Source organism: Geothrix sp., from assembly GCF_030219325.1.
Taxonomy (GTDB): domain Bacteria; phylum Acidobacteriota; class Holophagae; order Holophagales; family Holophagaceae; genus Geothrix.
Map to the genome: position 1 here is coordinate 2,081,490 of NZ_CP126625.1, position 112,311 is coordinate 2,193,800.

The 112,311-nt window shown below is 66.5% G+C and carries 111 protein-coding genes, 1 tRNA gene and 1 pseudogene (2 of these 113 running past the window's edge); 73 read left to right on the plus strand and 40 right to left on the minus strand.

Features of this window, described 5'->3' with window-relative positions; genetic code table 11:
* On the minus strand, positions 1–465 hold the start of the coding sequence (locus QOZ81_RS09360; RefSeq protein ID WP_291198554.1) for a CCA tRNA nucleotidyltransferase. Its footprint begins 894 nt before the window's first position; the window shows 465 of its 1,359 coding nt (coding positions 1–465); it begins with the start codon at positions 463–465; its stop codon lies beyond the left edge, outside the window.
* The gene (locus QOZ81_RS09365) at positions 462–944 is read right to left on the minus strand and encodes a GNAT family N-acetyltransferase (protein WP_291198551.1); all 483 of its coding nucleotides are present in this window, start codon (positions 942–944) and stop codon (positions 462–464) included. The genes QOZ81_RS09360 and QOZ81_RS09365 overlap by 4 nt, the downstream gene beginning before the upstream one ends.
* A gap of 17 nt (positions 945–961) precedes the next feature.
* On the opposite strand from QOZ81_RS09365, the gene QOZ81_RS09370 reads away from it, so the two are divergent.
* The 9 genes from QOZ81_RS09370 to QOZ81_RS09410 all read left to right on the plus strand — a co-directional run bounded on the left by QOZ81_RS09370 (position 962) and on the right by QOZ81_RS09410 (position 10,672).
* Positions 962–1,900 carry a thiamine pyrophosphate-dependent dehydrogenase E1 component subunit alpha gene (locus QOZ81_RS09370; protein WP_291198548.1) on the plus strand — a complete coding sequence of 313 codons (939 nt, stop codon included), beginning with the start codon at positions 962–964 and terminating at the stop codon, positions 1,898–1,900.
* Between the two features lie 59 nt (positions 1,901–1,959).
* Entirely contained in the window at positions 1,960–3,558 is a 1,599-nt protein-coding gene (locus QOZ81_RS09375; protein ID WP_291198545.1) for a methyl-accepting chemotaxis protein, read from the plus strand.
* Positions 3,559–3,631: 73 nt separating this feature from the next.
* Entirely contained in the window at positions 3,632–4,801 is a 1,170-nt protein-coding gene (locus tag QOZ81_RS09380) for an acetate/propionate family kinase (protein WP_291198541.1), read from the plus strand.
* Positions 4,802–5,014: 213 nt separating this feature from the next.
* On the plus strand, positions 5,015–6,235 hold the full coding sequence (locus tag QOZ81_RS09385) for an efflux RND transporter periplasmic adaptor subunit (RefSeq protein WP_291198538.1): 1,221 nt from the start codon (positions 5,015–5,017) through the stop codon (positions 6,233–6,235).
* A gap of 111 nt (positions 6,236–6,346) precedes the next feature.
* Positions 6,347–7,114 (plus strand): ABC transporter ATP-binding protein, encoded by a 768-nt coding sequence (locus QOZ81_RS09390; protein WP_291198535.1) that lies wholly within the window; start codon positions 6,347–6,349, stop codon positions 7,112–7,114.
* Positions 7,111–8,358: an ABC transporter permease gene (locus QOZ81_RS09395; RefSeq protein WP_291198532.1), complete on the plus strand. Its 1,248-nt coding sequence runs from the start codon at positions 7,111–7,113 to the stop codon at positions 8,356–8,358. The genes QOZ81_RS09390 and QOZ81_RS09395 overlap by 4 nt, the downstream gene beginning before the upstream one ends.
* A 107-nt stretch (positions 8,359–8,465) precedes the next feature.
* Positions 8,466–9,779 (plus strand): ABC transporter permease, encoded by a 1,314-nt coding sequence (locus QOZ81_RS09400; protein WP_291198529.1) that lies wholly within the window; start codon positions 8,466–8,468, stop codon positions 9,777–9,779.
* 9 nt (positions 9,780–9,788) lie between these two features.
* Positions 9,789–10,214, plus strand: coding sequence for an alternative ribosome rescue aminoacyl-tRNA hydrolase ArfB (arfB, locus tag QOZ81_RS09405; RefSeq protein ID WP_291198526.1), 426 nt, complete (start codon positions 9,789–9,791; stop codon positions 10,212–10,214).
* A 26-nt stretch (positions 10,215–10,240) separates the two neighbouring features.
* Positions 10,241–10,672, plus strand: a complete 432-nt coding sequence (locus QOZ81_RS09410) for a DUF6526 family protein (protein ID WP_291198523.1) — start codon at positions 10,241–10,243, stop codon at positions 10,670–10,672.
* A gap of 103 nt (positions 10,673–10,775) precedes the next feature.
* Here the strand turns inward: QOZ81_RS09410 and QOZ81_RS09415 are convergent, their stop codons facing one another.
* The 3 genes from QOZ81_RS09415 to QOZ81_RS09425 form a co-directional block, all read right to left on the minus strand.
* On the minus strand, positions 10,776–11,834 hold the full coding sequence (locus QOZ81_RS09415; RefSeq protein ID WP_291198521.1) for a bifunctional methionine sulfoxide reductase B/A protein: 1,059 nt from the start codon (positions 11,832–11,834) through the stop codon (positions 10,776–10,778).
* Positions 11,835–11,954: 120 nt separating this feature from the next.
* A complete protein-coding gene (locus QOZ81_RS09420) occupies positions 11,955–14,090 on the minus strand; it encodes a hypothetical protein (protein WP_291198518.1) in 2,136 nt (711 codons plus the stop codon).
* Positions 14,091–14,333: 243 nt separating this feature from the next.
* Positions 14,334–14,726: a bacteriohemerythrin gene (locus QOZ81_RS09425; RefSeq protein ID WP_291198515.1), complete on the minus strand. Its 393-nt coding sequence runs from the start codon at positions 14,724–14,726 to the stop codon at positions 14,334–14,336.
* A gap of 209 nt (positions 14,727–14,935) precedes the next feature.
* Between QOZ81_RS09425 and QOZ81_RS09430 the strand changes: the two genes are divergently transcribed.
* Together QOZ81_RS09430 and QOZ81_RS09435 are read left to right on the plus strand one after the other, a co-directional pair.
* Positions 14,936–15,367: a bacteriohemerythrin gene (locus QOZ81_RS09430; RefSeq protein WP_291198512.1), complete on the plus strand. Its 432-nt coding sequence runs from the start codon at positions 14,936–14,938 to the stop codon at positions 15,365–15,367.
* Between the two features lie 149 nt (positions 15,368–15,516).
* Positions 15,517–15,927 (plus strand): bacteriohemerythrin, encoded by a 411-nt coding sequence (locus QOZ81_RS09435; protein ID WP_291198508.1) that lies wholly within the window; start codon positions 15,517–15,519, stop codon positions 15,925–15,927.
* Between the two features lie 204 nt (positions 15,928–16,131).
* On the opposite strand, the gene QOZ81_RS09440 is transcribed toward QOZ81_RS09435, so the two are convergent.
* The 3 genes from QOZ81_RS09440 to QOZ81_RS09450 all read right to left on the minus strand — a co-directional run bounded on the left by QOZ81_RS09440 (position 16,132) and on the right by QOZ81_RS09450 (position 20,563).
* Positions 16,132–16,207, minus strand: a tRNA-Thr gene (locus QOZ81_RS09440).
* 40 nt (positions 16,208–16,247) lie between these two features.
* Positions 16,248–18,383, minus strand: a complete 2,136-nt coding sequence (locus QOZ81_RS09445; RefSeq protein WP_291198505.1) for a prolyl oligopeptidase family serine peptidase — start codon at positions 18,381–18,383, stop codon at positions 16,248–16,250.
* 68 nt (positions 18,384–18,451) lie between these two features.
* Positions 18,452–20,563, minus strand: coding sequence for a prolyl oligopeptidase family serine peptidase (locus QOZ81_RS09450; RefSeq protein ID WP_291198502.1), 2,112 nt, complete (start codon positions 20,561–20,563; stop codon positions 18,452–18,454).
* A gap of 110 nt (positions 20,564–20,673) precedes the next feature.
* Here QOZ81_RS09450 and QOZ81_RS09455 point away from each other — a divergent pair, with 110 nt between their 5' ends.
* The 16 genes from QOZ81_RS09455 to hisG all read left to right on the plus strand — a co-directional run bounded on the left by QOZ81_RS09455 (position 20,674) and on the right by hisG (position 36,338).
* On the plus strand, positions 20,674–22,005 hold the full coding sequence (locus QOZ81_RS09455; RefSeq protein WP_291198499.1) for a PhoH family protein: 1,332 nt from the start codon (positions 20,674–20,676) through the stop codon (positions 22,003–22,005).
* A gap of 9 nt (positions 22,006–22,014) precedes the next feature.
* Positions 22,015–22,566 carry a hypothetical protein gene (locus tag QOZ81_RS09460; RefSeq protein ID WP_291198496.1) on the plus strand — a complete coding sequence of 184 codons (552 nt, stop codon included), beginning with the start codon at positions 22,015–22,017 and terminating at the stop codon, positions 22,564–22,566.
* Between the two features lie 52 nt (positions 22,567–22,618).
* On the plus strand, positions 22,619–23,818 hold the full coding sequence (gene tyrS / locus QOZ81_RS09465) for a tyrosine--tRNA ligase (protein WP_291198492.1): 1,200 nt from the start codon (positions 22,619–22,621) through the stop codon (positions 23,816–23,818).
* Positions 23,815–25,464, plus strand: a complete 1,650-nt coding sequence (locus tag QOZ81_RS09470; protein ID WP_291198489.1) for a DUF4388 domain-containing protein — start codon at positions 23,815–23,817, stop codon at positions 25,462–25,464. The genes tyrS and QOZ81_RS09470 overlap by 4 nt, the downstream gene beginning before the upstream one ends.
* A gap of 139 nt (positions 25,465–25,603) precedes the next feature.
* The gene (locus QOZ81_RS09475; RefSeq protein WP_300714458.1) at positions 25,604–26,449 is read left to right on the plus strand and encodes an SPOR domain-containing protein; all 846 of its coding nucleotides are present in this window, start codon (positions 25,604–25,606) and stop codon (positions 26,447–26,449) included.
* Positions 26,418–27,122 (plus strand): 2-C-methyl-D-erythritol 4-phosphate cytidylyltransferase, encoded by a 705-nt coding sequence (ispD, locus tag QOZ81_RS09480; protein ID WP_291198483.1) that lies wholly within the window; start codon positions 26,418–26,420, stop codon positions 27,120–27,122. Before QOZ81_RS09475 ends, ispD begins: the two co-directional genes overlap by 32 nt.
* 121 nt (positions 27,123–27,243) lie before the next feature.
* Complete coding sequence (gene lpxC, locus QOZ81_RS09485; RefSeq protein ID WP_291198481.1) at positions 27,244–28,152, plus strand: UDP-3-O-acyl-N-acetylglucosamine deacetylase; 909 nt, start codon at positions 27,244–27,246, stop codon at positions 28,150–28,152.
* Positions 28,153–28,288: 136 nt separating this feature from the next.
* Complete coding sequence (hisD, locus tag QOZ81_RS09490) at positions 28,289–29,560, plus strand: histidinol dehydrogenase (protein WP_300715375.1); 1,272 nt, start codon at positions 28,289–28,291, stop codon at positions 29,558–29,560.
* 81 nt (positions 29,561–29,641) lie between these two features.
* Positions 29,642–31,405, plus strand: a complete 1,764-nt coding sequence (locus QOZ81_RS09495) for an aminotransferase class I/II-fold pyridoxal phosphate-dependent enzyme (protein WP_291198475.1) — start codon at positions 29,642–29,644, stop codon at positions 31,403–31,405.
* Entirely contained in the window at positions 31,402–31,986 is a 585-nt protein-coding gene (gene hisB / locus QOZ81_RS09500) for an imidazoleglycerol-phosphate dehydratase HisB (RefSeq protein ID WP_291198472.1), read from the plus strand. Before QOZ81_RS09495 ends, hisB begins: the two co-directional genes overlap by 4 nt.
* Complete coding sequence (gene hisH, locus QOZ81_RS09505; RefSeq protein ID WP_291198469.1) at positions 31,983–32,627, plus strand: imidazole glycerol phosphate synthase subunit HisH; 645 nt, start codon at positions 31,983–31,985, stop codon at positions 32,625–32,627. The genes hisB and hisH overlap by 4 nt, the downstream gene beginning before the upstream one ends.
* Positions 32,618–33,331 carry a 1-(5-phosphoribosyl)-5-[(5-phosphoribosylamino)methylideneamino] imidazole-4-carboxamide isomerase gene (locus QOZ81_RS09510; RefSeq protein WP_291198466.1) on the plus strand — a complete coding sequence of 238 codons (714 nt, stop codon included), beginning with the start codon at positions 32,618–32,620 and terminating at the stop codon, positions 33,329–33,331. Before hisH ends, QOZ81_RS09510 begins: the two co-directional genes overlap by 10 nt.
* Positions 33,331–34,083 carry an imidazole glycerol phosphate synthase subunit HisF gene (gene hisF / locus QOZ81_RS09515; protein ID WP_291198463.1) on the plus strand — a complete coding sequence of 251 codons (753 nt, stop codon included), beginning with the start codon at positions 33,331–33,333 and terminating at the stop codon, positions 34,081–34,083. Before QOZ81_RS09510 ends, hisF begins: the two co-directional genes overlap by 1 nt.
* A gap of 1 nt (position 34,084) precedes the next feature.
* Complete coding sequence (gene hisIE / locus QOZ81_RS09520; RefSeq protein ID WP_291198460.1) at positions 34,085–34,723, plus strand: bifunctional phosphoribosyl-AMP cyclohydrolase/phosphoribosyl-ATP diphosphatase HisIE; 639 nt, start codon at positions 34,085–34,087, stop codon at positions 34,721–34,723.
* Positions 34,723–35,691, plus strand: a complete 969-nt coding sequence (locus QOZ81_RS09525) for an ATP phosphoribosyltransferase regulatory subunit (protein ID WP_291198457.1) — start codon at positions 34,723–34,725, stop codon at positions 35,689–35,691. The genes hisIE and QOZ81_RS09525 overlap by 1 nt, the downstream gene beginning before the upstream one ends.
* Positions 35,688–36,338, plus strand: coding sequence for an ATP phosphoribosyltransferase (gene hisG, locus QOZ81_RS09530; protein WP_291198454.1), 651 nt, complete (start codon positions 35,688–35,690; stop codon positions 36,336–36,338). The genes QOZ81_RS09525 and hisG overlap by 4 nt, the downstream gene beginning before the upstream one ends.
* Here the strand turns inward: hisG and QOZ81_RS16780 are convergent.
* The 10 genes and pseudogenes from QOZ81_RS16780 to QOZ81_RS09575 form a co-directional block, all read right to left on the minus strand.
* Complete coding sequence (locus QOZ81_RS16780) at positions 36,335–37,333, minus strand: methyl-accepting chemotaxis protein (RefSeq protein WP_441316730.1); 999 nt, start codon at positions 37,331–37,333, stop codon at positions 36,335–36,337. The genes hisG and QOZ81_RS16780 overlap by 4 nt on opposite strands.
* Before the next feature lie 24 nt (positions 37,334–37,357).
* Positions 37,358–37,894: pseudogene (locus tag QOZ81_RS16785) on the minus strand (MCP four helix bundle domain-containing protein); the annotation flags it as partial.
* 125 nt (positions 37,895–38,019) lie between these two features.
* Positions 38,020–39,120, minus strand: a complete 1,101-nt coding sequence (locus tag QOZ81_RS09540; RefSeq protein ID WP_291198448.1) for a CofH family radical SAM protein — start codon at positions 39,118–39,120, stop codon at positions 38,020–38,022.
* Positions 39,121–39,122: 2 nt separating this feature from the next.
* The gene (locus QOZ81_RS09545) at positions 39,123–39,287 is read right to left on the minus strand and encodes a hypothetical protein (RefSeq protein WP_291198445.1); all 165 of its coding nucleotides are present in this window, start codon (positions 39,285–39,287) and stop codon (positions 39,123–39,125) included.
* Between the two features lie 73 nt (positions 39,288–39,360).
* Positions 39,361–39,684, minus strand: a complete 324-nt coding sequence (gene hpf, locus QOZ81_RS09550; RefSeq protein WP_291198442.1) for a ribosome hibernation-promoting factor, HPF/YfiA family — start codon at positions 39,682–39,684, stop codon at positions 39,361–39,363.
* Positions 39,685–39,736: 52 nt separating this feature from the next.
* Entirely contained in the window at positions 39,737–41,305 is a 1,569-nt protein-coding gene (rpoN, locus tag QOZ81_RS09555) for an RNA polymerase factor sigma-54 (RefSeq protein ID WP_291198439.1), read from the minus strand.
* Complete coding sequence (lptB, locus tag QOZ81_RS09560) at positions 41,305–42,042, minus strand: LPS export ABC transporter ATP-binding protein (RefSeq protein WP_291198436.1); 738 nt, start codon at positions 42,040–42,042, stop codon at positions 41,305–41,307. Before lptB ends, rpoN begins: the two co-directional genes overlap by 1 nt.
* Positions 42,043–42,122: 80 nt before the next feature.
* Positions 42,123–43,871: an LptA/OstA family protein gene (locus tag QOZ81_RS09565; protein WP_291198433.1), complete on the minus strand. Its 1,749-nt coding sequence runs from the start codon at positions 43,869–43,871 to the stop codon at positions 42,123–42,125.
* Positions 43,868–45,535, minus strand: a complete 1,668-nt coding sequence (locus QOZ81_RS09570) for a single-stranded-DNA-specific exonuclease RecJ (RefSeq protein ID WP_291198429.1) — start codon at positions 45,533–45,535, stop codon at positions 43,868–43,870. Before QOZ81_RS09570 ends, QOZ81_RS09565 begins: the two co-directional genes overlap by 4 nt.
* 1 nt (position 45,536) lies before the next feature.
* A complete protein-coding gene (locus tag QOZ81_RS09575) occupies positions 45,537–46,496 on the minus strand; it encodes an acetyl-CoA carboxylase carboxyltransferase subunit alpha (RefSeq protein ID WP_291198426.1) in 960 nt (319 codons plus the stop codon).
* Positions 46,497–46,625: 129 nt separating this feature from the next.
* On the opposite strand from QOZ81_RS09575, the gene coaE reads away from it, so the two are divergent.
* From coaE to QOZ81_RS09590, 3 genes are read left to right on the plus strand one after another with little or no spacing between them, the layout of a single operon-like run.
* Positions 46,626–48,731, plus strand: a complete 2,106-nt coding sequence (coaE, locus tag QOZ81_RS09580; protein ID WP_291198423.1) for a dephospho-CoA kinase — start codon at positions 46,626–46,628, stop codon at positions 48,729–48,731.
* Positions 48,732–50,117: a TldD/PmbA family protein gene (locus tag QOZ81_RS09585; RefSeq protein ID WP_291198420.1), complete on the plus strand. Its 1,386-nt coding sequence runs from the start codon at positions 48,732–48,734 to the stop codon at positions 50,115–50,117. It begins immediately after the preceding gene.
* Positions 50,118–50,164: 47 nt separating this feature from the next.
* A complete protein-coding gene (locus tag QOZ81_RS09590) occupies positions 50,165–51,865 on the plus strand; it encodes a phospho-sugar mutase (RefSeq protein WP_291198417.1) in 1,701 nt (566 codons plus the stop codon).
* 74 nt (positions 51,866–51,939) lie between these two features.
* Here QOZ81_RS09590 and QOZ81_RS09595 read toward each other — a convergent pair whose 3' ends face one another.
* From QOZ81_RS09595 to QOZ81_RS09620, 6 genes are all read right to left on the minus strand, one after another.
* Complete coding sequence (locus tag QOZ81_RS09595) at positions 51,940–52,176, minus strand: cytochrome c3 family protein (protein WP_291198414.1); 237 nt, start codon at positions 52,174–52,176, stop codon at positions 51,940–51,942.
* 190 nt (positions 52,177–52,366) lie between these two features.
* The gene (locus QOZ81_RS09600) at positions 52,367–54,547 is read right to left on the minus strand and encodes a cytochrome b/b6 domain-containing protein (RefSeq protein ID WP_291198411.1); all 2,181 of its coding nucleotides are present in this window, start codon (positions 54,545–54,547) and stop codon (positions 52,367–52,369) included.
* Between the two features lie 119 nt (positions 54,548–54,666).
* The gene (locus QOZ81_RS09605) at positions 54,667–56,547 is read right to left on the minus strand and encodes a cytochrome b/b6 domain-containing protein (RefSeq protein WP_291198409.1); all 1,881 of its coding nucleotides are present in this window, start codon (positions 56,545–56,547) and stop codon (positions 54,667–54,669) included.
* A gap of 166 nt (positions 56,548–56,713) precedes the next feature.
* Positions 56,714–56,971, minus strand: coding sequence for a hypothetical protein (locus tag QOZ81_RS09610; protein WP_291198407.1), 258 nt, complete (start codon positions 56,969–56,971; stop codon positions 56,714–56,716).
* Between the two features lie 142 nt (positions 56,972–57,113).
* The gene (locus tag QOZ81_RS09615; RefSeq protein WP_291198404.1) at positions 57,114–57,365 is read right to left on the minus strand and encodes a hypothetical protein; all 252 of its coding nucleotides are present in this window, start codon (positions 57,363–57,365) and stop codon (positions 57,114–57,116) included.
* Between the two features lie 112 nt (positions 57,366–57,477).
* Positions 57,478–59,133: an acyl-CoA mutase large subunit family protein gene (locus tag QOZ81_RS09620; RefSeq protein ID WP_291198401.1), complete on the minus strand. Its 1,656-nt coding sequence runs from the start codon at positions 59,131–59,133 to the stop codon at positions 57,478–57,480.
* 77 nt (positions 59,134–59,210) lie between these two features.
* On the opposite strand from QOZ81_RS09620, the gene QOZ81_RS09625 reads away from it, so the two are divergent.
* The gene (locus tag QOZ81_RS09625) at positions 59,211–60,815 is read left to right on the plus strand and encodes an amidohydrolase (RefSeq protein WP_291198398.1); all 1,605 of its coding nucleotides are present in this window, start codon (positions 59,211–59,213) and stop codon (positions 60,813–60,815) included.
* Positions 60,816–60,822: 7 nt separating this feature from the next.
* Here QOZ81_RS09625 and QOZ81_RS09630 read toward each other — a convergent pair whose 3' ends face one another.
* The 3 genes from QOZ81_RS09630 to QOZ81_RS09640 all read right to left on the minus strand — a co-directional run bounded on the left by QOZ81_RS09630 (position 60,823) and on the right by QOZ81_RS09640 (position 62,358).
* Entirely contained in the window at positions 60,823–61,488 is a 666-nt protein-coding gene (locus QOZ81_RS09630) for a hypothetical protein (RefSeq protein WP_291198395.1), read from the minus strand.
* Positions 61,489–61,594: 106 nt separating this feature from the next.
* Entirely contained in the window at positions 61,595–61,810 is a 216-nt protein-coding gene (locus tag QOZ81_RS09635) for a helix-turn-helix domain-containing protein (protein WP_291198392.1), read from the minus strand.
* A complete protein-coding gene (locus QOZ81_RS09640) occupies positions 61,810–62,358 on the minus strand; it encodes a DUF2975 domain-containing protein (RefSeq protein ID WP_291198390.1) in 549 nt (182 codons plus the stop codon). Before QOZ81_RS09640 ends, QOZ81_RS09635 begins: the two co-directional genes overlap by 1 nt.
* 136 nt (positions 62,359–62,494) lie before the next feature.
* Here QOZ81_RS09640 and rpe point away from each other — a divergent pair, with 136 nt between their 5' ends.
* A complete protein-coding gene (gene rpe / locus QOZ81_RS09645; RefSeq protein WP_291198387.1) occupies positions 62,495–63,202 on the plus strand; it encodes a ribulose-phosphate 3-epimerase in 708 nt (235 codons plus the stop codon).
* A 12-nt stretch (positions 63,203–63,214) separates the two neighbouring features.
* On the opposite strand, the gene QOZ81_RS09650 is transcribed toward rpe, so the two are convergent.
* From QOZ81_RS09650 to QOZ81_RS09690, 9 genes are read right to left on the minus strand one after another with little or no spacing between them, the layout of a single operon-like run.
* Positions 63,215–63,802 carry a YiiX/YebB-like N1pC/P60 family cysteine hydrolase gene (locus tag QOZ81_RS09650; RefSeq protein ID WP_291198384.1) on the minus strand — a complete coding sequence of 196 codons (588 nt, stop codon included), beginning with the start codon at positions 63,800–63,802 and terminating at the stop codon, positions 63,215–63,217.
* Positions 63,803–63,862: 60 nt separating this feature from the next.
* Positions 63,863–65,305 (minus strand): hypothetical protein, encoded by a 1,443-nt coding sequence (locus tag QOZ81_RS09655; RefSeq protein WP_291198381.1) that lies wholly within the window; start codon positions 65,303–65,305, stop codon positions 63,863–63,865.
* A 10-nt stretch (positions 65,306–65,315) separates the two neighbouring features.
* On the minus strand, positions 65,316–65,582 hold the full coding sequence (locus tag QOZ81_RS09660) for a GIY-YIG nuclease family protein (RefSeq protein WP_291198378.1): 267 nt from the start codon (positions 65,580–65,582) through the stop codon (positions 65,316–65,318).
* A complete protein-coding gene (locus tag QOZ81_RS09665; protein WP_291198375.1) occupies positions 65,579–67,045 on the minus strand; it encodes a hypothetical protein in 1,467 nt (488 codons plus the stop codon). The genes QOZ81_RS09660 and QOZ81_RS09665 overlap by 4 nt, the downstream gene beginning before the upstream one ends.
* Positions 67,042–67,851 carry a hypothetical protein gene (locus tag QOZ81_RS09670; RefSeq protein WP_291198372.1) on the minus strand — a complete coding sequence of 270 codons (810 nt, stop codon included), beginning with the start codon at positions 67,849–67,851 and terminating at the stop codon, positions 67,042–67,044. Before QOZ81_RS09670 ends, QOZ81_RS09665 begins: the two co-directional genes overlap by 4 nt.
* A complete protein-coding gene (locus QOZ81_RS09675) occupies positions 67,838–68,701 on the minus strand; it encodes a hypothetical protein (RefSeq protein ID WP_291198369.1) in 864 nt (287 codons plus the stop codon). Before QOZ81_RS09675 ends, QOZ81_RS09670 begins: the two co-directional genes overlap by 14 nt.
* Positions 68,698–73,440, minus strand: coding sequence for an alpha-2-macroglobulin family protein (locus QOZ81_RS09680; RefSeq protein ID WP_291198366.1), 4,743 nt, complete (start codon positions 73,438–73,440; stop codon positions 68,698–68,700). The genes QOZ81_RS09675 and QOZ81_RS09680 overlap by 4 nt, the downstream gene beginning before the upstream one ends.
* A gap of 1 nt (position 73,441) precedes the next feature.
* A complete protein-coding gene (locus QOZ81_RS09685) occupies positions 73,442–74,389 on the minus strand; it encodes a DUF1175 family protein (RefSeq protein ID WP_291198363.1) in 948 nt (315 codons plus the stop codon).
* Positions 74,386–76,554, minus strand: a complete 2,169-nt coding sequence (locus QOZ81_RS09690; RefSeq protein ID WP_291198359.1) for a hypothetical protein — start codon at positions 76,552–76,554, stop codon at positions 74,386–74,388. Before QOZ81_RS09690 ends, QOZ81_RS09685 begins: the two co-directional genes overlap by 4 nt.
* A gap of 120 nt (positions 76,555–76,674) precedes the next feature.
* Here QOZ81_RS09690 and hutI point away from each other — a divergent pair, with 120 nt between their 5' ends.
* Complete coding sequence (hutI, locus tag QOZ81_RS09695) at positions 76,675–77,883, plus strand: imidazolonepropionase (protein ID WP_291198356.1); 1,209 nt, start codon at positions 76,675–76,677, stop codon at positions 77,881–77,883.
* Between the two features lie 107 nt (positions 77,884–77,990).
* Positions 77,991–78,683, plus strand: coding sequence for a hypothetical protein (locus QOZ81_RS09700; protein WP_291198353.1), 693 nt, complete (start codon positions 77,991–77,993; stop codon positions 78,681–78,683).
* Between the two features lie 70 nt (positions 78,684–78,753).
* On the opposite strand, the gene QOZ81_RS09705 is transcribed toward QOZ81_RS09700, so the two are convergent.
* Complete coding sequence (locus QOZ81_RS09705; protein WP_291198350.1) at positions 78,754–78,987, minus strand: DUF465 domain-containing protein; 234 nt, start codon at positions 78,985–78,987, stop codon at positions 78,754–78,756.
* A 149-nt stretch (positions 78,988–79,136) separates the two neighbouring features.
* Here QOZ81_RS09705 and QOZ81_RS09710 point away from each other — a divergent pair, with 149 nt between their 5' ends.
* The 36 genes from QOZ81_RS09710 to QOZ81_RS09875 all read left to right on the plus strand — a co-directional run bounded on the left by QOZ81_RS09710 (position 79,137) and on the right by QOZ81_RS09875 (position 105,992).
* On the plus strand, positions 79,137–80,081 hold the full coding sequence (locus QOZ81_RS09710; RefSeq protein WP_291198347.1) for an ABC transporter ATP-binding protein: 945 nt from the start codon (positions 79,137–79,139) through the stop codon (positions 80,079–80,081).
* 52 nt (positions 80,082–80,133) lie between these two features.
* Entirely contained in the window at positions 80,134–81,594 is a 1,461-nt protein-coding gene (gene guaB, locus QOZ81_RS09715) for an IMP dehydrogenase (protein ID WP_291198344.1), read from the plus strand.
* A 47-nt stretch (positions 81,595–81,641) separates the two neighbouring features.
* Positions 81,642–82,034, plus strand: a complete 393-nt coding sequence (locus QOZ81_RS09720) for a GxxExxY protein (RefSeq protein ID WP_291198341.1) — start codon at positions 81,642–81,644, stop codon at positions 82,032–82,034.
* Positions 82,035–82,153: 119 nt separating this feature from the next.
* A complete protein-coding gene (locus QOZ81_RS09725; protein ID WP_291198338.1) occupies positions 82,154–83,446 on the plus strand; it encodes a dihydroorotase in 1,293 nt (430 codons plus the stop codon).
* A 697-nt stretch (positions 83,447–84,143) separates the two neighbouring features.
* Complete coding sequence (locus QOZ81_RS09730; RefSeq protein WP_291198335.1) at positions 84,144–84,953, plus strand: hypothetical protein; 810 nt, start codon at positions 84,144–84,146, stop codon at positions 84,951–84,953.
* A 160-nt stretch (positions 84,954–85,113) separates the two neighbouring features.
* Complete coding sequence (locus QOZ81_RS09735; RefSeq protein ID WP_300714480.1) at positions 85,114–85,578, plus strand: DUF4760 domain-containing protein; 465 nt, start codon at positions 85,114–85,116, stop codon at positions 85,576–85,578.
* 167 nt (positions 85,579–85,745) lie between these two features.
* Positions 85,746–86,267, plus strand: a complete 522-nt coding sequence (locus QOZ81_RS09740; RefSeq protein WP_300714482.1) for a hypothetical protein — start codon at positions 85,746–85,748, stop codon at positions 86,265–86,267.
* Positions 86,268–86,420: 153 nt separating this feature from the next.
* Positions 86,421–87,107: a hypothetical protein gene (locus QOZ81_RS09745; RefSeq protein ID WP_291207697.1), complete on the plus strand. Its 687-nt coding sequence runs from the start codon at positions 86,421–86,423 to the stop codon at positions 87,105–87,107.
* Between the two features lie 147 nt (positions 87,108–87,254).
* Entirely contained in the window at positions 87,255–87,542 is a 288-nt protein-coding gene (locus QOZ81_RS09750) for a hypothetical protein (protein ID WP_291207694.1), read from the plus strand.
* 139 nt (positions 87,543–87,681) lie between these two features.
* Positions 87,682–88,026 carry a low molecular weight protein tyrosine phosphatase family protein gene (locus QOZ81_RS09755; RefSeq protein ID WP_366083092.1) on the plus strand — a complete coding sequence of 115 codons (345 nt, stop codon included), beginning with the start codon at positions 87,682–87,684 and terminating at the stop codon, positions 88,024–88,026.
* Between the two features lie 203 nt (positions 88,027–88,229).
* Complete coding sequence (locus QOZ81_RS09760) at positions 88,230–88,622, plus strand: hypothetical protein (protein ID WP_300714487.1); 393 nt, start codon at positions 88,230–88,232, stop codon at positions 88,620–88,622.
* Positions 88,623–89,781: 1,159 nt separating this feature from the next.
* Entirely contained in the window at positions 89,782–90,366 is a 585-nt protein-coding gene (locus tag QOZ81_RS09765) for a hypothetical protein (RefSeq protein WP_300714489.1), read from the plus strand.
* A 155-nt stretch (positions 90,367–90,521) separates the two neighbouring features.
* A complete protein-coding gene (locus tag QOZ81_RS09770; protein ID WP_300714491.1) occupies positions 90,522–90,971 on the plus strand; it encodes an energy transducer TonB in 450 nt (149 codons plus the stop codon).
* Between the two features lie 146 nt (positions 90,972–91,117).
* Entirely contained in the window at positions 91,118–91,396 is a 279-nt protein-coding gene (locus QOZ81_RS09775; protein WP_300714492.1) for a hypothetical protein, read from the plus strand.
* A gap of 135 nt (positions 91,397–91,531) precedes the next feature.
* Positions 91,532–92,143 (plus strand): CPBP family intramembrane glutamic endopeptidase, encoded by a 612-nt coding sequence (locus tag QOZ81_RS09780; protein ID WP_300714494.1) that lies wholly within the window; start codon positions 91,532–91,534, stop codon positions 92,141–92,143.
* A 709-nt stretch (positions 92,144–92,852) separates the two neighbouring features.
* Complete coding sequence (locus QOZ81_RS09785; RefSeq protein ID WP_291207535.1) at positions 92,853–93,278, plus strand: hypothetical protein; 426 nt, start codon at positions 92,853–92,855, stop codon at positions 93,276–93,278.
* A 100-nt stretch (positions 93,279–93,378) separates the two neighbouring features.
* Positions 93,379–93,750 carry a ribonuclease E inhibitor RraB gene (locus QOZ81_RS09790; RefSeq protein ID WP_291207532.1) on the plus strand — a complete coding sequence of 124 codons (372 nt, stop codon included), beginning with the start codon at positions 93,379–93,381 and terminating at the stop codon, positions 93,748–93,750.
* Positions 93,751–93,874: 124 nt separating this feature from the next.
* Entirely contained in the window at positions 93,875–94,387 is a 513-nt protein-coding gene (locus tag QOZ81_RS09795; protein ID WP_291207529.1) for a YegJ family protein, read from the plus strand.
* A gap of 683 nt (positions 94,388–95,070) precedes the next feature.
* A complete protein-coding gene (locus QOZ81_RS09800; RefSeq protein ID WP_300714497.1) occupies positions 95,071–95,526 on the plus strand; it encodes a hypothetical protein in 456 nt (151 codons plus the stop codon).
* A gap of 205 nt (positions 95,527–95,731) precedes the next feature.
* A complete protein-coding gene (locus QOZ81_RS16790; RefSeq protein WP_366082958.1) occupies positions 95,732–96,121 on the plus strand; it encodes a VOC family protein in 390 nt (129 codons plus the stop codon).
* Between the two features lie 124 nt (positions 96,122–96,245).
* Entirely contained in the window at positions 96,246–96,785 is a 540-nt protein-coding gene (locus QOZ81_RS09805) for a DinB family protein (RefSeq protein ID WP_291207523.1), read from the plus strand.
* Positions 96,786–96,956: 171 nt separating this feature from the next.
* On the plus strand, positions 96,957–97,295 hold the full coding sequence (locus QOZ81_RS16795; RefSeq protein WP_366082956.1) for a DUF1648 domain-containing protein: 339 nt from the start codon (positions 96,957–96,959) through the stop codon (positions 97,293–97,295).
* Between the two features lie 169 nt (positions 97,296–97,464).
* Positions 97,465–98,028: a dihydrofolate reductase family protein gene (locus QOZ81_RS09810; RefSeq protein WP_291207520.1), complete on the plus strand. Its 564-nt coding sequence runs from the start codon at positions 97,465–97,467 to the stop codon at positions 98,026–98,028.
* A gap of 90 nt (positions 98,029–98,118) precedes the next feature.
* Positions 98,119–98,547: an SRPBCC family protein gene (locus QOZ81_RS09815; protein WP_291207517.1), complete on the plus strand. Its 429-nt coding sequence runs from the start codon at positions 98,119–98,121 to the stop codon at positions 98,545–98,547.
* 166 nt (positions 98,548–98,713) lie between these two features.
* Positions 98,714–99,127, plus strand: coding sequence for a DUF1398 domain-containing protein (locus tag QOZ81_RS09820; RefSeq protein ID WP_291207514.1), 414 nt, complete (start codon positions 98,714–98,716; stop codon positions 99,125–99,127).
* 266 nt (positions 99,128–99,393) lie between these two features.
* Positions 99,394–99,900 (plus strand): tetratricopeptide repeat protein, encoded by a 507-nt coding sequence (locus QOZ81_RS09825; RefSeq protein ID WP_291207511.1) that lies wholly within the window; start codon positions 99,394–99,396, stop codon positions 99,898–99,900.
* 284 nt (positions 99,901–100,184) lie between these two features.
* Positions 100,185–100,688 carry a hypothetical protein gene (locus tag QOZ81_RS09830; RefSeq protein WP_291207508.1) on the plus strand — a complete coding sequence of 168 codons (504 nt, stop codon included), beginning with the start codon at positions 100,185–100,187 and terminating at the stop codon, positions 100,686–100,688.
* A gap of 231 nt (positions 100,689–100,919) precedes the next feature.
* Positions 100,920–101,630, plus strand: a complete 711-nt coding sequence (locus QOZ81_RS09835; protein ID WP_291207505.1) for a hypothetical protein — start codon at positions 100,920–100,922, stop codon at positions 101,628–101,630.
* Between the two features lie 108 nt (positions 101,631–101,738).
* Positions 101,739–102,407, plus strand: coding sequence for a methyltransferase (locus QOZ81_RS09840; RefSeq protein WP_291207502.1), 669 nt, complete (start codon positions 101,739–101,741; stop codon positions 102,405–102,407).
* Between the two features lie 121 nt (positions 102,408–102,528).
* On the plus strand, positions 102,529–102,771 hold the full coding sequence (locus tag QOZ81_RS09845) for a PLDc N-terminal domain-containing protein (RefSeq protein WP_291207499.1): 243 nt from the start codon (positions 102,529–102,531) through the stop codon (positions 102,769–102,771).
* Between the two features lie 71 nt (positions 102,772–102,842).
* Entirely contained in the window at positions 102,843–103,805 is a 963-nt protein-coding gene (locus tag QOZ81_RS09850) for a DUF5700 domain-containing putative Zn-dependent protease (RefSeq protein WP_291207496.1), read from the plus strand.
* Between the two features lie 64 nt (positions 103,806–103,869).
* Positions 103,870–104,148 (plus strand): hypothetical protein, encoded by a 279-nt coding sequence (locus QOZ81_RS09855; RefSeq protein WP_291207493.1) that lies wholly within the window; start codon positions 103,870–103,872, stop codon positions 104,146–104,148.
* A 67-nt stretch (positions 104,149–104,215) separates the two neighbouring features.
* On the plus strand, positions 104,216–104,719 hold the full coding sequence (locus QOZ81_RS09860) for a hypothetical protein (RefSeq protein WP_291207490.1): 504 nt from the start codon (positions 104,216–104,218) through the stop codon (positions 104,717–104,719).
* A gap of 51 nt (positions 104,720–104,770) precedes the next feature.
* Positions 104,771–104,941, plus strand: coding sequence for a hypothetical protein (locus tag QOZ81_RS09865; RefSeq protein WP_291207487.1), 171 nt, complete (start codon positions 104,771–104,773; stop codon positions 104,939–104,941).
* Positions 104,942–105,004: 63 nt separating this feature from the next.
* Complete coding sequence (locus QOZ81_RS09870; protein WP_291207484.1) at positions 105,005–105,382, plus strand: VOC family protein; 378 nt, start codon at positions 105,005–105,007, stop codon at positions 105,380–105,382.
* Positions 105,383–105,473: 91 nt separating this feature from the next.
* Positions 105,474–105,992 carry a dihydrofolate reductase family protein gene (locus QOZ81_RS09875; RefSeq protein WP_291207481.1) on the plus strand — a complete coding sequence of 173 codons (519 nt, stop codon included), beginning with the start codon at positions 105,474–105,476 and terminating at the stop codon, positions 105,990–105,992.
* Between the two features lie 36 nt (positions 105,993–106,028).
* Here the strand turns inward: QOZ81_RS09875 and QOZ81_RS09880 are convergent, their stop codons facing one another.
* Together QOZ81_RS09880 and QOZ81_RS09885 are read right to left on the minus strand one after the other, a co-directional pair.
* Positions 106,029–106,808, minus strand: coding sequence for a tetratricopeptide repeat protein (locus QOZ81_RS09880; RefSeq protein WP_291207478.1), 780 nt, complete (start codon positions 106,806–106,808; stop codon positions 106,029–106,031).
* Between the two features lie 74 nt (positions 106,809–106,882).
* Entirely contained in the window at positions 106,883–107,926 is a 1,044-nt protein-coding gene (locus QOZ81_RS09885) for an NAD(P)-dependent alcohol dehydrogenase (RefSeq protein ID WP_291207471.1), read from the minus strand.
* 106 nt (positions 107,927–108,032) lie between these two features.
* Between QOZ81_RS09885 and QOZ81_RS09890 the strand changes: the two genes are divergently transcribed.
* Complete coding sequence (locus tag QOZ81_RS09890; protein ID WP_291207468.1) at positions 108,033–108,557, plus strand: GNAT family N-acetyltransferase; 525 nt, start codon at positions 108,033–108,035, stop codon at positions 108,555–108,557.
* Positions 108,558–108,590: 33 nt separating this feature from the next.
* Positions 108,591–109,160 (plus strand): thioredoxin family protein, encoded by a 570-nt coding sequence (locus tag QOZ81_RS09895; RefSeq protein WP_291207464.1) that lies wholly within the window; start codon positions 108,591–108,593, stop codon positions 109,158–109,160.
* Here QOZ81_RS09895 and QOZ81_RS09900 read toward each other — a convergent pair.
* On the minus strand, positions 109,157–109,939 hold the full coding sequence (locus QOZ81_RS09900; protein ID WP_291207461.1) for a TrmH family RNA methyltransferase: 783 nt from the start codon (positions 109,937–109,939) through the stop codon (positions 109,157–109,159). The genes QOZ81_RS09895 and QOZ81_RS09900 overlap by 4 nt on opposite strands.
* A gap of 489 nt (positions 109,940–110,428) precedes the next feature.
* On the opposite strand from QOZ81_RS09900, the gene QOZ81_RS09905 reads away from it, so the two are divergent.
* On the plus strand, positions 110,429–112,311 hold the 5' portion of the coding sequence (locus tag QOZ81_RS09905) for a polysaccharide biosynthesis protein (RefSeq protein ID WP_291207458.1). The gene runs 193 nt beyond the window's last position; the window shows 1,883 of its 2,076 coding nt (coding positions 1–1,883); the start codon lies at positions 110,429–110,431; its stop codon lies beyond the right edge, outside the window.

Below are 112,311 nucleotides of genomic sequence, written 5' to 3' on the forward strand. Positions count from 1 at the left end.
CTCGGCGAAACGCTTCAGGGGATCCCCCACCGCCCGGATCACCCCCGCCTTCAGGTCCCCCCGGCCGCCGAAGGGATCCACGAGGTCACCACCGCCCACCGGCAGGGCCATGGCATTGATGGTGAAGTCCCGCCTCGACAGATCCTCCGTCAGGTCGACTCCGAGCCGCACCGATTCCGGCCGCCGACCGTCCAGGTAGTCTCCGTCGCTGCGGAAGGTGGTCACCTCCACGGGGCGGTCCTCCAGGATCACCGTCACCGTGCCGTGCTGCAGCCCCGTGGGGATCACCTTCATGCCGGCGGCCTGGGCCCGCGCCATCACGGTCCGGGGCAGCAGCCGCGTGGCCAGATCCCAGTCGGCGTGGGGCCGGCCGAGCAGCTCATCCCGGACCGCGCCACCCACGACCACCAGCTCCGCCCCGGGGCCCAGGGCCTCCTGGAGGCGCAGCAGCGGCGGCCAGGTCAATCCGCACCCTCGGCGAGGCGGGCCAGGGCCCTGCCCTCCACCCGGCAGGTGAGCCAGGACCGCATGATCTTCGCGCCATGGGCCTCGTAGAACTCGATGGCTGGCGTGTTCCAGTCCAGCACCTGCCAGACGAAGCGGGTCCAGCCCCCCTTCACCGCGAGGGCCGCCAGGTGCTTCAGCAGGGCCTTGCCGATGCCGTGGCCCCGGAAGGCCGGGCGCACGAAGAGGTCCTCCAGGTAGATCCCGGGCTTGCCCTCCCAGGTGCTGAAGTTCAGGAACCAGAGGCAGAAGCCGGCGGGCTGACCCGCCCACTCGGCCATGGTCACCTTGACCAGGGGGTGCTCGGAGAAGGCGTGCCGGAGGATGTCGGCCTCGGTGGCAATGGCCGCCTCCGGATCCCGTTCGTACTCCGCCAGTTCGCGGATGTACTGCAGGATCAGGGGGGCATCGGCGGGCACGGCGGGACGGAGGATCAGCATGGGTCTATGCTAACCCGATGGACCAAGACACCGCCCTGCGCCTGTACGAGGCCATGCTGCTCACCCGCCTGACCGAGGAACGCCTGGTGAAGCTCTTCCGCCAGGGGCACACCCTCGGCAGCGTGTACCGCAGCCTGGGCCAGGAGGCCACCGCCTGCGCCACCGCCATGGCCCTGGGACCCGAGGACGTCATCGCCCCCCTCATCCGCAACCTGGGCTCGATGTTCGTCCGCGGGGTCACCCCCCGAGAGATCTTCCTTCAGTATCTGGGCCGCGCCCCCGGCCCCACCGGCGGACGCGAGCACAACAACCATTTCGGGTCCGTGGAGCGGGGCATCATCGCCCCCACCTCCATGCTCGGGGCCCTCATTCCGGTGATGGCTGGCGTGGCCCTCTCCTTCCGGCAGAAGGGCGAGCGGCGGGTGGCCATGACCTGGATCGGGGATGGCGGGAGCTCCACCGGCGCCTTCTACGAGGGCCTGAACTTCGCCGTGGTGCAGAAGCTGCCTCTCATCGTGGTGGGCGAATCCAACGGCTACGCCTTCTCCACGCCTCCGGACCGGCAGATGGCCGGCCGCATGTCCCAGCGCTCCCAGGGGGCCTTCACCCTGACCGTGGACGGCAATGACGCCGCGGCGGTCTACGAAGCCACCGCCCAGGCCCGGCAGCGCTGCCTCGAGGGCAAGGGCCCCGCCTTCCTGGTCTGCGAGACCTTCCGCCGGGCGGGTCATGCCGAACACGACGACCAGCGCTACGTGGATCCGGCGGTCCTGGCCGAATGGACCGCCAAGGATCCCCTGCCCCGCTTCGAAGCCTGGATGGGCCTGCGGGGCTGGACCCTGGATCCCAGCCTCGCCAGCCGACTGGAGGCCAAGCTCCTGGCGACCGCCGAAACCGCGCTGGAGGCCCCCTGGCCCGACCCGGGCACCCTGGCGCAGGGAGTGCACTCGAGCTGATGATCAAGATTAAGCCGCCCTTCGCCCCCCCCCGATAAGGGCTCATTACGGGGTGGTTCATGAGCATCGGAAAAGTTCTCGACGATCTGCGCATGCGGGGAAAGTTCAATCTGCTCCTCGCCATCCAGACCCTGGCCCTGATCCTGGTGGGCGGGCTGGGCTGGGCCTCGGTCAACAACCTGCAGCAGGGACAGAAGGACCTCGCCTCGAACCTCTCCAAAACCGTCATCCTGTCCCGGGTGCTCAACGGCATGAACGTGTTCCGCACGGTCCACGTCAGCATGATCGGCGGCTCGGCGGACCCCGCCTACGTCACCATGCGGCAGGGCGTGATGAAGAAGTACGGGGAGGGGCTCGAGAAGGATCTGGCTGACGCCAAGGCCCTGACCTGGTCCCCGGATGACCGGGCGGTCCTCGATGAGGCCATCGAGGCCTTCCGCAAGTACGACGCCGGGTTCCCCGCCCTGCTGGCCCAGGCCCAGGCGGACCGTTCGGCCCAGGCCACCTCCCGCCTGATGGAAGGCAACGTGGAGACCATGCGCGTCGCCCGCGACCGCGTGCTGAAGCTCCAGAAGGCCGCCGAAACCGCCGCGGAGAAGGCCATCAAGGAAGACCAGGCCCAGTCGGCCACCGCGAAGGCCTGGATCGCCGGCCTCGGCCTGGCCGCCGTCCTGGCGGGCGCCCTCCTGAGCCGGACCATCGGCTCGAGGGTGGGCCGGAAGGCCCACGACATCGAGGTGATCATGGGCGCGGTGGCCAAGGGCGATCTGACCCAGACACCCAAGGTCCACGGCAAGGACGAGCTGGCCCAGGTGGCCTCCGGGCTCTCGCAGGTCATCCAGGGCCTGCGCTCGGACATCCAGGCCATCGCCCAGTCCGCGGAGGGCACCGCCTCCAGCGCCACCGAGCTCTCCGCCACGACGGAGCAGGTCAACCGTACCACCGAAGAGCTCCGCCGCAGCACGGAGCAGGAACGCCTGGCCATGGAGCGGTCCTCCGCCGCCCTGGAGGAGATGAACGCCAACATCCAGCAGGTGAAGCAGAGCACCCTGCGCGCCGAGGAACTGGCCGCCCGGTCCCAGGAGGCAGGCCAGCAGGGACTGACGGCCGTCAAGGACACGGGCCGCGCCATGGAGGCCATCGAGGAGAGCTCCTCCAAGGTGAACCGGATCATCACGGTGATCACGGACATCGCCCGCCAGACCAACCTCCTGTCCCTGAACGCCGCCATCGAGGCGGCCAAGGCCGGGGCCATGGGCAAGGGTTTCGCCGTGGTGGCCGAGGAGGTCCGGAAGCTGGCCGAGCGCAGCGGCACCGCGGCCAAGGAGATCACGGCGCTCATCCAGGAGAGCACCGACCGCGTGGGCCTCGGTACCGAATCCGTCAAGGAGGCCTCCCGGAGCCTGGAGCGCATCGAGGGCCACGTGCGGGAGAACGCCGGCCAGCTGAAGGAGATCGCCAACGCCATGGACGAGCAGGGCCGCGCCAGTGAAGAGGTGGTCCAGGCCATGGAATCCGCCACCCAGATGGTGGAGCGCAACGCCTCGGCGGCCACCCAGCTCTCCGCCACGGTGCAGGAGACGGCCCGGACGACGGAGGAGCTGGCTGGTTTAGCCAATCAGTTGCAGGCACTTACGCGTCGCTTCAAGCTTTCATGACGACCACAATATCGACAATGCGGCATTGGTCACGTGGTCAGACCGGTAGACTACTCCTGTCATGGGGGAAATCGTGTTCGTTCTCGTTCTGAATGCCGGCTCGTCGAGCCTCAAGTTCAATCTCTTCGACATGGGGAAGGAGACGTCCATCGCCGAGGGCATGGCGGAGCGCATCGGCCTGGCCGACGGCAACCTGACCTTCACCTTCGAGAACGACAAGCACAGGGAGGCCCTGCCCCTTCCCACCCACCGCGAGGCCCTGAACGCGATCATCGAGCGCCTGAAGGCCGTGGTCCTCCACGACACCCCGATCCACGCCGTGGGTCACCGGGTGGTCCACGGGGGGCCGAAGTACGGTGACTCCCTGATCGTGACCGACGAGGTGCTCGCCGACATCGACACCTTCGCGATGTACGCGCCCCTCCACAACCCCGCCAACGCCCTGGGCATCCGCGTGGCCCGGGAGGCCTTCCCCGACGTGCCGCACGTCGCGGTCTTCGATACGGCCTTCCACCACAACATCCCCGACCACGCCCGCACCTACGGCATCCCCTACGAGCTGAGCCAGAAGTACGGCATCCGCCGCTATGGCTTCCACGGGTCCAGCCACTCCTACGTGGCCGCCCGCACCGCCATCCTGCTCTGCCGCCCCCTCCGCGCCCTCAAGATCGTCACCTGCCACATCGGCAACGGAACCAGCATCTGCGCCGTCCACAACGGCCGGAGCGTGGACACCAGCATGGGCATGACCCCCCTCCAGGGCGTCATCATGGGCACCCGCTGCGGCACCATCGACCCCAGCGTCGTGGAGATGCTCATGGAATACGAGCACCTCGACTACAACGGCATCACCGACCTGCTGAACAAGAAGTCGGGTCTGCTGGGCATCTCCGGCGTCTCCTCAGACTTCCGGGAGATCGAACTGGCCGCCGATGCCGGCAACGACCGGGCCCGCCTCGCCCGCGACCTCCTGACCTACAACGTGCGCCAGTACATCGGCGCCTACGCGACGGTCCTCGATGGCGTGGACGCCATCACCTTCACGGCGGGCATCGGCACCCACAGCACCTTCGTCCGGGCCAAGGTCTGCAGCAAGCTCAGCTTCCTGGGCGTGAAGCTCGACCCCGAAGCCAACGAGCACGGCACCGGTGAGCGCATCATCAGCACGCCGGATTCCCGCGTGGTGGTGACGGTCGTCCCCACCAACGAGGAGCTGATGATCGCCCGGGAGACCGTGCGGTAGGATTTTCCCACTCACGAAAAGCGGCCCCCAGTCGGGGGCCGCTTCCATCTGACCCCAATGCTGGCCGTTCCCCGGTTCCAGGCCGGGACTGGCCGATGCGAGGGGGCCGGTGGCCGAATCCCGGGCGGGGCCGCCTCTAAACGGCATCAGACTCTGTCCCGTAGTCTTCACATCATCCCGGCAAGTCCGGCGTCTTTCCCATCTGGGGGTTCCATGCAGAAGCGATGGGTCATCCTGTCCGTGGCCGGCGCGGCCGTGGCGGCTGGTATGTTCTTCACTTTGAAGGGCAGCGACGGCAAGTCCAAAAAGGCCGAGGCCAACACCCCCTTCCGCCTGGGCAAGGTCCAGGCCGAGGATCTGCAGGTGAGCGTCCGCGAAGTGGGCGTGGTGGACCCCCTCACCAAGGTGGACGTCAAATCCACGGTATCCGGGCGCATCGTCGGGCTGAAGGTCCGCGAAGGAGCCCTGGTGAGGGCCGGGGAGATGCTCGCCGAGGTCGAGCCGGACGTGAACCAGGCCCAGACCCTCTCGGACGTCCAGGGCAGCGTGTCCCAGGCGCGGGTGAGCTTCAAGAACGCCGAGCGGGATTTCAACCAGCAGGCGGAGCTGTTCAAGGCCGGACTCATCTCCGACCAGACCTTCCGCGGGGCGAGGACCGCCCGCGACCTGGCCGAGGAGGCCTACAAGAGCGCCCAGACCCGCTACCAGATCGTCGAGGACCGGGGCATTCCCATCAGCGGCAACGCCTCCACCCAGCTGGCCCGCGTGACGGCCCCCATGAATGGCGTGGTCATCAAGAAGGGCGTGGAACTGGGTGACACCATCACCTCCGGCGTCAGCTCCTTCAACGCCGGCACCGTGGTCTTCACCGTGGCGGACCTGAAGTCGCTCATCGTGAAGGTGAACCTCAACGAGGTGGACATCGCCAAGGTCAGAGTCGGACAGCCCGTCCGCATCACCCTGGACGCCTACCCCCAGCGGGCCTTCACCGGCAAAGTGCGCTTCGTGGCACCGGCCGCCGACCTGGTGGAAAAGATCAAGGTCTTCAAGGTGGAGGTCGCCCTGGACGAGCTCACCGACGACTTCAAAACCGGCATGAGCGCCAATGTGGAGATCCTGGGCGAGAAGCGGGACAAGGCCGTGAGCGTGCCCCTGGAGGCCCTGCAGCGCCGGGATGGCCAGACCGTGGTGTACCGGCTGAAGGAGAACCTCCCGCCCCAGGACATCGCCAAGGCCAAGGACGGGCTCACGGGACGCGGCAAGTTCATCTGGCTGGCCGACCACTGGAAGGAATACTTCGACGTCGTCTCCGTCAAGGCCGGCATCGCCACCCTGGAGCGCGTGGAGATCCTCTCGGGCCTCAAGGCCAACGACCAGGTCAGCCTGGAAGATCCCAGCAAGAAGAAGGTCGAGAAGGACGATGAGAACAATTGATGCCCCATGGGGGGACCGCCTGCTCGCTCTGCTCGCGATGTCCCCCCACACCCCCGCCCTTCGGTCGGCATCCGCCTCCCTCAGTGCCATTGCTCCCTCAAGGGATGTCCCATGAACCCCATCATCCAGACCGAGGCGCTCACCAAGGTCTACGGCGCCAACGGCGCGGCGGTACATGCCCTGCGCGGCATCGACCTCACCGTCGAGAAGGGCGAGTTCGTGGCCCTCATCGGCCCCTCGGGCTCCGGCAAGTCCACCCTCATGGCCATCCTGGGCTGCCTGGACCTGCCCACCGAGGGCACCTACACGCTGGATGGCCGCCAGGTCCAGGGACTGTCCGGAGGCGAGCTGGCGCGCATCCGCAACGAGAAGGTCGGTTTCGTCTTCCAAAGCTACAACCTGCTTCCCAAGGCCAGCATCGTCCGCAACGTGGAACTGCCCATGCTCTATGCGGGCGTCGGCCGCAGGGAACGCCGTGAGCGGGCCTTGGCCCTGCTCGAGAAGGTGGGCATCGCCGACAAGGCGGACAAGCTGCCGGCGACGCTCTCCGGGGGCCAGAAGCAGCGCGTGGCCGTGGCCCGGGCACTGGCCAACGAGCCGGCCCTGCTGCTGGCGGACGAGCCCACGGGCGCCCTCGACTCGAAAACCGGCGCCGAAGTGCTCGACCTCTTCCGCGAGCTGCACAGCCAGGGCAACACCCTGCTCCTGGTCACCCACGACCCTTCCATCGCCGCCCTCGCGGAGCGTCGCGTCGAGATTCGCGACGGACTGATCGCGGTGGCCGGCGAAGCCGTGATGGGTGGCGAGAGGGAGGACTCGATGTCCTCCCACGAGCCGGGCACCCATCCGGCTGAGCATCACCTCGGAGTGGGTCGATGACCTCCGGCGCCTTCCGCGAGCGGCTGTTCGGGGCCTGGGTGGAGATCCGCGAGAACCTGGGCCGCTCGGTGCTGCAGGCCCTCGGCGTGCTGCTGGGCGTGGCCTCGGTGCTGGGCGGGTTCTCCATCTCGGACAGCCAGCGCAAGCGGGCCGATGAGATGTTCGTGAAGATGGGCGGCCTCGACAAGCTGAACGTGCAGCCCCGTGCCGCCATCAAGGACGGCCGCCCCACGGCCCTCCAGCAGGCCAATCTCGGCCTCCGCGACGCGGATGCGGTGGGCGGAGAGGCCCTCAAGTCCGACGCCATCCAGGGCGTGAGCCGACAGAAGAACACCCGATCGCGGATCGTGTCCGCCTATGCGGACCAGGACCGGCAAGTGAGCGGCATCGGCGGCGACTTCATCCCCGCCAACGGCTATGGCATCGCCCAGGGCCGGGGCTTCTCGAACACGGAGATGGAAACCGGGGCTGCGGTGGTCGTCCTGGGGACCGAGGCCGCGAACACCTTCTTCCCGAAGGGTGATGCCCTGGGACAATCCATGCGCATCGGCGACGTCCCGGTCACCGTCATCGGCACCTTCCAGGAGCGGGTCTTCCGCTTCCGCGAGAACCAGGGCAACCAGTTCTGGTGGCGCAACCGCATCATCGCAGTGCCCGCGAATCTGGTGCAGCGCCGCATGAACGGGGATGCCTACCGCCGGGTGGACCGCGTCACCTTCCGGATCCCCGACATGAACGCCATGAGCGGCTTCGCCCAGCAGCTCAAGAACCTCGTGAAATCCAATCACCGCCTCCAGGAGGACTTCCGCCTGGACGACGTGGCCGCACGGGTCCGCCGGCGGCAGAGCCAGGGCAGCGTCTACGACATCATCTTCATGCTCTCGGGCGTGCTGGCCCTGGTGGGCGGCGGCATCGTGAACGTGAACATCCAGATGGCCAGCCTCAAGGAGCGGGTGCGCGAGGTCGGCGTGAAGATGGCCATCGGTGCTTCGGGCCGGGAGATCTTCAAGGGCTTCATGACCGAGGCCCTTCTCCTCACGGCCCTCGGCGGGGCCGCCGGGCTGGTGCTGGGCATCGGTTTCTCCTGGATCATCACCGCCAGCATCGGAATTCCGCTCTTCATGACGCCCGCCAGCTTCGTCTGGGCCTACGGCCTGGCCGCCGCCTTCGGTTTCCTCTTCGCGCTCTACCCGGCGTGGAAGGCCAGTCGATTGTCTCCTATGGAGGCCCTGCGCTATGAGTAGCCTCCGTTCTCCCCGGTTGATGATTCGCTCCCTGTGGGGCCCCGCGCCGCAGGCGACATTCAGTCGCCTGCTCTGCGACCCACATGGTCGCGAGGAAGCCCTCCGCTATGAGTGATCAGGCCCTCATCCTGCGATCCCCCGGCCCTTCGCTGCTCAACGGCGAAGCCCCCGCCCCGGCCGCGCGGGCCCGCGGCTTCTCCTTCGGCATGTTCTGGGAGGTCGTCCGCACGGGTCTGGTGGAGCTCTGGGCCCACAAGGTGCGCAGCCTGCTCACGCTCACCCTGCTCATGCTGGGGGTCTTCGCGCTGGTAGTGATGACCTCGGTGCTAGACGGCGTCATGGACAAGATCAGCACCGGCTTTGCCGGCATGAGCTGGGACGGCACCGTCCGCATCGCGCCCAAGACCCCAGAGACCGGCGAGGAGCGCAAGCGCTTCAACATGAGCCCCGGGCTCCGCTACGAGGACCTCAGCCGCCTGAACGCACCCAACCCCAAGGTCCTGGCCTTCCTCCCCCGCGCGCAGAAGACCGTCACGGTGCGGGTCCTGGGCGACACGGAGCGCATCTTCGTGAACGGCGTGTCACCGGACTACGCGCAGTGGATGAACCGGCCCATCGGCATCGGCCGCGGGCTCACGGAGGACGACCAGCGCCGCCGCTCCACGGTCGCCGTGGTGGGGGCGACGCTGGCCACCAAGCTCTTCGGCGGGGCCGATCCCGTGGGGCGCGACCTGGTGGTGGACGGCGTTCCCTTCCGCATCGTCGGCGTCCAGGCACCCGGGCAGATCTTCAACGACGAAAACTATTTCGACGCCAACGGGATCCTGATTCCGCTGGAGACGTTCATGGACCGCATGGACCCGACCCACAAGCTGGCCCAGATCACCGTGAAGCTGCGACGTCCCGAGGACATGGGCGAGGTCTCCGCCATGCTGCTGGGCCGCGTGCGGCAGGCCCACCACGGCATCGAGGATGCCGAGGTGGTGGACCTGGACGCCGAGGCCGCCAAGGGCTACCAGAACTTCCTGGAGCAGATGCGGGGCTGGCAGATCGTGCTGCTGAGCCTGGCGGGCACGGTGCTCCTGGTGGGCGGCGTGGGCGTGCTCTCGGTCATGCTCATCAGCTTCAGCGACCGTCGCTTCGAGATCGGCCTGAGGAAGGCCCTCGGGGCCTCCGACCAGGAGATCTTCATCCAGTTCCTGCTGGAGGCCGTGGTGCTGGCCGCCATCGGCGCCCTGCTCGGCACGGTGTCGGGCGCCCTGCTCTGCCAGGCCCTCTCCGCCAGCTTCCCCTATGGCCTCGTGGTGAATCCCCTCGGCCTGCTCACCGCCTGGATCGTCGCGCTCACCCTGGCCCTGGTCTTCGGCCTCTACCCGGCCTTCCGCGCCATGCGACTGAGCCCCATGGAGGCCATGCGGTAATCTGCTTGGATGGCCGATCCCATCCAAGTCACCGCCTCCGTCCGCGTTCCGGGCGACGCCATCCGCTTCAAGGCGGTGCGGGCCGGCGGCGCGGGCGGCCAGAACGTGAACAAGGTCTCCTCCAAGGTGGAGCTGCGCATCGACCTGGCGGCCATCGAGGGCCTGCCCGAAGATGCGCTGGTCCGCCTGCGCGACGCCCAGCGCAACCGGCTGGATGCTGAAGGCCTCTGGATCGTCGTCAGCGACAAGACCCGGGACCAGCTCAAGAACCTGGATGACGCCCGGGAGAAGGCCGCCGAGGCCATCCGGGCGGCTCTGGTGCGGCCCATTCCCAGGCGTGCCACCAAGCCCACCCGGGGCTCGAAGGAGCGGCGGCTGGAATCCAAGAAGCGGGCCTCGGCCGTCAAGCGCCAGCGGAGCGGCCCCATCGAGTAACCTGGGATTCCCTTCCCGGAGTCGCCATGGCCGCGCCCCAGACCTACGCCAACCACCGCCGCATCGAGCCGCTGCAGCACCTCATCCTCACGCCGATCCTCCTGATCACCTGGATCGCCACCATCTGGCAGGCCATCAAGCACCCGAACCTCCACACCATCTGGATGGCCGTGCTCGGCTTCGCCCTCCTCCTGCTCGCCATGCAGGTGCGGAGCTACGCCCTGAAGGTCCAGGACCGGGTGATCCGCCTGGAGGAGACCCTGCGCATGCAGCGCCTCCTCCCCGCCGACCTGGCGGGGCGCATCGGCGAGCTCGGCCCCAGGCAGTTCGTCGGACTGCGCTTCGCCGCGGATGCCGAGCTGGCGGACCGGGTCCGCGAGGCCCTGGATGAGCCCCTGGATGGCGAGGCCATCAAGAAGCGCATCCAGGTCTGGCGGCCGGATACCTTCCGGGTCTGAGCCGCCTATACGACCAAGGCCTCTCCGTCAAAGGTAGGAGGCGGCATAAGGGGCCGTAACGGAATGGCTGTCCCTATCGTGGTCATTCCGTAACGGCCCCTAATCAGTCGCGGACGTAGTGGCAGGTGTACCCGCCGGGGTTCTTGACCAGGTAGTCCTGGTGATACTCCTCAGCCCTCCACCACGGGCCCGCGGCCGTGATCTCGGTGACGAGGGGCCGCTTCCACTTGCCGCTGGCATCCACCTCGGCCTTCACCCGCACAGCGGTCTGCCGCTGGGCCTCGGAATGGAAGAAGATCGCACTGCGGTAGGACGAGCCCATGTCGTTGCCCTGGCGGTTCAGCGTCGTGGGATCGTGCATGCGGAAGAAGAAGCGCAGCAGGGCCTCATAGGTGGTCTTGGTGGGGTCGAAGCGGATCAACACGGCCTCCGCGTGCCCCTCGTGGTTCTGGTAGGTGGCATTCGCCACGCTGCCACCCGTGTAGCCCACCTCGGTCTTGATCACGCCGGGCTGCTTGCGGATGAGGTCCTCCATGCCCCAGAAGCAGCCGCCAGCGAGGGTGGCGATTTCCTCCTTCGGCGCAGGTGCGGCCTTGCCGAACAGGGGCAGAAAGGCGCCCAGGCCCTCCTTGTCGAGGTCTTCGACCGGCACGAAGCGCAGGGACGCGCTGTTGATGCAATAGCGAAGGCCGCCCCGGTCCCGGGGCCCGTCATCGAAGACATGCCCCAGGTGGGAATCCGCGTCTTTGGACCGGACTTCCGTGCGGATCATCCCGAGGGAGCCGTCCTTCTTCTCCACCACGTCCTCGGCCGCGATGGGCTTCGTGAAGCTGGGCCAGCCGCACCCGGAGTCGAACTTGTCCTTGGAGGTGAAGAGGGGCTTCCCGCTGACGATGTCCACATAGACGCCGTCCCGGTGCTCGTTCCAGTACTCGTTGCGGAAGGGCGGCTCGGTGCCGGCCTCCTGGGTCACGTGGTACTGCATGGGCGTGAGCTTCTGCTTCAGGTCGGCGGGGCTGGGCTTCTTGGGGTCGGTCACCTTTTCCTCGTGGGGAGTCGGGGCTGTCGCGCGCGCGGGCCCGTGGGTGGTGGTGAGGGCGAACCCGAAGCCCGCCAGGGCCACGGTGAGGGCGACGCCGCCCCAGAACATGCGTGTTCGCATGGATCGCCTCCTTTGTAACCTTTGGATGCATCAATGGGGCTGAATGGTACACCGAAGACGAGCACACCCCAGGCGCCCCGGCCCGAGGGCGGGGTGCCTGGGGTGCCGTGGTTCGGGTCGCTACTTCGGGGCCAGCACGAAGGCCCGGACGAAACTGGCGTCGTACTGGGACTGGCGGGACCAGCCGTCCGTGGCCATGGCGGCCACATAGAGGTTCTCGCTGAACCCGGCCACCGGGCACCCGCCCGGTACACAGCCGCCCGGGAGGTTGTCGTTGAGCAGGTGGTCCACGGTGCGGGAGACGCTGAAGGAGCCGCCGCCCACGTCGCCGCCGCTGCTGTAGACGCTGCTCACGCCGCGCACGACTCCGAAGCTGTAGGTGGCGAAGCCGTGGGGATGGCTGGCCTGCCAGGCCAGGGTCACGGAGTCTCCATGGCCATACTTCAGGACGCCACAGCAGGGGTCGGCGACGACCCCGCCGATGGCCGGCGGAGCGATGGAGGCGCCGCAGGTCTCGTTGTTCACGTGGAGGGTGATGACCATGGTGTTCCCCGCCACCAGGCCCAGGGTGGACGCGTCCACCGTGTGGATGGTGCCGCTGAGATCCGTGGACGTGGGCACGAAGTAGCGGATGCCCTTGGCGCCGATGTTGACGGGATTGCCCGCCGTGTCGAAGAGCTCGACCCGCACCTGGACCTTGCCGTCCAGGACGGGGGTTCCGTCTGCGGCCACGGTGTTGAACTTGCCGCTGGTGGTGTCCTCCACCGCATCGGGGATGCTCCACTGGCCCAGGGGCGGAATCGAGGGCGGGATCTCGAACAGGTTGCCTTCGGCTCCCACCGTGGTGGGTCCCAGGGGATAGGCGTCCAGCACCAGGTCCGTGCCGATCATGTGGGCGTAGTGGCGGCTGATGGGGCCGAACAGGTGTTTGTAGGCGGCATCCGGTTCCGCATCGCGCTTCCAGGAGAGCCGGTAGTACTTCACGCCGAGACTGTCCCGAAGGGAGTTGTCGAATTCGAGCCGGGGCCGCAGGAGCCCGCCCCAGGGGGCGTCCCCATCCGTGAGGCCCAGGTTGAAGGAGGTGGAGACACCCAGGGCCTGGCCCGTGCCGTGGATGCGACTCAAGGGGAAATTGCCGATGGCCATGAAGAGCACCCAGTTGTCGCCGGCGATGACGGGCGGGCAAGGCGAGCAGGTGATGGCCAGGGGATGTGAGGTGTAGAGGCTGACTTCGGTGCCGCAGGCGTAGTCCCACCACGTGTAGCAGGCGATGGGCGTGGGGGCGTAGATGGTGATGTCGAAAAATCCAAAGAGACGCTGCGTGGCCTTGAAGTAAAGATCAGGCTGATCGGGGTTGAGGAAGCCCTTGAAGATGTAGGTGCGGAAATGGCCGCAGTCATCTGTATAGGCCGTGCCGATGCGCCGCGTGGTGACGAACCGCGGATAGAACCAGCACAGGATGGGGCGGATGAGGATGGCGTTGTCGATGAGGGACTGCCGGAAGGCCTGGTCGCTGCCGCTCATGGCCATGAAGCGCAGCGTGCTGGAACCGGAAGCCTCGTGCAGGGCGGTGATGGCGGTGGCATCCACACGGTGGGTCTCCGCGGCTTTCAGTGCGAAGGGTGCGGGATCAGGACCCGGGCCAGGGCGCGGTCCCGGGAAAGGCCCCGGAAGCGGCCCGATGCCGGGAATGAACTCCGGCGGGGGATCAGGCATGGGGATGGGGTTCACCAGCACATCCCGCAGCCGGTCAATGATGTCTTTCGGAAGCTTGGGGATGAGGATCCAGATGGGATCCACTTCGTAGATCTCCACCGTGGCCTGGCACACCGGCAGATCCACGGTGATGCCATCGCGGACCACCCGCTTCTGGAGCGTTCCCTTCACGAGGCAGAGCCCCAGAAGCCAGTTGCGCCAGATGTCGGGGTTGATGGGCAAATCCACCTTCAGCCGGGCATCCTCCATGCCCACGCGCAGGTGCCGCTCCTGCGCTCCCCGGCGCAGGAGTTCTTCGAGGCTGGGGAGCTTGTCGTCGGTCGCGGGGCCGACCAGCAACCGGAGGCCGGTGGGCGCACTGCCGAGGTTCACCTCGAAGGAGGTCTGGCCCTTGGCGTCGATGGCGCCCTGCCCCAGGAAGCGACCCCCCGGGGAGAAGGCGTAGGCTGCCGTCGCTGGTCGGCGGTCCGAGCCTTGGGATTCGAGAAGGGGGGCGCTGAGCAGCAGGCTCACGCTCCGGGTCGATGTCTGCTTTGCCATGGGAACTCCTTGCGTCCGGAAAGGGTGGAAACGCAGGGATTCCATGGCAATCGATGGGCCAAATCAATTCACTCGAGTCAAGCCCTGTCTATGCTTGAAATGTAAAATTAAGGCATTTATAAGCATTAGTCATTCAATGACCCAGGCCCCGGACAGAACCCTGAGCTAACCCCCTGATCCCAGGACAGTCCCCTGGCGTCGTCGGGTGGGTTCGATCCGCCCCAGGGGGTGGTCCGGCCCGCCCTAGGTCCGCAGGTAGGGCTTGTACTCCATGTCCTCGCGCAGGATGTGGTTCGTGAGCCAGTCCGCCAGGAACCGGACGACGGCCTTGTGGCTGACATGGCCACCGGCCATCAAGCGGGTCTGCATCACCCGGATCTGATCGAGCAGCTCTGCGTGCATCTTCCGGTGCTCCGCCACCCGCGGGAATCCGGTGTCCTGGATCACCCCCTCCTCGAAGCGGAAGTGGGCGTCACCGAGACTGATGATGTCCTCCACGATATGGGGGAGCTCTCCAGGCATCCCCATCTGGATGACATCATCGAAGTGGTTGACGAGTTCGAAGAGGCGCCTGTGCTGCTGATCGATCTCGGCGTGGCCCACACTGAACCGCTGGTGCCAGGACAGGAAGGCCATGCGGATCTCTCCTTCTCACTCGGTATTCAGGATTGAAGCAACGCCCCGGCCAGCCGGTCAATGGGAGACCAGCATCCAGTCGTTTCCCGAAAGGATCAAGGCAGTGACGGGGGAAGGACGATATTGGATTCAACTGCACTGGCTCCCCCACAGGCGGCCAGCCGGCCCTAAGATGGGGATCATCAAGGTCCGGTGTCGCGGAGGCCCGCATGCCCCTAGCCGTGTGGAGTGCCCGGTACGAGACCGGGATCAAGGAGATCGACGCGCAGCACAAGCGCCTCTTCCAGGCCATCAACCGCATGGAGGCGGCCTACAGGGCGGGCACGGAAGAGGCTGAAGCCCAGGAGAGCCTGGCCTTTCTCGCGAGGTACACCCTCGAGCACTTCGAAACGGAAGAGGCGCTCATGCGGGCGATCGGCTACCCGATGCTCGAGTTCCACCAGAAGGAGCACGCGGACCTGATGACCCAGATCCTGGCCATGAAGGCCAAGCTCGATGAGGGCTTCCTGGTCCCCCTGGATGGGGCCGACTTCGCGGCACATGTGGCCAATTTCGCCGCCGACTGGCTTGCGCATCACATCAACGAGGCGGACATGGGCTATGTCCAGTTCGGCAGGGAGCGGCAACCAGAACAGCCGTGAAAGGCTACCGTCAGCCCTGCCCCGAATCCTGGCATGCGGCCCGGGAAGGGCCCGGGGTAAACACTGTAGTTTCACGTTGAGGACTGGCAGGGCATGAATCCCATCCCTAGAATGGGCCACCAACCCAATTCGATTCCATGGAGGACACCGTGTCTGTCGCCGACTGGAGCGAAAAATTCGAGACCGGAATCGAGGAGATCGACGCGCAGCACAAGCACCTGTTCGAGGTCATCAACCGCCTGGCCGAGTGTTTCAAGGCCGGCATGGCGGAGGCCGGCGCCCGGGAGAGCCTGGCCTTCCTGAACGAGTACACGAAGGAGCACTTCTACGCGGAAGAGGAGTTCATGCGGGTGATGGGCTACCCGAAACTCAAAGCCCACCAGATCGAACACACCGAACTGCTGACCAAGGTGCAGAACCTCATCGTGAAGATGGACGAAGGCTTCCTCATCACCGCGGACGTGGCCACCTTCGTGGCGGATTGGCTGGCGCACCACATCAATGAAGTCGACATGGGCTACGTCCAGTACATCCAGGAGAAGACCGCCCATTTGCCGTGATTCGAGGCACGCCTCGGGCGGTCCCACTCGACCCTAGATCCTTGCGACGCATGCGTCGCGAGGGCAGGTTCGAATCGGCTTCCGACCCACTCCGGCGGGATTCGAACGCGCCTGGCTTCGCCAGCCACCGGTTCCGCTTGCAGGTTCGAATCCCGCAGGGATCCACTCCAGTGAAAAGGCCCCCGCATGCGGGGGCCTTTTCACTGGAGCCAACTACAGGATTCGAACCTGCGACCTGCTGATTACGAATCAGCTGCTCTACCAGCTGAGCTAAGTTGGCGCTGGCCGTCTAGTTTGCCCTGGGAGGGCCCTGGAATCAACTACTGGGCGAAGCCGGCGGGCAGCTTCATGCCGAGGTTCTTGACCAGGAAGGCCCACTGGTCGGCCCGCTCGGCGATCTGCTTGGCAGTGGGCTTGCCGGCGCCGTGGCCCGCGTTGGTCTCGATGCGGGTGAGCACGGGGGCGGGACCGGCCTGATCGGCCTGCAGGGTGGCGATGAACTTGTGGCTGTGGGCGGGCACGACACGATCGTCGTGGTCACCAGTGGTCACCAGGGTCGGGGGGTATTTCACGCCGGGTTTCAGGTTGTGCAGCGGGGAGTACTTGATGAGGTTGGCAAAGCCCTCCGGCGTGTCGCTGGACATGTAGTCGCTCTTCCACATCCACCCGATGGTGAAGGTGTGGTACCGCAGCATGTCCATCACCCCCACGGCCGGGAGGCAGGCGCCGAAGAGGTCCGGGCGCTGGGTCATGCAGGCGCCCACCAGCAGGCCGCCGTTGGATCCGCCATGGATGGCCAGCTTGGGGGTGCTGGTGTACTTCTCCTTGATGAGCCACTCGGCGGCGGCGATGAAGTCGTCGAAGACGTTCTGTTTGGTTTCCCGCTTGCCCGCCTCCCACCAGGTCTTTCCGTACTCGCTGCCGCCCCGCAGGCAGGCCACGGCGTAGACGCCGCCCATCTCCATCCAGACCTGGGCCACGGGTGAGTAGGCGGGCGACATGGCGATGTTGAACCCGCCATAGGCATAGAGCAGCGTGGGATTGGCGCCGTCCAGCTTCAGGCCCTTGCGGTAAGCCAGGAACATGGGGACCTTGGTGCCGTCCTTGCTGGGGTAGAAGACCTCCTTGACCTCGAACTCAGTGGGCCTGATGTCCACCTTGGGCTGGCGGAATACGGTGCTCGCACCTGTCTTCAGGTCGTAGCGGTAGAGGGTGGGCGGCTGGTTGTACGAGGTGAAGGTGTAGAAGGTCTCGGTGTCTTCGCGTCGGCCGTTGAAGCCGCTGAGGTTGCCCAGCCCTTCCGCCTTGATCTCCTTGAGGAAGCGGCCCTTCAGGTCGTAGAGCTTCACGATGTTGAGGGCATCGGTCTTCCAGGTGACGGCGAAGGTGTCACCGAAGAGATCGGCCGCGGCGAGGACGTCGCGTCCCTTCCCTTCGGGGATGAGGTCCTTCCAGGCCGAGGGCTTGGGATCCTTGAGGTCCACGGCCACGATGCGGTGGCGCGGGGCACCGGCGTCGGTATGCACGTAGAACGTGTCGCCGTCGTTGCCGAGGATGGCGTAGGAGCCATCGTACTGGTCGAACAGGGGCACGACCGGGCTGCCGGCCTTGCGCAGGTCCTTCAGGTAGACCCGGTTCTTCCGCTCGGTGCCCTGACGCTGGGAGATGAGCAGCCAGTGGCCATCATCGGTCACGCTGGCGCCGAAGCCCCAGTCCGGCTGGTCGGGCCGCTCGTAGATCACCGCATCCTTCTCCACGGGGTCACCCAGCTTGTGGAAGAACAGCTTCTGGTTCTTGTAGACCGCGGTGAGGGCCTTGCCGGCCTCCACCTTGGGGTAGTCGGTGTAGTAGAAGCCGCTGCCGTCCTTCGCCCAGGCATTCACGCCCAGACGGCCGGCAGGGAAGGCGTCGGGCAGGTCCACGCCGGTGGCCACGTTGCGAACCTTCCAGGTGCTCACGTCGGACCCGCCCTTGGACAGGTTGTAGGCCACGAAGGCACCGTCCTCGCTGAAGCGCATGCCTGCGAGGGACACCGTGCCGTCCTTGCTCAAGGCATTGGGATCGAAGAACACGCGGCCCTTCTCCTCCAGGCGCTCCGTGAGGTAGATGACGGCCTGGTTCTGGAGCCCTGAGTTGTAGGAATAGATGTAGTACTTTCCGTGCTTGCTGGGCGCCCCGTACTTCTCGTAGTTCCAGAGGCGGGTCATCCGCGCCTCGATGGCGTTCCGTTCGGGGATCTGCCCCAGGTAGGCCTGAGTCACCCGGTTCTGGGCCTCCACCCAGGCAGCGGTCTCAGCCGAGTGGTCATCCTCCAGCCAGCGGTAGGGATCCGCGACCTTGGTGCCGTGGTAGTCATCCACCATGTCGGCCTTGCGGGTGGCGGGATAGACGATGGGCGACTGGGCCACCAGGGCCGTGGCGGCCAGGGCCAGCAGACAGGTTCGGGACAGCGACATGAAGGGGCCTCCTGAAGGACAAGGGGATGCCCTTCAGGATACCTCGTAACACAATGTTGAACCAGACCTCAGGGCTTCATGCCGAGGTTCTTCACCAGGAAGGCCAGGACATCGGCCCGCTCGGCGATGGCCTTGGCGGTGGGCTTGCCTGCGCCATGGCCCGCGCTGGTCTCGATGCGGGTGAGGATCGGGGCCGGGCCGCCCTGGGCGGACTGCAGCGTGGCCGTGAACTTGTGGCTGTGCGCCGGCACCACGCGGTCATCGTGGTCGCCGGTGGTGACCAGGGTGGGCGGGTACTTCACGCCGGGCTTGATGGTGTGGAGGGGCGAGTACTTCATGAGGGTGTCGAAGCCCTCCCTGGTCTCGCTGCTGCCGTAGTCGCTCTTCCAGCCCCAGCCCAGGGTGAACTTGTGGAAGCGGAGCATGTCCATGACGCCCACCTCGGGCACCGCGGCGCCGAAGAGATCGGGCCGCTGGGTGAGGCAGGCGCCCACGAGCAGGCCGCCATTGCTCCCGCCGTTGATGGCGAGCTTGGGCGTGGAGGTCACCTTGTGGGCGATGAGCCATTCCGCCGCGGCGATGAAGTCGTCGAAGACGTTCTGCTTCTTGTCCTTCCGACCCGCATCGTACCAGTCGAGGCCGTACTCGCCGCCGCCCCGGAGGTTGGCCATGGCGTAGACGCCCCCCATCTCCAGCCAGACCATGCGGGACACCGAGAAGCCCGGCGTCAGCGGCACGTTGAAGCCGCCGTAGCCGTAGAGGAGGGTCGGGTTCTGGCCGTCGAGCTTGAGCCCCTTCTTGTGCACCAGGAACATGGGGACCTTCGTCCCGTCCTTGCTGGGGTAGAAGACCTGCTTCACCTCGTAGTCGGCGGGCTTGAAGGCCACCTTGGGCGTGCGGAAGACGTCGCTCTTGCCGGTCTTCAGGTCCAGGCGGTAGATGGTGCCGGGATAGGTGAAGCTGCCGAAGGTGTAGAAGGTCTCCGTGTCCTCGCGCCGTCCGCCGAAGCCCCCGGCCGTGCCCAGGGCCGGCAGCGCGAGGGCGCCGGTCTTCTTGCCTTTAAGATCGTAGAACTCGATGGCGGAGTGGGCATCCCGCATCCAGGTGGCGACGAAGCGTCCGCCCACCAGCGACACGGATTCCAGCACGTCCTTGCCCTTGGCCTGGGGGATGATCTCGGTCCACTGGGCGGGGTCGGTCTGGCCCTTCCGGATGGCCACCAGCCGGTTGCGGGGGGCGCCCTGGTTGGTGCTGACGAAGAAGCGGTCCCCCTCGTTGTCCACGATGCCGTAGGTGGCATCCATCTTGTCCAGGAAGGACTCGACGGGACTGCCGGGCTTGCTCAGGTCCTGGAGGAACAGGCTGGATTCGGGATTGGTGCCCTTGCCGGCGGAAATGACCAGCCAGCGGCCGTCATCCGTGACCGAGCCGCCCAGGTACCACTCGGGCTGGTCGGGACGCTGGTAGACGAGGACGTCCTCGGCCTGGGGCGTGCCCAGCTTGTGGAAGCAGAGCATGTGGTTGTTGTTCACCCCCGTGAGCGCCCCGCCTTCCTTGGGCGCTTCGTAGCGGCTGTAGTAGAAGCCAGAGCCATCCTTGCGCCAGGAGGCGCCGCTGGCCTTGGACCACTGGATCTCATCGGACAGGTCCTTCCCGGTGGCCACGTCGCGCACCTTCCAGGTCTGCCAGTCGGAGCCGGCCACCGACACGGAGTAGGCCATGAGGCGGCCGTCCTCGGTGAGGCTGATGCCGCTGAGGGCCACGGTCCCATCCTTGCTGAGGGTGTTGGGATCCAGGAGCACCCGGCCCTTGGCCTTGGGATCCTCCGTGACGAAGAGGACGGCCTGGTTCTGCAGTCCGGTGTTGTAGGAGTAGAAGTAGCGCTTGCCGCGCTTGAAGGGGGCGCTGTACTTCTCGAAGTCCCACAGCTTCGTGATGCGCTCCCGGATCTTCGTCCGCTGGGGGATCTGCTCCAGGTAGCCGTAGGTGACCTTGTTCTGGGCCTCCACCCAGGCCTTGGTCTCGGCGCTGTTGTCGTCCTCCAGCCAGCGGTAGGGATCGGCCACCTTGGTGCCGAAGAAGTCGTCCACCACGTCCGCCTTCCGGGTCGGCGGGTAGGTCAGGGGCGTTTGGGCCGAAAGTGCACTGGTGATGGCGAGGGCCATGGCGAGCATCCTCATGAGACGGGCCTCCAGACAGGGGGCCATTCTCACACCAATCCAGGGTCGAATCCCAGCCGTGCAAGGGCGCCCGCTTGGTGGTAGGGTGCGTGCAGCCCTGGAGGTTTCTATTGGTCCCGCCATCCGGCAAGAAGGTCTTCGTCCTCGATACGAACGTCCTCCTGCATGATCCGAACTCCATCCTCCACTTCCAGGAACACGACGTGGTGCTACCCATCGTGGTCATCGAGGAAGTGGACCACTTCAAGAAGGACCAGACCGAGGTCGGGCGCAATGCCCGCAGTGTCTCCCGCCTGCTGGACCGGCTGCGGGCCACGGGCAGCCTCAGCCGGGGCGTGCCCCTGGACGGCGGCGGCACGCTCAAGGTGGACGTGGCGGCCCACAACCTGGACATCGGCATCCTTTCCGCGGACAAGCACAAGGCCGACAACCAGATCCTGGCCTGCGCGCGCGAGATCCTGCACACCTGCAAGGACCGCGTGGTCCTGGTCACCAAGGACACGAACCTGCGCATCAAGGCCGACGCCATCGGCGTGCAGGCCGAGGACTACACCACGGACCGCGTGGAGATGGATGAGCTCTATACGGGCCACAAGTCGTGGGAGGTGGACCCCGCCAAGGTGGACCAGCTGTACGATGGCGGCCTGGCACCCGACCCCGCGCTCAACCTGAACCCCAACCAGTTCCTCACCCTGGTGGACCAGCTCAATCCCAGCCACACGGCCCTGGCCCGGTACATGGCCGGCGAGGGGCTCCTGCGGCCCCTGCGGCGCATGGAGGCCTGGCCCTGGGGCATCAAGCCCCGCAACCGCGAGCAGCAGTTCGCCATGGAACTCCTGCTCGACCCGGCGGTCCAGGTGGTCACCCTGCTCGGCAAGGCCGGCACGGGCAAGACGCTGCTCGCCATCGCCGCGGGCCTGCAGCAGGTGGTCGACGACGAGTCCTACGACAAGATCCTGGTGAGCCGCCCCGTGATGCCCATGGGCCGCGATCTGGGCTACCTGCCGGGGGACATCGGCGAGAAGCTGCGGCCCTACATGCAGCCCATCTACGACAACCTCGAGTTCATCGTGGGAGCCAACACCGAGGCCCGGCGCCGCACCACCATGACCGCCGGCCAGTTGGAGGAGGCGGGCTACCTCAGCGTCGAGCCCCTCACCTACATCCGGGGCCGCAGCATCCCCAAGCAGTACCTGGTGGTGGACGAGGCCCAGAACCTGACCCCGCACGAAGTGAAGACGATCCTCACCCGCGCCGGTGAGGGCACCAAGGTCATCTTCACCGGCGATCCCCACCAGATCGACAACCCCTACGTGGACGCCAGCACCAACGGCCTCAGCTTCCTGGCCGAGCACTTCAAGCACCTCGACATCTCCGGCCACGTCACCCTCCAGAAGGGTGAGCGCAGCAAGCTGGCCGAGCTGGCGAGCAACCTCTTGTAGGAGGTCCCCATGGCGGATGGTTCCTGGGACAACGGTGGCCACGGCGCTCCGGTCAAGGCGGGCATGCCCCTCTGGGGGAAGATCGCCCTGGGCTGCGGCATCGTCTTCCTGGTGGGCCTGGTGACCTGCTTCGGCGCAGGCGCATTCCTTGTCAACAAATTCAACAAGGACCCTGATGGCTTCGCGAAGAAGGTCGTGGGCATGGGCATGGAGAAGTTCCGGCCGGACTGGGAGGAGTTCCGCACTGTCGTGGAGCAACTCCGGTCGCCCGAGGGCTGTCAGGCCCTCTATGCCGCCAACCCAGCCCTCGCAAAGACCTGGCCCACTCAGGCCGCCTTCCTGGAAGCATCCTCCCGCTGGCACAAGGAGGTGACTTCCGCCCCTGAATTGACGCCGGACCTGATGACGAAGCACGGGCTGCGGATCAGCTACGAGGGGAGCCGACGGGTCAGCATTGGCTGGAGTCCCCAGTCCGGCCGGGCCGTCTATGTCACCTTCGAGGGGGTCAGGAAACCCGGGGACGGGGCCCCGCGCCAAGTGGTGGAGCTCGACGTCCGCTAGCCCCCGGCCCTTCCGCATTGAGCCTGCAGGCTTTTTCCGCCAAGATGCAGTCATGACTGCAGCTTCCGGATCCGTATCTGATGCCCTCGCCCTGCTCACGAAGGGCACCGTCACCTGCCACAAGGTCGAGCAGCTGGAGGCGAAGCTCAAGGAAGGCCGTCCTCTGCGCATCAAGGCCGGCTTCGATCCCACGGCCCCGGACCTGCATCTCGGCCACGGCGTGCTCATCCGCAAGATGGCCCAGTTCCAGAAGCTGGGCCACGAGGTCACCTTCCTCATCGGGGACTTCACGGGTCTCATCGGCGATCCCACGGGCAAGAAGGCCACGCGGCCACCCCTCACCCGCGAGGAGGTGCTGGCCAACGCCGAGACCTACAAGGCCCAGGTCTTCAAGATCCTCGATCCCGAAAAGACGAAGGTCCGCTTCAACAGCGAGTGGCTGGGCAGCATGGTCGGCGAGGGCTGGATCCGCCTGGCCTCCCGCTTCACCGTGGCCCAGATGCTGGAGCGCAACGACTTTGCCAAGCGCATGGAGGCCCGCGAGCCCATCGCGCTTCACGAACTGCTCTACCCCCTGACCCAGGCCTATGATTCCGTCGCGCTGGAAGCGGACGTGGAGCTGGGCGGCAACGACCAGCTCTTCAACCTCATGCAGGGCCGCATCCTCCAGGAGGCCTCGGGTCAGAAGCCCCAGGTGGTGCTCACGGTGCCGCTGCTCCTGGGCCTCGATGGCGTCGAGAAGATGTCCAAGTCCCTGGGCAACTACATCGGCTTCATGGAGGATCCGGACACCCAGTTCGGCAAGGCCATGAGCGTGAGCGACACCCTCATGTGGGACTGGTACCTGCTGCTCACGGATAAGCTCCCCGCCGAGATCGAAGCCCTCAAGCAGGGCCACCCCATGGACGCCAAGAAGGCCCTGGCCCGGCAGATCGTGGCCGACTTCCACGGTGCCCAGGCGGGCCGGGAGGCCGAGGAACGCTGGATCCGGCGCTTCTCGGAGCGCAGCCAGGAACAGGCCCCGGACATCGCCATGGCGGCCACGGAGGCCGAGGTCCAGCTGTCCCGCCTCCTGGTGGATCGCGGGCTGGCGGCCAGCCGCAAGGAGGCCGAGCGGCTGATCGGCCAGGGCGCGGTGAGCTTGGATGGGCAGAAGGCCGCGGACCCCGCCCTCCGGTTGCGGCTGCACTCCGGGACCTCCCTCCTGGTGAAGGTGGGCAAACTCAAGCTTGAGCGATGGGTGATCACATGAGCCTTCCGGCCCTCAAAGATCTGTTCGCCAGGCACCGGGAGCGCGTGACCGGCCTGTGGAAGCTGGGGCAGGAGCCCCATCGGACGGTCTTCATGGAGGCGGGGGACATCGTCTTCGCATCCAGCACCCACCCGCTGGACCGCCTGACCCACCTGCTGGTGGAGCGGGGCAAGATCACCCAGGCCCAGCTCGACTACGCCATGGCCAACCTCAACCCGTCCATGTCCATCGGCAAGAACCTCATCGAGATGGGCTTCATCACCCAGCGGGATCTGCTGGACGTGGCCCGGGCCCAGGTGGAGCGGGTGGTGTGGGCCAGCCTCGCCGCCACGGACCAGGTGCCGGCCTTTGATGCCAAGGACCTGGATGCCACCACGGTCCGCCTGCCCTTCGACACGGCCGCCATGCTGCTGGCCGGCGTCCTCAAGCTCCCGGACCGTGAGCGGGTGCTGGAGGAGCTGGGCCCCCTGAACCAGGTCGTGGTGCTGGAGGGCAAGCGCCTTCAGGAGCTCACCCTGCCCCCGGACCTGATCAAGCTGCCGGGCCTGCTGGATGGCAGCCGCACCCTGATGGAACTCAGCCGGGAAGCCGGCGTCGAGCCCTTCCGCCTGGGGGCCTTCATCCTCTTCCTTCGCGAAATGGGCTGGGCCCGCCTCCACGAGCTCCCCCCGCTCGACCGCCGCGCCCTGGAACTGGCCCTGGACCCGGTCGAGGCGCCCATCACGCCGCCCCTGCCCGAGCCCGTGCCCACCCCGCCCTCCCTGTTCGCCGAGATCCATGCCAGCCAGCGGCCGACCACCAACCTCGAGCACCTGTCCGAGGCCCTGGACCAGCTCGGTCCCGAAGATGAGCTGGAGGACCCCTTCCCGGCCGAACCACCCTCCCCCACCGTGGAGCCCGCCTTGCCCATCCACCACGAAGCCGAAGGCAGCACGGAGCGCCCCGAGCCCGCGCCGCCCCTTCCATCCGAGGCTCCGAAACCCTCCCGGCGCCCCCTGGTGCTGGCCGCCGTCCTGGTTCTGGCCGTGCTGGCCTGGTTTGGCTTCAGCCGGTTCCGGCGTCCCAAGGTCGTGGTTCCCCCGCCACCGAAGGCGGCCGAGACCCTGCCGGCCGCCAAGCCGGTGGCCCCGGCCGTGAAACCGCCAGAACCCCCGGCTCCCGCTCCTGAGGCGGCCAAGCCCAGCCCCGAAGGGGTCAAGCCCCTGCCAGCCCCGGAATCCGTGAAGAAACCCGAACCCGTCGCCACCAAGCCATCGGCTCCGGCCACCCAGAAGGAGGAGGCGGCTTCCGTGGCCTCCAAGGCCGACCGGCTCCAGACCATCGTCCAGGGCGACTGGAAACGGGCCATGGCCCAGGGGGCGGCCCAGAGGAAGGCGTTGCAGGGGAAGTGGACCCTCCGACTCGAGATCGCCTGCCAGGGCAGCACGGTCCAGCATGCCGCCGACCTGCTCAAGGGCCAGGATCCCGATCTGTTCCTGGTGCCCATGGTCATGCGGGATGGCCGGTCCTGCTACCAGGTCTTCTTCGGGGCCTTCGGGTCCGAGGCTGCAGCCAAGGCGGCTGCCAACAAGCTCCCGCCGCCCTTCCTGGCCGAGGGCAACCGCCCCAGGCCCTTCCGGGTGGCTCAGATCCCCGATCGCCAGTAGCCTCTTCTAAACGAAACAAGCGCTCGATATATGCCTTATTGCAATGCCGGTCCTTTACAAACGATCTAAACGCGCTCATACTTTATATGTATACGAGCTGGTCCGTTAAGTTACGACCAAATGATCTTTGTGGAGCCCAATGCCTTCCCCCTTCCATCCCACCAATTGGAGCCAGGCCTGTGTCTCGTGGATCCACGAGATCCAGATCGCCTTCGATCCTCCAGTCCCGGTGGAGCCAGGCAAGGGCGGTTTCCTCAGGCTGATGCGGTGGAGCACGCCCCGTGTCGCAACCCTGGTCATCCTCAGCTTTACGCTCCATTGCACCAGGCCCCCGGGCTCCATCCCCGAGGCCGGCACCGGCTCCAGGAATGGCGTGAACACCTCCGATGCCCAGGCCTACGTGGAAGAGGGTGTGGCCAGCTGGTACGGCGGAGAAGATGATGGATTCTCCGGCCGGCCTACGGCCAATGGGGAAATTTTCGACCCGGAACAATACACCTGCGCCCACCGGACCCTTCCCCTCGGCAGCTTCGTGGAGGTCGAGAATCTGGAGAATCGGAAGCGCACCGTCCTGCGGGTCAACGACCGGGGTCCCTTCATCAAGGGCAGGATCCTCGATCTGTCCCGCCGAGGCGCCCAGGAGCTGGGCTTCCTCGGGCAGGGAACCTCCAGGGTCCGCCTGCGATCCGTGGATGCGATGGGACTCCCCGTGGCCCTGGATCCCGTCAGCAATCAGGCCGACCCCTATGTCGTGCAGGTGGCCTCGCTCACGGATCCAAAAAATATCCAATCACTTACGAAGGAACTTGAAAACACCTTCGGCGTCGTCACCCTGCAAAGTGCCGTCACACGCGGGGGCCTGTCGGTCAAGCGGGTCCGGGTCGGGAGCTACACGACCCGCCAGGATGCCGAGCAGGCTGCGGAACAGATCGCCAAGCTCCTGAAGGACCGTGGTGTCGAACCCTTCATCACCCGCCAGCGCTGATCCCCTGCGCCCTTTCCTGGTCATTCCCGCCGGCGGACGGGGCATGCGCATGGGCGGCGGCCTGCCCAAGCAGTTCCGTGACTGGGACGGACGCCCCCTCCTGCAGGTGACTGTCGAGGCCTTCCTGGCGCCTGGCATGCCCAGGCTGGCCGGCATCGCCCTGGCCGTCCCCGAATCGCACATGGAGGAGGCCCGCAGCTGGTCCTTCCAGGTGCCCTGCACGGTCGTCCAGGGCGGCGAGACCCGCCAGGAGTCCGTCTGGCTGGCCTTGCGGGCCCTGCCCGACCAGCCCCTGGCCCCCGTGATGATCCACGATGCCGTGAGGCCCTTCCCCCCTGCCGCCCCCCTCTGGGAGGCCCTGGAGGCCCTCAACCGGTTCGACGGCGTCCTGCTGGGGGAACCCTCCACCGATACCCTCAAGCGGGTGGATCCCCTCGGCCGGGTGCTCCGAACCGAACCCCGGGAGGAGTTCTACCGGGCCCAGACCCCCCAGATCGCCCGGCTCGGCACCTGGCTCCATGCTTTCGATGCGGCCCATGAGGCTGGCTATGCGGCCACCGATGACGCGGCCCTGCTCGAGCGCCTCGGCCTGGCCGTGAAGCTCATCCCCAGCCCGAGCTCCAACCTGAAGCTCACCACGCCCGAGGATTGGGAGCGGGCCCGGCGGCACTGAGCGACCACAGTGTGTAGTGGCTCAACCCACACTCCTGCTCGTATTATCATCAGCTAAATTATGAAATGATTTGGCTAGATAAACGGCATAAAAATAGCTTAATGGTCTGCGAGGCCCATCCATGCCCCGTTGCACCACGCCCCAGACCCTGAGCCGCGAGATCACGATCTCGGGTCATGGTCTGCATGGCAACCGCCCTTGTTCGGTGCGCCTGGTGCCCGTGGCCACCCCCTCCGGGCTGGTCTTCGTCCACACCCCCACCGGCACCGAGATCCCCGCCAAGGCCGACCTCGCCGGTGACCTGGTGCTGGCCACCACCCTGGTGAAGGATGGCGTGCGGCTCCAGACCATCGAGCACCTGCTCTCCGCCCTGTCCGGCCTGGAAGTCGAGCACCTCCGCATCGAAGTGGACGCCGAGGAACTGCCCATCCTGGATGGCAGCGCCGCCCCCTGGGTGGACGCCATCCTGGAAGCCGGCGTGCAGGGACTCGAAGGCCGCCGCCGCTTCATGAAGATCACCCGCCCCGTGGAGATCCGGAACGGCGACCGCTGGATCCGCGCCCTCCCCTTCGACGGCTTCCGCCTCCGCTACGTCATCGACTTCCCCATCCCGGCCCTGGGCCGCCAGAGCCGTGAGCTGAGCCTCACGCCCGAGAAGTATCGCCGGGAGCTAGGCGCCGCCCGCACCTTCTGCCTGGCCCAGGAGATCGACATGATGCGCGCCCGGGGCTTGGCCCTCGGCGGTAGCCTGGACAACGCCGTGGTCTTCGGCGCCGAGGGCCCCCTGAACGAATCCCTGCGTTACGAAGATGAAGCGGTCCGCCACAAGATGCTCGACCTGGTGGGCGATCTGGCCCTGCTGGGCGCGCCTCTGCTGGGCCTCGTGGAAGCCCATGCCGCCGGCCACGCCATGCACGTGGCCCTCGCCCAGGCCATCCTCGCCGATCCCGGCTGCTGGGAGTGGACCGAGGATGCCGAGCCCGCCAACGTGAGCTTCTTCTTCCATCCGCTGGTGGCCCAGCCCGCCTGATCCGGATCCCCGGGGAATTTAGATGTTGCGACCAGCGACCTGAAGCTGGCAGGCTGGACCCTTCACCTTCGAGGTGCACAGGTGTTACTTCATCCCCATCACTGACCTGACGAACCGGGCGGACCTGCCCGGGTGGGTGGCCTCACTGGCGAGGAACGGGGAGAGCGAAGAGGATACGCGGAAGGCCGTGATGGCCATCCTGGCGGACGTGCGCCGGGACGGACTGCCGGCCGTGCTGGACTGGACGGGACGCCTGGACGGCGTCCGCCTGGATCCCGACAGTCTGCGCATTCCGGAATCGACTCTGGAGGCCGCCCGGACCGACCTGGACCGCCAGCGGCCGGAGCTCATGGCCGCCCTGCGCGAGATGATCGGGAACATCCGCCGCTTCGCCGAGGGCCAGCGCCGCTGCCTCAGCGACCTGGAGCTGCCCCTGCCCGGCGGTGGCACCGTGGGCGAGCGGTGGTGCGCCCTGAAGACCGCCGGCGTCTACATCCCCGGCGGCCGGGCCTTCTACCCTTCCACCCTGGCCATGACGGTGATTCCCGCCCAGGTCGCTGGCGTCGATCGCATCGTGGGCGTGACGCCACCCAAGGCCGCCGCCACCCTGCCCGGCGCCTGGGGCGTGGATCCGCTGGTGCTGGCCTGCGCCGCGGAGCTGGGCCTCACGGAGCTCTATCCCTTCGGCGGGGCCCAGGCCCTGGGGTGGCTGGCCTTCGGCGAACCCGCCGTGGATCTCATCGCCGGCCCCGGCAACCGCTTCGTGGCCGAGGCCAAGCGGCAGCTCATCGGCACCTGCGGCATCGATGCCCTGGCCGGCCCCACTGAACTGCTGGTGCTCGCCGACGGCAGCGCCGACCCCGCCTGGCTTGCGGAGGATCTGCTGGCCCAGGCCGAGCACGATCCCGATGCCGCCGCCGTGCTGGTGAGCTACGATCGCGGGCTGCTGGAGGCCGTGGCCGCGGAACTGCAGATCCGCACGGCCACTTCCCCGCGCCGCGCCATCCTCGAACAGAGCCTGGCCAGCCACGGGCGGCTCGTCTGCGCCAGCCGCGATCTGGCCATCGCCCTGGCCCAGGCCTGGGCTCCAGAACACCTCGAACTCTGCGTCTGCGATCCGGAAACCTGGCTGCCCTCGCTCACCACGGCAGGCGCCGTCTTCATCGGCAGCGCCAGCGCCGAGGCCTTCGGCGACTACGGCGCGGGACCGAATCACGTGCTGCCCACGGATCGCAGCGCGCGCTACACCAGCCCCCTGGGCGTGGCCACCTTCCTCAAGCGGCAGAGCCTGCTGCGCCTGTCCCCCGCCGATGCCGCTGCCATGGCCCCCTGGGTGGAACGGCTGGCCGAAGCGGAGGGCCTCACCCACCACGGACGCAGCGCCGCCCTCCGCGGCCATCACCCCTAGGGAGCGCTGCATTCAGTCGCGCTCAGCCCTGCTCCACTCCCTGGAAGCCTGGTTTTCTCCTACCCTCATTCAGAGTCACCCATGTCCCTGCTGCGACCCGACCTGTCCGACCTGCCCGCCTACCAGCGGCCCCCCGAGCCGCCCACGGGCGTGCGCCTGCACATGAACGAGCCGGCCCAGGACTGGCCAGAGGCACCCCGGAACGCCCTGCTGGCGCGGCTTCGCACCATGCCCTTCCACCATTACCCCGAGCGCCAGGCCGACCTCACCGAGCGGCTGCGCAGACGCCTGGGCGCGCCGGAGGGTGGCCTGTTGCTGGGTCCCTCCAGCGGCGCGCTGCTGGATCTGGTGGCCATGGCTGGGCTCAGCGCCGGCGAGCGGGTGGCCATTCCCGATCCCGGCTTCAGCCTTTATCCGCTGCTGGTGCGGCGCCACGGTGGCCGCGTGCGGCTGGTGCCCCAGGGCACGGGCTTCCCTCTGGAACCCTGGTTCGGCGCCCTGGACTGCCGCCAGCTCTGGCTCACCCTACCCAACAATCCCACGGGCGCCTGGATCACGCCGGCGGAGCTGGAGCCCCTGCTGGCCGTAGCGGCTGCCCGCCCCGAGCCGCCCCTGGTGGTGCTGGACGAGGCCTACGCCGAGTTCGCCCCGGCCACCCACCGCCTGGCCGTGGACCGCTACCCGAACCTGGTGCTGCTGCGCACCTTCAGCAAGGCCCTGGCCTCCGCCGCCTGGCGCATCGGCTACCTGGTGGGCGATCCTACCCTGATCTCCCAGCTGGCCACCCTGCAGCTGCCCTACTCCCTGCCCACCGCCAGCCTCGAAGCTCTGGACGTGGCCCTGGATTTCGCCGCCGACTTCGAGGCCGCCGTGCGGGTCATCCCGGAGCGGCGGGACCGCCTGGCCGCGGCGCTCCCCTCCCACCGCGCCGCCCCTAGCGCCGGCAACTTCCTGCACCTGTCGCCGGACCCTTCGGACGCCCTGGAAGCCGCGGGCCTGAAGGTGCGCCGCCTGCCCGGCGCCAACGCCACCCGCATCACCCTGGGCACCGAGGAGGCCACGGCCCGCGTGGCCTCGGTGCTCGGTGCATCCCTGCCTGCATCAGCACCGCGGCCCCGGCGCCGGCTTCTGGTCCTCGACATCGACGGCGTCCTCATCGACGCCGACCGCAGCTTCATGGAGGCCGTGGCCCGTGCCCTGGCCGAGCTGCGCCCCGCCCTGCCCTGGTCGGATGAGACCTACATGGCCTTCAAGCGGCTGGGCGGTTTCAACAACGACTTCCGCCTCGCGGCCGGAGCGCTGGCGCTCGCTGAAGCGTTCGGCGACGAAGACCTGCAGCCGCGCGTGGAGGGAACCATGGGCCGGGGCTTCCCCGAGCTCGAAGCCCGCTTCCAGGCCCTGGAGCCTGCGGCCCAGGCCGTGGTGCAGAAGCACTACGCCGACACCATCCGCATGGAGCGCCCGCTCGTGTCGCTGCCCGAGCTCCAGGCCACCGGCTGGGATCTGGCCATCCTGACCGGACGCCCCCCCGAGGAACTCGACCTCGCCTGGCGCGTGCTGGGCTTCCGGCTGCCCGCGATCTGCGATGCCGCGCCCCACCTCCGCAAGCCGGAGCCCGCCGGCCTCCTGCAGCTGGCCGATGCCTTCCGCGCCGAGGAGATCGTGTTCGTGGGGGATACGGTGGACGATGCACGCTGCCTCCGGGCCGCCGCCGCGCTCAGGTCCGAGCTGGCCTGGCGCTTCGTGGGCGTCGGCCCGGACCGCGCGCGCTTCTGCGGGCCCGGCGATGGCCAATCCACCACCCTGCTCGACTTCCTGCCGATGCTGAACCAGGAGCCATCATGAGGACCGCCAGCCTTCGACGCGCCACCACCGAGACCGAAGTGAAGCTCACGCTCCAGCTGGATGGGGGCGAGGCCCGCATCCACACCGGCCTGGGCTACTTCGACCACATGCTCATGCAGCTGGCCCGGCATGGCAGCTTCGGCCTCGACATCGAGGCCAGGGGCGACCTGCCCGTGGACAGCCACCACCTCGTGGAGGACGTGGGCCTGTGCCTCGGCGATGCCCTGAAGGAGGCCCTGGGCGACCGCGCGGGACTCGCCCGGTACGCCCACGCCTACGTCCCCCTGGACGAAGCGCTGGCGCGGGTCGTGGTGGATCTCTCCGGTCGTCCCTGGTGCGAGTTCCACGCGGAGCTGCCCGCCATCATCCTCGGCGACGGCTTTCAGGTGGAGATGGTCCGGGAGTTCTTCGTGGCCCTGGCCATGCGCGGCGGCCTGGCCATCCACGCCGATCTGATCCGCGGCGTGAACACGCACCACAAGGTCGAGGCCCTCTTCAAGGCGCTGGCCCGGGCCCTGCGGCAGGCGACCCGCATCGAGGGCGGCGGCGTGCCCTCCACCAAGGGAACCCTCTCCGCATGAGTGCCGCCGACATCATCACCCTCATCGACTACGACGCCGGCAACCTGGCCTCCCTGGAAGGCGCCCTGGACCGCCTGGGACTGCCCTATCGGCGGGCGGCGACCCCCGATCAGGCTGCTCTCGAAGGGCCGGTCGTGCTGCCCGGCGTGGGCCACTTCGAGGCCGCCCAGCGGTCGCTGCGCGAGCGCGGCTGGTGGCGCGTGCTCCCGAGCCTGGTGGCGGAGGGCCGGCCCCTGCTCGGCATCTGCCTGGGGCTGCAGCTGCTCGCCGAGGGCAGCGAGGAGGCGCCGCGCGCCTCGGGCCTGGGCCTCATTCCCGGCATCGTCCGGCGCCTTGGCCCGGGCGTGAAGGTCCCCCACATGGGCTGGAGCCAGATCCGCCAGCATCGCGCCCACCCGGGCCTGCCCGACCCCGACGGCGGCTGGCTCTACTTCGTCCACAGCTACGCCCTGGCACCCACGGTGGAGACCATCTACGTGGCCGAGCACGGCCGCCCCTTCGCCGCCGTGGAGGCCCGGGGGAACGTCATGGGCTTCCAGCCCCACCCGGAGAAGTCCGGGCGCGCCGGCCTGCTCCTGCTCCAGTCCTCCCTCGCCTGGATGGGCGTGTCGGCCCCGCAGCCGGAGGTGCCATGCAACTGATCCCGAGCCTCGACCTGATGCAGGGCCGCCTCGTGCGCCTGCGCCACGGCGATCCGAAGCAGGCCACCTTCTACGACATGGAGCCCGAGGACTGGGTCGGCCAGCTGGCGGAGGCCGGCGCCCGGCGCATCCACCTGGTGGATCTGGATGGCGCCTTCGGCCGGCCGCTCCAAGGACGCTTCACCCGCTTCCCTGCGCGGTTCCCGGAGATCCACTTCCAGCTGGGGGGCGGTCTGCGGGACCGGGCCGCCATCGAGGGCGTGCTGGACCTGGGCTTCGACGCCGTGGTGGGCACCCTGGCCGTGGAACAGCCCGCCTCGCTCAAAGGCCTGTCAGGCCATCGCGTCATCGCGGCCCTCGACCTCAAGGGCGACCGCATCGTCACCCGGGGCTGGCAGGCCCCCAGCGCCTGCGCCTCCACGGATGTCTTCGAGGCCCTGCTCACCCTCGGCTTCAACCGCGCCCTGGTGACCGACGTCAGCCGCGACGGAACCCTCGAAGGCCCTGGCATCGAGGCGGCCGCCTGGGTGGCCCGTGAGGGCTTCCTCGTCCAGGCTTCGGGTGGCATCAAGGAGCTCGGAGATCTCCTGCCCCTCGCCAAGGTCCCGGGCGTGGTGGGCGCCATCAGCGGCAAGGCCCTGATGGAGGGCTTCATCCCCCTGGACGATCCCCGGCTCCGCGCCGCGCTGGAAGGGAGCCTCTGATGCCGGCCAAGCGCATCATCCCCTGCCTGGACGTGAAGGCGGGACGCGTCGTGAAGGGCGTCCAGTTCAAGGATCTCCGGGACCTCGGCCACCCCGTGGACCTGGCCCGGCGCTACGACGCCGAAGGGGCCGACGAGCTCGTCTTCCTGGACATCGCCGCCTCCATCGAGAACCGGGGCACGCGCGAAGCCTGGGTGCGCGAGGTGGCCCACGAGCTGAGCATCCCCTTCACCGTGGGCGGCGGCGTCTCCCGTGTGGAGGACGCCCGGAGCCTGCTGCGGGCCGGCGCGGACAAGGTGGCGGTGAACACGGCGGCGGCACTGCGCCCCGCCCTGGTGTCCGAGCTGGCCGACGCCTTCGGCCGGCAGTGCGTGGTGGCGGCGGTGGACGTGAAGCGCGACCCGGACCTGGGTTGGCGGGTGTTCCTGAAGGGCGGCACCGAGCCCACGGAGCGCGCGGCCCTCGACTGGCTCTGCGAGCTGAACGAGCTCGGCGCGGGCGAGATTCTGCTCACCTCCATGGACCGAGACGGCACCGGCGAGGGCTTCGACATCCAGCTGCTCGAGCTGGCCTCGCAGCTGCCCATCCCCCTCATCGCCTCCGGCGGCGCGGGCCTGGAGATCCACTTCCTGGAGGCGCTGGAGCACGGCGCGGACGCGGTGCTGGCCGCCACGCTGTTCCACGAGGGCATCCTGCCCATTCCCCGCCTCAAGGCCTACCTGGCCCAGAACGACCTTTCCGTGCGGATCTGACATGAACCCAGACACCCTCCGATTCGACTCCGACGGCCTCATCCCCGGCATCGTGCAGGACCGCGCGGGCACCGTGCGCATGGTGGCCTGGCTCAACCGGGAAGCCCTGCGGCTCACCCTCGAAACCGGCTTCGTCACCTTCTGGAGCCGCTCCCGGCAGGCCCTCTGGACCAAGGGCGAGAGCAGCGGAAACCGGCTGAAGCTCATCCAGATCCGGCCGGACTGCGATGCCGATGCCCTGCTCATCCTGGCGGATCCCGAGGGCCCCAGCTGCCACCGCGGCACTGAGAGCTGCTTCGACGCCGGCTCTGAAGGAGGCGATCCCTGGCCCGCCACCCTGCCCTGGCTGGGCCGCCTGGAGGCGCTGCTGAAGTCCCGGAAGGCCGCCGCCTCCCTGGACGGCAGCTACACCCAGAAGCTCTTCGCCCAGGGCGTGGACCGCATCGCCAAGAAGGTCGTGGAGGAGGCCGGCGAGGTGATTCTCGCCGCCAAGAACGACGACCGCGAGGCCTTCCTGGGAGAGGCCGCGGACCTGCTCTTCCACCTGGACCTGCTGCTGGTGGAACGGGGGGCCAGCCTCCTCGAGGTGGTGGAGGTGCTGCACGGTCGCCACGCCGGGCGCGCCGGAGGGTCCTCCTGATGCCGGTCCGCACGCCCCACTTCCCTGATCTGCTCTTCGGTTCCGCCGCGAGGCTCCGCCGCTGGGAGGCCGCCCTCATGGGCCTGCTCGCGGCCCAGGGCTACCGCGAGCTGCATCCGTCGCTGGTCCTGCGCGAAGCCATCCCGGAGGGCGCCCTGCGCTTCTTCGATGGCGACGACCTCGTGGCCCTGCGCTGGGATTTCACGGTGGCCCTGGCGGGCCTGCTGGCCCGCGGGTTCGCGGCGCCACCGGATCGCGTGGCCTACGCGGGTGCCGTGTTCCGCCGGCCTGTCCAGCCCTGGGAGGCGGTGGAGCGCTTCGAGGTGGGCTGTGAGCGCATCCAACCCGAAGGGGAGCGCTCCGACGAGGCCGACGTCGAGCTGGCCTGCCTGCTCATGGCCATCCCGGGTGCCATCGGCCTGAAGAACGCCATCCTCCACCTGGGCCATGCCGCCCTGGTGCGGCGCCCCCTGGAGGCGGAGGGGCTGTCCAGAGGCCTGGCGGACGAGGTGGTGGCGGCGCTCTCGCGCCGCGCCCCCCACCGGGTCCGCGAGGTGCTGAAGGGCCATCCCGCGGCCGCGAGGCTGACGGCCCATGCCGAAGCCCTGCTGTCCGAACTGGACGGCCCCGGAACCCTCGACGCCCTGGGGGCCAGCCCCTACGCGCACCTCCTGGAGGGCGAGCGGGAGCACATGGACCGGGCCCTGAAGGCCCTGCTGCCCATCCTTCCCGCCAACCTCGAGCTGCGCGTGGACCTGGCCGACGTGGCGGGGCTGGGTTTCTACACCGGCCCCACCCTGCGGCTCTGGGCCCCGGGCGCCCAGCAGGAGCTGGCCGCGGGCGGGCGCTACGACCGCCTCTTCCCTGACCTGGGACGCCCCTGGCAGGCGGCGGGCTTCTGCGTGCGGCTGTCGCGCCTGCTCGATCTCGCCGAGACCCGCCCCGACCTCTTCGAGCCGCTGCCATGACCGCCTCCACGCTCCTCATCGCCTTCCCCAAGGGCCGTCTCGGCGACGAGCTGGTCCCGAAGCTCGCGGGCACGCCCCTGGCCCTCGACGCCCAGGCCCTGAAGTCCCGGGTGCTCCGCATTCCCACCGCCACCCCCGGCGTGGCTGCCCTGCTGCTCAAGGGCGCAGACCTGCCCCGCTACGTGGCCGCGGGCGTGGCCTCCCTGGGCATCGTGGGCTCGGACACCCTGGACGAGATGGACATGGACCTGCTGGAGCTGGCGGATCTGGGCTTCGGTGCCTGCCGTCTCTCCCTCTGCGCCCAGGAAGGCGTTTCGCTGGATTCACTCCGGGCCAAGCCCCACCTGCGCCTGGCCACCAAGTTCCCCAGGGCCACCGAGGCCTGGCTCACCCGGGAAGGGCTCACCGCCGAGCTGGTGCCCCTCAGCAGCAGCGCGGAGCTGGCGCCTCTGCTGGGCCTGGCGGACGCCATCGTGGATCTGGTCCAGACCGGCGGCACCCTCAGGGCCCACGGCCTGGTGGAGACCGCCGTCCTCGGCCATTCCTCCGCCCGCCTCGTGGCCGCGCGGGGCGCGTACCTCAGCGAACCCGGGCGCATCCGACCGCTGGCGCAGCTGCTCGTCACCCTGCTCCGCAAGGAAGCCTAGGCCCGCCGCACCTCGACGCCGGTCTTGAAGCGGCCGACGATCTCCGTGAGGGCGTGGGCCTGGGCATCCAGGGATTCCGCGGCGGCGGCGGATTCCTCCACCAGGGCGGCGTTCTGCTGGGTGACCTCGTCCATCTGCACCACGGCCTTGTTGATCTCGTTCAGGCCCGTGCTCTGCTCCTGGGTGGCATTGGCGATCTCGCCGACCAGCGAGGTCACACGCTGCACGTTGGCCACCACACCCTGGATGGTCTCGCCCGCATGGGCGGCCACCCGGTTGCCGTCCTCGGACTTGGCCACGCTCTCGCGGATGAGGCCCTTGATCTCCTTGGCGGCATCGGCGCTGCGTTTGGCCAGGTTGCGCACTTCGGCGGCGACCACGGCGAACCCGCGGCCCTGCTCGCCGGCCCGGGCCGCCTCCACCGCGGCGTTGAGGGCCAGCAGGTTGGTCTGGAAGGCGATCTCATCCACCACGCCGATGATCTCGTTGATCTTGGCCGAGGACTGGTTGATGGCCTCCATGGCGGCGATGACCTGGGTGACGGCGGCGCCGCCATCCTGGGCCACCTGGCGGGCTTTGGCAGATTCGGTGTTGGCGGAGCGCGCGTTGTCGGCGGTCTGGTTCACGTTGCTGGTGATCTGCTCCATGCTGCTGGCGGTCTCCTCCAGGCTGGCGGCCTGCTCCTCGGTGCGGCGACTCAGGTCCGTGTTGCCCATGGAAATCTCACCCGAGGCCGTGGAGATGGCCATGGCGCTCTCCTGGATCTGCAGCACCATCTCCCGCAGTCCCTCGTTGGTGGCGTTGAGAGTGCGCGCCAGCTCGCCCAGCTCGTCCTTTGAATGGATGTCCACCCGCCGCGTGAGATCACCCTGGGCCACGGTCTCGATGACCGCGCCCATGGCCTGGATGGGCCGGGTGACGCTGATGGTGATGGCGCGTGCCAGCACGATCCCCACGAGCAGGGCGATGCCCGCCACGATCAGGGTGAAGGTCACGGCCTGCTGGTGGCTGGCCTGGGCCTGTTCATAGCGTTTCTGGATGGATTTGTCGAAGTACTTCACCAGTTCCTGGATGTCGGCCTGGAGGGCCTGATCGGCGGGCCGGAGGACGTCGAACATGAGCCGGATGGCTTCCTTGTCCCGACCTGCAAGGCTGGTTTCCGTCACCTGGATGTTGGCCCCCCGGAGCTTCAGCAGGGAGCCCTGGGCCTTGGCGAAGAGGGTTTTGGAATCGGTGCTCCGCAGGGTCTTCTCCAGGGCCTGGGCGGCCTCGTTGTAGGCATCCCGGGCCTTGCCGATGCGCCCCACATTGGTCTTGCGATCAGCCAGGTTGTCCATCACCAGCATGGTGCGGATCATGCGCGAGATCTGGTAGGCCTGCTCACTCATGTCATTGGCCAGGGCCAGCTGCCGGTTGTAGTGGGTGACGATCTCGGTGGTGTTCGACTCGATGGCGTTCATGCGGTCGAGGCCCACGCCCGCGATGAGGATCAGCAGGGCGAGCATCACCCCGAAGCCCAGGGTGAGCCGGGTCCCGATCTTGAGGTTGTTGAACATGGCCAGGCCCTCCCGGCGGCCAGCTCAGGGGGCCGCCTGGGGTGTTCATCGGCGGGAGGTACGCCTGAATTGATAAATGACTCTTGGGTTGTCATTTACCACAAGTCAGTACCGGTCGATCCGGATCAGCCCCGGATCTCCCCGTAGATGTTGTCCCGCTGCCAGGGCTCGTAGCCGGCGGCGGTGATCATGCGGGTCATCTCGTCCCTGTTCACGCTGTAGCAGGTGCCCGCGGCGCTGACGACGTTCTCCTCAAGCATGAGGCTGCCCATGTCGTCGCAGCCGTAGTGCAGGGCCAGCTGGCCCGTCTTGCGGCCCATGGTGACCCAGCTGCTCTGGATGTGCGCGAAGTTGTCGAGGAAGATGCGCGCCACGGCGATGGTGCGGAGGTACTCCACGTCCGTGGGCTTGGGCACCTTGCCTTCCCAGGGCGTGTGGCCGCTCTGGAAGGGCCAGGCGGCGAAGGCGGTGTAGCCGCCGCCGTTGTTCCGCGCCAGCGCCCGGTCCTGCTGGTCGCGCAGGGCCTCGAAGTGCTCGATGCGCTCGGCCAGGGTTTCCGTGATGCCGAACATCATGGTGCCCGTGGTCTTCACGCCCTCTTCGTGGGCGGCCTCCATGACTTCCAGCCACTTCTCGCGGCCACCCTTCAGCGGTGCGATCTTCTTGCGGATGCGGTCCACCAGGATCTCGGCGCCGCCGCCGGGAATGGAGCCGAGGCCCGCCTCGCGCAGGTCGGCGATGGTCTTGCCCAGGGCCTGGCCGCTGAGCTTGGCCATCATCTGGATCTCCACCGGCGAGAAACCGTGCACCCAGATGCCCAGGTCGTGGTGGAGGTAGCGCACCAGGTCCAGGTAGTAGTCCCAGGGCAGGTCCGGGTTCACGCCGCCCTGCAGCAGGAAGCCCGTGCCGCCAATGGCCTGGGTCTCCTCGGCCTTCTGCTTGAGCTGTTCCTTCGTGAGCACGTAGCCGCGGCTGTCGCCGGGCTTGTGGTAGAAGGCGCAGAAGGTGCAGTAGACGTTGCAGACGTCCGTGTAGTTCACGTTGCGGTCGATGACGTAGCTGACGCGGCGCGGATCGTTGTGGCGGTCCCGGGCAGCCGTGGCCGCCACGGCCAGGTCCGGGAGCTCCGCGTTTTCGAACAGAACGAGCGCCTCGGCGGCGGAAATCCGCCGGCCCTGGATCACGCCATTCAGGATGTCCTCGGACGTCGCGAGGGCCTTGAGCATGTCTAGACCTTGTACCCCATCACCTGGAGGCAGCGCCGGCAGACGCAGTCCTGGCCTTCCACGCCGTGCTGGAAGTGCTCCAAGGTGTAGGCGCAGCGGCACTTTTCGCAGATCTGGGTGGGATCGGTGCAGGTCTTGGGGGCGTAGAGATGCGTGGGATCGGGCATGGCGGACTCCGGACCTTCAAGAATACCAAAGGCGGCCCCGCAGGGCCGCCTTTGCAGGTAAAAGATGCTTCAGCTATTCCTCGACGGCGCCGGCCTTGGCGCTTTCGTGCGGGCGGGTGTTCCGCTTGTCCTGCTGCTTGTGGGCCTGCGCCTCCAGCTTGTCCACGGCCTGGGTGATGCTGGCATACATGTCATCCGTGGTGGCCGAGGCCACGAAGGCGCTGGCACGCGTCTTCAGGGTGATCTCCGCTTCGTGGCGGTGCTTCTCCACGCTCAGGATCACGTGGACGTCGATGATGTCGTCCAGGTAGGTGGCCATCTTGTCCAGCCGCTCCTTCGTGAGCTGCTTCAGGGGCTCGGTGAGCTCCATGTGGCGGCCGGTGTAGTTGACCTTCATGGGACACTCCTGAAAGGGGCCGGTTGGCCCGGGATTTTGGGATCCGGCCCTGTTATCGGCGCCGGCGTTGAGAAGCTGGAGGAATTTTCAGTTCTTCCCGGTATTTGTTCACGGTACGGCGGGCCACCTTGATGCCGTCCCGCTCCAGCAGGCTGGCAATGGCCTCATCCGACAGGGGCTTGGCGATGTCCTCCGCCTGCACGAAGGCCTTGATCCGGTGCTTCACCACCGTGGCCGACACGTCGGAATCCTTGGGCCGGGCCGAGAAGAAGTAGTTCAGGTCGAAGAGCCCCTGGGGCGTGTGGATGGTCTTGGCCTTCACCACTCGGCTGATGGTGCTCTCGTGGAAGCCCGTGGCCTCGGCCACGTCCCGCAACACCATGGGGCGCAGGCGCTCGATGCCGTGCTCGATGAACTCCTTCTGCAACTCCACGATCTGGGCGGAGACGCGCAGCACCGTGCGGTTGCGGTCCTCCACGCCGCGGATGAAGTCCCGGGCGCTGCGGAAGCGTTCGCGGATGAAGTCCTTGTCGCACTTGGCCTCGCTGGAGGCCATGAAGCGCGGATATTCGCCGTTCACGCGCAGGCGCGGCAGGCCCTCGTCGTTGAGGTAGACCTTCCAGTTGCCGTCCTCGCCCTTGAGCACCACCACGTCGGGCTTCACCACGCGCTCGCCATCGGGATCGAAGGCCCGGCCAGGCGAGGGGTTGAGGTGCTTGAGCTGCTCCATGGCCAGGCCCAGTTCCTCTTCCGTGCAACCCAGCGCCCGGCGCAGCTTGGCGCTGTCGCGCTGGGACAGGAGCTCCGAGAAGTCCTGGATGATGCGGACCGCCAGGTCGTCGGGTTCGGCGCCGGCATGGCGCAGCTGCAGCAGGAGGCACTCCTGCACCGTGAAGCACCCCACGCCGGAAGGATCGAATTCCTGCAGCACGTCCAGGGCCGCGCGCAGGGCTTCCCCGGTGACGCCCAGATCCGCCGCCAGCTTGGCGGGCGTGGCTTCCAGGGAGGGCTGGTCCGGATCCATGCGGATGAACCCCTTGGGATCCAGCCGGTCGATGAGCCGCTCCACCAGCGGCGCGCGAGGATCCTCGTGCTCCAGGGTCTCGTAGAGCTGCCCGACCAGATGATCCTGGAGGGATTCGAAAGCGCTGAGCCGGTCCTCCCACGAGAGGCGGTCCTCTTCCGGCAGGTTGCTGGTGCGGGGCAGATCCTGGTCCCAGCTGTTCTCGGCGCCCAGTTCGGTCTCCTGCACCTGGGCCACGCCCTCCTCGGTGAACCGCTCCAGGTCGCTCTCGGGATTCATCTCGCCCGCGGCGTCCAGGAGGGGTCCGAGATCCACCGTGTCTACCCCTTCCGGGAGTTCCACGGGATCGGCCATCTGCTCGGCGGAGCCCTCGGTCACATCGGAGTCGCGGCCCTCCTCGATGGCTTCGAGGGTGGGCACCTCGTCGCTGTCATCAGCCAGCTCGAGCAGGGGATTCTCCTCCAGCTCCCGCTCGATGGTCTGGGACAGCTCCTGCAGGTTCATCTGCCACAGCTTGAGCTTCAGCTGCATGGCCGGCGTCAACGCCAGGGTCTGGCTCTGGGCCAGGCGTTGGGAGAGGAAGGGACCGGCTGCCATCAGTCGAGCCTAAACCGGTCGCCCAGGTAGACCCGGCGGATGTCCGGATCCTCTGCGATTTCGCTGGGCAGGCCGTTCTTCATGATCATCCCGTCCGCCAAGATATAGGCGCGGTCGGCGATCTGCAAGGTCTCCCGGACATTGTGATCGGTGATGAGCACGCCGATGCCTCGCGCCTTGAGGTCGCCGATGAGGCCCTGGATCTCCAGCACGGATTTCGGATCCACGCCGGCAAAGGGCTCGTCCAGCAGCATGATGCGGGGCTCGGTCACCAGGGCCCGCGCCAGCTCGCAGCGCCGCCGCTCGCCACCTGAGAGGCTCATGCCGAGGGTGTCGCGCACTTTTTCCAGGTGGAATTCACCCAGCAATCGTTCGCACCGCGCCTTCTGCTCGGCCTTGGGAATGGGCTGCAGCTCGCCGAGGGCCATCAGGTTCTCCCACACCGTGAGGCCCCGGAACACGCTGGCCTCCTGGGCCAGGTAGCCGATGCCCAGCCGGGCCCGGCGGTGCATGGGCAGCGCGGTCACATCCTGGCCCAGCCAGCGGATGGTGCCGCGGTCTGGGGCCTCGACGCCCACCACCATGTAGAACGTGGTGGTCTTGCCCGCGCCGTTGGGTCCCAGCAGGCCCACGACCTCGCCCATGCCCACGCAGAGGCTCACGTCGCGCACCACCGTGCGATCGCCGTAGCGTTTCTGGAGGTTCACTGCCTCGAGGCAGGGGGTGGCTTCAGTCATGGTTCTATCAGAACACACGAGGCCGCCCTTTGGCCCCGTGGGGGCCTGGACCAGCTTCAAGCCGTCAGTGGACATGACCCTCACCAGGCGGAGCCGGCGCCCTTGCCGCGCACCCGCCCCTGCCACTTGACCGTCTGGGTGTCGGGCTCCAGTTCGAGCGCCTCGCCCTGCCCCTCCCCCAGCCGGCCCCGGAGGGACACGGAGCCCTTCGCCTGCACCACCTTCACCGTGCGATCGGTACCCAGGGTCACGATCACGGAGTCCGCGGCCAGCCGCCACCCCTGCCCCTGGCATTCGACGCCGCCGCTGAGGGTGACCCGCTGGGCCTCGCTCTGGCCCCGCTCGGCCCGCAGGAAGAGGTCGCCATCCGCCGCCGCCAGGGCACCGCTCAGGCCCTCGGGGAAACTCACCAGCTCAGCCTTGCGGAGGATGCGGGGGCCGGAGAGGCGCTCCCGGAGCCGGGTCCAGGCCGCGGGCCGGCCCGTGAGCGTCCACAGGGCATCCTCCCAGACCAGCTTCGCCCCCCGCAGGCTGCCGCCCGTGAACAGGTTCACCTGGACGGGCCCCTCGATGGTCCAGGAGCGGGGATCACCGTGACCTGCGCCGCCCGTGAAGGTGCCGTCCTCCCCCCGGCCCAGCACCGGTCCCTGGAGCGTCCACCGGCGCGTGGCCCGCTCGACCTGGATGCGGGGCGAGGAGAGGGTGCGCCTGCCCCAGGTGAGGAGGGCCTGGCCCTCCGCCACAGCGTGGCCCACGGGCAGGGTTTCGGGGAGATCCTTGCCGGCAGCCTCGCGCATGAACACCCGCGGGGCCTTCAGGGTGAGGCGCTGGCCGTCCACCGGCTGGTCCCAGACCACGCTGCCCTCCAGCCGCAGGCCCGCGGGGGTCCACCGCGCACCGTCCGTGCTGAGCTGCTCCTCCCCGGCCGCCAGGGTCCGCCGGGCCCGGAAGGACCGGAATTCCACCTGCTGGAAGCTCGCGCCAGGCTGGGGCCTGGGGGCCCGGCCGCTCTGGGCCTCGCCGCGCCAGCCATCCGCCCGCTCAAAGGACAAGGGCCCGGGCCAGGTGACGGTGTCCGGGGATAGATCCGCCACGGAGGCCTGCAGGGACCCCTCGCTCAGCCTGGCCTTCACGCCCTCCAGGTGGCCCGACTGGAAGCCCGGAGTGGCCCAGAGGCGTTCGGCATCCATGGCCTGGAGGGTCGGGGCCGCCGCGCCGCCGGTGGCGGCCTGCCAGCGCACGGGACCGTGTTCCACGCGCAGCTTGCCATCCGTCTCGCGCCGCCAGCCCGTCGGCAGGTTCCAGAGCCCCCGGGAAGATCCCTCCAGCGACTCCCAGCGCAGGGGCGCCAGGCCCTCCCACTCCCCGCCGTTCCAGCGGATGGCCGGCCCCTCGCTCTCGATGCGGCCCTTGCCCAGGGGGACCGTGGTCCCCGGCTGTGCCACCCCGAGGTCCATGGGGCCCTGGAGGGTCCACACACCGGCCTGCCGCCGCGCTCTGGGCGAGAGCAGGCGCCATTGTCCGGCCTGCTCGTCGAGCCGCCCCGTCACCTGCTCCAGGAGGAGGTCCTGCTCTGAACCCGAGATGGTCTTGTAGGCCAGCACCATGCGGTTCGGCCCCAGCTGCTCGGTGACGGTGCCCTTGGTGCCCTTGGTGCCTTCGCCGAAGAGCGCATCGCCGCCCACGGTGCGGCCCGGCATGCCCTCGCTGCCGTTGGCCAGGAAGCGCAGCGTGAATCCGAGGGTGGCCGCCACCAGGCCCCAGCCCAGACGCCGCCACAGGGGGTGCCGCGCGGGCGGGAGGTCCTGCAGCAGCGCGGATACCTTCACGGCAGCGCCTCCCCGAGGACCGAATCCACCAGCCAGGAGCGCCCCCAGCGGACGCTGCCCTGGGGGGCTGCGGCCACGCAGAGCCGCTCGCCCACGCGGGGCTGGCCGGGGCGGTCGTGGTTGGCGAACCAGGTGAGAGGATCCGCCAGGCCCGCCAGCCTCAGCTTCCAGTGATCGGCACTGAAGACGGCCGACGAGGTGACCGTGCCATCGAGACGGGCCAGCGGCGGCGCAAAGCCCTGGCCGAAGGGCTCCAGCCGGGCCAGGTCGGCATCCCCGGGCAGATCTTCGGGCCCACCATCCAGCAGCAGGGCCGGCCGTTCCCGCCCCTCGGCCTGAAGGGCCGCGCCCCGCTGGAGGGCCTGCAGCACGAAGGGGAACCGGGCGGCCTCGAAGCTGAGTCCGGCCGCCACGCGATGGCCGCCCCCACCCAGGATGAAGGGCTGGGCCAGGGCCAGCAGCTCGCCCAGGTCGTAGCCTTCCGGGGCCCGCAGGCTGCAGTGGGCCACGCCGTCGAGGACCGTGCAGACGCCCGAGGGACGTCCGCTGGCACGCATCCGGTGGCCCGCCACGATGCCGATGACGCCCTTGTGGGCCGCCGCGTCCAGCACGAGATCGAAGGCCGCCTCCGAGGGCGCCGGCAGACGATCGGCCACCTCCTGCTGGATCGCCCGGCGCTCGAGGTTGAGCGCTTCCACCCGGGCCATCAGCAGGTCGGCCTCGCCGAGATCCTTGGTCAGCAACAGGCGGACGGCGTCCTCTGCCCCGCCCATGCGGCCCACGGCGTTGAGCCGCGGTGCCAGACCGAAGGCGATGTCCTGGGCGCCGATGGCCCCCTCCTTCTTCGCGGCCCGCAGCAGGGCGGCCAGGCCAGGCCCGTTCCTCCCGCTGAGGGAGTCCAATCCCCGGCGCACGAGCAGGGCGTTCTCACCCACCAGGGGCATCACGTCCGCCACGGTGCCGATGGCCACGAGCTTGAGCAGACCGTCCAGGAAGACTGCGTCTGCGCCCGCCGGATGGGGCACCGCACCCAGCAGGGCCTGCGCCAGCTTGAAGGCCACGCCCACACCCGCGAGATACGGATTGGCGTAGTCCCCGAGGTGGGGATGCACCACCGCGCAGGCGGGCGGGAGTTCCCCGCCCAGGGCGTGGTGGTCCGTGATCACCCAGTCGAGACCCAGCTCGGCGCTGGCCGCCACCTCGGCCAGGCTGCGCACGCCGCAGTCGACGGAGATGAGCAGGCCCGGATCGCGGGTGGCCTTCAGCTCCTGGATGCAATCCAGGTGCAGGCCGTAGCCGTCGGAGAAGCGGTTGGGGATGAAGAAGGAGGCCTCGGCGCCGAGCCGCTCCAGGGTGCGCATCAGCAGTGCGGTGGCGGTGACGCCATCCACGTCGTAGTCGCCGTAGACCACGATGCGCTCGCGGCCTTCAATGGCCTTGCGGATGCGCGCCACGGCCGCATCCACGCCCGGCAGCAGGTGCGGGTCCGTGCTGCGGGCCCAGGATGGATCCAGCCGCCAGGCCAGGTCCTCGCTGCGATCCACCCCCCGCAGCCAGGCGAGCCGGGCCGGCCGGGGATCCAGGTCCCAGGCCTCGGCCACGTTCTTCCAGGGCACCAGACCCGCCGGAATGCTCCGGCGGAGGCGCCAGGGCAGAGAGGTCATTTCAAACCACGCTGCCCATGCGGGCGAACTTCTGGTACCGCTCCTCCACCAGCTGCTCCGCCGACAGCTCGGACAGCTCCGAGAAGGCCTCGACGATGGCCTCCTTCAGCGCAGCCGCGGCGGCGTCGAAGTCGGAATGGGCACCGCCCAGGGGCTCCTTCACGATGCCGTCGATGACGCCGAGCTCCAGCAGGTGCGGGGCCGTGAGCTTGAGCGCAGCGGCGGCCTTGGGCGCCTGGCTGGCGTCCTTCCACAGGATCGACGCGCAGCCCTCGGGCGAGATCACCGAGTAGATGGCGTTCTCCATCATGAGCACGCGGTCGGCCACGCCAAGGGCCAGGGCCCCACCGCTGCCGCCCTCACCGATGACCACGGCCACCACGGGCACTTCGAGCTTGGCCATCTCCAGCAGGTTCCGGGCGATGGCCTCGGCCTGGCCGCGCTCCTCGGCATCCACGCCGGGGTAGGCGCCGGGCGTGTCGATGAGGCAGAGGATGGGCCGCTGGAACTTCTCCGCCAGCTTCATGAGGCGCAGGGCCTTGCGGTAGCCCTCGGGCTTGGGCATGCCGAAGTTGCGCAGGATCTTCTGCTTCGTGTCCCGGCCCTTCTGCTGGCCGATGACCATGACGGGGTTGCCTTCGATCCAGCCGAAGCCGGACACGATGGCGGCGTCATCCCCGAAGCGCCGGTCGCCATGCAGCTCGTCGAAGCGCTCGCAGAGCCGCTCGATGTAGTCGAGGGTGTAGGGCCGCTTGGGGTGCCGCGCCAGCTGGGCCCGCTGCCAGTCCGTCAGGTTGGTGAACAGGTCGGCCTTCAGCTTGTCGAGCTTCTTCTCCAGCTTCTCCCGCTCCTTGGTCTGGGAAGGATCCATCTCCATGGCACGGATCTGGGCCTCCAGCTCCAGCACCGGCTTTTCCAGCTGGGACAGATCCATGGCCTGTTCGGGGGACGCGTCTTTCATGCAACCTCAAGCTGGGTCGTTCGAGGATCCAGTGTAGAAGGCCGGACCAGGATTGGATAGGGCGCGCTGACCCCGGGTAGGCCCACCTCCAGCCCAATAAGGTTCCTGCCATCACAGGGGTGGGGCACAATGCCCCATCGAGGTGCTTCCCTGGCTTCCCATCCCTTCCCCCTCCTGGGCCTCAGCGGCGGCATCGCGGCCGGAAAATCCTTCGTCGCCTCCTGGATGCGGGACCGCGGGTGGGCCGTCATCGACGCGGATGCCCTGGCGCGGGAGGCGGTAGCCCCCGGGAGCGAAGGCCTGCAGGCCGTGGCCGCGGCGTTCGGCCCCTCCGCCCTCCATCCTGATGGCGGCCTGGACCGCGTCTGGGTGGCCGCCCATGTCTTCGCGGACGAGGCCGCCCGGGCGCGGCTCAACGCGATCCTGCACCCCCGCATCGAGGCCCTGCTGGAAGCACGCCTGAGTAGACTTCCCCCGGACACCCGGGGCGCCCTGCTTGACGCCGCCCTCTGGGTGGAGCGGGGGAGGGCCCACCATTTCGACGCGTTCTGGGTGGTGGATGCATCGGAGGAACTCCGGCTGGAGCGCCTGATCGCCCGCGATGCCCTCACCCGCGATGCGGCCCTGGCCCGCCTGCGCGCCCAGGCCACGGCGCCGGAGCGGGCCCTGCACGCGGACCTGGTCATCCAGAACGATGGCCGGGACCTATCCAGCCTTCTCGCGGAGAGGGAGGCGGCCCTTCTGGCAGACTGGAAGGTCCGCCGCGCGCGGACCTGGAGACCGACCATGCCTGCACCCTTCAGCGCCGATCAGCTGCGCCTGGTACTGACCGACCTGCTCAGCCGCGGGGGCGACTACGGCGAGGTGTTCGTGGAGCGTCGCCGGGCCCACGCGCTCGGCATGGACGATGGCCGCATGGAGGACGTGCTGGCCTCGGAGACTTTCGGCGCCAGCCTGCGCCTGGTGGAGGGCGAGACCACCCGCTTCGCGGACCTCATCTCCCCCACCTTCGAGGAGTTGTCCGAATCCGCGCGGACCCTGGCAGCGCCCGGCAGCGGCCCTGCCGCGGCCATCCCGGCCCTGGTCGCACAGACCTTCCCCACCCCCAGCCCCGTGGTCCAGGATCCCGGCCAGGTGCCCCTGGCCGACAAGGTGGCCCTGGTGCGCCGCGCCGAAACCATTGCCCGCGAACATGCGGAGGCCCTTCGTCCCGGCGCCCTCAGGCAGGTCTCCGTGGGCTACGGCGACAGCACCCAGCGCGTGTGGATCGCCGCGGCCGAGTCCGAGGATGGCGCCTGGTCCGGCCGCGTCACCGAGGACCACCGCACCCAGGTGGTGCTCCGTGCCAATGTCACCGCGGGGGACGGCACCCAGCTCCAGACGGGCTATCAGCCCCTGGGCGAGACGCGGGGCTTCGAACTCTTCACGGACGAGGCCGTCACGGGCATGGTCCACGAGGCCGTACGCCTGGCCATGCAGGCCCTGGAGGCGCAGCCCGCGCCCGCCGGGACCTTCCCCGTGGTGCTCAGCAGCAGCGCCGGCGGCACCATGATCCACGAGGCCTGCGGCCACGGCCTCGAGGCTGATCTCGCCCTGGCGGGCATGAGCTCCTTCGCGGGCAAGCTGGGCCAGAGGGTGGCCGCCGAGGGCGTGACCATCATCGACGACGGCACCCTGCCCCACAAGCGCGGCAGCCAGGCCATCGACGACGAGGGCAACCCCGTGAGTCGCGTCGTGCTCATCGAGAACGGCATCCTCAAGGCCTACCTGCAGTCGCGCAAGACCTCACGCAAGATGGACACCGGACCCACAGGCAACGGCCGTCGGGAAAGCTACCGCCACCTGCCCATCCCCCGCATGCGCAACACCTTCCTGGCTCCCGGAAGCGAGGCCCCCGAGGCCATCCTGCGGGACCTCCACCGGGGCCTGCTCGTGAAGCACATGGGCGGCGGCCAGGTGGATACCGTCACCGGCAACTTCGTGTTCCAGGTGACGGAAGGCTACTGGGTGGAGAACGGCGTGGCCATGTATCCCGTGAAGAACGCCACCCTCAGCGGCTGCGGGCCCGAGGTGCTGAAGGGCCTCACCCGCATCGGCAACGACCTGCACCACTTCGATATCGGCACCTGCGGCAAGGACGGTCAGGGCGTGCCCGTCAGCGACGCCCTTCCCACCATCCTCTGCCCCGCCCTCGTGGTGGGCGGCACCGCCGAACCCCTGCCGAGCGTGATCTAGATGAGCGACTTCTCGACCTTCATTCCCGATTCGCTCGAGGCCCGTCTGCAGGACGGCATCCAGCATGCACGGAGCCTGGGCGCGGAGGGCGCCGAGGCTTTCCTGTCCGTGTCCCGCTCCCGCAAAGCCAAGGTGCAGAATGGCCAACTGGAGGATCTCACCGTCAGCAAGCGGGGCGGCCTCGGGGTGCGCGTCATCCGCGGAGGTGGCCAGGGCTTCCGGACCGGGCTCGCCACCAGCACCGATCTGGCCGCAACGGATTTCCGGCACCTCTTCGCCCAGGCCTGGGAGCTGAGCGCCCTGGGCGATGAAGACCCCTGGCTGCGGCAGGCGGAGCCCTCGGGCATCGACGACCTCCCCCCGCGCTTCGATGCCGCCGTGGAGGCGATCACGCCGGATCAGCGCATCGCCTGGGCGCAGGAGCTCGAACTCCAGGCCCGGAAGGCCTCCAGCAAGGTCGCCGCCGTGCGGGAGGCGGCCTGGAGCGACGGCTCCGGCGCCAGCCTGCTGCTGACCCAGAAGGGCGTGCGGACGCCGGATGTCTGGACCAGTTGTTCGGCCTCCATCGAGCTGGCCGTGGCCGAAGGCGAAGAGCGCCAGGCCGCCTGGCACTGGGACGTCTCCCGCCGGCCCGGCCTGGACCTCGCCGCCATCGGCGCCGAGGCCGCCCTCAAGGGGGAGCGCAAGCTGAACCCCCAGCGGCTGCCGGCCGGAAAGTACGCGGTGGTCCTGCACCCGGAAGTGGCGGTGGAGCTGCTGGGCCTGGTGGCAGGCATGCTGGACGCCGAGTCCGTGCTCAAGCAGCGCAGCCTCTTTGCCGGCAAGCTCGGCGAGCGCATTGCCTCGCCCCTGCTGACCCTGGTGGATGACGGGCGCCTCTCCGAAAGCCCTGGCTGCCCCGCCCTGGGCACCGAGCCCTGGGATGCGGAAGGCTTGCCCACCCGGCGCAACGTGCTGCTGGAAGGGGGCGCGCTGAAGACCTACCTGCACACCCTGAAGACCGCCGCCGAGATGGGCATGGCCCCCACCGGCAGCGCGGGCCGTGGCTTCGGCAGCCAGCCCAGCGCCACCACCTTCAACCTCTTCCCCCTGCCCGGGGACACGGGCACCGACGCACTCTACCGTCTGGCCGGGAACGGCGTGCTCATCACGGAGATCATGGGCCTGCACACCGTGGATCCCGTCAGCGGCGACCTCAGCGTGGGCGCCAGCGGCCTCCGCATCCGCGACGGCCTGCTCGCAGAACCCGTGGACAAGCTCACCTTCGCCGGCAACCTGCGGGACTTCCTCACGCGCATCGTGGCCCTCGGCAGCGACCTCCGCTGGTACGGCAGCAGCGCCGGTCTGAGCATCCTGCTGGAGGACATCGCCCTGGGCGGCGCGTGATCCTCCACCTCTCTTCCACCCACTAGCATCGTTCCTGCGAGGTCCCCATGTCCCTGAGCGCCGCGAAGCAGTACCTGTCCTTCCCCCACCTCGAACCCGGCCTCCGGGCGGATCTGGAACCGCTGGTGAAGGCCGCCGAGGGTGGCGACGCCAAGGCCATCGCCGAGCTCGAGGACCGCTTCTTCGAGCCCCTCGCCTTCGGCACGGGCGGCCTCCGTGGCTTCATGGCCGCCGGGCTCCGCCGCATGAACCAGCCGAACGTGCGCCGGACGACCATGGCCCTGGCGACCGTCGCCCAGCACCATGCACCGGGCAAGAAGGTGGCCGTGGTGGGCTACGACACCCGCATCAACTCCGAGGTCTTCGCCCAGGAAAGCGCGGCCGTGCTGGCCGCCGCCGGCTACCAGGTGTTCCTCGGCTCACGCCCCCTGCCCACGCCCTTCCTCTGCTTCGCCATGAAGGCCCTGGGCTCCACCTGCGGGGTGATCATCACCGCCAGCCATAATCCGAAGGAATACAACGGCTTCAAGGCCTACAACGACCTCGGCGGGCAGGTCGTGGATCCCTGGGATGCGGAGATCGAGGCCCACATGGCCACGCTGCCCGTGGTGCCCGTGCCGCCGGTGGTCCCCGAGGGGAGGATCAGCCCCATCCCCGTGGAAGTGGAAAACGCCTACCTGGCCCTGGGGCTTGGCTTGCTCCAGAATCCCAAGCCCTTCACCCCGGCGCGGATCCTCTACACCCCCTTCCACGGCACCGGCGTGGCCTTCGTGCCCGCCCTGTTCGAGAAGGCGGGCATCCCCTTGACCGTGAGCCCCAGCCAGGGCATCCAGGACGGAACTTTCCCCACGGCGCCCCGCCCCAATCCTGAAGAATTGGCGGCCTACGCGTCGCCCCTCCGGGAAGCCGAAGCCATGGCGGCCGATGTGGTGCTCGCCAACGATCCGGACGCGGACCGCATCGGCGTCGTGGCCAAGCGCGACGGGGCCTGGGAGCTCATGAGCGGCAACGACCTGGCCGCCCTCACCCTGGACTACCTCTGCTCCGGGAAGGGCCGCCAGGGCGCGGTGGTGAGCACCGTGGTCACGTCGGACTTCATGGCCGAGGTGGCCCGCCACCATGGCCTGCCCGTGGTGTGGACTCTGACCGGCTTCAAGAACATCGCCGTGTGCATGGACCGGCTCGATCAGCTGGGTGAGGCCTACGCCTTCGGCGCCGAGGAGAGCTACGGCATGCTGCTGCCTCCCAGCCTGCGCGACAAGGATGGCGTCACGGCGGCCCTGGTGGTCGCGGAGATGGCCGGCCACTACAAGGCCAAGGGCCAGACCCTCTTCGAGGCCGTGGAGGCCCTCATGGCCCGGGTGGGCACCTTCCACAACCGGCTGGTGAACCTTGAGGACCCCAGGCCCGGTGGCGCCAAGCGCTTCGCCGAGGCCATGGGCCGCATCCGGACCGCCGGCCTGGCCACTTTTGGTGGCGAAAAGGTCGTCAGCTGGGAGGACTTCCAGACCGGGCTGTGGCACGGCGAGGGTCGCAGCGAGACGATCCTGGACCGGCCCGACCACCGCGCAATCGCCCTGCCCATCCCCTTCAGCAACGCCTTGAAGTTCCGCCTGGAGAGCGGTGCCTTCGCGGCCTTCCGGCCCAGCGGCACGGAACCCAAGCTGAAGGTCTACCTCCAGAGCCGCACCGATACCGCCCTGCTGGATCGGATGGAGGCGGAGGCGCGCACGCTGCTCGGACTCTAGGGCCCCACAAGCGAGAGGGCTGACCTGCGAACGCCTCGCAGGCCAGCCCTCTCGGTTTTCAGGTCAGACAGGAACTAGAGGGACTTCTTGGTAACAGTCAGCTTGCCATCGGCGAAGCCGTGGCATTCCTTGCACTGGGCTTCCTTGTACTTCGCCAGCATCTTGACGGTGGCGGGGTTGAACTTCTTGTCCTTGGGCGTGCCCTCGTGGCAGGCCGTGCACTTCGCACCCTTGACGGTGGTCATCTTGGCATTGGCCACGGGGGCGACGGCCAGGGCGAGGAGGGCGGTGAGCAGGGTGATGCGGCGCATGGTGACTCCTGAGGTGGACTCGACATCCAGATCGAGCCAAAGTGGACTGTCATGATTGTGCCACAGAAGGGCCTGGGAGGGCCCGCCACGGCTCAGTGACCCGCATCACAGGCGCCGGGCCAAGGGATGGGGGGCTCGGATAGAAAAGGGGCCCGGACGAGCCGGGCCCTCTTCTCGATTCCTACCGCCCTCAGTGCGAGAGGCGGGACGTCATGGCGTAGATGATGAGGACGAGCAGCACGAGGCCGATGCCGAAGAAGATGTAGCCGGCGCTGCGGGCGATGCCCTTCCAGGCTTCCCACTCGTCCTTCACGCGGTAGTCATCCAGGCGTCCTTCGGCCACCAGGCGGTCATACCAGCGCTTGCGCTCGTGGAGCATCTCGGACTTGGAGATGCGGCCGGAGAAGATGACCGTATCCATGGGGAACTTCTCCAGGCGGAAGTGCGTGTTGAAGAAGTGGACGGTGAAGATGAAGCCGGAGGCCAGCAGGGCTTCGTCGGAGTGCACGATGAGCGAGACATTGATCATCCAGCCCGGCATGAACTTGCTGAAGAACTCCGGGAACCACATGATCAGGCCGGAGACGCCGATGGCGAACACGCCCCAGAACACGGCGAGGTAGTCGAACTTCTCGAAGTAGGTCCAGCGGTCGAACTCGGGCCGCGGTCCCTTCCCGAAGAACCACTTGTTGTGGGCCACGAAATCATCGAGGTCCTGCTTGGTGGGAATCATGGAGTCGGGGTGGGCCATGGCCTTGAAGAGCCGCGAAAGCTGGAAGGCACCGGTCGCAGGATCATTCAGGTAGCCGCGGCGCTTCCAGAGGTGGCTCAGCATGGTGCTCAGGTGGAGCACGAAGTAGACGAAGGTGACCACCGCGCCGAAATGATGGAGGGTGCGTGCCACCTCGGCGCCGCCGAAGAAGCTGAAGATCGCCTTGGCCCAATCGGTGTGGTAGAACTTCAGCGGCATGCCCGTGATCGTCAGCAGGAGGAAGCTGGTGACGACGAGGATGTGCAGGAACCGCTCGAAGGGCTGGAAGCGGGTGAATTGTTCATCATCCTCATGGATCTTGGCCTTGGCCTCCCGGAACTGCTTGGAGTCGTGGCGGTAGAGCCAGATGGACCGGAACAGCCAGAGCAGCGTGTGGCCGCCGAAGAGGGCGAAGGTGCCCACGAGCAGGGCGGTCATGACGATGAAGACGTAGTTGAGGATCGGGTAGTTCTTGCGGTCCATGGGATTGGCATGGGGCGCGTACTTGGTGAAGCTGGTCGTCGCCTTCGGATGGCACTGCTTGCAGGTGTTGACGATGTTGGCAGCGGAAAGGTGGGACTCGGGATCCGCGGCCCGGCGCACGTCGTGGTGGCCGTGGCAGTCGTAGCAGGCGGCAACGGCGCTCGCCGTGTTGGCCTTGCCCAGCGCCATGGCCTTGCCGTGGTAGGTGTCCCGGTAGTGTTCGAGGCGGTCCGCGTGGCACTTGCCGCAGACCAGGTCGCTGCCGGCCTTGAAATGGGCGTTGGCGGGCGTCTCGATCTGATGGGCGGAGTGGCACTGGATGCAGACGGGGCCGCGGGGATCGCCCTTGGCCAGCAGCTGCCCGTGGATGCTCTGGTTGTAGATCTCCTCGACCGTGACGTGGCATTTGCCGCATGTCTTGGCCACGTTGGCGTGGTTGATGGGCGAGCTGCGATCCACGCTGCGCTTGATGTCATGGACCCCATGGCAGTCGTTGCAGCTGGGGGCCACGATGAGGCCCTTCTGGAGCAGGGCCATGCCGTGGATGCTCTCCTGGTACTGGTCCCCCACCTTGGGGAACTTCATCTTGTATTCGTCGGTGATGCCCTTGTTGGCGTGGCACTTCGCGCAGGTCTTGGGCAGGTTCATCTTGTAGACCGGCGAGTCGTGCTGCTTCACCGGGACGATGTAGTGGTTCCCGTGGCAGTCCGTGCAGCCGGGGGCGGCCGAGGCCCCCATGGCCTTGCTCATGCCGTGGATGCTGCCCTGGTAGACCTTCTCCTGGTCGGAGTGGCAGTTTCCGCAGGCCACCTTGGGGGGCGGGTTGCCGTCACCCGGGTGGTCCTTGTGGATCTGGGCGTGGCAGTCCTTGCAGGACAGGGATCCGTGCACGGCCTTCCCGAAGCGCGCGGCATCCACGAAGAGCGAGATCGTCGTGCCGCCCGGTCCCTCCTTCGTGGCGTCCTTGTCGCCATGGCAGTCCAGGCAACTTTCCTTGGCGGCCTTGGCCCCGGCCGCCTGGACCGGGGCGCTGAGCAGGAGGCCGCAGGCCAGCCAGGCCAGCGGCAGGGCCCAGCGGGACCGGCGGCGGGAAGGGGCGACTACGGGGCGGGCGGGCAGGAGGGAAGCCAGCAGCATGATTGGTCCTCGTGAGTGGAGGCAGCTAAGACAGGGGCGGGCCCCGGACAGGAGCCCACCCTATTATCCACTCAAAGGTTGTTTGAGTTCGTCAGACGGAGATCACAATATCCCTGGCTTCAGTGCCCGGAATGGCCCCCGGCATCGGAGCCTGAGTCCGGGTTTTCCTTCTCCATGAGCTGCCGATAATACTCAGGCCGGGTCTCACGCAGGTGGTCCGCCGAGGCCCTGCCCGTCAGCCAGGCGAGGTCCATGGGGTAGACGTCAGGATCGAAGATCACCAGGTACCAGTGCCAGACCAGGATGGACAGTGTGGCCAGGATGGCCTCGTACCAGTGGGCCGCGGTGGCGGCGTCCAGCACCCAGGTCGGGAAGCGGCGCAGGCTCCAGTTCTGGGCCCAAAGCAGGAGGCCGGACACGGCCATCACCACGGTGCCCCACATGAAGGCCCAGTACTCCATCTTCTCGGCATAGCCGAACATGCCGAAGGTGGGTCGCTTGTCGATGAGGCCGAGGTTGTAGCGGAGGGTGTTCGCGATGTCCTTGGCGTCCTGCCAGCCCGGGAGCAGCTCGATCAGGATCACGCGGTCCTTCTTGACCAGGGCCAGGTGGATGAAGTGGATGACGGTCGCCGCCGAGATCACCACTGCGGCGACTCGGTGCAGGATGGCCCGGGCCACGCCGGCCCCGTGCAGACCGATGGCCTGGACCCAGGCAGCCTCAGGGAACTTGAGGGCGAACCCGGTGATGACCAGAACGCCGAAGCTGACCATCACCATGCCGTGGGTGATGCGGAAGAGCTTGTTCATGCGCGGCAGCTGCTCGCCCGTGCCGTGGTGCGGCTTGTGCCGGCGCAGCTTGGCGAGCCAGTCGATGCCGTTGTGGAACAGCATGAAGCCGATGGTCATGGGGATGAGCGCGTAGTAGGCCCAGCGGATCCACTGGACGGAGATGTGCTCGGCGCCGCCGGCGGTGCGGACGTGGACCCGGCCCTTGCTGATCTTCTCGCCCAGGCCCGGATGGCACTGCCCACAGGTCTTCTGCAGGTTTGCGGGGTTGATGGTGGAGCGGATGTCCTCGGAACGCAGGATGTTGTGGACGCCATGACAGGAGGCGCAGTTGGCGGCCGTCTTCTGCCCGCCACGGATGGCGAGACCGTGGAAGCTGTCCTGGAAGGCCGGCACCTTGTCGCCGAAGTCGTAACGCGAGTTCATGCGCTCGTCGCCGTGGCAGCGGCCACAGGTCACCGTGGAGACGCGGGCAGGATTCACCAGGGAGCCGGCCTCCTTGGGCGCCAGGATGCTGTGCTCGCCGTGGCAGCCCGTGCAGGTGGGCGAATCGTTCGAGCCGCGCTTGACCGCCAGGCCGTGCACGCTGTCCGCATAGACGGCCTGCACGTCGTTGTGGCAGACCCCGCAGGTGTCGGCCACGTTGGCGCGGTTCACCCGGGCCTTGGGGTCCTTCGAGGCCAGGATGTCGTGGCTGCCGTGGCAGTTGGAGCAGGAGGGTGCCGAGGCGTTGCCCTTGGCCACTTCGCGGCCGTGCACGCTCAGCCGATAGGCCTCCACCGGCTTGGCGAAGGGAATCTTGTGCTTGGCGAGGAAGTCGGGGTTGGAGTGGCAGGCCCCGCAAGTGTCCGCCAGGTTCTTGCTGTTCACCGGAGAGGTCGGCTGGCTGCCGGACTGGATCTTGTGGACCGGGCCATGGCAGGACTGGCAAGTGGCCGAGTCGGCCATGCCATTCTGCTTGGCCAGGCCGTGGACGCTCTTCGAGTAGGCCTTGACCTGGTCCTCGTGGCAGTTGGCGCAGTTGACCGGCTTCGGCTTGTCGGCATGCGGCAGGCTGGTGATGCTGCTGTGGCAGCCGACGCAGCCCATGCCGCCGTGCTTGGAGGCCTCGAAGGCGACGAGATCCACCTCGTGGCAGGAGGTGCAGTCCTTGGGCGTCGGCGCAGCCGCGAACATCACCACGGACATCAACCCAGCAAGCAGAAGACGCATAGCCACCTCGTTAGTCCTCTAAACTTTAGCCTGAGAACCCGCCGAAATAGGACCTGCTGGTGATTTAGATCACGACAAATGAAGGCATTCGGGCTTTTCTTGGAGAAAACAAGAAGCGCCGGGTGGAATCCTCCACCCGGCGCCTGGAATGGGTCGTACCGTCAGCTCACTTGCCCTTGTAGTCCTTCAGCCAGGCCAGATCGACCTCGGCGGCCTTCTTCTCAGCCTTCATCTTGAGCAGGAACTTGCCACGCTCGTTGGCCTCGGAAGCCCCCTTCTTGGGCATCTTGTCGACATGGCAGGACTGGCAGCTGGTGATCTCGGCGAAACCAAGGTCCTTGGCCTTCTTGACGAAGGGCAGCTTGGCCTGGGCCGACAGGCCCGCGAGAACCAGGATCAGGGTGACGGACAGGGCGCGACGCATGGTGCCTCCGAAGGTGTGGGAAATGGGGGTTGGTTGCGATCAATCATGACAGGTCGGCCTGGGTGTCACCACACCCTGGGGCTCGGACGAAACACCGGGGGCCGAAGCCGCCCGGCGTTCCGATTGCGGCCATGTACGGAGATCACTTGCCCTTGTATTCCTTCAGCCAGGCCAGGTCCACTTCAGCGGCCTTCTTCTTGGTCTTCATGTCCTCGAGGAACTTCCCGCGCTCGGTCAGCTCCCCGCCCTTTTTGGCCATGCCGACATGACAGGCCTTGCAGTCCTTGATCTCGGCGTGGCCGAGTTCCTGGGCCTTCTTCACCCAGGGCATCTTGGCCTGGGCGGGGACCGCGAGAATCAGCGCCGCGGCGGCGATGAGGGTGGCAATGCGCATGGTGCCTCCTGGGGCTGGAGTCCCGGTGGCCGGGACAGGTTCTTGGGGGACTATTGCAATTAGGGTACCCGCTTTCACCCGCCCGGCTCATTCACCCGGAAATCCGTCGGGTTCAGAACACCAGCTGCTCCTGGTATTCACCGAACACGCCGCGCAGGGTGTCGCAGATCTCGCCCACGGTGGCCTCGGCCTTGACCGCCGCCAGGATGCGCGGCATCAGGTTCTCAGTGCCGGCCGCGGCCTCCCGCAGCGATGCCAGCCGGGCATCCACCGCGGCCTGGTCGCGCCCCGCCCGCACCGCCGCGATCTGGGTGCGGCGCTGGGCGCCGAGGGCCTCATCCACCCGCAGCAGATCGGGTTTCGGCTCGCCGGTCACGGTGAACTTGTTCACGCCCACCACCACCTGCTCGCCCTTCTCCACGGCCTTCTGGTAGGCGTAGGCGGCATTCTGGATCTCCCGCTGGGGGAAGCCCTTCTCGATGGCGCTGACCATGCCGCCCAGCTCGTCCACCCGGGCCAGCAGCGCCGAGGCGCGGGCCTCGAGCTCGTCCGTGAGCGACTCCACGAAGTAGCTCCCCGCGAAGGGATCCACCACGTCGGCCACGCGGGATTCGAAGGCCAGGATCTGCTGCGTTCTCAGGGCTATGCGGGCGCTCACCTCGGTGGGCAGGGCCAGGGCCTCGTCCCGGCTGTTGGTGTGCAGGCTCTGGGTGCCGCCGCAGACGGCGGCCATGGCCTGCACGGCGGTGCGCACGATGTTGTTGTCCGGCTGCTGGGCCGTGAGGGTGCTGCCCGCGGTCTGCGTGTGGAAACGCAACATCTGGCTTTTTGCATCGGTCGTCTTGAAACGGTCCTTCATGATCCGGGCCCAGAGGCGGCGGGCGGCGCGGAACTTGGCCACTTCCTCGAAGAACTGGTTGTGGGCGTTGAAGAAGAAGCTGAGCCGGGGCGCGAAGGCCTCCAGCTTCAGGCCCGCGTCCAGGGCCGCCTGCACGTAGGCGATGCCATCCCCCAGGGTGAAGGCGATCTCCTGGGCGGCCGTGCACCCCGCCTCGCGGATGTGATAGCCGGAAATGGAGATGGTATTCCAGTTGGGCACCTGGTCCGCGCAGAACGCGAAGATGTCCGTGATGAGGCGCAGGCTCTGGCGCGGCGGAAAGATGTAGGTGCCCCGGGCCATGTACTCCTTGAGGATGTCGTTCTGGATGGTGCCGCTCACCTGGTCGAGGCGCACGCCCTGCTCCTCGGCCACGGCGAGGTACAGGGCCAGCAGCACCGCGGCAGGCGCGTTGATGGTCATGCTGGTGCTGACCTTGTCCAGGGGGATGTCCTGGAAGAGCCGGCGCATGTCGTGGATGGAGCTGATGCTCACGCCCACCTTGCCCACTTCGCCCAGGGCCATGGCATGGTCGGGATCCATGCCGATCTGGGTGGGCAGGTCGAAGGCCACGGAGAGGCCCGTGGTGCCCTGCTCCAGCAGGTAGCGGTAGCGGGCGTTGCTCTCCTCGGCGGTGGCGAAGCCCGCGTACTGGCGCATGGTCCAGAGGCGGCCCCGGTAGCCGGAGGGCTGCACGTGGCGGGTGAAGGGGAACTTCCCCGGTGCCCCCAGATCCTTGAGGGGATCGAAGGCGGCCAGGTCCGCCGGCGTGTAGCTGTTCTTGAGCGGGATGCCCGAGCTGGTCTCGAAGGTTCGCTCGCGCAGCTTGGCCGGGTCTTCCGTCACCGTCAGCTGCGTGCGCACCTGCTCCAGGAAATCCTTCTGGTACATGAGGCCTCCGAATGGATCCACCTTATCCCTCGAAGGCGCCCGGACGCTACACTGGCCCTTCCCCTCCGAGAGTCCCCATGCCCCTGCCGCCTCCGCCCCCCGCCCATGTCCAGCTCCTCACCGGCGCCGATGTCTGGACTTCTCAGGGCCCGCAGAAGGGCCAGGCCGTGGCCATCCAGAAGGGGAGGATCCTGGCCGTGGGCCCCCTCGAGTCCCTCGCCCGATCCCACCCGAAGGCCGAGCGGGTGGATCTTCCGGGCGGCACCCTCCTGCCGGGCCTGATCGAGGGCCATGCCCACGTGGGCGGCCTGGGGGCCCTGGGCTGGAAGGTCGACCTCGTGGGGCTGGATAGTCTGCCGGAGACCCTCGGGCGTATCCGCGAATGGGCCGCCGCCCATCCCGAGGGCTGGCTGCAGGGCCGCGGCTGGGACCAGAACCGCTGGCCCGCCAAGGGCTTCCCGCGGGCCCTGGATCTGGACGCACTGATCGGCGGCCGTCCGGTCTGCCTCCAGCGGGTGGACGGTCACGCCGTATGGGTGAACACCGCCGCCCTGGCCATCGCGGGCATCGGGCCCGACACGCCGGATCCCCAGGGCGGACGCATCCTCAAGGACGCCTATGGGCGCCCCAACGGCATCCTGCTGGACGCGGCCATGGACCTGGTGACGAAGCACATCCCGGCGCCCACGGACGCCGAGGTGGAAGCCCGGCTCCGGGCCGGCCTCCTGGCCCTGCGGGCCGACGGCTTCACCGCCGTGGCCGACATGGGCGTGGACGGCCGCGAGCTGGCCGCCTACCGCCGGCTGGCCGAGGCCGGCACTCTACCCATCCGCGTCTTCGCCTACCTGGCCCATGACCACGACCTCATGCTGCGGGAGCTGCGGCCCGGCAAGCACAAGCCGCTCTCCTTCTTCCAGGTGCAGGGCGTGAAGTTCTACCTGGACGGCGCCCTGGGCAGCCGCGGCGCACGCCTGCTGGCGCCCTACGCGGACGAGCCCGCCACGAAGGGGTTGTGGGTCACGGATCCCGCCAGGGTCGGCGCCGATGCGGCCATCACGCTGCGCGCCGGCTACCAGCCCGCCATCCACGCCATCGGGGACGCCGCCAACCGCGCGGCCCTGGACCTGCTGGCCGAGGCCATGAAGAAGGGCAAGGGCGCCCTGCCCCCGCGCATCGAACACGCCCAGATCGTCACCGCGGAAGATGCCGCCCGCTTCGGCAAGCTGGGCGTGGTGGCCAGCGTGCAGCCGGTGCACTGCACCTCGGATCACAGCTGGACGCCCGCCCGCCTGGGCCCCGGGCGCGTGGACGAGGCCTTCCCCTGGCGCAGCTTCGTCGCGGGCGGCGCCCTGCTCGCCTTCGGCAGCGATGCCCCCGTTGAAGACGCCAATCCCTTCGTGAGCCTCGCCGCCGCCGAGACGCGGCAGGATCCCCAGGGCGACCCTCCGGGCGGCTTCCTGCCCGGCCAGCGGCTCTCCCGCATGGAGAGCGTCCGCGCCTACACCGGCGGCAACGCCACGGCCCTGGGCCGGGCCAAGGAACTGGGCACCCTCCAGAAGGGCGCCGTGGCCGACCTGCTCTGGGTGCAGGCGCCCCTGGGGGAGATCACGCCCGAGGCCCTGCGGAAGGTGCGGCCAGGACGGCTGTGGGTGAACGGGGCGGAGGTACCGGTTCGCCCGTGAACCACACCTACTGTGCCGGTGGTTCCGGCACCGGAACTTCGAGCACGCGCGAGCCCTGGTCATCCACGATCTGAAGGCGGACCGTGGCGGGTGCGCGGAGGGGCTGGGACGGTCGGAACCACAGCAGGCCCCGGCGACTGCCCGACGGTGGGACTTCGCCGTCGGCCCAGGCATTCTGCTGGAAGAAGGCCTCGAGCTTCTGGTTGCTGCGGTTCGCCACCGCCGCGTTGGACAGGGCGATGGTGAAGGTGGCGCCAAAGGAGATGGCGGAAAGGGTGTTGGCCAGGGCGGACCACGCTCCGGTCTGGCCTGGTGGGAACACGGCCAGGGACCCGATCGGGTAGAGGGCGAACCCCATGCGGCTCTGCCTGATCAAGGCATGGGCCTGGTCGGGACTCAGCCAATGCCCCTGGATGGGCCCGGAATCGAGGGTGGCCCGCACAGGGTGGTCCAGGCCATTGGTCACGGTCAGGACCAGCATCTGAACCCCCGCGCTGTGCGCCCGGTCCATGTACCGGCTGTTGTCACCCCAGGGTTGAAGGTGAACCGAGGCGCGCACGTCTTCCGAGGCTCCGTGGACGGGTGCGGGCGCCAACGTGATGGGCCGATAGATCCTCGCGCAGCCGATCATCTGAACCAGGATGAGGGCCAGCCAGAAGGTGGATCTGGCCAAGCTCCGAGGGGAAGGAACGAATAGGCTGATCATGGCACCTCCGCAGTGGTTGGAGTGAAGGCCTTGATTGCACAAACTTCAGTGAGACGACTCGAATGGTGACGCCTCAGGGCTCCGCCCCAGGGTCATAACGCAGGAGGTCCCCCGGCTGGCATCGCAGATACGCGCAGATCTTCTCCAGCGTGTCGAAGCGCACCCCCTTGACCTTGCCCTGCTTAAGCAAGGACAGATTGGCCTCGGTGATGCCGACATGCTCTGCCAGTTCCTTGGAGCGGACCTTTCGCTCTGCCAGCATGACGTCGAGCCGAAGAATGATTGGCATCAGACGAACTGCGCATTCTCGTCAGCGAGACGCCCCGCCTCCGCCATGGCCCCAGAAATCACCCAGACGGTGCCTGCGACCAGGAGCGTTTGAAAGGCGTGGGAGCCGACTGAGAACAAGATTTCGTGCTCCCCGCTGGGGAAGTTGGCCGTCAGCACCCCTGTGGCCATCGGGTGCGTGATGAATTCCAGGGCCACCGAGCAGAAGGTCCACCCCGCGCAACGTCGAAGCGACTGGATGGTCTGGACACTGAAGAACTCCCCGGTCGTAAAGAACCGGAAGCAGCGATGGAGTGCCCACAATCCCATGCTGGCCGCCAAAGCGGGAACAGCGGCCAGCGTCGCGAGTGCCACGCGCTGCCAAAGCTTCAAAATGACGCTTCCTCCTGTGGTGAGGTGGATGGAAAACTCGCGACACAGATCGGGCGCCGGGGTCCACAGCATCCAACCCACCTCGACCAGCGGCCAGATGAGGGCAGCGATCAGCGACAGGGGAGCCAGGATGCGGCTTCCTCGGATGACTGTATTGAGGTGCCGGCTCGAGTTCATTCGGGCCTCCTGCTATTTATTCAAAGATAATTTTTTTCTGTTGTTACGCAATTATTTATTTTTTTACAATAATCATCTTGCCATGCATCACCTTCCTAGGCTCCGGCAACCCCGTCCGCCCCGCAGGAGCCCTGCCATGACGCGCCTCTGGAATACTGGACCCATGAGCCTCCGCCCCGCCTCCCCCCTGCTCGCGCCCTCGCTGCTCTCCGCCGACTTCACGCGGCTGGGCGAGGAACTGCGCATGATCGAGGCCTCCGGTGCCCAGGTGGTCCACGTGGACGTCATGGACGGCCGCTTCGTGCCCAACATCACCATCGGCCTGCCCGTGGTGGAGAGCCTGCGCAGGGCCACCACCCTGCCCCTGGACTGCCACCTGATGATCGTGGAACCCCTGCGCTACGCCGCCGACTTCGTGAAGGCCGGCGCCGACTGGGTGAGCATCCACCAGGAGGCCGATCCCCACCTGCACCGCACCCTGGACGCCATCCGGAAGGCCGGCGGCAAGGCCGGCGTGGTGCTGAACCCCGGCACGCCCGTGGACACGCTGGTGGACCTGGTCGGGGACTTCGACTTCGTGCTGCTCATGAGCGTGAACCCCGGCTTCGGCGGCCAGAGCTTCATCCCCCGCGTGCTCGACAAGGTGAAGCGGCTCGATGCCCTGCGCACCGAGCGCGGCATCCCCTTCTTCATCGAGGTGGATGGCGGCGTGGGCATGAAGAACGCCGCCGAGCTCGTCCGCGTCGGCGCCGATGCCCTGGTGGCGGGCAATGCCTTCTTCAAGGCCGAGGATCCGAAAGCCGCCGCGGCGGGCCTGCTGGGCGAGATGGCCAAGGGGCGCTGAATCGCGTTCGGATCAGTGCGAGGTCGGCACCGGCCCGCTGTCCCAGAGGATGGTCGCCCAGAAATGCATGTCCCCGGGCGGAATGACCAGGGGCAGCCGGTCCTTCCGCGAGGCATGGGGCGCATAGGCCGCCACCGCCAGCTCGCTGCAGTAGTAGCGGTCGGCCACGTTCAGCCCGATCAGACCGGTGAAGTCGTAGGGACGGCCCACCAGGGACCGGGCCTTCTCCACGGCGGCCCGCTGGCGCTCCGGCGTGGTGGCCCACATGGGGCGCATGAGGATCACGCGGTGGGCGCGGTGCAGGAAGTCCGCCAGGGGCGCCGTATGGAGGCCCCTGCCCTCGGCCTCGATGACCTGGTTGTGCTCGGCATCGAGCACCGCCACATGGCTGAAGGGCTCGGCGGTGAGCGCGCTTACCAGGTTGTCCGTGGCGTGGTACCCGCGCATCACCAGCCAGTCGCCGGGCTGGCCCAGGCGGGTCACTTCCCGCAGAGCCAGCGCCTCCCGCGCCGGACGGTCCGCGGGCGGATGCACGACGATGGGCGTGGCGCATCCCAGCAGAAGAGACATCATGAGCAGGATGGGGCCTGGGGAGCGCATGCGGCATTCTCGCATGGGCCGGCCGCAGACACCCGGACCGCCACCGGGTTGAATCCGTCCCTATTCCCCCGTGGGGACAGGTTCGCCTTCTTCGGCTGAAGCGCTCCCGACCGGGACCAGGAGCTCATGCAACAGCCCCGAGGCCTCCTCCACCCGTGTTTCGGGAACGAGGAGATCCACGGGCACCATGGGGCCGAAGAACTGGAGCAGCGACCGGTGGTGCAGCCCCCTGGCAAAGGCCGGAATGCCCGCCTCCTGAAGGGTCTCCAGCGCGGGTCCCAGCGCGTGGACCCGGTGGAGGGGCCAGGCGGACGCGAGGGCGCCGTGCTGGATCCGGAAGCCCCACTCCCGGACCAGGTCCGTGGCGATGGCCATGAGCAGCACCAGGCTCACCAGGTCCATGGGATCCCTTTCCCTCAGCAGGAGGCCACGAAGCGCCAGGAGACCGATGAGGAAGCCCGCGGACTGCACCATGGAACGGGCCACGGCGCGCCAGGCCTCGCGCAGGTGCGCCTCCTCCTGGCCGGCGTGGCGCCGGTTCCAGGCATCTGCCACATGGCCAGGCCAGTTGAACAGCAGGGTGAACAGGGGAACACTCACCAGGAGCGCGACCCCCAGGAAGACGGTGTCGTTCAACCGACCCGCCAGGACCGCGAAGGGATCGCGGACCTGGGGCATGGAAAAGGCCCTGAACCCCAGCCTGAGGGCCGTGAGCAGGGTCAGGGCGAGCAAGGGCAGGAAGTAGGGTTGGAGCCCACAGGCGGGGAAGGGAAGATCCATGCGGCGGGCGGGCCGGCCCGTTCCCCCGGCCTCGCGGCGGAACGCCAGCGACAGGAGCACCACCAGCAGGGTCAGCACCATCAGCCGCGTGGGGGTGCCCCGGAAGAAGAGGTGGTTCTTCACGGCGGCCCGCTGCGCCTCGCTGGCCAGAAGTCCCAGCAGCACGACGGAAAAGCCGCTGCCCAGGCCGTGGCGGTCGATCACGCGCATCAGGGCGAGGAGGATCCAGACCCCGGCCATGAGGGCCATCCAGGTGGCGAGGAGGGTGAGGGTGTCGTGTCCGATGAAACGGTTCGCCTTCATGAGCTGCACGAGGCTGAAGGACTGGAGGGCCGCCATCCCCAGGCCCACGAGGAGGGCAGCCGTCCGGAGGCGCGCTCGCCCCCCGGGTCCGTTCAGCCGCCATTCCCGCCAGGCGGGCACGACCAGGGCCGCCAGCTCGACGAGGAGGAAACCCGAGACCACGGGGCCCAGCCCCAGCCTGAGCAGCGGGAAATGCCCCCGGATTTCGTGGGAGACCCCCAACAGCACGGAGTTCATGTCGCGGTTCACCATGGGCAGGTCCAGCCAACCCAGCAGCAGGATGGCACCCATCGCCCCCAGGCTAATGAAGAGCGGCCGCCAGGGAAGGGCCAGACGGGATCCCGCATCCGGACTCAACGTCCCTGCGGCCTCCAGAGCAGGATCCAGCGCGCCCTCGCCATCGGGGTGGTTCCTATCCATGCGTTCCTCCTCATTGGGGATCCATCGTTCCAGCCATCGATCTCGCAAGCTGGAGCTTCCCGGCCCTCGACATGCGCTTGACCGCCCGCTCCCGACGCAGGGCCTCCGCCTTGGTGCCGCAGGCCTCCCGGTAGACCAGCTCCAGCGGCCCCCGGCCCCGCGTGTACTTGGCGCCCTTTCCGGCCTGGTGCTGGGCCAGCCGCGCCGCCACGTCCAGGGCAATGCCGCAGTAGAGCGTGCCATCGCCGCACTGGAGCAGGTACACCGACCAGGTCACGGCAGGCGCCAGGACACGGGAAAGGCCTCGGCCAGGATCTGCTCGGCGGTGGCACCCTGCCCGGCCCGGAAGCGGGCCGTGGCCAGGCAGAGACCCACGTTGTGGCCCCAGCCGCGGCCCCGCAGGCGCAGCGAACCGTCCGGCTGGATGTCGCCTTCGCAGGCGTTGCTGGGCCAGGCAGTCCAGCCGAAGCGCCGGCCCGCGGCGAGGCGCAGGTCCTCCACGGCATAGGGTCCCGACTCTCCCAGCCGGAGCCCCTGCTGGCCCGGTCTCAGACCCGGCCGCAGGTCGCGCTTCAGCGCGGCGACCTGCGCGGCGCTGAGGGTGCGTTCCCAGGTGGCCCAGCGATCCTCGGGTACCACGGAGGCCCCGCCTGTCTCCGCCGGTCCCTCGCCCCAGACCCCCCGGGGGCTGAGGGCGTGACCGCCGGCCGAGCCCGTGAAGAAGGCCCAGCGCGCGTCCAGGTTCAGCTCCGGCGAAACCGCCACGGCCCCCGCCGTGTCCGCCGAGGCCGCGCCCCGCACCACGGCGCAGTGCGTGAGCGGACAGAGCGCGCCCCCCTCATGCTGCCGCGGATGGCCCTCCAGCCAGCGACCCAGCACGGCGGCCAGGGCGCGACGGGCCTCGAAGGGCGCATCGGCGCCCAGCTCGCCCTCGGTGGCGGCCGCGATCCAGGCGGCCCGCGAGGCGGTCCAGACGAGGCGCCAGCCCCGGGTCTCGGCGCTGATCCGCACGAGGCCGCGGAGGTCGCGCACGGGAAAAGCCTGCGGGAAACGGACGCGCCCCCGGAAGCGCCAGGTCCTCCCGATGCGGTGCGGCAGCCGCTGGCCGTTCACCACCAGCGGGCCCCGCAGGCGCTCGGGGGGCCAGACCACGGTGACGGAGTCGGCCGCCGTCAGGGCCTCCTTCACCCAGGCCTCGGGCTCCGGCGTCCGCCCCGGCGGCGCAGGCAGGGGCTCACGCCGCAGCCAGGCGCGGAGCCAGCGGTACGACCAGGCCTGCTCCCGCGTGGTGCCACCGGCCAGGGCGCGGTCCAGGCGGGCCTGCAGCGCGGCCGCGGGCGCCGATGGCCACGCCTTCGGCAGGCGGCGGTGGGATTCGGCCCAGAGGCAGCGGGCCTCCTCCTCCCAGCGGTGCAGGTCCCGACCGGTCAGGCGCCGGTGGGTCAGCTCGTGGCGCAGGATGGCGCCGAGGTCGCGCCGCTTCAGCTGCTCCCAGGGGCGCAGGTGCAGGACCTCCCCCACCCACTGGCCGCTGCGCCCTGGGGGTGCGCCGGTGGCCCGTTCGAAGGCGATGGCCTCGGCATGCAGCCGGACCCGCCAGGGACCGGCGGGCCAGGGACCCTGGGCGGCGGTGGCCGCCAGGGCCGCCCGGAGGGCCTCCTCGATGGGCGCCTGGGCGCCGGGATCCCCCTCGAAGGTCGGCGGCGTGAAGGGCGGTGCAGGCGCGACCAGAATCATCATCTGGTTTTCAGTCCCAGGATCTCCCGGATGCGGGCCAGGCCTTCCGCCTTCCCCCGCCCCCGGGGCAGGTGCAAGACCACCAGGGCCGATCCGCGGCCCCCCGCCACCCAGGCGCTGGTGGCCGCGGGTTCCCCGGGCACGGGGGCGGTGCCGGTCTTGAACCACCAGTCCTCCTTGCCGAACAGCGCCTGGAACTCCACCCAGGTGCCCGCCAGGAAGCGTTTCCCGAAAGACACCACCTCGGACTGCTCCGGTTCCATCAGCCAGCGCAGGAAGCCCTCGGCGCTGGTGCGCAGCAGGTCCCCATCCCCGACCCAGGCCGCCGTCAGGGGCGGCAGCGTCTCGCCGGGCGGCAGCCGGCGGCCCAGGAAGGGCGCGAAGACCTCCTCCATCCGCACCCTCGCCGCGGCCTCGCCGTAGTCGGCCCTCCAGTGCGCCTGCGCGTCCTGGATCCAGAAGAGGAAGGCCAGGTTGCAGCTCTCCTGCAGCGCCTTGCCCAGATCCACCCGGCCGTGCCCCTCGCGGTTCCAGCAGACGAAGGGCCCGGCGGCGCCCGTGCACTTGAACCGCACGTTCCGGCTGGCCCAGTCGGCCCCCTCCATGCGCAGCCACACCAGCTTGGCCAGGCTGCCCATGGGGGCCTCCTTCTTCGCCTCGCCGTAGCTCCGCACCTCGCCGTCCCCGAGCGTGATGGCAAAGCCCTCACCCGGCTTCAGAGCGGGCTCCTTCAGCGGAGCGGGCGCTGACTGGGCGCACAGCAGCAGGGTGCCGAGGAATACCGGCAGCAGCACTCTAAGGTTCCACATCAAAGGTCCCCATGGTCACCGGCCCGGCCCCGGGGAGGATGAGGCGCTCCCAGGTCCAGCGGCGCTCCTGGTCGGTGCCGCCATCCAGCACGGCCTCCACCTTGATGCGGGCGGGCTTGCCGCCCCGCCAGCCGCCCATCCACTTCAGCGTGTAGGTGCCGGGCGGCGGGGTGTCGTGGGTGTATTCGCCGGACCAGCGCAGCATGCCGCCGGAGGCCGTGCGGCGGCCGCCCTCGGCCACGGCGCCATCGGGCTCCAGCACCTGGAGGCTGCCGCCGGTGTATTCGTCGTTGGCGTGGATGGACACCACCCGCAGGCGGGTCCGCGCCGTGGACACCCACCAGCTGCGCACCACCCGGAGGCCCGAGTCGGGTTCCAGGATCTCCAGGCGGTTCTCGCCATTCTGGGCCGTCAGGTCGGTGTTCAGGGTGTGCCCCACGCGGACGGACCAGCTGAGCGTCGCGCCGTTGAACCACACCTTCAGCGTGCGCGCCCGCCAGGCCTGGCGGGCGGTCTCGGCCTCCCGCTCCAGCCGCGCCTGCCGCAGCTGCTCGGCGGTGCGGGTGTCCTCCCCGCCGGGATCGTAGCCGCCCTCGTCCTCGTAATCGTCGTAATAGCGTCGCCCGGGCTCATCCTTCGGGGGGTTCGGGTCCTTCGGATCCACCAGCTTGAGCCGCAGGTTCACGGTGCGGTCGCTGGACCAGCCGCCGAGATCCGGCGCGACCTCCAGGCGCCAGAGCTTGAGGTCCGGTGCGTAGGACGCCACCACGGGCGGCTTGAGCTTGGCGGCCTTCTGCGCCATCAGGCCCGGGGCGGCGAAGAGCAGGGCCAGCATCAGCAGCGGTCTCATCGCGCACCTCCGTCCTGCACCTTGAGGTCGAGGCCATCGCAGGTGGCCCACTGCCCCTCGTTCGACATGAGGCTCAGCTTGGCCGGCCGCAGGCGGTAGCTGCCCGCCATGCCGGCCCGCAGGTGGATGCGCACCGTGTGCGTATTCCAGCTCCAGGCCCGGTGGAACAGGAAGGTCACCTTGTCCGGGTGCACCTCGATGCGGGGCTTCGTCCAGACATCAGATGAACCTTCCTCCGTGAAGGCCTTGCCCTCCAGCACGAAACCTTCCAGCTTCACCGTGGGGTTGAGGCCGCCGGGGATGGGCACCTCCAGCATCACGTAGTCGGCGTCGCGGTCCGTGCGGAACTGCACCTGCATCCAGGCCTCCTCGCCGGCCTTCATGATTCCGGTCCAGGGCTCGCGGACCCAGCCCTGGCGGGCATTCCCGGTCTGCTGCGGCGTCTTCAGCCGCCAGAGGTTCCGCGTCACGGCCAGGCGCAGGGCGGAGGAAGCCTCGCCCTTCGGCACGCCCGCGGCGCTGCCCGGCACCTGGTAGGCGTAGGTCCACACCAGCAGGCCCCTGCCGCTGGCGGTGACGGTCACCGGCTTCGGCTCGGCCATGACGTAGCTGCCGGGCCGCGGCTCCCGGGCGTTCCAGCGCCGTGACTCGGGGCGCTCCTTGAACTCGAAGGAGGGGCCGCCCTGCACCGCCGCCTGGATGGCCAGGGGGCCGAAGTCCAGCTTCCGGGTCTTCATGAGGTAGGGCAGCAGGTCCACGATCTGGCCCGTGCTCCAGGTGGAATACCAGCCGTAGCCGCGGTACTCCGAGGCCAGGAAGGTCTCACCCTGGCGGATCAGGGGCGACTGGGGTCGCGCCAGGCAGAGGGCCTTGAGGGCCATCACGGTCGGGACGATGTCCCCCGAGTTGTAGCTCCACCAGGTCTCGCGGCGCCCCTCCCAGCGGGCCAGGCCGCCCTTCAGCACGGCCCGTTGCTCCAGGCGCTCGGCCAGGGCCGCGGCCTTGGGATGCTTCGCCGCAGCGGCGGCCAGGGCGACCATGGCGTGGACGTGGGTGCCGGCCCACTTCCCGGCCAGCACCTTGTCGGCGGAGCTGTCGATGAGCCCGGCGATGGGCTCCCCGGTCTGGGCCAGGGCCATGAGCAGGAAGGCGGCATCGCCTTCGGGGTCGGGGCTCTTGGAGCCGGCCACCCGGCCGCCCTGGTCCGCCTGCCGCGCCACCTGCTGGAAGAGGCTCAGCGCCGCCATGCGGCCCCGGCGGTAGACGCCTTCGTCCACGGCGTAGCCCAGGCGCTTCATGGTGGCGAAGCTCTGGATGGCGTAGCCCGTGGTGTGGGGGTTGGCCTCCATGCCGAAGTCATTGGGCGCGTACCAGCCCCAGCCGCCGTTGGGCTGCTGGTAGCCGTAGACCTTGAACACGCCGTCGCGGATGTTGCGGTCCAGGTCCGTGAGCTGCTTCCAGTCCAGGTTGGGCATGGCGCCCTGCTTCACCAGGTCCGCCACCAGCAGGTTGGGCACGAAGCTGGACAGGGTCTGCTCCACGCAGCCGTACGGGTAGCCGATGAGGTAGGGCAGCGAAGGCCCCGCCAGGTGCTCCAGATTCCCGACAGGCGTGAGCACCAGCATGGCGTCCCCCTTGGCGGAGGGCGGCGCGGGCAGGGTGAAGGTCTGGGCGCCCCCATCCAGCACCACCGAGCCCGACATGGAGGCGGGCACCAGCTGGTCCTGCACGGTGACGCGCTGGCGCTCGGCATCCTTGAGGCCACCGCCTTCCACGCGGGCCGTGACGGTCAGGGGCCCCGTCTTGTCCGAGAACAGCGGCAGGGCGAAGCGGTACTCGCCCTGATCCTGGAGGCTGAAGGTGCCCTCGGGCGTGCCGGCGAAGCGGCCGTTCTGGACTTCCAGCCTGATCTTCCCGTTAATGGGCTGACCGGAGAGGTTGCGCACCAGGGCGATGGCCCGGGCCTCCTCGCCCACGCTCAGCGTGCGCGGCAGGGTGAGCGCCACCTGCAGGGGCTTCGAGGACGGCTTGGAGCTGCGCCCCACGCCCACCTTGGTATCGCTGGTGATGGCCGTGGCCGTGGCGCGCCAGGCCGTGAGGTTGTCCGGCAGCACCAGGTCCACGCTGGCCCTGCCATCGCGGCCCGCGGCCACGAAGGGGGTCCAGTGGGCCGTGTCCTTGAAGTTCTGGCGCACCTTGTCGTCGTCATCGGCCTTGAAGTCGCCGCGCTTGGTCTGCTTGAGGCTCCACACGGGACGCTGGCGGCGCAGCAGGTCGTGGAAGCTCCAGTCCGTCGATCCCGAGCGCAGCACGCCGTGGCGGCGCGTGGGGTGGAAGAAGCGCACGGGATCGGGGTGCAGCTCCTGGCTCAGGGCGTAGATGGCCTCGTCCACCACGCCCACGCTGAGGTCGGCGGCCGTTGGCTTTCCGGCGGCATCCGTGACCGCCACGGAGACCTTCATGGGCTGGCCGGGCTGGTAGCGCTCCTTGTCCGTGGTGACGGCCACCGAAAGCCGCCGGTCCCGCTTGGGCACGCGGATGGGCACCTCCACCAGCTGGCGGCGGCCCTCGGCCACGATCTCGAAGACGGCCCAGACATTGGGCTGCATGGCGGCGGTGATGGGGATGTCCACCAGCGCCGTGGTGCCCGGCACCGCGCGGCTCTGGCGCTGGCCCAGGCCCTCGTGCTCGATGGCCCAGTGCAGGGTGAGCTTGGGGCGGGGCAGCTGCACGAGCACACGGGCCACGTCGCCGGGCTGGTACTCGGGCTTGTCGGCGGCGGCGCGGAGATCCGGCACCGCGGGCAGCGGCGTGCCTTCCGCGGCCACGGTGATCTGGCGCTGGGCCACCACGGGGCGACCCTTGGAATCCTTCGCCTCGGCCACCAGCAGGAAGGCGCCGCCCTCGGGGATGCTCAGCATGGCCTGGGGGCCCTGGGCCGAGGCCACGGTCTCGCCGGGCTTCAGGGCATTGGGCCGCGACCACCAATAGGCGCTGTCCTTCAGGGCCACGATGCGGGCGGCCCGCAGGGCGATGGCGATGCCCGGCACCTCCTTGCCATCCAGATCCAGGGCCCGCGCCGTCACCTGGAAGGGCTTGCCGGGCAGCGCCACCTGGCGGTCCGCTGCGATCATCAGCACCAGGTCGCCGGCGGCGGCGCGCACCTGGGCCTGGCCGCTGTTGCGCTGGCCCGCGGCATCCGCGACCTTCACCACCATGCGCCAGAGGCCATCGCTTTCCGCCTTGAAGCTGAGCAGGTCGGCCTGGCCCTCGTCGTCGAGCTCAAGCTGGCCACTCTCCATCAGCTCCGGCGCAGGGCCCGAGTCCTCGTCGTCCCAGATCCACTTGGACTTGGGCGGCACCACCTTGTAGAGGAACCAGTCCGCCTTGGCGCCCCGCACGGCGGCGCCATAGAAGTAGCGGGCGTTGGCGTGGAAGCTGAGCGCATCGCCCAGGCCCACCTTGGTCTTCTCGGTGGTGACCTTCACCTCGAAGGCGGGTTTCACGAACTGCTCCACCTTGAACTCGGCCTGGCCGGGCCCCTGGGGGCCCTGGAAGACGATGCGGTAGAGGCCCAGGCGCCCCGCGCCCGGCAGGGTGAACTGGGCGGCGTAGGTGCCAGTCTCCGCGTTCAGGAGCTTGGCCTGGCCCTCGGTGACCTTGGTGTCCTCGGGATCCAGCACGGTGAAGGCCAGGGTCTGGGTACCGCTCACCACGCGGTTCTCGCCCTCCTCCACGCGCCGCAGGATCGCCTTGGCGAAGACCTCCTGGCCGGGCCGGTAGAGGGGTCGCTCCGTGAAGGCATAGAGGCGCTGGCGCACGGAGGCGGCGCTCTGGCCCTCGCTGGCGAGGATGGCCAGGCTGGCGCCGCTGCGGGCCAGCACCACCCGGCGCACGCCGGGGGTGACCAGGGCCTCGGCCCGACCGGTGGCGTCGAAGGCCAGGGCCTGCATTTTCGTTCCTTCGATGAGCTGGCCGGCCGCACCCGGTTTCACGGCGCCATCCCGGGCATCCACCGCCTGGACGCGGAGCTTCGCGCCGTCCTGCTCCGAGAGCAGGGCTAGGTCCGTGACCATCCAGGGGACATAGGCCGCCTCCGTGCCGCGCAGCACCTCCACCAGGTACAGGCCCGCGGGCTGGGCGGGCAGCTCCACGCGGCTGAGGAAGCCCTCGTCGCCGGACTCGTCGTCCTCGTGTCCCTTTTTCCCGGTGATGTCCTCGCTCACCTTCGGCACGATCTCGGTCACGAAGGTGATGCCGGCCTGGCCTTCCAGGGGAAGCGCCGAACCTTCGCGCACCCGTGCGGGGCTGGTCCTGGCGGAGGTCAGGCGATCCGTCTGTTTGGCGGCGTCCCGCAGCACCTGGGTGGCGGTGCGATGCACGGTGACGAAGGCGCGCCGGCCGCCCCAGAGCACGGCCTCACGCAGCACGTCCAGGGGATCCTGCACGCCGCGCCCGCCTTCGGCCACGGCCGTGCCGCGCTCCAGCAGCACCTTCTTCAGGAAGGCCTCCGGATCCTCCACGCGGTAGATGCGGATGCGGGCCTCGGCGGGGATGGGGCCCGCGGCCTCCAGCTGGCCCGGCTTGCCCGGCAGGGTGGGCCGCAGGGTGGCGAAGGCGCCGGTCCAGCCGCCTTCGCGCCAGGGGCCTTCGGCCGCGCGCTTCTGGGCCGTGCCCAGGGTGGGCAGCAGCAGGATCACGGGGAGCAGCAGGGTGAGGGCAGAGCGGAACCAGCGCATGTCAGGACCTTGGGTTGGAAGCGTCGGGGGCTTCACCCGCCAGCAAACGCCAGCGGTAGAGGCCCAGGAAGGCGGGGTTCTCAAGCAGGGGACGGAAGTCGGGATCGGGGTGGTGCAGCAGGTCGTCGAGGCGCACGCGGCGCAGCTCGCCGGGCTGGCGCCCGCTGCCTTCGGGGCCGGTGTGGTAGAGCAGCATGGGCGCCCCGTCCACGTCGGGCCTCACGAAGGCCATGGCGTGGTCGGGCTGGGCGTGGGCCCCGCCCCGGGCGAAGAAGATCAGGTCGCCGGGCCGCGCCAGCTGCAGGTCGCGGCCCAGGGGCACGCAGGAGAGGCGGCGCAGGTAGGCCCCCTTGGCGAAGGGCTGGGGCCCCTCGGGGGTGGGGAAGCCCTGGCGCCAGTCCGGGGCGAAGCGGGGCGAGGGATCCTGCCCCGGTGGCCCAGCGGCGAAGGCCACGCGCTCCCGCCAGGCGGTGGTGTGGCTCGCCAGCGCCTCGCGGAAAGCGAAGCGCAGCAGGCCCGCGCAGTCCCGCTGGGCGGGCTCCCAGGCGGGGCTGGGACCCTCCAGCTGCTGCTCCAGCAGCGCCACGAACCAGGTGCGGAAGGCCTCGCGGTCGCCCTCCTCCCCGAGCGCCGCGGCGAAGGCCGCGGGCGTGGGCGCCATGGACAGGGACTGTCGGAATCCTGGCCAGGCGGTGACGACCGCCACCACCGGGTGGTCGGCGGTGAAGTAGAAGCCCGCGGTGGCGCTGCCCCAGGCCGGAGCCCCGGACAGGGCCACGCCCCAGCCGGGACGCCTCAGGCCCAACAGGCTGCGGCTCTCCACGCGGACATGGCGCACCGGATTGGCGGGGTCGGCCTCCACCACCACCCCATGGCGGACGGGGGCCAGGGTCGCGAAGGCGACTGCGACCACGGCCGAGGCCGCGACCAGGCTGGGAACGGGCTTCATCGCGGCCGTCCCTCCAGGCCGCCAGGGGTCCAGTTCCAGTCGATCCGCACGGGCCCCAGGGCCTTCACGGCGCCCAGGAAGGGGCCGAGGCTGAAGGCCAGTTCCGCGGCGGCCTCATCGCCGGTGGTGGTCTCGCCGATCCACCAGCCGCTGCCGGTGCGGCTGCGGAGGAAGGCCAGCAGCAGGTTCTCCAGCTCCTTCGCGGTGCGCGCACCGTCGAGCTCCATGCGGGCCCAGGCTTTGGACTCGCTGTCGGCCAGGGTGGGCGCCTGGCCCTGCAGGCCCGCGGCCACGGCCTTCACGGCGGCCTCGTCCGTGCCCAGCACCAGGGTGTCCGCCACCAGGGTCCAGGCGGGCCGGAAGGCCTGGGCGGTCATGACGCGGTGGACCTCGGCGGTGCCGAAGGCCTGCTTCTGGTTCTGGCCCTTGAAGAGCCGGGGCGTGAGCTTCTTCAGCAGGTTCTCCACCTGAAGCTTCTTCGCGGCCTGCACCGGCAGGGCCAGGGCCAGGCTGGGCGTCATGCCCGGCTCGCCGAAGCCGCCGAAGGCCTCGATCTTGCCATCGCGCTGGGCCTGCATGGCCCGCCAGGGATCCTCGCGCCGCAGTCGCGCCAGCTCCGCCAGCGAGGCCTTCTCGGCGGGATTCAGTGCGGGCGCGCCCACCCAGCCGTTCCAGAGCAGGGCCGCGCCGCGCAGGTCCAGGCAGGCCTGCAGGGCCACGGCGTCCTGCCTCAGGGAGGCCCGCTGACGCTGGCGCTCCTGGGCCCGGGCCAGGGCGTCCTGGTAGCCCTTCATCTGCGCGGGGCTGAGGGCCTGACCGCCGTTGGCGAACTCGGGCATCTGCGGCAGGCGGAAGTCGCTGGCGTCGTCCACGCGCAGGATCGCCTCCACCAGCTTCTCGGTGGGACCCGCCCCCAGCGCCACCGTCAGGGCCCCGGTGCGGGGCGCGGCCTTGGCCACGAAGGGATTGGGCCAGGTGCCCTGCTGGGCGTTGGCGAGACGGCGGCGGATGGCCTGGATCTCGAAGGCGGCGTCCGCCCCGATGCGGGGCGCCACCCAGAAGGACAGCTCGGTATCGGGGGTCATGGCGGAGAGGGCCACCCGCGCCCACTCCTGGCGCTCGCCCAGGGTCGGCTCGGCCCCCGGGAACAGCAGGGCGCGAAGGGGCGCCTCGCGGTCGCTGATCCAGGTGCCCTCGGCCTTCTGGATGAGGTGGAAGACGCCACCGGAGCCACGCAGCTGCTGGACCTCCGTCGTCACGCCCGAGCCCGTCCACTTCACGACGCGGCTGCGGGCGCCCGAGCTCAGGGGATTCAGCTTGAGCAGCGCCATCACCAGCTGGGTGCGGGTCGGCAGGTCGCCGGGAATGAAGACCAGCGTGCCCTGGAGGTTCCGGCCGCCTTCGCGCTCGGTGCCGTAGTGCAGCACCCAGGCCTCGCGGTTCGCGAGGGGCTCGAGCGCCGGGGAGGCCTGCTTCAGCCAGGGCTCCAGGTGCCGCACGGCAAAGCCCAGGCGGCTGCCCTGGGCCAGGGCGGGCACCAGGCCGGTGGACGCGCCGTTGGCCGCCGCGCCCGCGCCGCCCGCCAGGGCCACCAGCTTCTCCAGGCCGGGCCGCAGCTGCTTCAGGTGGATGAGCACGCCGGGCTGGGCCGCCTGCTCCATGCCCTTGGGCAGCGCCGCGCTGCCGCCCTGCGTGAACAGGGCCGGGCTGGGGATCCACTGGAAACGCCAGGCGCCCCTGTCCAGGTGCAGGCCCAGGCCGTGGGTCCAGGGCCGCTCCAGGCGGTCCGGGGAGCTCAGATAGGCGTAGGGGTCCTGGCCGTACTGGCGATAGCCACGCCGGTAGAGGAACTGCGCGGCCTCGGCGCCGCCGGTCTTCAGGGCCGCGGCGTCCCACTGGTCCACGGGCCAGGCCGTCAGGGCCCACAGGGCCGCGCGGCGATCCTGGGCATTACGCAGCCGGTTCCGGGCCTCCGCCAGCTGATCCGCCGAGGTGGACTGGTTCCATTTCTTCCCCGTCCATTGCTGGTTGCCGCGGGCATCGTAGTGGTAGACCGACCATCCCTGGACCCGCTCCGCAGCCCAGGCCGGAATCGGCGAGGGGCCCTGGGCCCAGGCCGCCAGGCTCAGGGCGAGCGCGCACGATCCCTGCGCGATGTGTCGCATTCCCATTCCCCTGCCCCGCACTGGAACCTCCGGTGTCGAGCGATGCTACCAAGCCGCGCCCCGGCCGCAAGGGACCTCCGCGTGATTTTTTACAGTCTGGTTCGGTGGCAGACTGATCACATGTCGGATCGTCGCGTGCTCGTGAACCTCCGGGGTCTGCTGACCCCCGATCCCGCCCGGACCTGGGCGGTGGACCGCATCCCGGACGCGGCCCTGGCCCTGGAGGGCGGCCGGGTGGCCTGGCTGGGCCGTCGTGCGGACCTGCCCGCGGCCTGGGCCGACGCGCCCCAGGTCGATGGCGGCGGCGCCTGGGCCACGCCGGGTTTCGTGGATCCCCACACGCACCTGCTCTTCGGTGGCAACCGCTCGGGCGAGTTCAACCGGCGGCTCGCCGGCGTGAGCTACCAGCAGATCGCCGCCGAGGGCGGAGGCATCCGCGAGACCGTGCGCGCCACCCGCGGCGCCACCGTGGAGGAGCTGGTGGCCTCGGGGGAATCCCGCCTGCGGGCCTTCCGCCAGCGCGGCGTGGTGCATCTCGAGTGCAAGACCGGCTACGGCCTGGAACTGGAGGCCGAGTCCCGCCTCACGGCCGCTTACGCCGAGCTGAAGCGGCGCGGCTGGAGCCTCGACGTGACGCTGCTGCCCGCCCACGACCTGGCGCCGGAGTTCGGCGGCGATGCCGAGGCCAATGCCCGGGCCGTGGCCGAGGACTGGCTGCCGGAGCTGGTGCGCCGCCATCCCGGCGTGGCGCGCTTCTGCGACGTGTTCGTGGAGACCGGCGTGTTCAGCGCCGACCAAGGCCGCCGCATCTTCGAGGCGGGCCAGCGCCTGGGCCTCATCCCCCGCGTCCACGCCGACGAGCTCACCTGGACCGGCGGCGCGGAGCTGGCCGCGGAGGTGGGCGCCGCCAGCGCCGACCACCTGATGTTCTGCAGCGACGCAGGCATGCAGGCCATGGCCAAAGCCGACGTCACCCCCGTACTGCTGCCGGGCACCACGCTGTTCCTGGGCATGCGGGACTGGGCGCCGGCCCGGAAGATGATCGAGGCGGGCTGCCGCGTGGCCCTGGCCACGGACTTCAATCCCGGGTCGTGCCCCTGCGTGGATCCGCTCACCATCCTGCGCCTGGGCTGCCTGCAGCTGCGCATGACCTTCGAGGAGGCCTTCACGGCCATGACCCTCCACGCCGCCCGCAGCCTGCGCCACGGCGACCTGGGTCACCTGCACCCCGGGGCCCGCGCAGAGGTGCTGCTGTGGGACGTGGAAGAGCTGCTGGAGCTGGTGTACTGGGTGGGAGAGCCCCATCGCCCGAGGTGCCTGCCGGACTGATTCCGCCCAAGCGCGGGCCAGCCCGCCCATGGAAACACCGGATCCAGGGCTTGTGATAGATGACCTCAAGCTCCCCGGCTAAGATGGTCGCTCTTCCTGGAGCACCCATGCGGCTGACCCCCCTCGCCCTTCTCGCCACCCTCTGTTCCGCGCCCCTGGTGGCCGAAGACGCACCCCGGGCCAAGGTCCAGCTGTTCGGCGAGCGGACCTCCTTCAACAAGAGCCCGGTGCTCTTCGTGGTCGAAGGGGGCCAGACCTACACCACGGAAGACCAGCCCAAGGACCAGACCTCCTGGGGCCTGCGCCTCTCCCTCGGCATCGACGAGGCGGCCACCTGGAACGTCGAGCTGGCGGTGCGGGCGAAGAAGAAGAGCGCCCTCACCTACAGCGGGCCGGTCAGCCCGACCCTGACCGCCGACTTCACCCAGGAGGGATTCGAGTACGGCTGGTGGGGACCCGGCGTCAGCTACGCGCTCAAGCTGGGCCCCGCCGTGGCCCTCAGCGCGGGCCTGGATCTCCGCGTCGAGCGGCTCACCGCCTTCATGCCCGCCGGCGTGGTGGTGGCGGAGGGCTACTCCGAGACCACCATCTACGACCGCCCCTGGGCCCGGGCTGCGCTCACCTTCACGCTCCCCGTCTCGGCGCGCATCAAGCCGCAGGTCGGCGTCGAGGGCTCGGTGGCCCTGATCCGCAAGAAGGTGAAGACCTACTCGACCACCCAGTACGTGGATGCCGAGGACATGCGCCGCGGGCTGGCCCCGCAATCCGCTTTCAGTTTCTTCGCGGGCGTCACCTTCTAGAGCGGACCCCGTTCCTGGAAAAACGAAGCCCCGGGCCGATTCCCGGGGCTTCTCCTGTGTGTGCGGTGGCCTACTGGTCGGCTCGCTTGGAGGCCTCCTGCACGATGTGATAGATGCGTTCCTTGGCGCGCAGCTTGATCTTCTTCAGCTCCACCTCTTCCAGGGATTCCTTGGCGGAGAGGCTGGGCTTCTTCTGGAGATCACCGAGCCGCGAGTCCGCGGACTTGTGTTCTTCCATGAGCTTGCGGAATTCGAAGTGTTCCTTCATCAGGCGCTCCTGAAGTTCTGGGCGCAGGAAATCCATGACTCCTCCATGCCATGGCGGGACCGGTTCAGGTTCCGCGGGGTGATCGGGTGGACCAAGGGTAGGACCGCCCCGGAAGGCGTCAAGGCCTATCTGAAGGCACTTTGGAACTCCTTTGACAACCACTACTTCCATGCAATCCTCGGGGCATGAGCCTGGTCGTCGAGGAACTGGTCCTGCAGCGGGCGGATGGGGTGCGCCTGCTGGGGCCCCTGAGCCTCGCCCTGGCCCCCGGAGAACGCCTGGGTCTGGCCGGGGAGAGCGGATCGGGCAAGAGCCTGCTGGCCCGGGCCCTGTTCGGCGTGCTGCCGCCGGGCGTGGTCCAGTCCGGCGGAGCCCTGAACGCCTTCGGGAGCCGCCTGGACCGGCCGGGCCCGGCCCGGGACGCCATCCGCGGCGCCCGCCTGGCCTGGGTGCCCCAGGACCCCCTGGGGGCCCTGAACCCGCTGCTCACCCTGGGGGAGCACCTGGCCCTGCTGCCGGGCATCCACCGGAAGGAGACCCCGGCCACGGCCCTGCGGCGGCTGGGTCCCCTGCTGGAGCGCCTGCGGCTGCCCGGCGACGGCGCCTTCCTGGCCCGCTTCCCCCACCAGCTCAGCGGCGGGCAGCGGCAGCGGCTCTGCCTGGCCATGGCCCTCTCCTGCGATCCGGAACTGCTGGTGCTGGACGAGCCCACCACGGCCCTGGATCCCCTGGTGCAGCGGGACTTCCTGGAACTGATGCAAGAGCTCCAGCGGGAGCGGGGCCTGGGCTTCCTGTGGATCACCCACGACCTGGCCGTGGCCTCGCAGGTCTGCGAGCGCCTGCTGGTGCTGTATGGCGGCGCGGCCATGGAGGCCGGCCCCGTGGGACGGCTGCTCACAGCGCCCCGGCATCCCTACACGGCCCGCCTGCTGCAGGCCGCCCGGCACCTGCCCTCCCCGGATGCCGGCTTCCTGCCCGCGCCCCAGGAACGCCCGGCCGGCTGCCCCTTCCAGCTCCGCTGTGAGCGGACGCAGACCGACTGCGCCACCTGGGGGCCCTGGCAGGGCCCGGTGGCGGAGGGTTTGCGCTGCCGGCATCCCCTGAGGGTGGAAGCGGCCCCGGGGCCGTGAGACCATGGGCTGCAAGGTCCCGCAGGCCGCGGGTCCGGATCCTGGAATCCCCATGCTGACCTTGCCCCTGCCGCGCGCCCTGACTTTTGACGACGTCCTGCTGGTGCCGGGCTACTCGGAGCTCCACCCCAACCAGGTGGACCTGGGCACCCGCCTCACCCGCGACATCACCCTGCGCATCCCCCTGCTCTCGGCGGCCATGGACACCGTGACCGAGAGCCGCATGGCCATCGCCCTGGCCCAGCTGGGTGGCATCGGCATCGTCCACAAGAACCTCAGCCCCGAGCGCCAAGCCGAGGAGGTGGACAAGGTGAAGCGCTCGGAATCGGGCATGATCACCGACCCCATCACCATCGAGCCCGACGCCCCCATCCGCGAGGCCGAGGCCCTCATGGCCAAGTTCCGCATCAGCGGCGTGCCCGTGGTGGAGGGCCACAAGCTGGTGGGCATCCTCACCAACCGCGACCTGCGCTTCGAGACCCGCTGGGACATCCCCGTGCGCGAGGCCATGACCAAGGACAACCTGGTCACCGTGCCCGTGGGCACCACGCTGCAGGAGGCCCGCGCCATCCTGCAGAAGCACCGCATCGAGAAGCTGCTGGTAGTGGACGGCCAGGGCCAGCTCAAGGGCCTCATCACCGTCAAGGACATCGAGAAGTCCATCGAGTACCCCAACGCCTGCAAGGACGGCTTCGGCCGCCTGCGCGTGGGCGCCGCCCTGGGCGTGGGCAAGGACCTGCTGGACCGCGCCGCCGCCCTGGTGGAGGCCCAGGTGGACGTGCTCTGCCTGGACAGCTCCCACGGCCACAGCCAGGGCGTGCTGGACGCCGTGAAGGCCCTGAAGAAGGCCTACCCCGGCGTGTCCCTCATCGCCGGCAACGTGGCCACCTACCAGGGCGCGAAGGACCTCTGCAGCGCCGGCGCCGACGCCGTGAAGATCGGCATCGGGCCCGGATCGATCTGCACCACCCGCATCGTCACCGGCGCGGGCATGCCCCAGATCACGGCCGTGGCCGAGGCCAGCCGGGCCTGCCGCGAGGCCGGGGTGCCCTGCATCGCCGATGGCGGCATCAAGTTCAGCGGCGACGTGGCCAAGGCCATCGCCGCGGGTGCCAGCGCCGTGATGATCGGCAGCCTCTTCGCCGGCACCGACGAGGCCCCGGGCGAGACCATCTTCTACGGCGGCCGCACCTTCAAGGCCTACCGCGGCATGGGTAGCCTGGGCGCCATGAAGCAGGGCAGCAAGGACCGCTACTTCCAGGAAGGCAAGGACGACACCAAGCTCGTGCCCGAGGGCATCGAGGGCCAAGTGCCCTACAAGGGCAAGATGGGCGACCTGGTCACCCAGCTCATGGGCGGCCTGCGCGCGGGCATGGGCCTCAGCGGCGGCAAGAGCATCGCCGACTTCCAGGAGAAGGCCACCTTCGTGGAGATCAGCGGCTCCGGCCTGCGCGAAAGCCACGCCCACGACGTGATGATCACCAAGGAAGCGCCGAACTACCGGATGGAGTAAGGCCAAAAAGCAAAAAACGGAACACCGATGAACACCGAAAAAAGCTGATGAACACTGATCAAGATAAGAACTTGAGGCCGGATCATGATCCGCTGACGGAGGTCGTGATCGGGTTGGTGTTCAAGGTGGCCAATGGACTTGGATCGGGGTTCCTGGAAAAGGTGTACGAAAATGCCTTGGCCATGGAACTGCAGGCGGCCGGGCTTACCTTCGAGCAGCAGGTCCCCATCACCGTTTCCTATGAGGGGCAGGTGGTGGGCAGCTACATCGCCGATTTGGTTGTCGAGGGCCGGCTCCTTATCGAATTGAAGGCCTGCCAGGCCCTGGAGGCTGTCCACACCGCGCAGTGCCTCAACTACCTGAGAGCCACCGGTCTGTCTACCTGTCTGCTGATCAACTTTGGCCTGCCCAAGCCCCAGATCAAACGTATCTCCCGCTAGCCTTTTCACACGCTGTTGCTTTTTTCGGTGTTCATCAGCTTTTATCGGTGTTCATCGGTGTTCTTCTTTTATCTTGAAGCGTCAGTGGTCTGCCCGAGTTCCAGATCCCGGAGTCCCCCATGTCCCTGCTCGTGAAGAATGTCCGTCTGGTCGACCCGGCCCAGAACCTCGATGGTCCTGGCGTGCTGCTCGTGGTGGACGGGAAGGTGGAGGCGATCGCGACGGACGCGGCGGCGATCCCGAAGCGCGAGGACATCGAGGTGCTCGACGGCGGCGGGGCGGTGTTGTGCCCGGGTTTCGTGGACCTGCACGTGCACTTCCGCGAGCCGGGCCAGACGCGCAAGGAGAGCATCGAGACCGGCAGCCGGGCGGCGGTGGCCGGGGGCTTCACCTCCGTCTGCGCCATGGCCAACACCAAGCCCGTGAACGACAGCGTGGCCATCACGGAGATGATGCTCACGCGGGCCGCCAAGGCCGACCTCTGCCGCTACTTCCCCATTGGCACGGTGAGCCGCGAGATGAAGGGCGAGGAGCTGGCGGACATGGGCACCCTCAAGGCCGCGGGCTGCGTGGCCTTCTCGGACGACGGCCTGCCCATCACGAACGCCTCCCTCATGCGCCGGGCCCTGGAATACACCCGCTGGCTGGAAGTGCCTGTGGTGGCCCACGAAGAGGACAAGGATCTGGCCGGCAAGGGCTACATGCACGAGGGGGCCGTGAGCGCCTCGCTGGGGTGCCTGGGCATTCCCGCGGCGGCCGAAGAAGCCATGGTGGCCCGGGACATCGTGCTGGCCGAGCACACGGGCGGCCACCTGCACCTGGCCCACCTCAGCACGGCCGGCTCCATGCGCATGGTGCGCGAGGCCAAGGCCCGCGGCCTCGCCGTCACCTGCGAGGTCACGCCCCACCACTTCGCCCTGTCAGACAAGGAGCTGATGAAGTTCGACAGCGACTACAAGATGAACCCGCCCCTGCGCACCGAGACCGACATCCAGGCCTTGCTGGAAGCCATCGCGGACGGCACCGTGGACGCCATCGCCACGGACCACGCGCCCCATGGCTGGGATGACAAGGAGGTGGAGCTGCCCATCGCCGCCTTCGGCGTCATCGGCCTGGAGACCGCCCTGCCCCTCACCCTGGAGCTGCTGGTGAACCGCCAGGTCATCAGCCTGGCCAAGGCCATCAGCCTGCTGGCCTGGGAGCCCGCCAGGGCCTTCCACCTCGACAGGCAGGGCCTCGGCAGCCTGAAGCCCGGCGCCCCCGCCGACTTCGTCCTCTTCGACCCGAACCAGAAGGTCCAGGTCGACCGCGCCTTCATCCAGTCCAAGTCCTTCAACACCCCCTTCAAGGGCTGGAACCTCCCCGGCCAGATCCTCGGCACCTGGGTCGCCGGCAAGCGTGTGTGGGGTTGACCGCAGTGGCCCACCGGCGTCTGGCCCCCACCCGCCCCTCGTCCGTCTTTTTTTAGTCTGCCTATCCAGGTTCAACCTGCCCCGGCGACCCGTCTCTGCAGTTCGCCTATTGCAGTAAACTGCGGACGGGCTCACCGTACCTATTCGAATGGGGTACATCACCTTAGCCATTTCCACCCCCCGCCAAACCCGCCCCCGCAGTTCGCCTAAACCCTCACGAACCGAACTCGACCATCACCCACTTCCCCCCTGAATAGGCGAACTCACCCCCTCCCCAGCCAGTTCGTCTAATTACTAGTTAGGCGCTCTTCATGTCGCCAAGCCCAACCGGTTTCCTTTTCATTTCGCTCGGACTCGCTGTTTTCGGTGGCGCTTATGTTCTATTCCCTAGCTCACCCTTCCTCCATGTGTGGAATCTAGGCAAACGCTACGGCAAAGTGAAGGACAATACGCGTTCTTTCGGGTTTGTCATTCTTGGCTTTGCTGCAATGTTTTTTGGTATGTGGCTTTTCCTAGTCCTATGATCCGTCTATGCGCCTAACCCTCCGCTCAACTCGGACCCCGCCTGCACTGTCTCCCGCTCTTTCTCTTGTCCTTGCTTCCTCGGCTCCGCTCGTCACCTCGGTGCAGGCGGGGCCGGTTAGCTTCCTTCGTTAGGCATGCCTGTAAGGTAACTTAGTATTCAAAGGGAATCCCAATGAGCGTTCTTCGTTCCATCTGCAAAGTATCCTCACTGGTCCTTCTAGCTCATTCCGGATTGGTAGTTGCTCAACCTCTCCCAAGCGACCGAATTCAAGCAACAGGTCATGGGTTCACCCTTATCTATAACAAAGCCTACTATTCTGGCCACTCTGTTCAGGTAGAACCCAGACTGACGCATGAAGAAAACGGTACAGACTTCCCGGATGGCATTGCCCCCGAACGGACCAAGTTCTCGCTAGTTCCGATTGCACCAGCATTCCTGAAAGCTTCGCCCAAATGGCGGCACGACGGGGCTTCAATCAGGTTCATTCCGTTGAAGGATAGAACGGTAAAGGATTACGCAGCGGCATATCCATATTTCTACAAAAACCGCCAGAGTCTCGAAACCATTCTGAAGACCAAGAATTTTAAGGTTTCAGTGAATCACGATCTCCCCGACTGGAATCAAGGAGACTGCATTCAGTCCATCCACGCCAAGGCGGCAATCATCGAGACACCTTGGTGTGTGGGCCTGCAGTACATCTCGACCTGCCTCCAGGAGGCTACTCAACTAGATAACGACCGCCTCTACTATAAATTTGAAGGCATCAGTCGTGATCAACGGTTTTATATTTCAATCGAGGTCCCGATCACTCATGCGAGTTTGCCTTTGCCTGCTCCAGGGCTTGAATCAGCTGCCTCTCCAATCGTTGAATCGTATTTCACCCGAGCAGAGCAGACACTCAATAAGTATTCTGATAACTCCTTTTTCCCTACGCTCCAATCATTCACAGAACTTATCCAATCACTGAAAACCGCGAAATGAGCGCTATCCCTGTCATGCCTAACCCTCCGCTCAAGTCGGACCCCGCCTGCATTGCCTTCCGTTCTCTCTCAGCATTTCGCTATCTCGGCTCCGCCCGTCGCCTCGATGCAGGCGTGGCCGCTTAGCTTCATTCGTTAGGCCGTTCCATTAGGAGTTCACTATGGCGCTTGATACCTGGAAGGATATCGCCACGATTGGTGGAACAATCATAGCCCTTGGTACTCTTGTTAAGGCTGTGGCTGAATACACAATACAAGGGGCCCAAAAACGTGCTGAACACTTTATCGCCTTGCGAAAACGTTTCAAAGAGAATGAAGAATTTCTTGAACTATGTTCTTTAATTGACATGAATGATCCGAAGCTTGCTGAAATGGAGTTTAAATCAAAACGAGATTTACTTGGTTTTTTTGAAGAAATTGCATTATTTGTCAATTCCGGTTTAATTCGCAAACAGTTGGCTCATTACATGTTTGGTTACTACGCACTGCGATGTTGGGAGTGCAAATATTTTTGGACTAACATTAATCGCGATAGCCACTATTGGGCATTATTTCGCGCATTCGTGATGGATATGAAAATTCGTGAACGCGAATTCAAATTCGACAACCGAGAGTTTAAATTTTGAACTTCTAACGGCCTAACCCCTCGCTCAAGTCGGACCCCGCCTGCATTGCCTTCCGTTCTCTCTCAGCAGCTCGCTATCTCGGCTCCGCTCATCGCCTCGGTGCAGGCGTGGCCGCTTAGCTTCTTTCGTTAGGCGCACCGAATGAGATCCGCTTCTTCGAGGTTGGCATGAAGAAACCACCAATTTCGATATTCAGGCTGCTGCCGATTACGGCCGCACTTGCATTTTCGAGTTGTTTCACAGGGTCCTGGCCACCCGCAGTCAGTACGAAAGCTCAGATCGAGAAACTACCAGTCACACAGCAGGACATACGGGCAATCCACATCCACGATCAGGAGCTTCGACTGATTGCAGAACGCTTTCCAGACCTGGACTACCTGTTCGTAAGTCCATACGCTGATATTTCAGATGAGGGAATATCCTACCTATCGAAGCTACCAAAGCTTCGCCAGGTGGTTATTGATAACGGTAGTCGTCTTTCTGACCAGAGCATCCGAGTGCTCTCTGCTTTGCCGAGCCTCCGGGAATTGATGCTCAGCAATGCGCCCAGGCTTTCTGATACGTCTCTAGATCTGCTAAGCCAGCGCAAGAAGTTGACCTACCTATACTTACCACAATCCAAACAGTTCTCCGAATCAGCCAAAGCGACAATTAAGAAGTCACTCCCTGGTTGCAAGATCGATTTCTAGTGGCCCGTGCGCCTAACCCTGCGCTCAAGTCGGACCCCGCCTGCATTGCCTTCCGCTCTCTCTCAGCATTTCGCTATCTCGGCTCCGCTAGTCGCCTCGGTGCAGGCGTGGCCGCTTAGCTTCATTCGTTAGGCCACCAATTAAAGGATCGCTATGAGCATCGGATATTCGATTAAACAAGGGTTCTTAGCACTCCTGAGAGCCGCAGGTGGGACAGTGATAATCCACAAACACTGGGACACGCCCAGACAAAACTCAGCAGAAGTCAAAGGGCTTAAGAACAACGAGAAGGGAAAACCGCACATGGTGATGTTTCAATTTTCTGATCATCTCGATATCGAACCGAATGATGTCCTTCAACAGAAGGGTTCAAATGATCTCTGGCGAGTCGTGGAAACCGAAGATCACATCCATGGGGATCTACTCGCATACTTCGAGGCAAAGGTCGAAAAAATCACTGCCGCTCGCACAATTCATCCACCAACCCCAAGCACTGCTCAAGTGATCATCCATGGCCCGAACTATGGCGGTATTCAAGTGGCTTCCTCAAATAGTTCACAGTCAGTCTCAATAGGATCCATTGAAATTCATCAACAGCTCGGTCAATTGCGCGACCTGGCGGAGAAAATGGCTCTTGATGAGACTGACAAAGAGGAATTGTTACTGGCGATTGAACGCGTCGGTCAACTTGCCGAGAAACCAAAATCAGAGGCAGTTCTGTCTCGGGTGAAAGAGAAAATCGATCTCATCAAATCAATGTTCGACCTGTCTCTAACAATCGGTCCAATCGCATTACCTTATATTCAAGGCATTGCTCAATTCTTTGGTTTCTCTCTCTGATCGCCTGCCCAGGCTGGCCTAACCCTCCGCTCAAGTCGGACCCCGCCTGCATTGCCCTCCGCTCTCTCTCAGCATTTCGCTATCCCGGCTCCGCTCATCGCCTCGGTGCAGGCGTGGCCGCTTAGCTTCATTCGTTAGGCCTCCCGCTTGAAACAGACAGCTGCACTCATTCCCGCCCTTATCCTCATCGCCTGTGCCGATGCCAAGCATGTCTCCTCCGATGAGTTCATGGCCCAATACAAATGGGTTGGCCAGCCCCAAAGCGTTAAAGCGATCTCCTACCTTGGGCAAAAGGATGGCAAGGCCTTTCTCAAAATTAGTTCCATGTCAGCAGTTACCCAGAAATGGTCTGATCAGGTGATCTTCACTGAGCTTTCAGAGCTTCCTCAAGCATTCCGCAATACTCTTCCGGCAACGGCAAGTGCAACAAAATGAACATCGGCCTAACCCTTGGCTCAACTCGGACCCCGCCTGCATTGCCTTTCGTTCTCTCTCAGCATTTCGCTATCACGGCTTCGCTCAGCGCCTCGGTGCAGGCGGTGCCGGTTAGCCTGATTCGTTAGGCCCATCTCCGTTGAAACACGTCCTCTTCATCTGCAGCCAGAATCGACTCCGAAGCCCAACCGCGGAGAAAATCTTCTTTGGTCGACCTGGTGTCGAGGTTGCGTCAGCTGGATTGAACCCCGACGCCGTAAATCCGCTGTCGAGTGACCTCCTCGAATGGGCGGATGTTGTGTTCGTAATGGAAAAGTCTCACCGCAATAAGCTCTCCAAGAAATTCAAAACCTTTCTCACCGATCAACGTGTCATTTGTCTCGATATCCCGGATTTGTTCGAATACATGGATCCAATGCTGGTCCGTCTCCTTGAAGAGAAAGTCAGTCCATTCCTGGCGCGATATGGTGGTGAGCCGTCATGATGGGCCTAACCCCTCGCTCAAGTCGGACCCCGCCTGCATTGCCTTCCGCTCTCTCTCAGCATCTCGCTATCTCGGCTCCGCTCATCAACTCGGACCCCACCTGCATTGCCTCCCGTTCTCTCTCATCTCCCTGCTTTCTCGGCTTCGTTCATCGCCTCGGTGCAGGCGTGGCCGGTTAGCCACATTCGTTAGGTGGCCCGCCCATGCGGTTCGCAATCCTCTGTAATGGAACCGTGATCGGTCATTCCGATCTTGAGGGTGTCGATCTAGGAATGGGCATTCTCACTGGTGAATTTCATCCCTCTCCTGGGTACGAGGAAGTCCGTCCTATCTTTCAACTCTTTGGTGAAGCATCACCAGACACCAGCCAGCAGGCTCAGAAAGGTGTGGCTGATCTTACGAAACTGTCCACCTATCGCGAGGCCGTCCGAAAACTTCAGTTCGAGATCAGGCATGAGTCAGGCCAGGCGCTATCATTAAGCAACATCCACATCGTCGATTTCTCGTCTGACTTTGGCCCAGAGATCGACTACCAAGTTGAGGTCAAGATCCTTGATGCGCCTCACTGGTTAAACTTCCTGCCCGAGGCCACCTAACCCTCCGCTGCACTCGGACCCCGCCTGCATTGCCTTTCGCTCTCTCTCAACATCTCGCTAACTCGGCTTCGTTCACCGTCTCGGTGCAGGCGTGGCCGGTGAGCTTCATTCGTTAGGCAGCGCACTATCGCACATGAAAGGACGGATGGATGCGAACACCTAGATGTATTGCATTTTCATTCCTATTTTGTTGCCTTTCCCTCCATGGAATTACGCCTCCCGAGCCTATAACCCCTGACTTACAAATCTGGGCTAGGGCTTTCAGAATGGCCTTGTCTGAAGTGAGTTCATGTGATCACGTCGGGATTAGTCTTTTCAGATCTGCTGACTTGGAATACATCTTTGAAATTCAATACGATAAGGATGGGAAGGAAGCGGTAGCTTACTTTCATTTAAACCGCGATCTGGCAAGCCATAAACTTACCTCCGAATCGATTCTGAGGACCAAAGGCGAATTCCAACAAATTGTAATCAGTGAGAAACCGTACACATTCGCTAAGGCCCTTATTTGGTTTAGAAATTCAATCCCGGCAATCCCGGAACCATGAGTCTTCGCCGCTGCCTAACCCTCCGCTCAAGTCGGACCCCGCCTGCATTACCTTTCGCTCTCTCTCAACATTTTGCTATCCCGGATCCGGCCGTCGCCTCGGCGCAGGCGGGGCCGCTTAGCTTCTTCCGTTAGGCCTCTGCCGTGGCCTCCTCTCAAACGGTTTCGCTTTGAATTCCGCCTCTCGGCTCTTTGATCGCCCCGTAAGGTTTCTTCTCAACGCAGTCGCTCATTCTGGCGCGCCGCAAAACACCATCCATCGTCTGCTCCGCCCAGCGGCTCTGGTTCAGTCCTGCCGGGGTGGGCACCCCGAATCCCGTTCAGCGGCATTTTCAATACGGTTCGGCCACTCCAAGGGCATTCTCCTTCAGCCCAACACCACCTGGCGGTATGCTTCGTCCCTACGCAAGCTACCAATGCCTCAGTTGCTCGTTTCCACGCTCAATCCAACGCTACGCCCTGCCTAACCTTCCGCTCAACCCGGACCCCGCCGCAAGCGGCCGGGTCCTTCTCCCTGGTAATTCCATCTAGCCGCTCCACCGAGCGTTTCAGCCGCGGCGGGATCCGGTTAGCTTCCTTCGTTAGGGCTCACGTCATGCTTCAGAAAGCACCATGCGAATTTTGATCACGCTTTTTCTGCTATCAGCCTGGTTCCATGTTGACCTACATGGATCACAGCCCTCGGCAGAACACATCACACCCTGGTTGATTAACCCTTCGGGGACGGCCAAATTGATTTCAACGATTCATGGTCGGAAGAAAACATTCATTATCGGCGTAGAAAACCCTGAAATGGGGCTTCACTTGAAGGAGTCTTTCGAGAATTCAAGCTACCTTTGTTTGAGCTTTATTGCTGACAGCGAAAGCGACGTCATCTTCGTTCTTGATAAGAATAGGAATGCTCAAGTCAACTTGGGGCGGCGGTTCCAGAGCTACAGCCTTTTGGGGTTGATCAACCCAAATTTCTTGTTGATCACTTACTACGACATGGGAAGTGATACCAGGGATCAATACGGTTTCGTCGTATTGAGACTGTCCGATTTGAAATATTCTAGAATTGGAACTGACTCAACAAACTATCAACTGCGAGTCGATGGAGACAGAATCCTTGGAACAAGAACTGTGGTCATCGATGGGCTGGAGAAGGATGTTCCATACTCGATTTCGATTACCCAAGCCTTATCACGGTTCAAATAGCCCGGTTCGCCCTAACCCTCCGCTCAAGTCGGACCCCGCCTGCATTGCCTTCCGCTCTCTCTCAACATTTTGCTATCACGGCTCCGCTCGTCTCCTCGGTGCAGGCGTGGCCGCTTAGCTTCATCCGTTAGGCCTTTCCATAGAATCGGTGTCCCATGAAGTCATCCGGGCTATTCCTTCTTCTGATGTGTTGTTCAATCCTCCAGGTGAGCGCACAGTCGGTCGATCCCTGTCTGGCTGCAAACACCACAAAGGTTTCCACACCAGATTTTAAGGCATTCACTTTCCCTGAATACCCAAGCCTGGCTCGAATCGCTCATATTGAAAATACGGTCGAAATACTGATCAATACTGATTTTCAAGGCAATGTTAATAATGTCCATTTTTGTAAGGGTATGGAGCAGCTTCGCGCCTCTGTGCTCAAAGCAGCCGCACAATGGCGGTTCCCTGAAAAACTCCAAAAGAATATCCGGGTGGCAATCCAGTTCAAACTCTCTGAGACATGCATTGAGACAACATACAAAGTCACCAATGATGATCAGCTTAGAATTGTCATTGAATCTAAGTTCACCTCGCCACCGATCACCTCGGATTCATTCAAATGAAGAATATTCGGCACGGCCTAACCCTCCGCTGCACTCGGACCCCGCCTGCATTGCCTTTCGCTCTCTCTCAACTTTTTGCTAACTCGGCTTCGTTCATCGTCTCGGTGCAGGCGGGGCCGGTGAGCTTCATTCGTTAGGCCTCCCGAATGCCCATCCCGGTTTCATTCCAGCACGGCATCGTAATCCGGCAGGCCGCACTGGCTGCCCACGGGCTCACTCGGAGCGATCTTTTCCGTGTCTTCGAGACCGACCAGCCTCTTGGCGAGAGCGATAGTCTAATCTCCTTTGGCCCCAGCTTCGGCCCTGAAGCCTGCAATGAATTCATCTCAAGGCTGCAAGGCCTCGGCCTGATCTACGTCGATGACTTCTTCGATTTGGCTCTAGATCTTCCAGAATGGCTTCAATTCCAAGCCGTTCAATCATGAGCATCGGCCTAACCCTCCGCTGCACTCGGACCCCGCCTGCATTACCTCCCGCTCTCTCTCAACTTCTTGCTAACTCGGCTTCGTTCACCGTCTCGGTGCAGGCGTGGCCGGTGAGCTTCATTCGTTAGGCATTCCATGAAGAGGCGTGACCGAAAATTGGAGCTGTTCCTTCTCGTATTGCTGGTGCTCCGATTTTCCGTATTTCTTCCACATGTGTTTTGGATTTATATCATTTCGACAGGCATCACAACCTACTTTGCGATCAAGTTGGTTTGGCCTGAACGAATCGCTTTCCATCTCGAAATTCCAAGTAGGTCTCATTTATGGATATGGGGCGGCGCATTAGGAGTCGCAGCTGCTGGGGCCAACATCTGGATTCGATGGGAATTTCATGGGGTTGCGCCAGTATTGGATCAAGGATGGTACCTTCAGATTATTTTTCTGCCGATAATTCAATTTTTTGTTGCTGCCACCGCTGAAGAACCCTTTTTTCGTGGACTGCTCTGGGGATATCTAAAACGGCAAGGTCGACCGGACTGGGTCATTCTAGTGGTTCAGGCTTTATTATTTTTTGTTTGCCACGCCTATTATGCTCGACCAGGGTTATATGCAAATTGGGGTAGCACTCTGTTCATGGGCTTTGTTTTCGGTATCGCTGCATGGAAAACCCGTTCAATTCTGCCAAGCATGATCGCTCACGCTCTCGTAAATGGCTTAACACAAGCATTCACTTCGTCATTAAAGTAAGGAGCGTCCGGCCAATGCCTAACCTCTCGCTCAACTCGGACCCCGCCTGCATTGTCCTTCGCTCTTTCTCTTCATTTCGCTTCCTCGGCTCCGCTCAGTGCCTCGGTGCAGGCGTGGCCGGTTAGCTTCTTTCGTTAGGTGGCCCGCCAATAGGAGTCTACAAATGAGGGTTCAATACCTGATTCCGGCCTTGACCCTTTGCTGCTCTTTTCTAACGGCGCGTCCGAAGGCCGATGAATCAAATCCAAAGGAAACGCAAGCTGTCCTTCGATATCTCCTAGCCGCCTCGAATTCGGCTCTCCCACCTGGTTCCCATTGTTGCGGTAATTTCGGTCAGAAAGGGTCTGCCAAAATCCTAGATATTCTCAGCGTGCATCTAGCCTACTTTGGCGTAGGTCAGAATCGAATTGTTGGGCAAACCACGATCACCAATGGCATTAAGCACTGTGAACTCAAAATCACTCGATCAAACGACGAAGATATTTCAAACTGCACGTTCAGGTTCACGGTCCAAAACGAGTTGCTCGTATTAGATTCGCTCCAGTGTTCTATGACTCCCTAGTTGTAGTCTGCGCGTGGGCCACCTAACCCTCCGCTCAAGTCGGACCCCGCCTGCATTGCCTTCCGCTCTCTCTCAGCATTTCGCTATCCCGGCTCCGCTCATCGTCTCGGTGCAGGCGTGGCCGCTTAGCTTCATCCGTTAGGCCTCATGCGCCATCCAGACGAAAACCCTCTTCCGCTTCCAGCCACCATGTTTTTCAGCGTGGGTTGTAGTTTTATTGCCGGTGTTCTCTTCGTCGCATTGCTTTGGTTCTCTTTACCTGCGAGTGATGCATCTCGTAAAGGCCCGTTCCTTGAACCACTGGTCAATCCTTTTGTTCTCACGGTGCTGTGTCCTGTGGCAATGATCGTTGGTCTTGTAGTTGGCCCAATTGTCCATATTGCGATTTCCCATCGCCATTTCCGCCGGTCATTAGCCATCCTCATTGGGTCTGTCTTTGGCTGGATTGCGGTGCTAACCCCACTCTCAGTCAAGGTCATGTTGATCGGGCTGGCACCAGTGCTGATCGGGGCACTAGTATTCTGTCGCTTATCGCCTCTCACCAGGCTTCCAGCAAACTCCTCCATCGTATGATCGGCCTAACCCTCCGCTGCACTCGGACCCCGCCTGCATTGTCTTCCGCTCTCTCTCATCTCCCTGCTTCCTCGGCTTCGTTCAGCGCCTCGGTGCAGGCGTGGCCGGTGAGCTTCATTCGTTAGGTGGCTTCCTGATGATCCCAATCTCCCAACTGGAAGACATGTTCTCTGACATGCGTTCCAACCCGGCCTTGAATGCCGAGGGGGTTTTGCTTTGGGGCTACTTCTTCACGGACCGTGATGAAGAGAAATTGAATCAAGCAGCCTACGCACTCGAAGACCTAGGTTACAGGTTCGTCGAGATCTACCCATCTGATGGCGAGGATTCCTATTGGCTTCATGTGGAACGCGTCGAAGCACATACACCTGTAACCTTGTTTGATCGGAATGTGTTTCTTGAAGCATTTGCCCAAAAATATGGATTGCTCACCTACGATGGCATGGATGTCGGGCCAGTCCCAGCCACCTAACCCTCCGCTCAAGTCGGACCCCGCCTGCATTGCTTTCCGCTCTCTCTCAACAATTTGCTATCTCGGCTCCGCTCATCGTCTCGGCGCAGGCGTGGCCGCTTAGCTTCATTCGTTAGGCCTCTTCATGCCCACCAATCACATACTTCTATCATTCCTCCTGTTCGCAACGGCCTTCACAGCTTGCAAGCCAAAGGCTGGTCAAATTGTCAAACGTAGCGGTGAACCTGATATGGCTTACGTCGCCCCTGATGATCAGGCGATGAATGCTGCCATTCTGAAAGCCCGATCCACACTCTCAACATTCAAACAGAATTTGGTCAAACCACCTGCAAACGCCACCGACTTCTCGGTCAAGGTTGCCTTCTCATATGGCCCCGAGAAATTTGAACACATCTGGCTCTCTAACCCCGAGTTCAAGGATGGACAAATTTACGGAAGTATTGGCAACGAGCCCGTGGATTTGAAGAATTTCAAATTGGGTCAGCGAGTCTCTGCCAATGAGTCGGCCATCTCAGATTGGATGTTTCTTGAGAACGGTCTTCTTCGGGGCGGATTTACCTTGAGAGTATTATTAGACAAGCTTCCTCCATCCGAACGCGCAGCTCAGTTAAATTCCATGCGCCTTCGACTTGATTAGCGTCGGCCTAACCCTCCGCTCAACTCGGACCCCGCCTGCATTGTCTTCCGTTCTCTCTCAGCATTTCGCTATCTCGGCTCCGCTCGTCTTCTCGGCGCAGGCGTGGCCGCTTAGCTTCCTTCGTTAGGCCACCCAATGAACAGTCACGCGCCCTTCCGAAAAATCGTGAATGCGTTCATTCCTAACGCCACACCATCACACCTTGTTGGAGGTGCGGCACTTCGGGAAGTGGGGCGCCTTTCTAAAATGTGGAGTGGGTTGTGGGTCGGTGGTTCCGTTGAATGCTCCGATTCTGCGTTGGTGTTTAGGGCAAACCAGCTGAACGAGGCATTCCACGATGGGCTTGAACCATTTGAAATCCCAGTCAATCAGATCCATTCCATACATCGAGAATTCGGTTGGTTCACTGGTATCGTAGTCGTTACCCATCAACATGGTTCTTTCCGCTTTCGCTGTTACGCCGCAAAACATGTGGCTGCAGAACTATCAGCCAGGCTCGGGCTGGCCTAACCCTCCGCTCAAGTCGGACCCCGCCTGCATTGCCTTTCGCTCTCTCTCAACCACTCGCTTCCTCGGCTCCGCTCGTCGCCTCGGCGCGGGCGTGGCTGCTTAGCTTCTTCCGTTTGGCTTCCCAAATGTTGGTCTGCTATTCCATCAGAGCTCTAATAACCGCAACCGTCGCCGTGACCGCTCTGGCGGGTGAAGATAATTTTAAGTTTATGCACTCTGAAAGAATTGGGGCATTAAGGATTGGCATGCCTCGAAAGGACGTTCTTCATGTTCTTGCTGGTACACCCGTTTCCGGTCCTATCGAACTATGGGAAGCCGATGGAAACTACTACCAGCTGCTAGATTTCCAATCGTTGGGCGTCAAGATCTACCTCGTATCCCCATCCAAATCAGGTGCACAGATAATCGCGTCAATCCGCATTACAAGCCCATGTACCTTGGCTACGAAACGCGGTATTCACCTTGGAAGTAGTGAACAAGATGTAATCAAGCTATACAAAAGCCAACAGAACAAGGAGGATTCTGAGTTAGGAACCTCATTTGTTGCAGGTTCAGTTTATGGCGGTCTGATTTTCCAATTCAGCAAAGGCAAAGTGAGTCAAATTTTCCTTGGTCCTGCGAGTGAGTAGCTCTTCTCAGGCATCACCTTCCTGTCGTGGCCAGGTCAGCCTAACCCTCCGCTGCACTCGGACCCCGCCTGCATTGCCTTCCGCTCTCTCTCATCTTCCCGCTTCCTCGGCTTCGTTCATCGCCTCGGTGCAGGCGTGGCCGATTAGCCACATTCGTTAGGCGTCACAAAGGCCGCATCTCCATCCCCTGTGTCGGAGACCACTCATGACAATACTCCGGGCTGTCCATCCGGTCCTAATGTCTAGGAATGTTGCTACGTCAGTTCGGTTCTACGAAACACTGGGCTTCTCATTGGTCTTTCAAAACCTCATCGACAATCCAACATACGCAGTAGTCACCAAAGACAGTGTCGAACTTCACCTTCAATGGCAGGACGAAAGTCAGTGGGCTACCGCCGTAGATCGCCCGACATACAGATTCCTCGTCGAGGACGTTGATGGTTTCTACGAATACCTTTATAAGCGTGGTGTATTCAAATACCAGGCTTCAAGCGATAGCCCTTGGCTAATCCCTGGCAACACTGCGTGGGGTACTCGTGAATTCCACCTCCTCGATCCAGATGGAAACGGGCTCCAGTTCTACCGCCCTATGTGAATATCAGTTTGCCCTTCTAGTAATCTAAGCTTTTCGGAATCGCCTAACTTCACTCGATAGGCCATTCCCAAGAGCCCGAGACGAGGCTTCACTCCCCAAATCCATCAGCAGTAGAATGGTTGGCATGAACCCATCCAAACCTTCTCTTGATGAAATTGTGGCGGTGCTTGATCGAACGCCAACCAGTCTCGCAACGCTACTCGAAGGGCTGTCTGAGACCTGGGTAACGGCCACCGAAGGGGACAATACTTGGTCCCCATACGACGTCATCGGTCATCTCATCTACGGCGAACGAGTTAATTGGATTCCCCGAGCCCGGCACATCTTGTCGGGAGAGACACAACCATTTGAGCCATTTGATCGAACTGCGCAATTCACCCAAAGCCGTGGCAAGCCTCTATCAGAGTTGCTCACGACCTTTGCCGAGCTTCGACGAGACAATGTTGCTGTTCTGCTCGGAATGAACCTTACGAACGCTGACCTTGATCGCGTTGGACTGCACCCGGAACTCGGTGACGTAACGTTGGCGCAGTTATTGGCAACGTGGGTTGTCCATGACCTCGACCACCTTGGGCAAATTGCGCGTACGATGGCAAAGGTTTGTGCCAGCTCTGTAGGACCTTGGGCGAATTACCTATCGATTTTGAAGGACCGTCAGCATTAACCGACTCAATAACGGGCAAGGTCGATCTTGGCCTAACCCTCCGCTCAACTCGGACCCCGCCTGCACTGTCTCCCGCTCTTTCTCTTCGTTCCGCTTCCTGCAGTCATTGGGCCTCACCCAACACATCAGCTCCCGAGGAAACAAATCAACAGGCGTAGGGGAGGGCAGGACATGGAAACAGGCTCGTACGCCAAACGATTGTGGTTATTGTGGCTGGCTCTACCGCTGACTTCGCTGAATTACTCGCTTTGCTGGAAGCACCTACCGGCACAGATTGCCATGCACTACGACGTAAGTGGTCGTCCCAATAGTTGGGCGTCGCCAGACGGCGCCCGGACCTTCTCATTGGGCTTTCTCTTCTTCATGCTCTTGGTGTTCACAGCTGTTGGCTATCTTGTGGCCTACACGAGGCCAGATCGCGCGAAGCCAGCCGTCATTCTCTTGTTCATTTCCATGGGTCTCGTTTTTGCCTTCATTAACGGGTTCGTGTGGTTCAACTTGGTAGGCTAAGGTAATCCATGGCCTAACCCTTAGCTCAATGCGGACCCCGCCTGCATTGCCTTCCGTTCTCTCTCCGCTTCCCGCTTCCCTCCTTCGTTAGACTTCACATCTCGCAATGTCGCTGTCATCAACGATGCCCAAAACAGCACGAATGTGCTGCGTGAGAAAAGGGGGTGGCATGGCCAGGCTTGTATTCGGAATGAACCAGTCTCTGGACGGCTACGTCGACCATTTGGCGTTTGCACCAGGCCCCACGCTCTTCCACCACTTCGTCGAGGAGGCCCGGAGACAGGCGGGCAGCGTTTACGGCCGCCGGATGTATGAGGTCATGCGGTACTGGGACGACGATCATCCTGAATGGGATGAAGAGGAACACGCCTTCGCGGCAGCATGGCGGGCTCAGCCGAAATGGGTCGTCTCGCGCTCGTTGAAGTCCGTCGGCCCCAACGCCAGGCTTGTCGGGAATGACCTTGAGGTCGCGATCCGCGAGTTGAAGGCCGAGCGCGACGGGGAGATCGAAGTTGCCGGCCCGAACCTGGCGCACAGCCTCACCGAACTCGGCCTGATCGATGAGTATCGAATCTACCTGCACCCCGTTGTGCTCGGTCACGGCAAGCCATTTTTCGCCGGGCCCCGGCCGCCGCTCCGCCTCATCACTCAGGACCTAATGGGCGAGGATGTCATCAGGTTGACCTACGTCCCTGCATCATCCCCCGACTCGCCGGACGGACATCACCGTTGACGTGTCCAAGCTGCAGCTCTGTACGGCCTAACCATGTCCGTTCGGCGATTCACCGAATATCCTGGACCCCCTGCGGGAAAGGAGTGCAACATGCCGGACATTCTTCATCGCGTTGGAATTGATGCCTCTCCTGCCAAGGTCTTCAGTGCGTTGACGACGATTGATGGGCTGCGACACTGGTGGGTCGGTGAGACCAAATGGAATACCGGACTTGGCGAACTGATCGACTTCGGCTTCTGCCAAATGAAGGTCATTGAGTCCACCGCAGACTCTCTTGTCCACTGGACATGCACGTCGGGTCCCGATGAATGGGTCAACACAGGCGTATTCTTCCGGCTGGAATGGAAGGAAGGGCAGACCTTCATCCTATTCACGCATTCTGGCTGGAAAGAGCCCGTTGAATTCATGCATCACTGCAGCACCAAATGGGCCACCTTCCTTTTGAGTCTGCGGGACTGGCTTGAATCCGGCAGCGGCAAGGCCACCCCTAATGACATCAAAATCCACGTCGGCGATTGATCAATCCGGGTCTGTCATCGCCGAACCCTCCGCTCAACCCGGACCGCGCCTGCATTGCCCCGCTCTTCCTCAACATCTCACTATCCCGGCTTCGCCCATCATCTCGGCGCAGGCGTGGCCACTTGGCTGTTTTCCTCAAGCCTCAGATCCATGGAAAGGAGACATCGTGAGTGATGCCACTGAGAATTTGATGGCGGCCCAGCAGCGAGGAATGGCTGGACGCCCGAGCATAGGAGGGTTCCCTTATTTGGCCGAAACCCTCCGAAGGGCTGGAGTAACAAGAAACCTCTGGTATTTGCCAGCATGCCAAAGCGTCTACCTGACCAAGCTGGGTCCCGTCACGGTTCTGGGAACACCGCTGATCGAGGGCATGGCCGATGTGCCTCCGTTCAACCGCGAAGCGCTGGTTGCGGCTTTGCGGACGGATCAATCTGGTCGCAGCACCTTCCCGGAGTTTTTGCAGGCCAGTTGGAACGCCGGCGTCGTCAAGTATGACGTCGACCTTATTGGACGAACCTGCACCTACCATGGTGTTGGTGATGAAGCGTACGTTGAAACCTACCCTGAAGTCGAGATCTAGCCCGGGCGACAGAAGCTGAGGTCGTACCCCAAGCCTGCCTTGCCTTCTGCTCTCTCTCAGCTTCCTGCTTCTTCAGCTATGCTCATCGCCTCGGCTCAGGCGGCGCCGGTCAGCCTTGCCCGGTTGGCACCAACACTCAACCAAGAAGCATAGACGTAGCCTCCCTCTCTTGTGTATGGATGTGCAACTCGGCTGTACCACGTCACTTTCCCATTGCTCAACCGCGGCTGCTGACAGTACAGGCTGCAGCCGGAAAAGGAGGCTTCATGCCTGGATTCACGACTCGTGCATTTCTCGCCGCTGTGCTCCTGGTTGGCCCGATCTCCGCCGGCACTGGGGCCACCATCGCGCCCCCCCGGCGGCAGAAAACGGCGACGTTGCCCAAGGACCCCGAGGCTGCCTACAAGCTCGCCGCAACGGCCCTACTGGCTGCAAACTATGCCAAGGCGGTGGATCTCTTCCTCGCCAACATGAAGAAGTTCCCGAAGCACCCGCGAATGGAGGATCTCCAGTGGGGCCTGGCCGAGTCGTATCGCGGCAAGGGAGACACCGAGATGGCACTCGCTGAGTACAGCCGCTTCTACCAGGACTACGGCGATGCCCCCCGCGCTGCAGAGGCGCTGTATAAGGCGGGTGGATGCTATGAGGTTCTCGGCGATAAGATGACCGCCAAGCTGTCCTACACGGTCATCAGCAGGAAATTCCCAACATCAGCATTTGCTGAACAGGCGAGGACGCGATTGAGCGAACTACAGTCCGAACCTGCGAAATAGCTCGGCGTGGCGACTTTTCCAGCCCTGCTGCCATCGACCTTCTTGCTCGCATTCCGGTCGCTTCGATTGCCTTAGCACCCTTTCCCCGGTGTTCCATCTCGACAGCACCCACATGGTTTTCCAATGGGCCATCTGCCCGACACCGCCTGCCATGCCTTTCGCTCTCTCTCAGCTTCCCGCTTCCCCGACTCCGCTCACGGTCTCGGTGCCGGCCTCGCCGGTGGGCTTCTTTCGTCGGGCCTCACGACTCATCCGCGACGACCACCAGTGGACCGGAGGTTCCTTTGAGCACCGTGAACGGGTGCGGCACCATGTTCTACGGCTGGCGCGGACGGGCCACACCAGCGTCGACCGCAACCAAGTGGATCACGCTCTTCTTCCTTCCGATCGCACCGCTTGGACGCTACCGCCTGACGCCCATCACCGACTTCGATCGCGAGATGCTCACGGCCTCGGCAAAGGAGGTTGCCGCGGCCCTGGTGGGCCATGGCGCGCGGACGGACATCTCCCTGATCAGCGCGAGGTTGCCGATCCGGTTTCCCGAAGTCCTCAGCACCTACTTCACGGCATTTGTCGCCGTGCCGTTTCTCATGGTGTGGCCATGGCTTCTCTTGTACCTGGGGAAGAGGCTCTTCGGGATACCTCCCGAGTGGGAGGAGCGGGCTTGGTTCATGCCCGCAGTCGTGGTTTATGCCTGCGTCTCTCTGCTCAATGCGGTCGCTGTTCCGGCGTGGGCCATTCAGTTGGCGCGCGGCATCCGGCCTGGCCTGTTTCGAAGCCGGAAGTGAGGCCGGGCCCTCCGCCCAGCTCGGACCCCGCCGGCATTGCCTTCCGTTCCCACTCGGCACCTCGCCATCCCGGCTTCGCCCAGTGCCCCGGAGCAGGCAAGCCCGGCCAGCTTCGTCAGGCCAGCGGATGCTCTCCAAAGCCTCAGGGCATCAAATCAATCTTCAACGCAGACTCAGGCTCAACCAGTTAACCTGTCCTCCTTCAGCAACGCCCACCCACAAGGAGCACGGATGAACGTCTTCGGGAAAGGCAGCCATGCATGGAAGGTGATGACCTTCGCCCTGGTCGTGGTGCCCTGGTTCCTGAAAGACCAGCTGGCGACCAGTCTGGAGGAGCGCTCCCGGAATGCGCGGAAGGTCCTGATCGAGGAGAATCACCAGGAGCAGCGGGAAGAGCAGGAGATCGAGCAGCGGCAGGTGGTCGATCGCCTGGCCCGGATCGAGCTCCGCCAGATCCAGACCACGGGGGAGCTTTCCGAGGCCCAGATCGCCAGGGCGGTGGCGGATGACCTGTCCCGCAGCTTCGCAGCGGAAGGCAAGGCACTGCACGGCAGCATGCTGAAATTCAACGAGCTGCTGCCGAAGATTCCCATGGAGGCCGCCACCAGGCGGGCCCTGGAAGCCAAGGCCCACCAGGTGGAGGCGGTGACCCAGGAGCTGGAGAAATCCAGGCCGGAGACACCTCAGCAGGACAACCAGGCGCTGCTGGAGCGCTGGGCCCAGGCCGAGGTGGCCCTGGGGGAGGCCTATGAACAGCTGTCCCTGGAAGCCGAACGGGACCGGGATTCCAGCGCGAACCAGGCCTTCTGGTCCCGCATCGCCGCCTGGGTCTTCACGGCCCTGGCGGCCTTCATGATGGGAGACTGGACGAAGTCCATCCAAGAGGTCCAACGGGGCGTGAAGGACGTTTCGTCCCACCCGGCCCCTGGCGCCAACGCCTGATCCCGATCTCCTGGCCTGAAACAGCGCTTCTTCACATCCTGGCCGGGGCCTCGCGTTCCTATACTTGAGCGTCGCCTGCACCCGGGCCGAGGAGAGGAAAGGCGCGTCGTGGATCGCTCATCCCGCAATCGGCTCACCGAGACCCTCCTCCCCCAGTTCGGGGGAGACACCCTGTTCGACGCCATCGCCCGGGCGGTGTGCCGGGCCGGATGCCTGCCGCGCAAGGAGCTGTTCGAGGCCTGGGAAGTCGCCCGCAGGGTGCGGCGCCGGTTCAGGGGGGGCCGGATCGTGGATCTGGCCTGCGGCCACGGCCTGCTGGCCCAGGTCCTCCTCCTGCTCGACGATGGCTCGCCCGGGGCGTTGGCCGTGGATCAGCGGATCCCGAAGAGCGCCGCGGCTCTGGAGGCTTCGCTATGCGCGGCGTGGCCGCGTCTGCAGGGGCGGGTCAGCTACCTCGAGGCGGACCTGAGGGCGGTGCCGCTCGATCGGGAGGATCTGGTCGTCTCGGTGCACGCCTGCGGTGCACTGACCGACCTGGTCCTGGAACGGGCGGTGGCAGCCGGGGCGCGCGTGGCGGTACTGCCCTGCTGCCACGATCTCAAGGCGGCCGATCTCGGCGGCCTTGAGGGTTGGCTGGAAGGTACCCTGGCCATGGACGCGGCCCGGGCGGCCCGACTGCGAGCCCAGGGATACCGCGTGTTCACGCAGCTGATCCCGGGGGACATCACGCCGAAAAACAGGCTGCTGATGGCCGAACCGGAAGCGGCCCGGCCCTGAGGGATCCAGGGCCCACATCGCCCACCCCGGAGTCAACTGACAGGGACTTCCCCTCACTTCCAGCACTCCGCCTTCCCCGGTTAACCTCGTTCGTCCGGTCGTCCTTCCCCAAAAGGCACCCATGTTCCAGCCGACCCAATCCCAGAGCGCCCTGGTCCTGTTCCTCATCGTCGGAGTGCCCCTGCTCCTCGGCTGGCTGGGCCTGATCGTCCAGTGCGCCAATGCCTCCTTCAAATCCGATGGCGACAAGGTCGCGTGGATCCTCATCCTGGTCCTGCTTGGCCCGGTCGGCGCCGCGCTCTATCTCATCGCCGGCCGCACCCGCCAGACCCGGCCGGCGGACCGTGAGAAGTGGGTGGTGTGAGCCGCCGGGCCCACCGTCCACCCCGGGTCCGGCCCCGCTTCCCCTAGCCTTCCCGGCCGAGGAGTCTTCTCATGGATCCCAGGGCGATCGTGACGAGCCTGCTGGTGGCGCTGGCCTCCCACACCCCCGGCTGCGCGCAGGGGCTGGCCGTGGACGCGGGCTTCGCCGAGGAAGCCCTGCGGCTCCTGGAAGGACCGGCGGGCCCGGCCTCCCCGCGCCTGCTGGCTTCGCCGGCGCTGGCCCACCTGCTCCGGCACGCGCGGCACTGGGATTACGACGTGCCGAAGGCCTCGCCCGAGGCGCTCGCCTCCCACCTGCTGAAGAAGGTGGGAAGTCAACCGGACGGGGTGGCCACGCTGCGGGCGAGCCTCACCCACTTCCGCCAGGTCCTCCAGGCCGACGACGGTTGGACGCGGGACGCGCTGGATTGCCTCCCGGCGGGTTTCCGCTTCCAGGGCTCCGCGCTCTACCTCACCTGCGGGTACGACATCGGCGTCGCCACCCCCGGCTGCGCATCCTTGAACGGCGCCCATCCGCACTTCAAGGGGCACCCGCGGGAGCTCACCTACTACGCCATCCACGAGCTGCACCACGTGGGCTACATGGCCCACCACCCGCCGTTGCGCCTGGAGGACCTGAAGACCTGCGGCGACCTGCTCCGCTTCGTCGAGTACTCCACGCACATGGAGGGCATGGCCGTGTGGGCCGCCCATGGCAGGCGGGAACGGGATGGCGCCCTGGCCGAGGATGCGGACTATGTGGCCCTGGGCGACGCAGCCACCCTCGCCCGACTGGCGCGGGCCTTCCGCGCCATCCACGACGACCTCAGCGCCCGGAAGCGCCAGGTCCTGACGCCGGGGGACTGGGCCCTCCTGGACCAGCTCGCGGGGAAGGAGCGCCTCTGGTACCGGGTCGGGGCCATGATGGCACGGGACATCGAGCGATCCCGGGGCCGGGGGGCCCTCGCGAGCCTGGTCCGCGAAGGCCCGGCGGAGTTCTTCAAGGCCCATCGGGCGTTGGCGGAGCGCCCCTGAACGCCCCCACCCCGGGCGCCCGATCCCGTACACTGCTTCCTGAAACCACCACTGGAGGTTCGACATGGAGCGGTTGTTCCCTGACGCGGGGCATCCCTACGGAGTGAGCCCCTCCGCCTTCTTCTCCCTGCGGGACGGCAAGCTGTACCCCGACGTGGGCCACCCCGAGGGTACGGGAACGGCGCCCTGGTTCTCGGTCCGCGGCGACAAGGTGTACCCCGACGAGGGGCACCCGCACGGGGTCGGCAACACGCCCTGGTTCCGGATCCAGGCGGGACGGCTCTACCCCGAGCCGGGCAATCCGGACGGCTCCGGGGGCCTGCCCTGGTATTCCATCCGCTGATCCCCGCTCATCAGAGCCACACCGGCCCGCCGCCCCGGGCCGTTCGAAAGGTCTTCCCAGAATGCGCATGACCTTCAAGCCCATGACCTACCTCGTCAGCTTCACGCTGTTCGTCCTGATCTTCACGGCGCTGGGCGCCTACGTGGGCTACGGCAGGATCGCCGACCAGCTGCTGACCCAGGCCTTCCTGGACGCCGCCCCCCTGCAGGTGCAGGTCCGGCCGGATCCGCAGGGCCCTGCGCTGGGCTGGGATGAGCGGGTGGCCCTGCCGCAGGGGGGCTTCGCCCGCGTGGTGGCGGGCCCTGGCGTACCGGCCGTGAGCATCGAGGAGGTGGACGCAGCCGGCACCCGGACCCAGGCCGCGGCAGGCATCCCCCTGGCCGCGCGGGAACACGCCGACGACCTGCGGGTGGATCGGAACGGCCGCTATCTCTATGCCCGCATCCTCACTGCCGCCAAGGTCAAGGCCGAGGAGACCACCTGGATCTGCAAGTACGACTTGAAGCGCCGCCGCCTGGTGCGGCGCACCTCCGTCAACCCCATCCTGCTCCCGGCACCCTTCCGGCCCTAAACCGTCCCGCCGCGCAGCCGTACCTCAGGGAACCACCCGCCGGAGGTCCCCATGAACCGGAACCACCTCATCGCCAATGCCATCCTCTGGGCGGCGGCCATCCTCGCCTCGGCCCTGGTGGGGGCGCCGTCGGTCCTCTCGGCCCTGCTGCTGCCGACCCTGGCCATCGCCTCCCTGCTGTTCATGGGGCCCCGGCTCACGAAGTGCGGCGCCGGCCGGTGAAGGGGCCCACGAACCCGGAGAAGCCTGCTACCTTCGACCACCCCTTCCCTCCCGGAGGCTGAGATGAGTGGCAATCCCGTCGCGTGGTTCGAGATCTACGTGCAGGACATGGCCCGGGCCCGGGCCTTCTACCAGGCCGTGTTCCAGGTAGCCTTCCGGCAGCTGAGCGCCCCGCTGGACGAGCTGGAGATGTGGGCCTTCCCTTCCGACATGGACCGCTACGGCAGCGCCGGGACGCTCGTGAAGATGGCGGGCGTCCCCTCCGGCGGCATGGGCACCCTGGTCTACTTCCACTGCGAGGACTGCGCCGTGGAAGAGGCCCGCGTGGTTCCGGCCGGCGGGCGCGTGCACCGGCCCAAGATGGCCATCGGCGAGTTCGGCTTCATCTCCCTGCTGCACGACACGGAGGGGAACATGATCGGCCTGCACTCCATGCAGTAGGTCCCACGAAGGAGGCGTTCATGGTCCTGCGCGAGTTCCTGGTGGCAGCCGGGGCCCAGCTGGCTCCACCCTGGCCGGCCAAGGAGCCTTGATGCCCCTGCTCCGCACCAATGTCGCCATGAGCCTGGACGGGTTCATCGCCCGGGCCGACGGCTCGTACGACTGGATCCCCGCCGATCCCGGCGTGGACTTCGTGGCGCTCTTCGCCCAGTTCGACCACTTCGTCATGGGCCGCAGGACCTTCGAGGTGGTGCAGGCCCTGGGCGAGCAGGACCCCACCCGGGGCCGGTCCATCCTGGTGGCCTCGCGCACCCTGCCGCCCTCGACCATCCCGGGGGTGGAGGTGGTGGGGGCGGGCCTTGCGGAGCGCCTCCGCGCCCTGAAGGCGACCCCCGGCCGGGACCTCTGGCTGTTCGGCGGCGCCAGCCTCTTCCGCGAGCTGCTGGACCTGGGGCTGGTGGACCAGGTGGAGGTCTCGGTGATCCCCATCCTCCTGGGGGGCGGCATCCCGCTGGTGTCCCCGGGCCGGTCCCGCGCTCTGCGGCTCCTCAGCCAGCACGCGCTGCCCAACGGCATCCTGCAGCTGGTCTACGCGGTGGCGCCGGACTGAGCCTGGGGGCCCGAGGCAAGCCGGTGGCGGCCACGTTCAGGGTGTGGCGAGGATGGCCTGCCGCAGCTCGGGACGGACGGCGATGCGGGCGGCCTCGGCCCGCTGCAGGTCGGCGCGGGCCTGGACCGGATCCTTCGCCTCGAGGTGCAGGGCCAGCAGGTTGTTCCAGGCGTTCGCATGGGTGGGATCGGTGGCCACGGCCTGCCGGAACTGCGCCCGGGCCTCCTCACGGCGGCCCAGGCGGTAGAGGGCGTTGCCGCGCAGGAACAGGTAGTCTGCCGGCAGGGCGAAGGGATTCTCCGACTGGTACAGGTGGCCCTTCTTGGATTCCAGGAACTCGATGGCGCTCCGTTTGACCCGGTATAGGAAGCCCGAGCAGCCCGTGGGATCCACGCCCCGGGCCGCCAGGTTGTCCAGCCCGGACCGCATGATGAGCTCCTCGGCCTCATCCTGGGCCTTCAGGTCCGCCAGTTCCTCCCTGTAGCATCGATCCAGGTCCGCCAGGGCCCGCAGGGAGATGTCCAGGTGGGCGAGGGTGCCGGTGTAGTCGCGTCCCTCGTAGGCCATGCGGGCCAGCAGGTAGTGGGCCTCGAAATGATCCGGGACCTTTTGGAGGCAGGTCTCGAGCAGCCGAGAGGCCTCGCCGAAACGGCGCTCCTGCACGGCCCGGCCCGCCTGGTCGATGCAGGCGTTCTGGGCGATGTAGCGCTGGAAGAGGGCAATGTCGCCAGCCGGGAGTGCCCCCGCCTGGACCACCAGACAGAACCCGACCAGCATGCGTGCCATGGGGCTGAGAGACCGCAGCAGGGGAGACATGGCCACCTCCACCACGACCAGGCATCGTGGAGTGGTACCAGGATACGCCTGGTGATCCAGGCCGTGAGAGCCGATCAGAGCGTCTTCATGTCCAGCACGAAGCGGTAGCGCACGTCGTTCTTCAGCATGCGCTCGTAGGCCTCGTTGACCTGCTGGACGGGGATCAGCTCGATGTCGGAGACGATGTTGTGCTCGGCGCAGAAGTCGAGCATCTCCTGGGTTTCCGCGATGCCGCCGATGAGCGAGCCGCTGAGGCTGCGGCGGCCCATGATCAGGGGGAAGGCGGATACCGGCGTGGGCTCGGGCGGCACGCCCAGCAGCACCATGGAGCCCTCCACGCGGAGCAGGCCCAGGTACTTGTTGTAGTCGTGGGGGGCGGAGATGGTGTCGATGATGAGGTCGAAGTGGCCCGCCAGCTTCTTGAACGTGGCGTCGTCCGAGGTGAGCCCGAAGTGGTGGGCGCCCAGCTTGCGGGCATCGGCCTCCTTGGACTTGGAGGTGCTCAGCATGGTGACCTCGGCGCCCATGGCCGCGGCGATCTTCACGGCCATGTGGCCCAGGCCGCCCAGGCCCACCACGCCCACCTTGTCGCCCGCCTTGGTCTTCCAGTGGCGCAGGGGCGAGTAGGTGGTGATGCCCGCGCAGAGCAGGGGCGCGGCGGCGGCCAGGTCGAGCTTGGGCGAGATCTTCAGGGTGAAGGCCTCGTCCGTCACGATGCTGGACGAATACCCGCCCTGGGTGATGGTCTTGCGGTCCATCTCGGTGCTGTTGTAGCTGAAGGCGGCACCCTTCTCGCAGAACTGCTCGAGCTGGCGCTGGCAGCTGGGGCAGGTGCGGCAGCTGTCCACCAGGCAGCCCACGCCGGCCAGATCACCGACCTTGAAGCCCTTCACGTGAGCGCCGATGGCCGTGACCTTGCCCACGATCTCGTGGCCGGGAACCATGGGATAGGCGCTGTTGCCCCACTCGTTGCGCACCTGGTGCAGGTCCGAGTGGCAGATGCCGCAGTAGGCGATCTCGATCTGGACATCGTGCGGGCCCACGGCCCGGCGCTCGAACTGGTAGGGTCCCAGGGGCGCGGTCGCGGAGGTGGCGGCGTAGGCTTTGGCGAGGGTCATGGGGGCTCCTTGGTGCTGGACGTACCACTGTAGACCAGCAGGCCAGAAGGCACCTCCAGGTGCGTGGGCGGTTGGCAGCTCCGGGCTCCCAGGACATCCTGGAGGGATGGATCCCATCCTGACCGAGCGACTGATCATCCGGCCCTTCGTGCTCGACGACGCGCCCTTCGTCCTGCGGCTGCTGAACGAGCCCTCTTTCATCGAGAACATCACGGACAAGGGCGTGCGTACCCTGGAACAGGCGGCGGACTACCTGACCCAGGGCCCGCTGGCCAGCTACGCCACCCACGGCCACGGGCTGTGGCTGGTGCAGCACCGGGGCACGGGCAACCCCATGGGCATGTGCGGTCTCATCAAGCGCGACACCCTCGAGGAAGTGGACCTGGGTTATGCCCTCTGCCCGGAGTTCTGGGGCCTGGGCTATGCGCGGGAGGCCGCCGGAGCCTGCGTGGCCTGGGGGCGCGAACGCCTGGGTCTGGGCGGGCTGCTGGCCATCGTGTCACCGGGCAACGCGGCGTCCATCCGCCTGCTGGAATCCCTGGCCTTCCGCCGCACCGGCACCATGACCCACGCGCCGGGCGACGAGGTGGAGGTCTTCCGCCTGGACCTCGGTGGCCGGAACGCCGGCTGATCCCGCAGCATCCAACCCATCCCCGGAGGTCCCATGCCCCGCCCCGCCACTCTGCCCGTCATCGACTGGAAGGCCGTGTTCGACTCCGGCCTGGACTACACCGCCTGGCTGGCGGCCGCAGAAGCCGCCGAACAGCGGGACAAGCTGGTGGCCCAGCACCAGGCGCTGAGCCTGGAGCCCGCCGTGGCGGGCTACCTGGCGGCCCTGCCCCGGCCCGTCCACGTGGTGGCCATCGCCGAGGACTGGTGCGGCGACGTGGTGCGCCACGCGCCCGTGCTGCAGCGCATGGCCGAGGCCGCGCCCCTGCTGAAGGTGCGCTACATCAGCCGCGAGCAGCATCCGCAGGTGTTCCTGCGCTTCCTCACCAACGGGGGCGAGGCCATCCCCAAGTTCATCTTCCTGAGCGACAAGTTCGTGGAGTGCGGCAGCTGGGGCCCCATGCCCGAGGGCTGCCGGGAGCTCATCGCCCGGGGCAAGGCCTGCGGCGACGTGGCCGCGGCCCGGAAGAAGGTCTCCGCCCGGTACGAGCAGGACACCATGCGCCGCGAGGTGGTGGCTGAATTGCTGAAGCTCGTGGACATCGCAGTGAGCCGCGAACCCTAGCGGAACTCGGTCATCCGGAACATCAGGATCGCGCCCGCCGCGGCCACGTTCAGGCTGTCCATGCCGGAGGCCATGGCGATGGCCACGGCGCGGTCGCAGCGGGCCAGCTGCGCCGGCTCCAGGCCCGTGTCCTCGGGCCCCATCACCAGGGCGCAGCGGGCCGCAGGCTGCCAGAGGCGTGCATCTTCGGCGGCCTCGGTGAGGGCCGCCGCCACGACCTCCGAACCCGGCTCCGCGGTCTTCCAGTCCGCCAGGCGCTCCCAGGGATCCTCCACGCGCCACACGGGGATGCGCCACACGGCCCCCATGGAGACGCGCACCGTGCGCCGCGTCCACTGGCCCGGCCCCGGTCCCGCCAGCACGCCATCCAGGCCCAGGGCGGCGGCGCTGCGCAGCAGCAGGCCCAGGTTCTCGCTGTCGTAGAGGCGCGGCAACACCAGCAGGCGCCGGGCGGCGTGCAGGGCCTCGGCCGGCGGCGGCGCGGGCACCTGGGCGCAGGCCATGAGGCCGCGGTGGAAGGGAAAGCCCGCCAGCTCCGACAGGGCGGCGGGCTCCATGGTCAGCAGCTCCGTGTCCGCCGGCAGCCGCCCCTGAAGGTCCAGGGCCGCGGTCGTGGTCGCAGCCACCGAGACCACCTTCAACTGCCCGGCACGGCCAGCCGCCAGCAGATCCTCCACCAGGATGCGCCCCTCGGCGATGAAGCAGGTCCCGTACGCCGGGTGCTCCCGCGTGCCGGCGAAGCGCAGGTCGCGGTAGGGGTCCCAGGGATCGAAGGCCATGGCACCAGCCTAGCCGCCGCCGGGTCCCACCCCCAGTCCAGGCCCCCACCCTTGGCCGCGGGTCCCCCCGGACATGGGTCGGACCAGGCCCAGGTACGGGTCACATCAAGGAAGATCAATGCCAATCACAACCTATTAATTTCATTAACATTCATTGACACACGCATCGCTGACTACACTCTGGTATTCCTAACTTGCACTTGTCTAAAGAAGACATTCCCTCGTGCTCACGGATCTATAACCCCCCTCCTGGACACCCTTCCACTCACCACGAAGCACGGCCGAAACCTATGGGTATCACCTCACCAGCTCCCTGGGCGTTTCCAGCCCTGCTGCCTGCCCCTGACTTCCCCTCTCGGGAACCGCAAGGAACCGCCCGGACAAGCGCCCCTGAGGAGGGGACAGGCAGCCCCAATCTCCCCATGGGGAACCGGAAGGTCGCCCCTCCCCCGGCTCCCCACGAACGCCCATCCCCCTACGGAACCGCCCATGCCTCCTGAATTCCGATCAATCCAATACCTGCTCCTGGCGTGGATCCAGAGGACCTGCTCCCGGCCCTGGGTCCGCCAGGCCGTGAAGATGACCCTGGACGCCGGGCTGGCCGGCGTCGCGTGGGCCGCCGCTTTCGGCCTGGTGCGCGCGGCGCTTCCCGACACGAACTCCACGCTCGCGTGGGTCGCATTCGCGATGGGCGTCAACCTGGCCTTCCAGCACACCCGCCAGCACTACCGTCTCATGGGATTCGTGGAGCTCAGATCGCTCATCCTGAGCATGCTGGCGCTGGTCCTGGTGCCGCCGGCCGGGCACGTGCTGGACGGGTCCATCGGCCTGGGGATCGAGCCTCCCAACCTCACGGTGGCCGCGGGACTGCTGACCGCGCTGACCTGGGTCATGGTTCGCGCCACGGCCGTGGACGTCTTCCGGCGTCGACTCCTCCGGAAGCACCCCCACCGGCCCACGGTGGACCGCCGCAAGACGCCCCGCGGCGGCCCCTCCCAGCACGGGGAGCTGGCGCTCCGCACCCTCATCGTGGGGGCGGGCCATGCCGGCGCCCAGCTCTGCCTTGAGCTGCAATCGAACGCCGAGCTGAAGAGCCGGGTGGTCGGTTTCGTGGACGACGCGCTGGAGAAGCAGGGGGTCAGAATCCAGGGTGTGCCTGTGCTGGGGCATTCCGACCTCCTCCCGGTCTTCATCAAGGAAGCCCAGGTGTCCCAGGTGATCCTTGCGATGCCGAGAGCGCCCGGCTCCCGGATCCGCCAGCTGGCCAGGGCCCTCCATGGCGAGGGCGTCCGCGTGAAAACCCTGCCGAGCATCCAGGACTTCATGGGCAAGAATGCCTGGAAGCCGGAGCTCCGCGACATCGCCATCGACGACCTGCTCCGCAGGGAGCCGATCAGCCTGGACCTGGGGTCCATCCAGCAGGCCCTGGCGGATTCAGTGGTGCTCATCACCGGCGCCGGGGGATCCATCGGCGGCGAGCTGGCGCGGCAGGTCGCGCGGTTCGGGCCGGCCCGGCTCATCCTGCTCGGCCGGGGCGAGAACAGCCTGTGGGAAATCGAACGCGAGCTCCACTACCTCTACCCCGACCAGGCGCTGGAAGTCGAACTCTGCGACATCCGGAATCCTGAACGCCTTCGACAGGTCTTCCAGGCCTGGCGGCCCCAGTTCGTGTTCCATGCCGCTGCGCACAAGCACGTTCCCTACCTCGAGAAGCATCCCGAGGAGGGGATCGAGAACAACATCTTCGGCACCCTGAACGTCCTCAAGGCCGCCCAGGCATCAGGCGTGGCGCGGTTCGTCAATGTCTCCACGGACAAGGCGGTGAATCCCACCAGCGTGCTCGGAGCCACCAAGCGCATTGCGGAATTCCTGGTGCTGCAAGCGGCCGAGGACGACGAAGCCGAAGGCCGGTACGTGAGCGTCCGGTTCGGGAACGTCCTGGGCAGCCGGGGCAGCGTGATTCCCCTCTTCCACGACCAGATCCGCCGTGGCGGCCCCCTCACCATCACCCACCAGGAGATGACCCGGTACTTCATGACCATCCCCGAAGCCGCCCAGCTTGTGCTTCAGGCGGGCATGCTCGGGCAGAACGGCAAGGTCTTCGTGCTCGACATGGGCGAACCCGTCCGCATCGTCGACCTGGCCGAGGACATGGCCCGCCTCTCCGGGCTGAAGGTCGGCTACGACATCGACCTCCAGTTCACGGGGATGCGCCCCGGTGAGAAGTTGCACGAAGAACTCTTCACGGACCAGGAGCAGGGACGGTCGGACGTGCACGAGAAGGTGTTCGAGGCCAGCCAGGAGCCGAAGAACCGTGCCGTCCTCGGACGCTGGCTCCAAACCCTGCGCCATGCGGGAACCCTTCCGGAGCA

Coding starts and splice junctions, on each gene's coding strand:
- QOZ81_RS09785 (WP_291207535.1), top strand. CDS start 92,853: ATGCGCCATCCAGACGAAAACCCTCTTCCGCTTCCAGCCACCATGTTT.
- QOZ81_RS09395 (WP_291198532.1), top strand. CDS start 7,111: ATGACCTCCGGCGCCTTCCGCGAGCGGCTGTTCGGGGCCTGGGTGGAG.
- QOZ81_RS09650 (WP_291198384.1), bottom strand. CDS start 63,802: ATGCGCTCCCCAGGCCCCATCCTGCTCATGATGTCTCTTCTGCTGGGA.
- QOZ81_RS09890 (WP_291207468.1), top strand. CDS start 108,033: ATGGATCCCATCCTGACCGAGCGACTGATCATCCGGCCCTTCGTGCTC.
- QOZ81_RS09620 (WP_291198401.1), bottom strand. CDS start 59,133: ATGTACCAGAAGGATTTCCTGGAGCAGGTGCGCACGCAGCTGACGGTG.
- hpf (WP_291198442.1), bottom strand. CDS start 39,684: ATGAAGGTCAACTACACCGGCCGCCACATGGAGCTCACCGAGCCCCTG.
- QOZ81_RS09835 (WP_291207505.1), top strand. CDS start 100,920: ATGAACGTCTTCGGGAAAGGCAGCCATGCATGGAAGGTGATGACCTTC.
- QOZ81_RS09665 (WP_291198375.1), bottom strand. CDS start 67,045: ATGATGATTCTGGTCGCGCCTGCACCGCCCTTCACGCCGCCGACCTTC.
- QOZ81_RS09900 (WP_291207461.1), bottom strand. CDS start 109,939: ATGGCCTTCGATCCCTGGGACCCCTACCGCGACCTGCGCTTCGCCGGC.
- QOZ81_RS09700 (WP_291198353.1), top strand. CDS start 77,991: ATGCGGCTGACCCCCCTCGCCCTTCTCGCCACCCTCTGTTCCGCGCCC.
- tyrS (WP_291198492.1), top strand. CDS start 22,619: ATGACTGCAGCTTCCGGATCCGTATCTGATGCCCTCGCCCTGCTCACG.
- QOZ81_RS09725 (WP_291198338.1), top strand. CDS start 82,154: ATGTCCCTGCTCGTGAAGAATGTCCGTCTGGTCGACCCGGCCCAGAAC.
- QOZ81_RS09845 (WP_291207499.1), top strand. CDS start 102,529: ATGTTCCAGCCGACCCAATCCCAGAGCGCCCTGGTCCTGTTCCTCATC.
- arfB (WP_291198526.1), top strand. CDS start 9,789: ATGGCCGATCCCATCCAAGTCACCGCCTCCGTCCGCGTTCCGGGCGAC.
- QOZ81_RS09780 (WP_300714494.1), top strand. CDS start 91,532: ATGAAGAGGCGTGACCGAAAATTGGAGCTGTTCCTTCTCGTATTGCTG.
- QOZ81_RS09585 (WP_291198420.1), top strand. CDS start 48,732: ATGAGCGACTTCTCGACCTTCATTCCCGATTCGCTCGAGGCCCGTCTG.
- QOZ81_RS09760 (WP_300714487.1), top strand. CDS start 88,230: ATGCGGTTCGCAATCCTCTGTAATGGAACCGTGATCGGTCATTCCGAT.
- hisF (WP_291198463.1), top strand. CDS start 33,331: ATGCCGGCCAAGCGCATCATCCCCTGCCTGGACGTGAAGGCGGGACGC.
- QOZ81_RS09825 (WP_291207511.1), top strand. CDS start 99,394: ATGCCTGGATTCACGACTCGTGCATTTCTCGCCGCTGTGCTCCTGGTT.
- QOZ81_RS09375 (WP_291198545.1), top strand. CDS start 1,960: ATGAGCATCGGAAAAGTTCTCGACGATCTGCGCATGCGGGGAAAGTTC.
- coaE (WP_291198423.1), top strand. CDS start 46,626: ATGCCCCATCGAGGTGCTTCCCTGGCTTCCCATCCCTTCCCCCTCCTG.
- QOZ81_RS09610 (WP_291198407.1), bottom strand. CDS start 56,971: ATGCGTCGCGCCCTGTCCGTCACCCTGATCCTGGTTCTCGCGGGCCTG.
- QOZ81_RS09670 (WP_291198372.1), bottom strand. CDS start 67,851: ATGTGGAACCTTAGAGTGCTGCTGCCGGTATTCCTCGGCACCCTGCTG.
- QOZ81_RS09470 (WP_291198489.1), top strand. CDS start 23,815: ATGAGCCTTCCGGCCCTCAAAGATCTGTTCGCCAGGCACCGGGAGCGC.
- QOZ81_RS09770 (WP_300714491.1), top strand. CDS start 90,522: ATGAAGTCATCCGGGCTATTCCTTCTTCTGATGTGTTGTTCAATCCTC.
- hisB (WP_291198472.1), top strand. CDS start 31,402: ATGAGGACCGCCAGCCTTCGACGCGCCACCACCGAGACCGAAGTGAAG.
- QOZ81_RS09870 (WP_291207484.1), top strand. CDS start 105,005: ATGAGTGGCAATCCCGTCGCGTGGTTCGAGATCTACGTGCAGGACATG.
- QOZ81_RS09425 (WP_291198515.1), bottom strand. CDS start 14,726: ATGGCCTTCCTGTCCTGGCACCAGCGGTTCAGTGTGGGCCACGCCGAG.
- QOZ81_RS09430 (WP_291198512.1), top strand. CDS start 14,936: ATGCCCCTAGCCGTGTGGAGTGCCCGGTACGAGACCGGGATCAAGGAG.
- QOZ81_RS09865 (WP_291207487.1), top strand. CDS start 104,771: ATGAACCGGAACCACCTCATCGCCAATGCCATCCTCTGGGCGGCGGCC.
- QOZ81_RS09390 (WP_291198535.1), top strand. CDS start 6,347: ATGAACCCCATCATCCAGACCGAGGCGCTCACCAAGGTCTACGGCGCC.
- QOZ81_RS09590 (WP_291198417.1), top strand. CDS start 50,165: ATGTCCCTGAGCGCCGCGAAGCAGTACCTGTCCTTCCCCCACCTCGAA.
- hisG (WP_291198454.1), top strand. CDS start 35,688: ATGACCGCCTCCACGCTCCTCATCGCCTTCCCCAAGGGCCGTCTCGGC.
- QOZ81_RS09495 (WP_291198475.1), top strand. CDS start 29,642: ATGTCCCTGCTGCGACCCGACCTGTCCGACCTGCCCGCCTACCAGCGG.
- hisH (WP_291198469.1), top strand. CDS start 31,983: ATGAGTGCCGCCGACATCATCACCCTCATCGACTACGACGCCGGCAAC.
- QOZ81_RS09595 (WP_291198414.1), bottom strand. CDS start 52,176: ATGCGCCGCATCACCCTGCTCACCGCCCTCCTCGCCCTGGCCGTCGCC.
- QOZ81_RS09460 (WP_291198496.1), top strand. CDS start 22,015: ATGGCGGATGGTTCCTGGGACAACGGTGGCCACGGCGCTCCGGTCAAG.
- QOZ81_RS09740 (WP_300714482.1), top strand. CDS start 85,746: ATGAAGAAACCACCAATTTCGATATTCAGGCTGCTGCCGATTACGGCC.
- QOZ81_RS09510 (WP_291198466.1), top strand. CDS start 32,618: ATGCAACTGATCCCGAGCCTCGACCTGATGCAGGGCCGCCTCGTGCGC.
- QOZ81_RS09540 (WP_291198448.1), bottom strand. CDS start 39,120: ATGCTCAAGGCCCTCGCGACGTCCGAGGACATCCTGAATGGCGTGATC.
- QOZ81_RS09475 (WP_300714458.1), top strand. CDS start 25,604: ATGCCTTCCCCCTTCCATCCCACCAATTGGAGCCAGGCCTGTGTCTCG.
- rpoN (WP_291198439.1), bottom strand. CDS start 41,305: ATGGCAGCCGGTCCCTTCCTCTCCCAACGCCTGGCCCAGAGCCAGACC.
- QOZ81_RS09605 (WP_291198409.1), bottom strand. CDS start 56,547: ATGCGTCTTCTGCTTGCTGGGTTGATGTCCGTGGTGATGTTCGCGGCT.
- QOZ81_RS09420 (WP_291198518.1), bottom strand. CDS start 14,090: ATGGCAAAGCAGACATCGACCCGGAGCGTGAGCCTGCTGCTCAGCGCC.
- QOZ81_RS09655 (WP_291198381.1), bottom strand. CDS start 65,305: ATGGATAGGAACCACCCCGATGGCGAGGGCGCGCTGGATCCTGCTCTG.
- QOZ81_RS09615 (WP_291198404.1), bottom strand. CDS start 57,365: ATGCGCATTGCCACCCTCATCGCCGCCGCGGCGCTGATTCTCGCGGTC.
- QOZ81_RS16795 (WP_366082956.1), top strand. CDS start 96,957: ATGGAAACAGGCTCGTACGCCAAACGATTGTGGTTATTGTGGCTGGCT.
- QOZ81_RS09795 (WP_291207529.1), top strand. CDS start 93,875: ATGCCCACCAATCACATACTTCTATCATTCCTCCTGTTCGCAACGGCC.
- QOZ81_RS16790 (WP_366082958.1), top strand. CDS start 95,732: ATGACAATACTCCGGGCTGTCCATCCGGTCCTAATGTCTAGGAATGTT.
- QOZ81_RS09385 (WP_291198538.1), top strand. CDS start 5,015: ATGCAGAAGCGATGGGTCATCCTGTCCGTGGCCGGCGCGGCCGTGGCG.
- QOZ81_RS09545 (WP_291198445.1), bottom strand. CDS start 39,287: ATGCCCGATCCCACGCATCTCTACGCCCCCAAGACCTGCACCGATCCC.
- QOZ81_RS09600 (WP_291198411.1), bottom strand. CDS start 54,547: ATGCTGCTGGCTTCCCTCCTGCCCGCCCGCCCCGTAGTCGCCCCTTCC.
- QOZ81_RS09370 (WP_291198548.1), top strand. CDS start 962: ATGGACCAAGACACCGCCCTGCGCCTGTACGAGGCCATGCTGCTCACC.
- QOZ81_RS09685 (WP_291198363.1), bottom strand. CDS start 74,389: ATGAAGCCCGTTCCCAGCCTGGTCGCGGCCTCGGCCGTGGTCGCAGTC.
- QOZ81_RS09640 (WP_291198390.1), bottom strand. CDS start 62,358: ATGAACTCGAGCCGGCACCTCAATACAGTCATCCGAGGAAGCCGCATC.
- QOZ81_RS09410 (WP_291198523.1), top strand. CDS start 10,241: ATGGCCGCGCCCCAGACCTACGCCAACCACCGCCGCATCGAGCCGCTG.
- QOZ81_RS09805 (WP_291207523.1), top strand. CDS start 96,246: ATGAACCCATCCAAACCTTCTCTTGATGAAATTGTGGCGGTGCTTGAT.
- QOZ81_RS09450 (WP_291198502.1), bottom strand. CDS start 20,563: ATGAGGATGCTCGCCATGGCCCTCGCCATCACCAGTGCACTTTCGGCC.
- lptB (WP_291198436.1), bottom strand. CDS start 42,042: ATGACTGAAGCCACCCCCTGCCTCGAGGCAGTGAACCTCCAGAAACGC.
- QOZ81_RS09895 (WP_291207464.1), top strand. CDS start 108,591: ATGCCCCGCCCCGCCACTCTGCCCGTCATCGACTGGAAGGCCGTGTTC.
- QOZ81_RS09745 (WP_291207697.1), top strand. CDS start 86,421: ATGAGCATCGGATATTCGATTAAACAAGGGTTCTTAGCACTCCTGAGA.
- QOZ81_RS09775 (WP_300714492.1), top strand. CDS start 91,118: ATGCCCATCCCGGTTTCATTCCAGCACGGCATCGTAATCCGGCAGGCC.
- QOZ81_RS09570 (WP_291198429.1), bottom strand. CDS start 45,535: ATGACCTCTCTGCCCTGGCGCCTCCGCCGGAGCATTCCGGCGGGTCTG.
- QOZ81_RS09880 (WP_291207478.1), bottom strand. CDS start 106,808: ATGTCTCCCCTGCTGCGGTCTCTCAGCCCCATGGCACGCATGCTGGTC.
- QOZ81_RS09850 (WP_291207496.1), top strand. CDS start 102,843: ATGGATCCCAGGGCGATCGTGACGAGCCTGCTGGTGGCGCTGGCCTCC.
- QOZ81_RS09810 (WP_291207520.1), top strand. CDS start 97,465: ATGGCCAGGCTTGTATTCGGAATGAACCAGTCTCTGGACGGCTACGTC.
- QOZ81_RS09765 (WP_300714489.1), top strand. CDS start 89,782: ATGCGAATTTTGATCACGCTTTTTCTGCTATCAGCCTGGTTCCATGTT.
- lpxC (WP_291198481.1), top strand. CDS start 27,244: ATGCCCCGTTGCACCACGCCCCAGACCCTGAGCCGCGAGATCACGATC.
- hutI (WP_291198356.1), top strand. CDS start 76,675: ATGTCGGATCGTCGCGTGCTCGTGAACCTCCGGGGTCTGCTGACCCCC.
- QOZ81_RS09885 (WP_291207471.1), bottom strand. CDS start 107,926: ATGACCCTCGCCAAAGCCTACGCCGCCACCTCCGCGACCGCGCCCCTG.
- QOZ81_RS09675 (WP_291198369.1), bottom strand. CDS start 68,701: ATGAGACCGCTGCTGATGCTGGCCCTGCTCTTCGCCGCCCCGGGCCTG.
- QOZ81_RS09635 (WP_291198392.1), bottom strand. CDS start 61,810: ATGCCAATCATTCTTCGGCTCGACGTCATGCTGGCAGAGCGAAAGGTC.
- QOZ81_RS09710 (WP_291198347.1), top strand. CDS start 79,137: ATGAGCCTGGTCGTCGAGGAACTGGTCCTGCAGCGGGCGGATGGGGTG.
- QOZ81_RS09680 (WP_291198366.1), bottom strand. CDS start 73,440: ATGCGCTGGTTCCGCTCTGCCCTCACCCTGCTGCTCCCCGTGATCCTG.
- QOZ81_RS09855 (WP_291207493.1), top strand. CDS start 103,870: ATGGAGCGGTTGTTCCCTGACGCGGGGCATCCCTACGGAGTGAGCCCC.
- QOZ81_RS09625 (WP_291198398.1), top strand. CDS start 59,211: ATGCCCCTGCCGCCTCCGCCCCCCGCCCATGTCCAGCTCCTCACCGGC.
- QOZ81_RS09735 (WP_300714480.1), top strand. CDS start 85,114: ATGGCGCTTGATACCTGGAAGGATATCGCCACGATTGGTGGAACAATC.
- QOZ81_RS09690 (WP_291198359.1), bottom strand. CDS start 76,554: ATGCGACACATCGCGCAGGGATCGTGCGCGCTCGCCCTGAGCCTGGCG.
- QOZ81_RS09575 (WP_291198426.1), bottom strand. CDS start 46,496: ATGAAAGACGCGTCCCCCGAACAGGCCATGGATCTGTCCCAGCTGGAA.
- QOZ81_RS09365 (WP_291198551.1), bottom strand. CDS start 944: ATGCTGATCCTCCGTCCCGCCGTGCCCGCCGATGCCCCCCTGATCCTG.
- rpe (WP_291198387.1), top strand. CDS start 62,495: ATGACGCGCCTCTGGAATACTGGACCCATGAGCCTCCGCCCCGCCTCC.
- hisIE (WP_291198460.1), top strand. CDS start 34,085: ATGAACCCAGACACCCTCCGATTCGACTCCGACGGCCTCATCCCCGGC.
- QOZ81_RS09815 (WP_291207517.1), top strand. CDS start 98,119: ATGCCGGACATTCTTCATCGCGTTGGAATTGATGCCTCTCCTGCCAAG.
- QOZ81_RS09415 (WP_291198521.1), bottom strand. CDS start 11,834: ATGCGAACACGCATGTTCTGGGGCGGCGTCGCCCTCACCGTGGCCCTG.
- QOZ81_RS09730 (WP_291198335.1), top strand. CDS start 84,144: ATGAGCGTTCTTCGTTCCATCTGCAAAGTATCCTCACTGGTCCTTCTA.
- QOZ81_RS09705 (WP_291198350.1), bottom strand. CDS start 78,987: ATGGATTTCCTGCGCCCAGAACTTCAGGAGCGCCTGATGAAGGAACAC.
- QOZ81_RS09720 (WP_291198341.1), top strand. CDS start 81,642: ATGAACACTGATCAAGATAAGAACTTGAGGCCGGATCATGATCCGCTG.
- QOZ81_RS09525 (WP_291198457.1), top strand. CDS start 34,723: ATGCCGGTCCGCACGCCCCACTTCCCTGATCTGCTCTTCGGTTCCGCC.
- guaB (WP_291198344.1), top strand. CDS start 80,134: ATGCTGACCTTGCCCCTGCCGCGCGCCCTGACTTTTGACGACGTCCTG.
- QOZ81_RS09875 (WP_291207481.1), top strand. CDS start 105,474: ATGCCCCTGCTCCGCACCAATGTCGCCATGAGCCTGGACGGGTTCATC.
- QOZ81_RS09860 (WP_291207490.1), top strand. CDS start 104,216: ATGACCTTCAAGCCCATGACCTACCTCGTCAGCTTCACGCTGTTCGTC.
- QOZ81_RS09400 (WP_291198529.1), top strand. CDS start 8,466: ATGAGTGATCAGGCCCTCATCCTGCGATCCCCCGGCCCTTCGCTGCTC.
- QOZ81_RS09445 (WP_291198505.1), bottom strand. CDS start 18,383: ATGTCGCTGTCCCGAACCTGTCTGCTGGCCCTGGCCGCCACGGCCCTG.